Genomic DNA, 112,378 nt, shown 5'->3' with positions numbered 1-112,378 from the left:
CGCCCAGAACATGCGCTCCGACCGGGTGAGCTATACCGTGGCCACCGCGGTGTTCGTAGTTGCCTGGGTGGTAGCGGTGTGCTGGATCGAGCGGGTGGCGCGGACCGTGCCGCGCCGGGCCAAGGCGTGGTCGCGGGGCGGGATCGCAGCCTCTTTCGTGCTGACGCTGACCGTGGTGCTGCCGTGGCTGAACCTCTCCGCCCAGAATTCCCCCAATACCTGGCCCATGGTCGCCGCCGGGGCGACCGTGGCCGCCGTTCCCGCTCTGGTGGCTGCGGTCGTGATCCGCTGGGGGGCAAGATGAGCACCAGGGCAGGACGCCACGCCCGGCACCGGCTGGACGAGCTCATTCACGCCCCGGTGCGCCTGAGCATCGTCGCGGCCCTGGCCCAGGTCGACGAGGCCGAGTTCGCCCGGGTGCGCGACACCGTGGAGGTCTCCGACTCGGTGCTCTCCAAACAGGCGGCCCAGCTCGAGGCCGCCGGCTACGTGAAGATCCGCAAGGGCTACGTCGGCAAACGCCCCCGCACCTGGCTCTCGCTCACTCCCACCGGGCGCACCGCCTACACCGGTCACCTCGAGGCTCTGCGCGCCATCGCTGAGGGCGTGTAGAGGTTCAGACGTTCCCTTTTCCGGAACAGGACAGCCAGGAGCAGCCACCTCATTTGCCCGGCTGGAGGGGCTGATCCCTTTTCCCGGACGAGTCATCGCGCACCCCTTACCGTGCGCACTTCCACACCCTGGGTCTTTTCGGCGATCGATTGACATGAATCGAAGCGGTGCTCCAGGCTGGGGAGTTCCCGGGCGGAGAGGATTCGCCCTGACCGATCGAGGAAGGAGTCAGCATGGTGGATATCGGAGGCTTTGCGGACAAGGCTAAGAATTTCGCCGGCGAGAACCCGGACAAGGTGGAGCAGGGCATCCAGCGCGGCGGCGACATGGTCGATGACCACACCGGCAACAAGTTCCAGGACCAGGTGGACCAGGCTCAGGAACACGCCGGCGGCCTGCTCGGCGGGCAGAACCCTGAGGACCAGCAAGGCTGATCCAGACGGGGTATCACGGGCCTCGGCCCCCCCTGGGGGGACCGAGGCCCGCGCCGTGCCCGCCCCCTTGAGCTCGAAGAACCGGCGCCCCGACCCGGGCACGGGAGGCGGATCCCCCGACATCGGGCCGACCCGCTGCTGCGCACTCCGAGCCGGCTACTACCGCTCTCCCCGTCAAGACCCGCCCCCTGCACCCGGTGCCACCCCCCTGTCCACCCGCAGGAGACGGGCATACAGAACCCGTGGGTGCCGACAGTAGTGGCCGCTCAGACCGATATGCCGCCACCGGCGCATCGCAAGTTCTCGAAAGCGTCTCTAAAGGTGGATGGGAGCGGCTCCGGGGGAGCTCAACACCGGTAGTCTGAGCGCATGCTTAAAGGATTCAGAGAATTCATCATGAAGGGCAACGTCCTGGACCTCGCCGTCGCCGTGATCATCGGCGCCGCCTTCGCCCAGGTCGTCAACGCCCTGGTCGAGTCCGTGCTCATGCCCGCCATCTCCGCACTGGTGGGCTCACCCAACTTCGACTCGTTCGCGATGGTCACTCTCAACGGCAACGACATCAAGTTCGGGGTGCTGCTCACGGCGCTGGTGAACTTCCTGCTCGTGGCCGCCGCCGTGTACTTCGCGATCATCATGCCCATGAACAAGCTGATCGAGGCCCGCAACCGGCGCCTGGGCATCACCCCGGCCGAGGAGGAGGTCGACCCGCAGGTGCAGCTGCTCACCGAGATCCGCGACTCCCTCAAACAGCGCTCCTGAGTTCAAACCCATCCTTGACGGGGGCCTGTCCCTACCCCGGGGCAGGCCCCCCGTTCCTGTCCTCCGGACGAGGTGACACCCGTCAAGCCAGACCCGGACAGCAGTCGTCACTACCTCGCCCTGGTGAGCACCTCGACCCCATGAGTGCCTCGACCCTATGAGCGACTCGGCCCCGAGGGAGCGAAACCTCAGGCGCAAGGGATCCGATCTGGGAGTGCTAAGCCACAACCAACCACAGCGGCGCTCCACCGCACCGGAATGGTGTGGGGCGGGAACACCGGGCAGCCGGCGCCGCGCAACATCCTGTGACGCTGGCCGTGAGGGTCGCATTGGCTCCCGATCGCACCACCCATGGGGATCCCGCGACATGACCTATGGCCGGCATCACTCCCACACGAGTCGAACAGCCGACCCACCGTGGATGAGACGTCAAGCATCCCCTCAGTTGAAAGATGCCGCAGGTCACAAGGATCAGCGTGCTTCCCTCGGTGTCCGTGTGGTGTCTACCGTGGACCATCACCATCGGGTTTCGTCTTCGTCCGCAGTGGGGTTCATCCCTGGCCGCTTTCGCGACGTGATTCTTCACCAGCAACCAGGAAGCCGGCATGGACGCCTCCGCCTCCGGGACTCTCGCCGTTGAGCTGTACCCGCACTCCCCCACCCACTGGGTCGCCACCTACTACCCCATGGTGGCCACTCCCGCGGGCCGCTGGGCCGATGTCACCTGGGTGCTGCACCAGTGTCTGATGCCCCTCGCCCGTTACCCCTTGACCTCGACACGGTGGTTGGAGCTCGGCAGCTCCGATCCGGCGCACCCGGGATACGACCGCCACCCGCTCTGGAGTGCGGCCCTGGCCGCCGGCTATGCCACCGCGCGAGTCGTGCACACCACCGAAACCGCGAACACCACCGGTGCGACTCTTTCGCCCGAGGAAACCCGGCAGCTGCGTGCGGCCACGACCGTGGTGCCGGCCGCACAGCTGACGGAATGGCTGCTCGACGATCTCCAGCACCTGGACTGCTGAAACCACCCCGATCACCTATCGACCGGCCACCAACCCCGAGGTGGAACGAGATCCACCTGAAGCTGTGGCTGACCCCGTGGCCGGAGCGCAACCTCCACACCGGACCCTGCCCACCCCCAGCCACCGCCGTAACCTGATCAGCCCGCGGCACCCCGCTCGGCCTCGGCAGCAGTGACCGACTCGACCGTGACCGACTCGACCGGCCGGGGCGGCAGGTGCCGGTAGAGCGTGGTGCGGGTGATCCCGGTCTTCGCCACGATCTGCGCCATGGTGTGCCCGGTCTCGCGCAGGTGCACCGCGTAGGCCAGCTTGTCCGCATCCACCACGGAGGGCCGCCCGATCCGCCGCCCCTTGGCCGTGGCCACCGCCCTCGCGTGGGCGGCCCGCTCCAGGGTGTAGGTGCGTTCCATCTGACCGAACAAAGCCAGCAGCACCACCGCCAACTGCGCCATCGGATCATTGGGGTTGGTGGAGTCCACCTTGATCGGATCCGCCAGGTTGCGCACCCCCACCCCCCGCTCGGCCAGATCATGGATCAGGTTCAGAGTGTCGCGCACGGTGCGCCCCAGCCGGTCCAAGGTATGCACCACGATCACATCACCCTCCCGGGCATAAGCCAGCGCCGCGGTCAGCCCGGGGCGGTCAGTCGTGGCCCCGGACTTCTTGTCCACATAGATCCGCTCCGCCGCGATCCCCACCTGTCGGAGGGCATCGATCTGCCGATCGAGGTCTTGTTTGGCCGTCGAGACCCGCGCATAACCCAAATCCACGACGACAGCGTACCGAAGGTCGGATCCGTACAGCTGAAACGGAACTGTACTTTTGACCCAACTTATGGAACAGGAATCGCCGATGCCAACCTCGATCTGACGCTCTTGCGACCAACCGTCCCACTACCAAGGAAGTGGGACGGTCGCCCGCGGCCGGTCAACCCGTTGATTACCTCGAGCTCGGCCGGTCCGACGACTCCGATCGAGAGGCAAGACCTCGATGCCGCCGTATAGCTCTGTCACAACACCACCACTTGTCGCCGCGGCTCACACCCGAATGGACGGTTTGGGCCGGTCGGCGAGTTTGTAGCAAAATCCTTCGTCTCAGTAGCACAGGTCGACCGCACTATCCACGTGATAACTGGCCCGAGAGTGCGGTCGGCTCCTGAAAGCGACACTTGGCGGCGTCGAGCGGCACCACTGACCGAGAATCGCTCATAAGAGACTGATGAATCGGCAGGTGTCGACGCGTCATCCGCGTCCTGCCCCGGACCCGGCTCGGTCGCCCCTTCCGGGGCGACCGAGCGGGGCGTAGCGTGGCACGTAGTCACCAGCGCCCTCCCACCATTGGGTCGGGCGCGCCCGTCAATCCAGTCCTCGGGGAGACCACTATGGCACTGCTCCTGATCCGGCACCGCGTGGCCGACTACGACGCCTGGCGAAAGGTCTACGACTCCGTCTCGGACGTACCGGCATTCAGCAACATCACCGGCGAGTCAGTGCACCGCATGGTCGATGATCCGGACAACGTGCTCGTGCTCCACTACTTCGATTCAGTCGACGAGGCCCGCGCCTTCACGGCACTGCCGGAACTGCAGGAGGCGATGCAACGCGCAGGCGTCCAGGGTGAGCCGCACTTCGAGTACTACGAATAGGACTCCCGAGGCGAGCTCAACCGCAGTACAGGTTCAACAGTCGCCAGCCCTGGGAAGCCGGCCACGCTGCTCGGTGAAGCCGGGCGTCTCCGGTGGCCGGTGGCCGTGCACGGCGAGGGACCGCACAGCCTTCAGGGAGGGTGCTTTCAGTTGAAGGGGCACGCTGAGACCGCTGCGTGGCGGTGCGGTGAGTTCTTCGGCCACCCCAACCGGAATGACGAACCCGCGGGGCACCGTCCGGAGCAGCTCAGTGACGATGAGACGGCCCGAGTGCTGCCCAACTTTGTCAGTGAGCGATGGTCCGAGAATTTATGCGCAGAATGCCTCCCCACCGGACAGGGTGCGCCGCCATTCATATTCGGCAGAAGGACGCCGCTTCATCCGGACGCTTGGCGGAACAGGCACCGACCTCGCTCCGGCGATCAGCCGCCCTGACCGGCAAGTTCCTCGACATCGACATCCAGGGAACCTCTCAATCCTCGGATGCCCACCGCCCGGGCGTGGGCGCCGCGGCTCGTGGTCGAATGGTCGGGCGGCCCCGATCGGGGCCGTGGAGCCATCCTCGTCCCACGGAGTCACGATGACCACTGCACCCTCGGATCACGCCGCTGACGTCCTCGTGATCGGCGGCGGCAATGCCGGGATCTCCCTGGCCGCACGACTGCGCCGCAAGGGCATCACGGACATCGTGATCGCGGAGCCGAAGTCCACGCACCACTACCGGCCGATGCTCTCCTACGTGGGCGCCGGACTGAAGAGCGTGCCGCAGATGTCCCGGGCCCAGCACCGCGTGATGCCCCGCGGCGTGCGCTGGGTCCAGGACCATGTCCAGGCACTGGATCCGGCGGCACGGATGGCCACACTGTCCTCCGGCGAGCACATCGGCTACCGGCACGTCGTGATCTGCGCGGGGTCCACCCCGGACTGGGACCGTGTCCCCGGCAGTGCCGAGGCGATGGCCGGCCCGCACGCCTCGACCAACTACACCGTGGAGCTGGCCCCCAAGACCTGGGAGCTGATCCGCGGGCTGCGCCGCGGCCGGGCACTGTTCACGATCCCGGACGGCCCGGCGCCCACGCCGCAGATCGGACAGAAGATCCTCTACCTGGCCTGCGACTACTGGCAGCGCCAGGGTGTCCTGCAGGACATCGAGGTGACCCTGCTGACGCCCACCGCCACCGTGTTCGGCCAGCCGGACGTGGACCGGGTGCTGCAGCCCTGGGTCCGGCGCTACGGCATCACGGTCCTGACGAGCGCCCACGTGCAGTCGATCGACGCCGCCTCCCGCCGGCTGCGGGCCACGATCGAGGGGACGCCGCGGGACCTGCCCTACGACCTGCTGCACCACAGCCCAGTCCACCGGGCCCCGGCCTGGATCGCCGACGCGGGACTGGGCGTCGCGCCGGGCGCGGGCACCGCTTGGGCGGGCTACGCGGACGTGGATGCACAGACCCTGCGCCACCGCCGTGTGCCCACCGTGTGGGCCTGCGGGGACGCTGCCGCACTGGAGACCGCCTCGTCCGGCGGGGCACTGCGCCACCAGACGAAGATCCTCACCGAGAACCTCCTGGCCACCCGTGACGGCCGGGAGCCCACGGCCTCCTACGACGGGTACACCGTGACCCCCGTGACGGTGCAGCGGGGCCGGGCCGTGCTGGCCGAGTTCGACCGGGACAACGAACTGGCGCCCAGCATCCCCGGCGTGCCGCTGCTGGCCCCGAACCGCGCCTCCTGGTTCTTCGACCTCGAGGTCCTCCCCCGGGACTACTGGAACGTGATCCTCCGGGGCTTCTAGCTAGCGGACCATGTGTGCACACATCCGTGGCGCCTCGTTCCCCGCTCCGATGGCACGTGATGGCCCGCGCCCCCAGTCGTCGCGGCACGAGCCGGGAGAAATGAGGGTCGGCAGTCGGGAGACCCCGAGGAGCACAATTCATGCATCCGCACAGGATGGTGCACCGCGATATTACCGTCTGGTACTTTTCGGGTGGCACCGGCCCCCACGCCGGTGCAGCGACCCCCATGATCCGTTCCCCGGCGGTCGGGGGCCGCCTTCTGCGCCTCGGCGCGGCGGAGCGCTCCTGCCCTCTCCCGGGCAGGAGCGCTCCGTGCCGAGGAACCGGGACGGCGGACAGCCGTCCCGGGCCGGTCGAGCGGCGAACCCCAAGAGCCCTGCGGTCACCGGCGGTAGGAGGCCCCGCGGTGGTCGTCGGCCAGCCTCGGCCCGGCGCCCGCCAGCGCCTCGCGCAGCGTCCTGCCGGCGGGCAGAGCCCCGGGCTCCGGCAGCAGGCCGCGGCGCCGCAGCTCCGGCGACACCATCGTGCTGAACCGCTCCAGGTCCGCCGGCCGCACGGCCGCCGAGATGTTGAAGCCGTCCACGCCGCCCTCCTCGCGCCAGCGCTCGAGCTCGTCCGCCACGGTGCCGGGGGCCCCGGCGATGACGGGCCCGCGGCCGCCGATGGCCACGAACTCGGCCAGGTCCCGCACCGTCCAGGTCCGGTCCGGGGACAGCGAGGTGAACGCCGCGAGCGCGGACTGGTTGGCTTCGGTGGCCACGTACTCGAGCGGAGCGTCGGGGTCCGCCCCGGCCAGGTCGACGCCGGTCCAGCCGCCGAACAGGGACAGCGCTCCCTCGATGTCCACGTGCCGGCGGTATCCGTCGAGCCTGGCGTGGGCCTCGTCGTCGGTCTCGGCGACCACCACGGTGGCCATGGCGAAGGTCTTCACGGCGTCCTCGGCCCGTCCCTGCGCGGCCAGTTCGGCCCGGACGCCGTCGGTCCACCGGCGCACGAGCTGCGGGGTGTTGCCGATGAAGAAGATGGCCTCGGCGTGGTCCACGGCGAACTGCTGTCCGCGCTTCGAGGCGCCGGCCTGGAACAGGAACGGGGTGCCCTGGGGTCCGGGGTGGGTCAGCGCCTGGCCGGGCACGGAGAACCAGGTGCCCTCGTGGCCGATGGGATGCACGAGCTCCGGGTCCACGAAGACCCCGGCGCCGGCGTCGGCCTTCACCGCCCCGGGCTCGAAGGAGCCCTCGAGGAGCTTGTACATGACCTCCATGTACTCGTCGGCGCGGTCGTAGCGCTCGTCGTGCGGGATCTGCCGGTCCATGCCCAGGTTGCGGGCGGCGGAGTCCTGGTAGGAGGTCACCACGTTCCACGCCACCCGGCCGCGGGTGAAGTGGTCGAGGGTCGCGAAGGTGCGGGCCAGCAGGTAGGGGGCTTCGTAGGTGACCGAGGCGGTCACCCCGAAGCCGAGCTGCTCGGTGGCCGCGGCCATCGCCGGCACCGCGACGAGCGGGTCGAGCACCGGGTACTGCACTCCCCCGCGGGCCGTGGCCTCTGCCCCGCCGCCGTACACGTCGTAGACGCCGGGGACGTCCGCCAGGAACAGCGCGGTGAAGCCGCCCTCCTCGAGGGTGCGGGCCAGCGACGTCCAGTACTCGAGCGTGTCGAAGCCGGCGACCCCGGCCTCCGGGTGGCGCCACAGTCCCGGTGACTGGTGCACGGGCACCATCATGTCGAAGGCGTTCAGCAGCAGGGGGCGGCTCATACGGTGGTCCTCTCGGGGGTGGGCTGGGTGGCGCTCGCGGCGGCGGGAGTCGCGAGGACCGGGGCGGCCGCGGTCCGGCCGGCGTGCAGATCGGTGAGTTCGGTGCCGCGCCGGTCCCGGGCGGGATCCTTCGCGGCCAGGGCGGCGACGACGGAGAGCACGGCCAGCACGGAGAGGTAGCCGGCGATCAGCCACGGGGTGTCCCCGCCGGCGGCGAAGAGCAGGGCGGCGATCATCGGCATCAGCCCGCCGCCCAGGACGGTGCCGACCTGGTAGCCGAAGCTCACGCCCGAGTACCGCACGTGCACGGGGAACTGCTCGGCGAACCAGGCCGCCTGCGGTCCGTAGACCGCGTCGTGGACGAGGTTGATGCCGAGGATGACCACGAGCGGCAGCAGGGCGAGCGGGCCGGCCTCGAGGAAGGCGAACAGCACCCAGCCGAAGACGCCGATCGCCGCGTAGGCGGTCACCGAGACGACCTTCCGGCCCACCCGGTCGGACAGCCAGGCCCAGAACGGGGTGGAGAACAGGCCGATGGCCGAGGCGATCATCACCGCGGTCACGCCCGCGGCGCTGTCCCCGCGCACGTCCCGCAGGTAGGTCAGCATGTAGACCGTCACCAGGTAGTAGACGGCGTTCTGGGCCAGGCGCAGGCCGATCGTCACCAGCACCGGGCGGCGGTGGTGGACCAGCAGCTCCCGCAGGGGAGCCTTGGCCACGTTCCCCGAGGCCCGGTGCTCCAGGAACTCCGGGGCGTCGGCCACCCCGAGGCGGATCCACAGGCCCACCGCCACGAGCAGGGCCGAGAGCAGGAAGGGGATGCGCCAGCCGTAGGCGGCGAACTGCTCCTCGCTCATGACGTTCTGCACGATGAAGAACGCGCCGGTGGCCAGCAGCATGCCGGCGGAGGAGCCGATCTGGGTGAAGGACCCGAAGAACCCGCGGTGGCGGGCCGGTGAGTGCTCCACGCTCAGCAGCGCGGAGCCGCCCCACTCGGCACCGGCGGACAGGCCCTGGAGGATGCGCAGGACCACGAGGCCGACGACGGCCCACCAGCCGATCACCTCATAGGTGGGCAGCAGGCCGATCAGGGTGGAGGCCACGCCCATGAGCAGCAGCGAGGCCACCAGCAGGGCCTTGCGGCCGATCCGGTCCCCCAGGTGCCCGGCGATGATCCCGCCCAAGGGTCGGGCGATCACCCCGACCGCGAGCGTGGCGAAGGACGCCACGATGCCGCCGAGCTCGGTGGCCATGGGGAAGAACTGGACGTTGAAGACGAGTGCGGCGGCGGTGCCGTAGAGGTAGAAGTCGTACCACTCGATGGTGGTCCCGGCGAAGGCCGAGGCCAGGACGCGCTTCTTGCCGTGGACGATGCTGCTGCGGCCCGGGGCGGCCGTGGTCGTGGTGCTCATGCGTCAGGCTCCTGGGGTTCGGTCGGCGTCGGCCGTGACATCGGTCGTGGCGCCGGTCTTCGCGTCGCCGATGGCGTTCAGGCCCTCCGGCAGGGTGCCGTTGATGAGGTAGTCGCCGAGGGCTCGGGCGCGGAAGGCGATCGGGTTGTGGGTGGCCACGGTCTGGGCGTTGCGCCAGTGCCGGTCCAGGCCCTTGGCCGTGGACGTGGCGGAGGCGCCCACGGTGAGGAACAGGTCCTGGGCCGCGCCGAGCGCCAGCTCCGGCACGGTGACCTGGGCGTGCTCCACGGCGATCTCGGACTCGTGCAGCGCCGCCGGGAGGGCCCCGGTGAAGTCCGGCCGGTCGGCGCCGGCCGCTGCGGCGGCGGCGATCCCGGCGTCCAGGGTGCGGGCGGCGTGCAGGACGGTGGCCTCGGCGGCGAAGGCCTTGGCGGAGATCCGCCCGGTGGCCTCCTGGATCAGCGGGTCGTCGCGGAACGGCAGGCCGAGCCCGGTGTTGAAGGTCCGCCGGCGTCCGGCGATGGTCTCCACCGCGTCCCTCCGGGCCGCCCGCGCGATGCCGGCCAGCACGGCCAGCAGCACGAGCTGGAAGAAGGCGGCCTCGTGGACGGCCTCCGCGCTGCCGGCGGTGCGGTCCAGCACGGCGTCCTCCGGGACACGCACCCGGTCGAAGACCGCGGTGCCGGTGCCGGTGAGCTTCTGCCCGAAGCCGTCCCAGTCGTCCTCGAGCGTCACACCCTCGGCGTCCGTGGCGACGACGGCGAAGCGCCGCCCGTCGCGGCCGTCCAGGGCGGCCGAGACGCGGGTGTAGTCGCAGAAGACGGAGCCGGTGGCGTAGAACTTCCGGCCGGTGAGCTCCCAGCCCTCGGCGGTCCGGCTCAGCACGGTGTTCAGGGTGCCCAGCGCGTTGCCGCCCTTCTCCGTGGAGGCGTTGCCGACGGTGGCTCCGGCCAGCACCCGCGGGTACCAGACCTCCTGGAACTCGCGGGGCAGGAAGCGCAGGGACTCCACGAAGCCGTGGTGGGAGCGGTAGAGGTGGGCGATGTTGGAGTCGGCCTCGGCCAGGTCGACCAGCAGCCGGGTGAAGTCCTCGAGGCTGACCCCGGGGCCGCCGTGGGCCGCCGGGACGCGCAGGGCACCGAACCCGGCCCGGTCCAGCCGGCCGACCTCCGCGTAGGGCAGCGCGCGCCGGAGGTCCCGGTCCAGGGCGCCGGCGGCGATCTCCGCGAACAGCGGCCGGAAGTGCTCCCGCAGCCCGGCGTAGTCCCCGGGCAGGCCGGCGGGGAGGTCCGTGCCGGCGCGGGGATGGGCGGTGGTCTCCTCGACCGTGCTCGGGGTCATGCGGTGGTCCTCTCGGTCGCACCGAGGATTGCCGGTCGGCCAGTCGCGCCGGGGGCGGGCCCGGTGGCGTCAGCGCCGGAGGCTGACGTCACGGGCCGACTGCAGATCCGGGATCTCCATCGGTTCTGGCATTAGCACCCTGACCCCGGAGGAGGGCGGGTTGCTGCGGCGTCGTCGAGCCAGATCTCTCAGCCGCTCTGAATGGGGCGCTTGCCATGGCATCAGACCGCCCGGTCCGGGACCAACCGGATGACGGGCGCACGTCATGGAATGTCACGACGGCGTCACAGAAGGTCACGTCCTCCGCGGTGGTGTAGCGGTGTGCCGCAGGAGACCGGATCAGTAGACCGGCTGGCCCGGGTCCACCTGCGCCACCCAGGCGAGCACCCCGCCCTCGAGGTGTCGGACCCGCTCCTCCCGCCCGGCGTAGAAGGACCGCAGCGCGGCGAGCGCGGTCGCGGAGCGGGCCCCGGCCTTGCAGTGCAGCACGAGGTCAGCGCCGCGGGCCTCCGGCGGCAGGGCGTCCGCGCCGCGGTCCAGGATCTCCTGCAGCGGGACGGGCACGGCGCCGTCGATGGCCACGAGCTCCCGCTCCCAGTCCTCGCGCACGTCCACCAGGGCGAAGGACGCCTCCCCGCGCTCCCGGCGCTCGAGCAGCCGGGCCAGCTCGGCCGCCCCGACGGTCTCGGAGGGGTCCGCGCCGGGCAGCGCGCAGACCGCGGCGGGCCGGGCCACCGCGGTGACCGGGGCGGCGTCGGGATCCGGGGTGAGCCGCATCTCGCGCCAGGTCATCGCCAGCGCGTCGTGCAGCAGCACCCGCCCGAGCAGGGGCTCCCCGGTGCCGGTGACGAGCTTGACGGCCTCGGTGACCATGACCGCGCCGACGGTGGCGGGGAGCATGCCGAAGACCCCGCCCTCGGCGCAGCTGGGCACCTCGCCGTCCGGCGGGGCCTCGGGGTAGAGGTCCCGGTAGGTGGGCCCGTGCCCGGCCCAGAAGACGCTGACCTGCCCCTCGAAGCGCAGGATGGAGCCCCACACGCAAGGCGTGCCGGTCAGGGCGGCGGCGTCGCTGACCACGTAGCGGGTCGCGAAGTTGTCGGCGCCGTCCAGGACCAGGTCGTACCCGCCGAGGATGTCCACGGCGTTGTCCGCGTCCAGCCGGACGGGGTGGGTGCGGACCTCCACCAGCGGGTTGAGCGCGGTGACGGCCTCGGCGGCGGAGACGGACTTGGGGCGGCCGACGTCGGCGGTCGTGTGCACCACCTGGCGCTGCAGGTTGGAGACCGCCACCACGTCGTCGTCGACGATCCCGAGGGTCCCGACCCCCGCCGCGGCGAGGTACTGCAGGGCCGGGGACCCGAGCCCCCCGGCGCCGACGACGAGCACGCGGGCGTTCCGCAGCCGCCGCTGGCCGCGGGTCCCGATCCCGGGCAGGGTCAGGTGCCGGGCGTAGCGCTCGAGCTCCTCGCGGGTCAGTTCGGGGCCGGGCTCCACGAGCGGGGGCAGCGGGCTCACGGCCGCTCCCCCACGGGCGCCCAGTCCCCGCGCGGCACGTCCGCCGGGCCGACTGAGGAGCCGGCGGACGACCCGTCGGCCCGCCCGGCACCGGCGGCGTCCGTGTCGATCCGCCCGGCCATCGACGAGGACGCCTGGGCGTGGCGGCGGGCCGGGATGCGCCCGGCACCGGCGGCGAGCCGGCCGGCGAGCACGGCGTGGCGCATCGCGGTGGCCATCGCCACCGGGTCCTGGGCGCGGGTGACGGCGCTGGCCAGCAGCACGGCGTCGCAGCCCAGCTCCATGGCCAGGGCGGCCTCGGAGGCGGTGCCGATCCCGGCGTCGAGCACCACGGGGACGGACGCCCGGGAGGCGATGAGCTCGATGTTGTGCGGATTGAGGATGCCCAGCCCGGTGCCGATGGGGGCGCCCAGGGGCATCACCGCGGCCGCGCCCAGGTCCTCGAGCCGGCGGGCGAGGGCCGGGTCGTCGGAGGTGTAGGCGAAGACCTTGAAGCCGCGGGCCACGAGCTGCTCGGTGGCGTCGAGGAGCTCCACCACGTCGGGCAGCAGCGTGTCCTCGTCCGCGATGACCTCGAGCTTGACCCAGTCGGTCTCGAGGGCCTCCCGGCCGAGCTCGGCGGTCAGCAGCGCGTCCCGGGCGGTGTAGCACCCGGCGGTGTTGGGCAGGATCCGGATGTCGTTGCGCTCGAGCAGCGCGAAGAGGGAGTCGCCCTGGCCGGGGGCGTAGCGGCGCAGGGCCACGGTGGTCAGCTCGGTGCCGGAGGCCAGCAGCGCCTGCTCCAGGGTGTGCAGCGAGCTCAGGCCGCCGGTGCCCATGATCAGCCGGGAGCTCAGCTCGATGCCGTCGAGCACGAGGGGGTCGGGGTGCGGGGCGGTCACGTCAGCCTCCCTGGACGGCGGTGATGATCTCGATGGACTGGCCCTCCGCCACGGGGGTCCGCCGCCAGCGGCTGCGGGGTACGACCGCGGCGTCCACGGCCACGGCCACGCCGAGGCGCCCGCCGTCCAGCGGGGCGCCGTCGGGGCCCAGGGGGCGGCCGACGGTCTCGGCGACGAGGTCGACGACGGTCGCCTCCGCCGCCACGCGGTGCGGGCGGCCGTTGAGGGTGATGGCGGTCATCGGGTGCTCCTGCTCCGGGGCCCGGGCCCGGCGGCGGCCGGCGCGGGATCCCCTCGACGGGCCTCGACGGGGCGGTCGAAGCGGTGCGGGTCGGTGGCGGCGAGGTGCTCGGCGTCGGCGGCCGGATCGGCTCCGGTCCCGCCGGCCACCAGCTGCGCGGCGAGCCGGGCGGCCAGCGGGGCGAGCAGGACGCCGTGGCGGAAGTAGCCGGTGGAGACCACGAGCCCCGGCACCGGCGAGCCGTCCGGGTCGCGGACCCGGCCGAAGTACGGGATGTCGTCCGGGGTGCCGGGCCGGGCGCGGGCCAGCACCTCGACCAACTCGAGGTCGGCGACGCCGGGCACGAGCGCCTGGGCGTCGCGCAGCAGCCGGAACACGCCGCCGGCGCTGGGACCGGTCAGGTCGTCCTCGCGGGAGGTCGCCCCGATCACCACGGTCCCGTCGGCGCGGGGCACCAGGTAGACGGGCACCCCGTGCACCAGGCCGCGGACCGTGCGCTCGAGCAGCTCCGGCGCCCCGGCGGGGACCCGGGCGCGCAGGATGTCCCCGTGCACCGGCCGCAGCGGCGGGTGCCAGTCCTCCGGCAGCCCTTCGAGCTCGCCGAGCCCGGCGCCGGGGGCGAGGACCGTCCAGGTCGCGGAGACCATCCCGCCGCCGGCCAGGCGGACGCCGGTCGCCGCGCCCTCGGCGTTGCGGCGCAGCCCCGTGGCGAGGTCGTGGACGAGCCGGGCCGGTCCGCCGTCGCGCGCGGCCGGGAGCCCGGCGGGCTCCGGGAGGTCCGGGAGCTCCGGGGCGACGAGGGCCGCGAGCAGCCCGGCCACGAGGCGGCGCGGGTCCACCTGGTGGTCGTCGGGGATCCGGAACGCGGCGGACAGCCGCGGGCTCAGGGCCGGCTCGAGGGTGCGGGCGGCGCGCAGGGTCAGCGCCTCCACCGTCATGCCGTGGCGGCCCTGCAGCGCGCGGAGGTCCGTCAGGGCCTGCCGGTCGGCGGCGTCCACGCCGCACACGAGGGTCTCGGTGGCCCGGTGGCCCACCGTCCCGCCGGCGGCCTGCTCGAGGGCGGCCACGAACGCCGGGTACTCGGCGGCCGAGGCGGTCATGAGGGGGTACAGGGGCTCCTGCTGGTACTGGACCTCGCTCACCGGGGCGAGCATCCCGGCCGCGGCGCGGCTGGCGCCGGAGCCCGGCTCGGGGTCCACCACGACCACCGAGCGGCCGCGGCGGCGCAGCTCCCAGGCGGTGGCCAGGCCGATCACCCCGGCGCCGACGACGGCGACGTCGGCGCGGACGTGCTCGGGCCGGTCGACCAGCGGGTGGGGCGCGGTCGTGGGGGCGGGGTGCGCGGCAGTCACAGGGAACGTCCTTTCCTCCGGCGGCATGACCCGCATCAGGTGTGGCGGTCGGCGCTGGACGCCCTCTCAGCCCCCGGTGGGGCTCCCGCAGAACCGCTGACCTATCATCAGCGTGTGACCCAGCCTACCCGTGATGCCTCCGCCCCCGCCGAGTCCTCCCTGCGAGAGACCCGGACGGCCAGACTCCTCGCCGCCCGGCTGTACGTGTGCACGGACGCCCGCCGGGACCGGGGCGACCTCGAGGACTTCCTGCACGCCGTCTGTGCCGGCGGCGCTGACGTCGTCCAGTTGCGGGACAAGAGCATCGACGCGGACGAGGAGATCGCCGCGCTGGAGCTGCTGGGCCGGGTGGCCGCCGAGTACGACACCCTGTTCGCGGTCAACGACCGCGCCGACATCGCCGCGCTCGTGGGCGCCGACGTCTTCCACGTGGGCCAGCACGACCTCAGCCCCGCCCAGGCCCGGCGGCTCCTGGGCCCCGACGTGCTGATCGGGCGCTCCACCCACGACCTCGGACAGGCCACGGCGGCGCTCGCGGACCCGGACGTCGACTACTTCTGCACCGGCCCCGTCTGGGCCACGCCCACCAAGCCGGGGCGCCCGGCCACCGGGCTGGAGTTCGTCCGCGCGGTCGCCGAGCTGACGGAGGCCCGGCTGGACGCGGACCCGGAGGTCCTGCCCGTGCCGTGGTTCGCCATCGGCGGCATCGACGAGCCGCGGCTCCCGCAGGTGCTGGAGGCCGGGGCGCGCGGCGTCGTCGTCGTCCGCGCCGTCACCGAGGCCCCCGATCCCCGCACCGCCGCCGGGCAGCTGCGCGGCCTGCTCCCCGCCTGAGCCCGGGGCGGTCCCCCGCCCGCCTCACCGTCGGCTCCCCGCCGCCGTCCAGCACGTTCTGAGAGCATGGACGCAGGACGACGACGGAGAGGTGGCCCATGGACCCCGAGCTCGACCCCCAGGTGCGGCACGCGGTGGAGCGCCCCGCGGAGACCGCCCGCGGCCCGGAGGACGCGCAGCTGCGCGTCCGGCTGGCCGGTGAGCCCGCCCGCCGCGCCCTCGGCACGCACTGGGAGCAGGGCCTCCCGGAGGACGCCGCCCCGAGCGACGACCGGCTCGCCGCCGCCGTGCTGCTCGCCACCCTCTTCGGCGACACCTTCTGGCTGGAGCGCGCCGCCCGGCTGCCCAGCGACGTGCCGGGGTGCCCGTCCGCGCCGCCGAGCGGGCTGCTGGAGCTGACCCGGGTGCCGGGCGCCCGGGCCGCCCTGGCCGCCGTGCTCGAGCGCCCGCTGCTGACCGGGCTCCTGGAGTGGGGCACCAACCCCCTGCCGGAGCAGCCCCCGCTGGCCGTGGCCCGGGCCGCCCGGGACCTGGGCGTCCCCGACGACGGGCGCGTCTACAAGGTGGTGCGCCGCCGCGCCGAGCGCTTCCTGGCGCGGGAGCACGACGGGTCCGAGCCGCTCGAGCAGTTCGTGACCCTGCTCAACGAGGCGGAGCGGGGCCACCGCGAGGACGGGCCCGTGCTCTCGGGCGAGACCCTGCCGCCGGCGGCTCCCCCGGCGCCGGGTCCGACCGCGGGATCCTCCTCCACGGCCGGCCCGGCCGCGGACGGTGACGTCCGCCCGGGAACACCCCCGCCCGGCGCCCCTCCGGCGGGCTCGCCCGAGAACCCCCAGTGGGGGGTGAGCCCCGCGAGCCCGGCCCCGCCGCCGCCCGGGCAGTTCCCGGGCCAGCACCCCGGACCCGGGGCACCCGGCCCGGGCGGTCCGGGATACGGCACCCCCGGGTACGGTCCCGGGGACCAGCAGCCCGGAGCACCGGGCGCCGGTGCCCAGGGCGCCTCCGGGCCGGTGTTCGGGCCCGGCCCCGGCGGGTGGCCGCCGCGCCCGGCAGAGCCCGAGGAGGACGACTCCGACAACCTCAAGGCGTGGGGATTCGTCTTCCTGGGCATCCTGGCGGTGATCGCCGCCCTGATCTTCATCCTCTGAGCCCACCGCACCATCATTTACTTGCACCGGAAAGCTTCTGAGGCTATTCTTGGGGACATATCAACCAATGCGCCGCCCCTGCCGACGGAGAACCCCGCGATGCCGATCTTTCCCCAGAACCCCGCTCCCCAGAGCCTGACGAAGCGCCCCGCCGAGGACCTGCTGTCCGCGGACACCCGGATGGGCGCGGTGGAGCTGCTGGTCTCCGACCTGGACACGATGGTCGCCTACTACTCGGACGCCGTCACCCTCGACGTGCTCGCCCACGCCGGGGACACCGCGGTCCTGGGCCGGGACGGCCGGACGGTCGTGCGGCTGCGCCAGGTCAAGGAGCTCCCGCCGGCCCGCCGCGGGCAGGCCGGCCTGTTCCACACCGCGGTGGTCTTCGACGACGAGCCGGCCCTGGCCGCGGCGCTCGCGTCCGTGGCGACCGTGGCGCCCCGCTCCTTCACCGGCAGCGCCGACCACCTCTACAGTCAGGCCTTCTACTTCGACGACCCCGAGGGCAACGGGGTGGAGCTCTACACGGACCGCCCCCGCGACACGTGGCGGCGAGAGCCCACCGGCCTGCTGACCCTGGCCTCCAACCCGCTGGACCCGAACGGGTTCCTCCAGGAGCACCTGGCCGAGCAGGGCGGGCGGCCCCCGGCGCCGCCGGCCACCCTGGGCCACGTGCACCTGCAGGTGGGTGACATCCCGCTGGGCCGGCAGTTCTACGTGGACGTGCTGGGCTTCGAAGTGATGAGCGACATCGGCTCCGCCCTGTTCATCGCCGCCGGCGGCTACCACCACCACATCGCGCTCAACACCTGGCAGAGCGCCGGGGCCGGCCCGCGGGCGGCCTCGCTGGGGCTGGGCCAGGTCAACATCGACCTGCCGGACGCCGACGACGTCGCGGCCCTGGCGTCCCGGCTCGCGGACCACCGGATCCCCACCCGGCACGACGGCGCCGTGCTGCGCTTCGAGGACCCCTGGAACACCCTGATCCAGGTGGGCGTCGCGGCGTAGCCCCGGCCGGGCGCCGCGTCCGCACCCACTCGCCGGCGGCGCCGTGCTCGACGCCCGCGGGTGCTCGCCGGCACCCCGGCCCGCCGGTAGGTTGGGCCTCGTGCCCGGGGTGCCCGGGCACGGAGGGCGTGCGGCGACACGGCGGCCGCCCGGTCCGAGAGCGAGGAGCAGGGCATGGGTGAGAAGGACGACAGCACCGGCAAGGACTTCGACGAGGCCGTCAACATGACCGCAAAGCAGCTGTCGACGTGGCTGGACACCGACGAGTCCACCTCGGTGGGCCAGGACGACGGCGGGGAGTCGGTGGGCCACCGCTCCGGGCGCCGGATCGTGGAGATCCTGCAGAAGCCGAAGGGCGAGCGCACCGAGGCCGACCACGAGCACATGCGCAAGGTGGTCGGCTACGTCCACCGCCACCTGGCCCAGCGCCCCGACGGGGACGTGCGCGAGACCCGGTGGCGCTACTCCCTGATGAACTGGGGCCACGACCCCCTGAAGGACTGAGCCGGAGGGCCCGCCCGGCGCCGCCGGGCGGGCCGGGCAGATATTGCAGTTGTGCAAAACTTGCAGAAGTGCAAAAATTTGGGCATGAATGCCGACCTCCCTCCCACCCTGCGCGCCCGCAAGAAGGCCGAGACCTGGTCCGCGATCCACGAGGCGGCCGCCGCCCTCGCGGTGCGGCACGGGGTCGAGGGCACCACGGTGGAGGCCGTGGCCGCGGCGGCCGGCGTCTCCCCGCGGACCTTCTTCAACTACTTCCCCGCCAAGGAGGACGCCGTCCTGGGCATGCGGGCCCCCTCGCTGGACCCCGAGCTGCTGGACGGCTTCTCCCTCGAGCACGACCTGCTGGGCCAGGTCTCGCGCCTGCTGCTGGCCGTCTCCCGCAGCGCCTACGCGGGACGGGACGCCGAGCGGCGCCGGAGGCTGCTGCAGGACCACCCGAGCCTGGGCCGCCGCCGGCACGAGCTGATGCTCGAGGCCGAGGCCCTGGTGCGCCACACCCTCGCGGAGCTGCTGGCCCGGGACCCCGCGTGGTCGGCCGGGATCGGGGAGCACCGCGTGGACGAGGTCGCCCGGATGCTGGTCCTGCTCGGCGGCGTCCCGCTGCGCTTCGCCATCACCGCCGATAGCTACTCCCCGGCGCACGGCCTGCCGACCGAGGACCATGAGTCGGCGCTCTCCCTCCTCCACCGTCTCCAGGAGAAGCTCTCATGACCCGCACTCCCGCCCACCGCGCCGAACCGGGCTCCGGCTCCCGGCACCTCGCGCTGCTCTTCGTCGGCCTGATGCTCTCCATGCTGCTGGCCGCGCTGAACCAGACCGTCCTCAGCACGGCGCTGCCCACGATCGTGGGCGAGCTCAACGGGGTCGACGAGATGCTGTGGGTGATCACGGCCTACATCCTGGCCTCGACGATCATGATGCCCGTGTACGGCAAGCTCGGGGACCTGATGGGCCGCAAGCCCCTGCTCCTGGGCGCGATCCTGGTGTTCATGGCCGGCTCCGTGGTCGGCGCGCTCGCCGGCACCATCGAGGTCCTCATCGCGGCCCGCGCGATCCAGGGTCTCGGCGGCGGCGGGCTGATCATCCTCTCCCAGGCCGCCATCGCCGACGTGGTCCCGGCCCGGGAGCGCGGCAAGTACATGGGCGTCATGGGCGGGGTGTTCGCGGTGTCCTCGGTGGCCGGCCCGCTGCTCGGCGGGTTCTTCACCGAGGGCCCCGGCTGGCGCTGGGTCTTCTGGATCAACATCCCGCTCGGCCTGCTCGCGCTTGCCGGGGCCGTCCTGTTCCTCAAGCTGCCCCGGCACAGCGGCCGGCCGCGCCTGGACATCGGCGGCATGGTGCTGCTGGCCGTGGCCACGACCTGCCTGGTCCTGTTCGCCACCTGGGGCGGCGGCAAGTACGCCTGGACCGACCCCGTGATCCTCGGGCTGATCGCCGGGACGCTCGTGGCCGCCGCGGCGTTCGTGGCCGTGGAGCGGCGCACCGCCGAGCCCATCATCCCGATGCACCTGTTCCGCAAGCGCAACTTCGTCCTCACCACCCTCGCCGGTCTGCTCACCGGCGTGGCGATGTTCGGGGCCCTCGGCTACCTGCCCACCTACCTGCAGATGGTCTTCGGCGTCGACGCCACCCGGTCCGGGCTGCTGATGGTGCCGATGATGGGCACGATGCTCGTCACCTCGGTGCTCGCCGGTCAGGCCGTGAGCCGGACCGGGCGCTACAAGTGGCTGCCGGTGGCCGGCAGCGTGATCGTGGCCGCGGCCATGGGGCTGCTCGCCACCCTGACCTCCGAGCAGGGGGTGTGGCACGTGTGCCTCTACATCGCGGTCCTCGGCCTGGGTCTGGGCCTGTCCATGCAGGTGCTCGTGCTGATCGTGCAGAACACCTTCCCCCTGCGCCAGGTCGGCACGGCCACCGCGGCGAACAACTTCTTCCGCCAGATCGGCGCCACCCTCGGCTCGGGAGTGGTCGGCAGCGTCTTCGCGAGCCGGCTGGCCGAGCTGATGGCCGAGCGCGTCCCGGCGGCCGCGCTCGAGGGCGGCGCCGGCGGGGCCATTTTCGCTCACCTTTTCCCGACGCGGTCNGCCGACGACACCAAAATGGATTCGAAAACACCCCCGCCGTGGTCGCGTCCCTGCCGCAGGCGCTGCAGGACCCGATCGTGACCTCCTACAACGACGCCCTGACGCCCATCTACCTGTGGATCATGCCCCTGGGCCTGCTGGCGGCCGCCGTGCTGTGCTTCGTCGCCGAGGAGCCGCTGGCCACCACGATCGAGCAGGACGTCGAGCCGGAGGCCCTCGCCGAGGGCCGCTTCGTGGTCACCGCCGACGAGCCCGCCGCGCCGCGCGTCGACGACGAGGACCGGGACGCCGACGACGACGCGCGGGACGCCCGCGATCCGCGCGAGGACCCGGCCGCTCTCGAGCCGGCCGCCGCGGCGCGCTAGCCGGGACGCGGAGCGCTCCGTAGGCTGAGGACGGCGCACGGCCGGCGGCCCCGGGGCGCACGCGCACCGGACCGGACGAGCTCCGGAACCGACGAGCAGAGGAGCAGCGGATGAGCCTGAACAAGGGCACCAGGGTCACGTGGAACACCCCGCAGGGCAGGACCGAGGGGAAGGTCGTCGAGAAGAAGACCGAGGACTTCGAGCTCGACGGACGCACGTACCGCGCGAGCACGGACGATCCGCACTACATCGTGGAGTCCGACAGCTCCGGGGCCCGCGCGACCCACAAGGCGGACGCCCTCACCGAGGCCTAGCCGGAGACCTGCCCCGCCGCGGGCCCGAGGACGGGCGCGGCGGCAGTCGGGCGGGACGCGGCGTTCAGCCGCGGACGCCGGGAGTGCCCCAGACGAACGGGCCGAAGGACGGGCCGGCCGGTTCGAGGTACTCGACGTCGGACGCCGGGACCAGGGCGCCCGGGCTGTACCCGTCAGCCTCGCAGCGCACCAGGACGACCATGCCCAGCTCGACCGGGTCGTAGGGCGCGCACAGCACCATCTCGCCCGCCCGCAGGTTCAGCCCCGCGCGGTCGGTGCGCATCCGGTAGCGCGCCACGTGGGAGACGGTGATGGACGAGATCGGGTCGACCACCGGACCCACGCCGATGCCGGGGAGGACGTCGAGGGGTCCCGTGTCGTCGGGAACAGGGGTCAGTTCGGAAAGGCTCATGGCGGGGATCTCCAGTCGTGCGAGCGCATCGGGAGCTGCAGAAGGTCCCGGTGCCGGGCGGGTGTGCTCGACCACGCTGTCCCTTCCCATGATAGAGAGCCACGTCACACAGGGGAAGAGTCCTTCGCATCGGTCCACGGCCCGCCGGCCGCGGTGCACGAACTTGCAGACTCCGGCGCCCCGGGCGTCGCGGGGCGTCACAGAGTCACAGTCACCGAGCCCCCGACCCTCTTCTGACCTGGGCGGACAGACGGCACAGCCGAGTGTGACGCACGGAACGCCCCGCGGTCTGCGGTGCGGCCCCGCCGCGCGCCTACATTCACTGACATGAGCTACGAGGGGTCGATGCCGTGATCACGATCAACATGAACAACGCCGCGCTCTGCCGGCTGGAGCAGCAGGACCGGGGGCGGCCCGGTGCGTTGCCGGAACGGCGGTCCACCGCCGCGGGCACCGGCCCGCGGGACGCCCGGGAGACCGCCCGGCGGCCCGATGAGGCTCCCCCGATGCCGGAGCACACCAGGGGCTGATGCCCCGATCCGGCTCAGCGGCTGCCGACGAGGCCGGACGCCCGCAGGGCGCCGAGGTGGGCCTGGCGGCCGGCGCCGACGATGCCGGCGGCGTTGCGCAGCTGCGCGGGGGCCACGCGGGCGCGCAGCCGCAGGTGCGGCAGGAACTCCTGGTGCCGTTCGCTGATGCCTCCGCCGAGGACGATGAGATCCGGGGAGATCAGGCGCTCGAGGTGGGACAGGTAGCGCTGGAGCCGGTCCGTGTAGGTCGGCCAGTCCAGGGCCTCCTCCATCCGGGCGGAGGCGCCGGCCCAGCCGTCCACGTCCCGGCCGTCCAGCCACACGTGGCCGAACTCGCTGTTGGGGATCAGCTCCCCGTCCAGGAACAGCGCCGAGCCGATCCCGGTGCCCAGCGTGATCACCAGCACCGTCCCGCTCGCGCCCCGGGCGGCGCCGAAGCGCACCTCGGCCAGCCCGGCGGCGTCGGCGTCGTTGAGCACCGCGACCTCGCGCCCCAGTCCGGCGGCGAGCAGCTCCCGGGCGTCCGTGCCGATCCAGGAGTCGTCGAGGTGGGCGGCGGAGCGGGCGATGCCGTGGTCGATGATCGCCGGGACGCCCACGCCGACCCCGGCCAGGGGCCCGCCCGGCCCGGGCGCGCGCTCCAGCTTCTCCAGGACCCCGCGCAGGACGGCCACCACCGCGGCCGGGGTGGCCGGCGCGGGCGTGGGCACCCGGCGCACCGGGCCCACGGTGGTGCCGCGGACCGGGTCCACCACCGCGTACTTGATGGTCGTTCCGCCGATGTCCACCCCGAGGCAGCGGGCGTCGTCGTCGCCCCCGGCGGAGACGGGCGGGACGGTCGGGGGCGTCCGGACGGACGGCAGGGCACAGGTCATCTCACGGTCCTGGATCGAGGCGGGGACGGCGCGCCCTCGAGCGGGCGGCGCCTGTTCGACTGTACAACCGGGCGGGGACGGCAATTATTCGCACCGGCCCCGCCACCCGTCCGGCGCCACCGTCCCGCCCCGGGCGTTCCCTAGAATCGAGGGGTCCCGGTCACCCCGGCGAGCGCCCGCGCCCCGCCCGGCGCCCCGGCGTCCCGCCGCCTTTCGAAGGACTTCCCCGCATGACCAGTCCCACCACCGCCGCGTGGCCCGTCCCGCCGAGGACCACCAACCGGGTGCTGCTCGCCTGCTGGCTCGCGATCCTGGCCGAGGGGTACGACGTCGGCGTGCTCGGCGCCGTGCTGCCCGCCCTCGCGGAGCACCGGGAGTGGGACCTCACCCCGCTGGAGCTCGGCGGCCTCGGCTCCTACGCCCTCGTCGGCATGCTCATCGGGGCCATGGTCATCGGCACGCTCTCGGACCGGATCGGCCGGCGGAGGATGCTGCTGGTCTCGATGGCCATCTTCACCACCATGCAGCTGGGCGCCGCGCTGGCCCCGACCCCGGAGGTCTTCGGGCTCTTCCGGCTGCTCGGCGGCCTGGGCATGGGCGGGATCATCCCGGTGGCCGCGGCCCTGACCATCGAGTACTCGGCACCGCGGCGCCGGTCCTTCAACTACGGCGTGATGTACTCCGGCTACTCCCTCGGCATCCTGGCCGCCGCGCTCGTGGCGATCGTCCTGCTGCCCACGCTGGGCTGGCGCTGGGTGGTCGGCGTCGGGTTCCTGCCCGTGGTCCTGCTGCCGCTGGTGGCCAGGCTGCTGCCCGAGTCCCTCGAGTACCTCATGGGCAAGGGCCGCCGCGAGGAGGCCGCCCGCCTGGCCGCGCGGCTGCACGTGACACCGTTCGTCGAGGGCGACTGGACGCCGGTGCGCTCCGAGGAGGCGAAGGCGCGATCCGTCGGCTGGAAGCAGTCCCTGGCGGCGATGTTCTCCGGCGGCTACCTGACCGCCACGGTGTTCTTCTGGGTCTCCCTGTTCTGCGGCATGGTCCTGGTCTACGGCCTCAACACGTGGCTGCCCTCGATCATGCGCTCGGCCGGCTACGAGCTCGGCCCGGCCCTGACGTTCCTGGTGGTCTTCAGCCTCGCCTCGGCCGCCGGCGGCATCGCCCTGGGCCGCGCCGCGGACGCCTACGGCAAGAAGCTGATCCTGGTGGTCTTCTACCTGCTGGGCGGGGCGGGGATCCTGCTGCTGATGTTCCCCAACAGCATCGTGGTCAACTACGTGTTCGTGGCCCTGGCCGGCATCGGCTCGATCTCCACCTCGCTCGTGCTCACCGGCTGGGTGGCCGAGTACTACCCCGCCCACTCCCGGGCCACCGCCACCGGCTGGGCCCTGTCCTTCGCCCGGATCGGCGCGATCTCGGGCCCGCTCATCGGCGGCTGGATCGGTTCGATGGCCCTGCCGTTCCAGTGGAACTTCATCGTCTTCGCCGCCGTGGCCCTGGTCGCCGCCGGGTCGGTGGCGCTGATCCCGCAGTTCCCGGGCCCGGCCGGTCCGGCCGCGCGGCGCGGGCGGTCGGGGCGCGCCGAGACGGCGCCGGCGGCACCGGGCGCCTGAGCCGAGCGGCCCGCCGGCCGGGCGCCCCGGCCCGGCCCCGGCCGCACCTCACCCGGCCGGGTCGGGTCCGTCCTGGCCGGGTGCCGGGCGGTCGGCCGGCGCCGGCGCCCTCCGGTCCTCGGCAGGCTCGTCCGCGTGCAGATGGGCGCGCTCGCCGTCGTGGTCGAGCACGGTGAGGATCTCCACCGGCCCGCCCTGCGCCACGATGGCGTGCGGGACCATCGTGGAGAACTGCGCCGCCTGACCGGCCTCGACCACCACGACCCGCTCGCCCAGATACAGACGGGCGGTCCCGGAGAGCACGGTGAACCAGTCCCGGCCCGGGTGCACCGCCAGCCGGTCCGGTGCGGGCGGCGGGCCCGGCAGGATGCGCATCTTGGCCACGGTCATCCCGTGCAGGGCCCGCTCGGAGGACAGCAACCACATGGTCAGCCCCGGCGTGCTGCTGGGCTGCGGGCGGATCACCACGTCCTCGTCCTCGGGGGACTCGACGAGCTGGTCGAGCGAGGTGTCGAGCGCCCGGGCGATGGGCACCAGCTGGTCGAGAGCGATCCTGCGGTGCCCGGTCTCGAGCCGGCTCAGCGTGGACGGGCTGAGGTGGCACCGGGCCGCGAGCGCGTCCAGGGACCAGCCGCGCGCCAGCCGGAGACCGCGGATACGGCGGCGAATCACGGCGTCCAGGTCGAGTTCTTGCGTCATGGGCAAGAGTGTATGCCTCAAAGGCATTTTGCGCCTACCGTGGAGGCATGACACCGCACGACTCCCCGCACCCGACGGCGGGGCACCACACCCACCCCGAGCAGCACGACGACGGACTGGCCGAGCTGCTCGAGCTGGACGCCGAGATCCTGGGCCCGCTGCTGGAGGAGGTGCTCGACTGGGTCGCCCAGCAGGTCCGCGGCGCGCCGGACACGGTCGCGGACATCGGCGCGGGGACCGGGCCCGGCAGCCGGCTCCTGGCCCGCCGCTTCCCGTCGGCGCAGATCGTCGCGATCGACCGGTCGGCACCGAGGCTCGAGCGGCTCCGCGCCGCGGCCGGCGCACCGGGCCCGTCCGAGCGGATCCGCACGGTGCAGGCCGATCTGGACACCGCCTGGCCCGAGGTCGGGGCGGTCGACCTCGCCTGGGCGGCCTCCTCGCTGCACGAGCTCGCCGCGCCGGACCGGCTGCTGCGGGAGCTCCATGCCGGGATGCGCCCCGGCGGGCTCCTGGCGGTCGTGGAGATGGACGCGCTGCCGCGGTTCCTGCCCGAGGACATCGGGATCGGCCGCCCGGGCCTGGAGCGCCGCTGCCACGAGGTCCTCGCCCGCGCGGACTGGAACGCTGTGCCCGACTGGGGACCTCGCCTGGAGGAGGCCGGCTTCCGGCCGGCGGGGCGGCGCCGGTTCGGCGTCGAGGCGCGGCCGGCCCCGCCCGGCACGGGGCGCTGGGCGGACCACTGGCTGCGCCGCGCCCTCCCGGTCCTCGCCGGCCGGCTGGCCGCCGGCGATCTGCTCGCCCTCGAGCACCTGCTCACCGAGGACTCCCCCGGCGCGGTCCTGCACCGGGAGGACCTGGTGCTGCGCGCCGGACGCATCGTCTGGGCGGCGCACCGGCCATGAACCACCAGCACGAGAGGACACGGACCATGAACAGCATTTCCGCGTACGACGTCGTCGTCGTCGGAGGCGGTGCGGCCGGCCTGAGCGCCGCCGTCGCCCTGGCGCGCTCCCTGCGCTCGGTGGTCGTGGTGGACGCGGGCGAACCCCGCAACGCCCCGGCCGGCGGCGCGCACAACCTGCTCGGCCGGGAGGGGGTCCCGCCGCTCGAGCTGCTGACCGCCGGCCGGCGGGAGGCGGAGCAGTACGGGGCGGAGATCCTCCGGGACCGCGCCGTCACCGCCCGGGCGGAGGAGGAGGGGTTCACGGTCGGTCTCGCCGGCGGCGGCGTGCTGCGCGCGCGGCGGCTGCTGCTCGCCACCGGACTGGTCGACGAGCTGCCCGACGTGCCCGGCGTGGCCGAGCTGTGGGGGCGGAGCGTGCTGCACTGCCCCTACTGCCACGGGTGGGAGGTCCGCGGCCGGCGCATCGGCGTGCTCGGCGCGGGACCCATGAGCATCCACCAGACGCTGCTGTTCCGGCAGCTCAGCGAGGACGTCACCTTCTTCCCGCACCGGATGCCCGATCCCGGCCCCGAGGCCTGGGAGCAGCTCTCCGCCCTCGGGATCCGGGTGGTCGAGGGGCCCGTGCAGCGGCTGCGCACCGACGGGGACGTGCTGCGCGCCGTGGTCCTCGACGACGGGCAGGAGGTCCCGGTGGACGCCCTGGTCGTGGCGCCCCGCTTCGCGGCCCGGGCCGAGCTGTACGAGCAGCTCGGCGGCACCCTGACCGACCACCCCGCGGGGGCGCTCATCGCCACGGGCCCGATGGGCAGCACCGGGATCCCCGGGGTGTGGGCGGCCGGCAACGCCGGCGACCTCTCGGCCATGGTCTCCTCCGCGGCGGGAGCGGGGGTCGGGGCGGCCGCCGCGATCAACGCGGACCTCGTGGCCGAGGAGGCGGCCGCCGCCGTGCGGGCCCGCGCGCAGGGCGCCGCGGCCGGGACGCCCCGCCGCGGCTGAGAGTCTCGGGGGCGGTCAGATCTGCACGGACCCCTGGACGTGCTCGAACACCAGGCTGGTCTGCGTGGCCGCCACCGCCTGGTTGGAGGACAGGTGCTCGAGGACGAACTGGCGGATGTGGTCGGTGTCCCGCGCCGTGACGTGGATCAGGAAGTCGTCCGAGCCCGCCAGGAAGAAGAACTGGGACACCTCCGGCACCGACTTCAGCCCCTCGCCGAACGCGGACATCAGGTGCCGGGCCCCCGGCCGCAGGCGCACGCTGATGAGGGCCTCGATGGTGCTCCCGAGCGCCCGGGGGTCCACCTCGACCGTGAAGCGGCGGATCACGCCCGAGCGCTGCAGACCCTTCATCCGGGCCAGACAGGTGGACGGGGCCACGCCGAGGGCCTCGCTGAGCGCCTGGTTGGTCATCCGGGAGTTCTCCCGCAGCAGCGCGAGCAGGCGCCGGTCGAGGTCGTCCAGCTCGGGGGCCGGGCGCAGATCCTGCGACGGGCGCCGCGTGTCGTGGCTCACATTGTCCATCATTCCGCCACTTCTCGGTCGATTGCCGAAGGATCGGCGAAAAAGCCCACGGACACGGCCGCAAACCGTAGCTTGATTCCACCCAGTCTACGTTTCCTGCGGAAGAAGGACCCCGATGATCGTCTCCGTCCCCCGTGAAGTGAAGAACAACGAGCACCGCGTGGCCATCACCGCCTCCGGGGTCCACGAACTGGTCGCCCACGGCCACCGCGTTCTCGTGGAGGCCGGCGCCGGCACCGGCTCGGGCATCCCCGACGAGGACTACACCGCCGCCGGGGCCGAGCTCGTGGCCGACGCCGACGAGCTGTGGGCCCGCGCCGACCTGGTGCTGAAGGTCAAGGAGCCCGTGGCCTCCGAGTACCACCGGTTCCGGCGGGGCCTGGTGCTGTTCACCTACCTGCACCTGGCCGCCGAGCCCGAGCTCACCGCGGCGCTGCTGGAGTCCGGGGTGACCGCCATCGCCTACGAGACCGTCCAGACCGCCGACCGGCGGCTGCCCCTGCTGGCCCCCATGAGCGAGGTCGCCGGCCGGCTGTCCGTCCAGGCCGGGGCCGCCGCCCTGACCGCCCCCGCCGGGGGCAAGGGCGTGCTGTTGGGCGGGGTGCCGGGGGTGCGCCCGGCCAAGGTCACCGTGATCGGCGCCGGGGTGGCCGGCACCAACGCCGCGGCGATGGCTGTCGGCCTGGGCGCGGAGGTCACCGTCCTGGACGTGAACGTGGACCGCCTGCGCGAGCTCGACGACCGGTACGCCGGCCGGTTGCGCACGGTCGCCTCGAACAGGTTCGAGATCGAGCGCTCGGTGACCGAGGCGGACCTCGTCGTGGGCTCCGTGCTGATCCCCGGCGCCAAGGCCCCGAAGCTGGTCACCAACGAGATGGTCGGGCGGATGAAGCCGGGCAGCGTCCTGGTGGACATCGCCGTGGACCAGGGCGGGTGCTTCGAGGACAGCCGCCCCACCACCCACCAGGACCCGGTCTTCACGGTGCACGACACCGTCTTCTACTGCGTGGCGAACATGCCCGGCGCGGTGCCGAACACCTCGACCTACGCGCTGACCAACGTCACGCTGCGCTACGCCGTGGCCCTGGCCGACCAGGGTGTCACCGCGGCGCTGGCGGCCGACCCCGCCCTGGCCGCCGGGCTCAACACGATGGCCGGGCACGTGACGCACCGCTCGGTCGGCGAGGCCCACGGCCTGGAGGTCGTCGACCGGTCGGAGCTGCTGCCCGCCGCCTGAGCCGCACGCCCGCGCCGGGAGCGTGGGCCCGCAGGTCCTAGCATGGGCAGAGCGCAGCAGATCAGCATCCCGGCACGAGGAGCCCCATGCACCGCATCCCCGACGAGGTCGACACCCCGGACGTCCTGATCGACCGGGACGTGCTCGAGCGCAACATCGCGCGGATGGCCGCGGCCGTGCGCGAGCGGGGCCTGCTGCTGCGCCCGCACGCCAAGACGCACAAGGTCCCGGAGATCGCGGCGCTGCAGCTCGCCGCCGGCGCGGCCGGGCTGACCGTGGCCACGCTCGGGGAGGCCGAGGTCTTCGCCGCGCACGGGGCCGAGGACCTCTTCGTCGCGTACCCGCTGTGGGTCGGCCCGCGCCAGGCGGAGCGCCTGCGCCGGCTGAGCGCCGCGGCCCGGATCAGCGTGGGGGTGGACTCCGCCGAGGCCGCCGCCGTCATGGGCGAGCAGCTGGGGGACGCGGCGGGGGACGTGGCCGTGGTCGTGGAGATCGACAGCGGCCACCACCGCAGCGGGGTCCGCCCGGAGGCCGCCGCGGACGTCGCCCGGGCCGCGGCCCGGGCCGGGCTGCGCGTCGAGGGCGTCTTCACCTTCCCGGGCCACAGCTACGCCCCGGGCATGCCGGTCGAGGCGGCCGCGCAGGAGCAGCAGGCCCTGGACCGGGCGGCCGGGCAGCTGGCGGCCGCAGGCTTCGAGGTGCTGCGCCGCAGCGGCGGCTCCACGCCCAGTGCGCTGCTGACCGACAGCGCCACAGCCACGGAGGTGCGGCCGGGGGTCTACGTCTTCGGCGACGCCCAGCAGCTGGAGCTCGGCCGGTGCGCCCTCGAGGACATCGCCCTCACCGTGGCCGCGACCGTGGTCAGCCGGCACGAGGGCGGGAACGGGGTGCCGCGGCGGACCGTCCTGGACGCCGGCAGCAAGGTCCTCGGCAGCGACCGGCCCGCCTGGGCCACCGGCTGCGGGCGGTTGATGGACCACCCGGACGCCCGGATCACGGCCCTGTCCGAGCACCACGCCACCGTCGTCTGGCCCGAGGACGCCCCGCTGCCCGCCCTCGGCGAGCGCCTGCGCGTCATCCCCAACCACGTGTGCCTGACCATGAACCTCGTCGACGACGTGGCCGTGGTGCGCGAGGGCGCCCTGCTGGAGCGCTGGACCGTGGCCGCGCGGGGCCGCAACTCCTGACCCCGCGGCCCGCCGGGCGACCGCCGAACGATCCCGGGCACGGCGGATCGGCGCGAGGCTGCGGCGGAGCCGGCCCGGCGGCTCAGCGCGGGGGCGGCGGCGGAGCGGGCGCGCCCTTCGGCGGCGCGATCTTGGGGAACGAGCGGGCGGCCCCCGGGGCCGCCGCGTCCTCGGTCTCCGGGGCGCCCGCGGTCCCGGGCCAGGCGCGGCCGGCGGCCGGGTCCCAGTGGGCGTCGACCACCTTGCGCTGCACCACGATCGCCAGCACCAGCACCCCGAGCCCGATCAGGGAGATGACCACGATGCCGCCGACGGATCCGATCTTGGCGGCGGAGCCCACGGCGATCCCGAACCAGCCGAAGTCGGCGTCGCCGAAGGTGGTGTTCTCCTCCCCGAAGGCGCCCAGGACGGAGAGCAGGAACGCGGGCAGGAACGTGATGATCAGGCCGTTGACGAAGCCGCCGGCGAGGGCCCCGCGACGCCCTCCGGTCGCGTTGCCGTAGACGCCGGCCGCGCCGCCGGTGAAGAAGTGGGGCACCAGCCCCGGCAGGATCAGGGCGAGGCCGATGGCGGGGTTGAGCCAGACGGAGAGGACGAGCAGCCCGATCAGGCCTCCCACGAAGCTGGAGATGAAGCCCAGCAGCACGGCGTTCTGCGCGTAGGGGAAGACGATCGGGGCGTCGAGGGCCGGGATGGCGCCGGGGACGACCTTGGCGGCGATGCCCTGGAAGGCCGGGACGAGCTCGCCCAGGATGGTGCGCACGCCGAAGAGGATGACCGCCACGGCCACGCCGAACTGCAGGCCCTGGGTGATCGACATCATGATGTAGTTGCCGACCCCGGTGGCGCCGCCCTCGAACGCGGTGAAGGCCTCCTCGGTCCCGGCCCGGGCGAGGAAGAGCACGGCGAGGACCACGTACATCAGGGCCATGGACAGGGCGGTGGCCACCATGGAGTCGCGGAGGAAGCGCAGTCCCTCCGGCAGCTTCGTGTCCTCGGTGGACCGGCTCTTCTTCCCCACGACCTGGCCCACGGCGCCGGCGGCGATGTAGCCGGCGGTGCCGAAGTGCCCGATGGCGACGCTGTCGTCGCCGGTGATCCTGCGGGTCCACGGGTGGGCGAGCGCCGGGAGGGAGACCATGAGGATGCCGAGGAGCACGGCGCCCAGCACCACGGTCACCCAGCTGNCCGGCGGCGATGTAGCCGGCGGTGCCGAAGTGCCCGATGGCGACGCTGTCGTCGCCGGTGATCCTGCGGGTCCACGGGTGGGCGAGCGCCGGGAGGGAGACCATGAGGATGCCGAGGAGCACGGCGCCCAGCACCACGGTCACCCAGCTGCCGTACCCGGCGGTGGCGAGGATGATGGTCAGCATCGTGGCCATGAACAGCACGTGGTGGCCGGTGAGGAAGACGTAGCGCAGCGGGGTGAAGCGGGCGAGCAGCAGGCTCACGGCGAAGCCGAGGATCATCAGCCACGCGACCTGGGCCCCGTACTCGGCCTGGGCGATCCCGGCGATGGCCTCGTTGGTGGGGATCACGCCCTGAGCGCCGGTGGCGCCCAGGATCATGGCGCCCAGGGGTTCCAGGGAGGCGACGACGAGGGTGGCCCCGGCGCCGATCAGCAGGAAGCCGAGGGTCGCCTTGATGGCGCCGCCGATGATCTGGCCGGTGCTCTTGCGCAGGGCGGCCAGGCCCACGGCGGTGATGATGCCGATGAGGAACGCCGGGACGGCGAGGATCTCGCTGACCAGGAACTCGGGGATGCTGACGAGCCAGTTCACGGGAACACCTGCTTCTAGACGTCGTAGAGCTCACGCAGGGCGGCGTCGAGCTCGGTGGTGCTGGTGAAGTTCTCGATCACCTTCACGGGGACGCCGACGTCCCCGAGGGTGCGGGCGATCTCCCCGGAGGTGAGGATCAGGTCGGCCTCCTTGGCCTTGCCGCGGGCCGAGATGGTGTCGGTCGCCTCGACCGTGAGGTACTTGCCCCACCCCCAGTGGTCGAGCACCTGCTCCAGGGTGTTCTTGAGGAACAGGCTGGTGCCGAGACCGTTGCCGCAGACGGTGAGGATCTTGTTGCGACTGTCCGGGCCCGCCTCCGCCGCTGTCGTCGCCGCCGGCTCCGCGGCCGGCGCCTCGTCCGTCGTCGACGGTCTCCCGGACGGCGCCGGGGCCTCCTCCGTCAGCACGGCGAGCACCTCCTCCGGGGTCCTCGCCTCGTCCAGGGCGGTCCGGGTCCTCGGCGAGCCCAGCAGCGTGGCCAGCGTCCGCATGGCCTGGAGGTGCTCCTTCTGGTCCTTCGCGGAGAGGGCGACGACGAGGGTCACGGGGTCGTTCGCCGCGTGCCCGAACTCCACCGGCCGGGCCAGCCGGACCCAGGACATCGCGGTGCGGTGGACCGCCTCCGAGGGCCGGGCGTGGGCGAAGGCGAAGCCCGGCGCCACCACGATGTACGGGCCGTTCTCCTCGACGCTGGTGATCATGGCCTGCGTGTACTCGGCACTGATGGCGCCCTGGCGCTCGAGGAGCCCACCGGCCAGCGCGATGGCGGCCCGCCAGTCCTCCGCCGGTTCGTCCAGGCAGATCGATCCGAGGTCCAGCAGCCGGCTGAGGTGAGACATACCTGACATGGTATCCCATTCCCGTCCATTTATGTGATCCACATCACATTCATTTTGGCCGATGCATGCGGGAACAGGGGAACCCGTCCCGAGGCCGGGGCCGGATCTGGCAGGCTGACAGGAGCACCTGCCCCGCCGGCAGGAGATCACTGCACCAGATCACCGCACTGTCGGGGAGGACCGAGATGAGCCAGCGCTCCGTGCCCGCGCACGCCCTGCCGTGGGTCGTCGTCGGCATCGTGCTCGTCGCCCTGAGCCTGCGCGGGCCGATCATCGCCCCGACCCCCGTGATCACCCAGCTCCAGTCCGACCTCGGGCTCTCGGCGGCGACCGCGGGCCTGCTCACGGGGCTGCCGGTGCTGCTGTTCGCCCTGGCCACCCCGCTGGCCTCGAAGCTCATCGGACGCTTCGGCCCGGAGGCCGCGGTCCTGGTGTGCCTGAGCGGCGTGCTGGCCGGGACCGTGGTCCGTTCGGCCGGTCCCGCCCCGGTGGTCCTGGCCGGCACCGTGGTCATCGGCGCCGCGATCGCCGTCGGCAACATCGTGGTCCCGGTGATCATCCGCCGCGACGTCCCCTGGCGCCGGATCCCCACGGTCACCGCCGCCTACACCGCCGCCCTCAACCTCGGGTCGATGATCACCGCCCTGGGCACCGCCCCGCTCGCCGCGGTGGTCGGCTGGCGCTGGGCGCTCGTCTCCTGGGGCGTGCTGACGCTGGCGGCCCTGGTGTTCTGGCTGGTCGTGGCGCGCCGCCGGGCCGGCACGCCGCGCGCCACCCCCGCCCCGGCCGAACCCGACACGGCCACCGGGGCGCTGCGCCAGGCCCGGGGCACCACGCAGATCCGGCGCATCGGCTGGTGGCTGACGCTGGCCTTCTGCGGGCAGGCCATCTCCTACTACTCCGTCACCGCGTGGCTGCCCACCCTGCTGGCCGACACCCGCGGGCTGAGCCTGGCGGCCTCCGGGGCCGGGGCCTCCCTGTTCCAGGTCGCCGCCATCGCCGGGGCCCTCGGGGTGCCGCTGCTGGCCGCCCGCGCCCCGTCGTGGGTGCCGGTGACCGTCATCGGGGCGCTGTGGATCACCCTCCCGGTCGGGCTGCTGATCGCCCCCGAGGGCTACCTCGTGTGGTCCGCCGTCGGCGGCGTCGCCCAGGGCGGGGGCTTCACCACGATCTTCTCGATCGTCGCGCGCATCGTGCGCACCGACGCCGAGGCCGCGGCGACCTCCGCCCGCATCCAGGGCAGCGGCTACCTGGCCGCGACGGTCGGCCCGCCGCTGATCGGGGCGCTGAACTCCGGCACCGGGGGGTGGACCGTCCCGCTGCTGGTGGTCCTGGCCGCGACCGTCGTGTTCCTGGTCGGAGGGCTCCTGGCGGTCGCGGAGACCCGCCGCCGATAGGGGCACTCCCCTACGAGCAGCTCGCCGCCGGGCACCGGGCACCGGGGACCGCGGGACGCCGCGGCGGCACAGCCGCGCCACCGAGCACGCGGCCCGGGTGGCCGAATTAGAGCAGAGAAGTGTCAGCTAATCCGTGGACGGACTGCTACAGTCGAGCCACGAACCACTGAGGGTACCCTTACCCCGTCCGCTCGACCGAAGGCCCCACCCATGCTCCGTGGCACGACGCCCCCCGCCGGCACGCCCGTCCCCCTGCCCCGGGACGAGGCAGGGAGCGGCGCACGGGGCCTCGAGGGCGACTTCGCGTTCGCGGGCCGCCACGGGCTCCTCCTCGCCTGCCGGGACCGGGAGCTGCCCGCCGGACGGATCACGGACGGCCGCGTGGATTCGGTCCTGGCCCGGCTGGACGAGGTCACCCGCGCGATGGCCGGCACCCGGCCCGGCGGGGAGGCCCGGCCGGTGCTGTGCGGCACCATCCCCTTCGACCCGGACGAGCCGGCCGACCTGTTCCTCGCCGAGCGGCCCGTGTGGGCGCCCCGCCCGGCGCCCACGGCCCCGGTGCCCCTGGCGCGGGAGCTCGTGCCCGCCGCCCCGGCGCCGGCCCCCGACCACCACGAGGCGCTCGCCGAGGCCCTGGACCGCATCGGCCGCGGCGCCGCCCCACACCTGGTGCTGGCCCGCGCCCTGGACCTGGAACTCCCCGCACCCGCGGATCTGGACCGGCTGTGGGACGAGCTGGTGGCCCGCGCCGCCGACGGCCACGCCTTCCTGATGCACCCCCGGGACGGCGGCACGGTCCTCGGTGCGGGCCCGGAGCTGACGGCCGAGGTGCGCCCGACTGGCTTCGCCTCCCACCCCCACACCGGCAGCGCCGCACGCCACCCCACGGTCTCCGGCGACGCCGCCGCCCAGCAGTCCCTGCTGCGTTCCCCCGCCGCCCGGCGGCGGCACCAGCACGTCGTCGAGCACCTGACCCGCCGCCTGGCACCGCTCGCCGCGTCCCTGCACGTGCCCGGGCAGCCCAGCGTGCCGGGCACCGACGCCGCCTGGCACCTGGCGACCCGTCTCACCGGCAGGCTGCACCGGGGCACCAGCGCGCTGCACGCCGCGGTGGCGCTGCACCGTGCGGCCGCCGGCGCCCCGGACCGGGAGACCCTGTCCCTGATCCGTGAGCTGGAGCCGCGGCCCCGCGGGGTCTTCGCGGGCCTGGTGGGCTGGACCGACGCCGCCGGGCACGGCCAGTGGGTGCCGGTCCTGCGCAGCGTCCACCTGTACGGCACGCGCGCCCGGCTGCACGCCGCCGCGGAGCTGGACGCCACCTCCACCGTGGACGGTGCGCTGGCGGAGACGGCGGCGAACTTCGGCACGGTCCGGGCGGTGCTCGAGGCCGCCGGCGCGCCGGCGCGGACCGGCGCGGTCCCGCACGCCGCCTGACCCGTCACGCCCGGGGAGCGGCACCGGCCCCCGTCACCGAGGGGCCGGCGGTCAGTCGAGCTCCACCACGGTGACCGGCAGGGGCAGGGACTCGGCGGTGAAGGTGGTCTGCTCGGAGAAGGGCACCCCCGCCTCGTCCCGGCCGAAGCACAGGGCGAGCACCTCCCCCGGCTCGGTGCCGGCCATGAGGGTCCAGTGCTGGCCGACCGCGTCCACGGCGTGGGCCTGGTGGTCGAGGTCCGCCTCGCCCTCGACGTCGGCGAAGCGGGCCCGGTAGGCCTCCAGCTCCTCGGGGGTCTGGAGCACCCCGGCGGAGACGACCGCCTCCTCGTCGCCGGTGACGGCCGGGGCCACCGGATAGGCGATGCGGAACGGCGGCTCGAGGACCTCCAGCAGCTCCCGGGCGGGCGTGGCGTCGTCGCCGCGCAGCCACAGCCGGCCCGTGCCGTCGACGAAGCCCGTGTACTCCTCGTCGTTGGGGTAGAAGCAGAGGAACCCCGAGCCCGGGATGCGCGCGGCCAGCCCGGTGAGGTCCGCGGCGTGCTCCACGGTCAGGAAGCGGGTGAGGGGCTCCAGCAGCAGGGGTTCCACGGGTGATGTCTCCTAGCGGGGCGGCGGGGCGGTGGGACGACGACGGGGCGGTCGCGCCCGGACGCTCTACGCTACGCCGCCGCCGCCCGGTCGTGGGACGGTCCCGTCCTCCTCACCGGCCCGTGGGCCTGTCGGCGGCGAGTTCCCGGGGCAGGACCCGCCGCAGGACGTCGGAGAGGGTGATCACTCCCACGAAGCGGCCCTCGTGCACGACAGCCGCGAACTGCTCCCCGGCCGCGCGGATCCGGGCCAGGGCCTCGTAGACCGGGGTGTCGGCGTCGAGCACGAACGCGGGGCGGGCCAGGTCCCGGACGGGCCGGTCCGGGGGCTCGAGCAGCGTGTCGCGCACGTGGACCACTCCGGGCGTGCCGGCGCCGGGGTCCTCCACGAGGATCCGCAGGTGCCCCGAGCGGGCGGCGGCCGCCTGCACGTCGGCCGCGGTGGCCCGGACCGGCACGGTGGTCGGCGTCGCGCCCGGTGCGACCAGCGCTTCGACGGTGAGCTGCTCGAGCTCGAGCACGCCGGAGAGCTGGGTGCGGAAGGACGGGTCGAGCGCGCCCACGGAGGCCGAGTGCTCGACGAGGTGCCGGATCGTGTCGACGTCCTGGCCGCCGACGGCCGCCCGGTCCACCGGGGTGACGCCGCTGGCCGCGACCAGCCGGTTGGCGATCGCGTTGACCCACACCAGCAGCGGCCGCACGACCCAGATGAAGCCGCGCGAGGGCACGCCGATGAGCTTGGCCGAGGTCTCCGGGTACGCGATCGCCCACGACTTGGGCGCCATCTCCCCCACCACGAGGTGGAGGAACGTCACGAACAGCAGGGAGAGACCGAAGGCGGCGCCGTCGGCCAGCCCCTCGGGCGCGCCCCAGGAAACGAACACGGGGCTGAGCCACGCGTCGACCGCCGGCTTGGTGACGGCGCCGAGGGCGAACGTGCACGCGGTGATGCCCAGCTGGGCGCCGGCGAGCATGATGGTCAGCTCGTTGATGCCGCGCAGGGCGGCGCGGGCGGCGCGGTTGGTCGCCGCCTCGGCCTCGAGCCGGTGGCGGCGCGCGCCCAGCAGGGCGAACTCGACGATGACGAAGAACGCGCTGAGCACGATGAGCAGCACGGTCACGGCGGTGACGACCAGGGGATCGCTCATCGGTCCTCCTCCTTCTCGGCGCCGGTCCGGGCGGTGGTGTTCTCCGCGGGGTCGGCGCCCTCGGCGGTGGTCTCGACGAGCCGCACGAGCAGCTCGCTGGGCACGTGCCGGGAGAGCTCGAGCACCTCGACGTCGAGCACCCGGTGGACGGGCCGGTCGAGGACGAGATCGCGGGGGTCGTCGGGCAGCTCGACCCGCACCACCTCCCCGGAGACCGGGAGCTCACCGCGCTGGGCGATGAGCAGGCCCGAGATGGTCTCGTAGTCGCCCTCGGGCAGCTCGTGGCCGACCGCGCGCTCGACCTCGTCGACGTGGATGTCGCCGGTCATCCGCCAGGTGTCCCCGTGCTCGGGCGTGATGGTGGCGGGCGGCTCGTCGTCGTGCTCGTCGGTGATCTCCCCGACCAGCTCCTCGGCCAGGTCCTCGACGGTCAGGATGCCGGCGAAGCCGCCGTACTCGTCGATCACGCAGGCGAGCTCGTTGCGCGACTCCGTCAGCTGCGCCAGTGCGTCCGGCAGCGACATGAGCGTGGGCAGCACCAGCGGGGGCGCCATCATGGTCGAGACCGCGGCGTCATCGGGCACGCCGCCGCGCAGCAGATCGGCGAGCTGGACGACGCCGAGGGGCTCCTCGGTCGCGGAGATCACCGGGTAGCGGGTGTGCTCCTGCGCCATGAGGACGCGCAGCTCGCCCACGGTGGTGTCCGGGGAGACCGTGCCGACCTGCGACCGCGGGATCATGGCGTGCTCCACGTCCTGGTCGGGGAAGTCGATGATGCGGTCGATGAGCACCGACAGCTCCTCGGGCAGGTCCCCGCTCTCGCGGGAGTCGGCGACGATGCGCTCGAGGTCCTCCACGGTCGCGGTCGTGTCGACGTCGTGCACCGGCTCGATCCGGAACAGCCGGAGCAGCGCGTTGGCGGCGTGGTCGAACACGGTGATCAGCCACCCGAAGAGGCCGAGGTAGATCGTGGTGGAGCGGGCCAGTCCGCGGGCGAGCGGTTCGGCGTTGGCGATCGCCAGGTTCTTCGGGTACAGCTCCCCGAAGATCATCTGCACGACGGCGGCCACGACCAGCGCGCCCACCGTCCCCACCGAGATGCTCAGCGCGGCCGGCACCCCGGCGGCGCCGAGCAGCACGCCCACGGACTCCCCCACCATGGGCTCGGCCACGTAGCCGATGAGCAGACCGGTGACGGTGATGCCCAGCTGGGCGCCCGAGAGCATGAAGGAGGTGCGGCGCGTGACCTTCAGGGCGCGCTGGGCGGCCTTGTCGCCGGCCTCGGCGCGCGCGCCGAGCTTGACGCGGTCGACCGACATGTAGGCGAACTCCTGGGCCACGAAGTACCCGTTGGCGGCGATGATCGCCAGGATCACGACGATGCCGAGGAGCAGGGTGAGAATCGCTCCGATCATCGGGGGCTCACTCCTGGATCGGGAGAGCCGGGCCGGAGCCTGCGGCGGGGGTCAGCTGTTGCGGGAAAAGGACAACTGTCGCCCGGGTCGTCGGACGACCCGGGTCTCGCAGGCGATGGGCCCATCGGGCTGGTTCACGCTCTCCATGATCGGGGGTCTGGAACGCCTCACAGTCTATTTGCCGTCGGACGCCCCCACGTGACGACGCCCCACATTCCGGGCTGACGCACAGGTTCGGCGGTGCACCGGGGCATCGGGCCGGGGCCTACTGGAACACCGGCATCAGCAGTCCCAGGAGCACCAGGCCCGCCCCGCAGACCGCCAGCGCCCAGACCGGGCGGTGCGGGGTGCTCAGTCTCCACTGCTCGGGGTGCCGGGAGTGGAACCAGACGACGACCTCGGCCCCGGAGTCGGGAGCGGGCACCGGCGGGTGGTGCCAGGGCTCCTCGTGGATCTCATAGCGCGTGGTGTGCCAGCGCAGGCAGTGCGCCCCGTCCCGGAGGACGTGGATCGCCTCGGTCCGGTGCCACCGGACGTGCAGGCAGCGGATGATCACGGCCGCCGCCACCAGGGCCAGACCGGCGTTGGTCGCGGCGGCGCTGAGCACCTCGAGCAGGGCCGCTCCACTGAGTCCGGTCACGGCCCGAGCCTACTGGCGGGCTGCGCCGGTTCTCATCCGCCTTTCATCTTTCCCAGCCTTCTCCCGGCTGGGATTGCTAGATTTCCTGGTTCCTGCGGCCCTGTTGCTGGACCGCCCTGTGCACGAGTGAGATACGGAGATCATGAGCGCCCACTGCGACGCGCCCTGTGACAGACCCCGGCCTTCGGGCCGTGCAGATGTGACGAGGTGGTGGGGCTGATGGAAGTCCTGTCGATCCTCCTCGGGGTGGCCCTGATCGCCGCCTGCGGGGCCTTCGTGGCCGCCGAGTTCTCGCTGATCACCGTCAACCGCAACGACGTCGAGGCCGCAGCGGCCACGGGTGACCGCCGTTCGGGCGGGGTGCTGCGGGCGATGAAGACCCTGTCCACGCAGCTCTCCGGAGCGCAGCTGGGCATCACCGTGACGAACCTGGGCATCGGCTTCCTGGCCGAGCCGGCCATCGCCGCCCTGATCGTGGGCCCGCTCACCGACGCCGGGCTGTCCCCGGTGGCGGCCCGCTCCACCTCCGTCGTGCTGGCGCTGGTGCTGGCGACCGGCCTGACCATGATCTTCGGGGAGCTGGTGCCCAAGAACCTGGCCATCTCCAAGCCGCTGGCCACCGCGCGTGCGGTGAGCGGGTTCCAGCGCGGTTTCACCAGAGCCCTGGCCTGGCCGATCCGGCTGTTCAACGGCAACGCCAACCGCATCGTGCGCGCCCTCGGGGTGGAGCCGCAGGAGGAGCTGGCCTCGACCCGCTCCCCCGAGGAGCTCGCCGGGCTGGTGCGCCACTCCGCCGAGCGGGGGGCGCTGGCCGCGGCCACCGCCGAGCTGGTCGAGCGCTCCTTCGCCTTCGGCGACCGCCGCGCCCACGACGTGATGACCCCCCGGGGTCAGATGACCACCCTGGCCCCGGACGCGTCCGTGCACGAGCTGCTGGCCGCGGCCAAGGCCTCGGGGCACTCCCGCTTCCCCGTCCTCGACGCGGACGAGGGCGCGGTCCTGGGCCAGGTGCACGTGCGCCACGGCCTGGCCGTGCCCTACCGCGAGCGGAACGCCGTTACCGTGGGAGCGGTCATGGACGAGGTGACCTTCGTCCCGGACACGGTGGAGCTGGACGAGCTGATGGACACCCTGCGCGCCGGGGGCCTGCAGATGGCGGTGCTGATCGACGAGTTCGGCGACACCGCCGGGCTGGTCACCCTGGAGGACCTGGTCGAGGAGCTCGTCGGAGAGGTGCGCGACGAGCACGACCCCGAGCCGGAGCCGGTCACGGTGGAGGCGGACGGGTCCTGGGACCTCTCCGCGGCGCTGCGCCCGGACGAGGCGGCCGAGCACCTCGGCGCGGCGGTCCCCGAGCACGAGGACTACGAGACGCTCGCCGGGCTCGTGACCCTGCACCTGGGCCGGCTGGCCGAGGTCGGGGACCGGGTCACGGTGGCGGCCGCCCCCGCGCCGGGTGAACCGGAGGCCACGATCACCTTCGAGGTCACCGCGCTGGAGGCGCACCGCATCACCGCGGTGCACGCCCGCGTCCACCGCCCCGGTGACGGGACGGCACCCGAGGACGGCGCGGAGGACCGCGCCGTGGAAGTGCCCGCCCACCAGAAGGAGTCCGTCCGATGAGCGAGGTCACCGGCCTGATCCTGACCGTGGTGCTCCTGGGCGCCAACGCGTTCTTCGTCGGCGCGGAGTTCGCCCTGATCTCCGCCCGCCGCACCATCATCGAGCCCAGGGCGCTGTCCGGGTCCTGGGCCGCGAAGGTGACCCTGGGGGCCATGGAGAACGTCTCGCTGATGATGGCCGGCGCGCAGCTGGGCATCACCATCTGCTCCCTGGCCCTGGGCTACATCAGCGAACCGGCCATCGCCCACCTGCTGGAGGTGCCCTTCGCCGCGATCGGCGTCCCGGAGGCCTTCGTGCACCCCATCGCCTTCGCGATCGCACTGTCCCTGGTGACCTACCTGCACGTGGTGTTCGGGGAGATGGTGCCCAAGAACATCGCCCTGGCCGGCCCGGAGCGCATGGCCGTGGTCCTGGCCCCCGTCCTGGTCGGCATCGTCACCGCCCTGCGCCCGCTGCTGTGGCTGCTCAACGGCGTCGCCAACGTGATCCTGCGGCTGCTGAAGGTGGAGCCCAAGGACGAGGTCACCTCGGTGTTCACCCGTGACGAGGTCGCGGCCCTGGTCGAGGAGTCCCACCACGGCGGCCTGCTGGAGGCCAACGACGAGCGGCTGCTGCTGGGGGCCCTGACCTTCGAGCAGCGCAGCGTGACCGGGATCGTGATCCCGCTGGACGGGGTCACCACCCTGCCCGCCGGGGTCACGCCCGCCCAGGCCGAGACGGTGGCCGCCGGAGGGTTCTCCCGGTTCCCCATCTTCGACGTCTTCGGGGAGCTCGCCGGGTACGTGCACATCAAGGACCTGATCGAGATCGACGAGGCCGCCCGGGACACCCCGATCGACCCGTCCCTGATTCGCGCGCTGCCCACGATCGAGCGGGACATGCCCCTGCGCCGGGCCCTGGCCCTGATGCAGAACTCCGGGGCCCACCTCGGCCTCGTGCTCGACGAGCGCGGCAGGACCGAGGGCATCGTCACCCTGGAGGACATGCTCGAGGAGCTCGTCGGGCAGATCCGCGACGACAGCCGCACGCTCAGGACCGTCTGAGCCTGCGGGCGGAGGCACCAGCCCCACGCGCGGTCCCCGAGAGGCCGGCGGCGGACCCGGAGGTCGCCGGCGTCCGGCGGGCTCAGCCGGCGGGGCGACGGCGGGGCAGGTGGATCCGGAAGCTGGCGCCGCGGCCGGGACCGTCGCTGGTGGCCTCCAGCGTTCCGCCCTGGGCCTCGACCAGGGCCCTGCTGATCGCCAGGCCCAGCCCCGAGCCGCCGCGGTGGGCCTCCCGGCCGGTGTTCGCGCGGTAGAAGCGCTCGAAGACGTGCGGGAGGCTCTCCGCGCCGATGCCCTCCCCGGTGTCGGTGACGGTGTAGGTGACCGCCTCCGGGGTGTGGTCGGTGCTCAGGACGACGGTGCCCCCGGCCGGGGTGTGGCGCAGGGCGTTCTCCAGCAGGTTGCTCAGCACCTGGCCCATCCGCTCCGGGTCCAGCGGCACCGGGGCGGCCTCCGGGCCGGTGCTCAGCGCGGTGATGGACACGCCCTTGCCGGCGGCGTCGGGCTCGATGGCCGCGACCGCCAGGTCCGCCAGGTGCTGAGGGTCCTGGAGCGTGAGCTGCGGCCGGGTCATGCCCTCTTCGGCGGCCGTGAGCTGGCGGATGTCGCGGGCCAGGCGCTCCAGGCGGGTGATCTGGGCGTTGAGGATCCCGGTGGTGTGCTCGTCGAGGGCGACCACCCCGTCCTCGACTCCTTCCAGATGGCCCTTGAGGCTGGCCAGCGGGGTGCGCATCTCGTGGGCCAGGTCGGCGAGCATCTGGCGCCGCGTGGTGTCCACCGCACTGAGCTTGGCGGCCATCCCGTTGAAGGAGCCGGCCAGGGCGTCGAACTCCGGCCCCAGCGCGGCGGAGGTCACGCGCACGCCGTAATTGCCCGCGGCCACCTCTTCGGCCGCGGTGCTGAAGGACGCCAGGGACCGCCCGATGGTGCGGTAGAGGTAGAAGCTGAGCAGCCCGGCGATGCAGAGGGCCGTGAGCCCGCCGATGGCCAGGGCCATCAGACTCACCGAGCGGAAGGCGTCCTCCAGGTGATCCAGTCCGTCGGCCTCGTCGTAGTGACCGGCGTCGATGAGCTCTTCGTGGAACATGTCCGGCCCGACCAGGACCGCGGTGATCATCACGATCACCAGCCCGCTGAGCAGCACCGAGGTCTGTGCCAGCATCAACCGCACGGTCAGCGATCTCCATGACCGGGTCCGGGACGGGGCACTGGTGCTCACCGTCCGGCCCCCATCCGGTAGCCGACGCCGCGGATGGTCTGGATGAACTTCGGGCCGGCGGCCTCGTCGCCGAGCTTCTTGCGGATCCGCCCGATGTGCACGTCCACCAGGTGTGCGTCACCGGTCCAAGCGGCGTCCCAGACCATCTCCACCAGCTGCCGGCGCGAGAGCACCACCTGCGGGTGGGCCGCCAGGGCGGCCAGCAGGTCGAACTCGATCCGGGTCAGCGCCACCGGCTCCCCGCCCACGCGGACCTCCCGGGCGGCCTCGTCCACCACCAGGTCCCCGACCACGAGCTCCCGGTCCGGCCCCGCCGGGGCGGGTGCGGGGCCGGTGCGGGCCCGGCGCAGCATGGCCTGGACCCGGGCCACGAGCTCGCGCGGGCTGAACGGCTTGGTCACGTAGTCGTCGGCTCCCACCGACAGGCCCACGATCTTGTCGATCTCGTCGTCGCGGGCGGTGAGCATCAGCACGTGGCAGTCGGAGAAGGTCCGCACCTGACGGCACACCTCGACCCCGTCGATCCCGGGCAGCCCCAGATCCAGCACGAGGACCTGTGGCGCGAAGTCCCGCACGGCGGCCACCGCGTCGGTGCCGTCGTGCCGCACCGCGACGTCGAGTCCGGCCTTGCGCAGGTATCCCGCGACGAGCTGCGCCAGGTCGACCTCGTCGTCGACCACCAGCACACGACCCGCGGGAGGTGAGGACATCGTGGCTCCTTCGTCGGCGGCGCCCGCTCAGGTCCGGGCGGGGCCCGGGTCCACCGCGTCATGGTGCGGAGAGGCTGCGCCCACGGTGGTCCCCGTCGTCCTGTTCACGGTTCCCATTCTCCCCCACCGCGCCCGTGCGCGGTGGGGGACCGCCGGATCCGTCTCGGGACGGTCCATCACCTCGCGGGCGTCCCGGCGGAGGCGGCTGCGCAGCCCTAGGCGCAGTCCAGGGCGGTGCGCAGCGCCTCGAGGTTGTTGCGCATGACCTGCTGGTAGTCGGCGTTCTCGTCGGACTGGTTCTCCACCGGGTCCAGGACCGCCGTCTCGATCCCGTGCTCGGCCGCCAGGGTCTCGGCGACCTTCGGGTTGACCAGGGACTCCGAGAACACCGTGGTGACACCCTCGGCCTCGACCACCTTGCCGATCTCGGCCAGCCGGGCCGGGGAGGGCTCGGTGTCGGGGTCGAGCCCGGCGATGGCCACCTGCTCGAGGTCGTACTTGTCCGCCAGGTATCCGTAGGCGTCGTGGGAGACCACGATGGTGTCCCGCTCACAGGTGGCCAGCCCCGCGACGAACTCCTCGTCCAGGGCGGCCAGCTCCGTGGCCAGCTCCTCGGCGTTGGACTCGTAGGTCTCGGCGTTGTCCGGGTCGACCTCGGCCAGCTCGTGGGCGACCTCCGTGGCCACCGCGGCGAGCCGGTCGGGGTCCAGCCAGAAGTGCGGGTCCTCCCCGCCGTGGTCGTGCCCGTGGTCGTCCTCGGCGTGCGGCTCCTCGGCGGAGGCCTCGTCGCCGTGGGCCTCCTCGCTGTGCGCCTCCTCCGCGGCCCCGTGCTCCTCGGCGGAGTGGGCCTCCTCGCCCTCCACCCCGGCGTGCACCGCGTCGAGGGCGTGCTCGGGGGCGGCCTGGGCCACGGCGTCGTCGACCGCCGGCTGGAAACCGGAGAGGTACACCACGGCGTCCGCGGTGCGCAGTCCGTCGACGGCGGCCGGGGACAGCTCCAGGTCGTGCGGCTCGGCCCCGGCGGGGGTCAACGAGTCCACCTGCACGAGGTCCCCGCCGACGCGCTCGGTGACGTACTGCAGCGGGTAGAAGGAGGCCTGCACGCTCAGGGTCCCGCTCGATCCCCCGCCGGCGGCCGACGGGTCGCCCGAGCCGGAGGCGCAGGAGGACAGGGCGAGAGCGGCGGTCAGGGACAGCGGGACGGCGAGGGCACGCGACAGGGTCATGAGAACAATTCTCAGTTAATCTGAGAATCATTGTCAAAACGGCCGCGATGGGCCGACCCTCAGACGTCGTGCCGGCACGCCTCGCAGGTCCCGTGGAGCTCGATGGCGTGGGAGACCTCGGTGAACCCGTGCCGGCGGGCGGTCTGGGCGGCCCACCGCTCGACGGCGGTCTCGGCCACCTCCACGGTGCGGCCGCAGCGGCGGCACACCAGGTGGTGGTGGTGCTCGGTGCGCCGGCACCGGCGGTACCGGGTCTCCCCGCCGGGGGCGGCGAGGGCGTCGACCTCCCCGGCCTCGGCCAGGGCGCCGAGGTTGCGGTAGACGGTGGCGAGGGAGACGGACTCCCCCTGCTCCCCCAGCAGGGCGTGGAGCTGCTGGGCGGAGCGGAACTCCGGGGTCCGTTCGAGCAGCTCGGCCAGGGCGGAGCGCTGCCGGGTGGTCCGGGACACGGTCACGCCCCTCGCAGCTGGAGGTCGTCCTCGACGTCGTGGAGGCGATCCGGCGCGCCGTGGCGCCGGGCGCGCCCCAGGAGGGGGCGGAGGAGCAGCGCCAGCACGTAGCAGGCGATGGCCAGCACCACGATCGTGGCCCCGGGGGACAGCGGGTGGAAGTAGGTGATGGACAGGCCGGTGACGCAGACCCCGACCCCGACGGCCATGGCCGTCCCCATGGTCCCGGCGAAGGAGCGGGTGACCAGCTGGGCCACGGCCACCGGGACGATCATCACGGCGGAGACCAGGAGGACGCCGACCACGCGCATCGACACGGAGACGGTCAGGGCGGCCATGACGGCCACCATGATGTTCAGCGCCCGCACCGGCAGACCGGTGGCGAGGGCGAACTCCTCGTCGTGGCACAGGGAGAACAGCGCCGGGCGCAGTCCGAGCCCGAGGCCGAGGACCACCGCGGCCAGCCCGGCGGTGAGCCAGACGTCCAGGGGGGTGACGGTGGCGATGGACCCGAAGAGGTAGCCGGTGAGGTTCGCCGACGTGCCGCCGGCCAGCCCGATCAGCAGCACGCCGCCGGCGATGCCGCCGTAGAACAGCAGGGCCAGCGCCACGTCGCCACTGGTGCGCCCCTTGGTGCGCATCACCTCGATGAGCACCGCGCCGATGACCGCGGCGACCACCGCCCCGGGCACGGCGAGGGCGTCGTGCGGGGTGAGTCCGGCCGCCGAGCCGGCCAGCCAGCCCATGGCCACCCCGGTCAGCGCGACGTGGCCGATGCCGTCGCCGAGCAGCGCCAGGCGCCGCTGGACCAGGTAGGTGCCGATGACCGGCGCGGAGACGCCCACGAGGGCGGCGATCAGCAGGCCGCGCTGCATCAGCGGACTGGCCAGCATGGCGGCGAGGGTCTCGATCATGGTCACTGGGGCTTTCCGTGGAGATCGGGGGCGGTCGGGACGGCGGAGTGCTCGTCCCCGTGGGGGTGCAGGTGCTCGTGATCGGGGGCGTCGTGCCCGGGGGCCGGCAGCGGAGGGCTGCCGTCGTGGACGATGCGCCCGTGGCGCAGCACCACGGCGCGGTCCAGCAGCGGGGCCAGCTCGCCCAGCTCGTGGAGCACCACCAGGAGCGTGGTGCCGTCGGCCTGCAGCTGCGCCAGGATGCGGGCCATGGCCTCCTTGGAGACCTGGTCCACCCCGGACAGGGGCTCGTCCAGCAGCAGCAGCCGGGGCCGCCGCACCAGCGCCCGGGCGATCAGCACCCGCTGCTGCTGGCCGCCGGAGAAGATCGCCACGCTCTCGCCCGCCCGGTCGGCCAGTCCCACCTGCTCCAGGGCGTCGAGGCACGCGCGCCGGGCCCCGGGGCCGGGGCGGAGGCGCCGGCGTCCCGTCAGCCCCGAGGCCACGACCTCGAGCGCGGTGGCCGGCACCCCGGCGCCGACGCCGACGCGCTGAGGGACGTAGCCGATGCGCGACCACGGCACGGCCCGGCGCGCGCCGGTGACGTCGGCGCCGAACAGCCGGGCCTCGCCGGAGTCGACGGGCACGATCCCGAGCAGGGACTTGATGAGGGTCGACTTCCCGGAGCCGTTGCCGCCCATCAGGGCCACGGCCTCGCCCTCGGCCACAGCGAGGTCGACCCCGCGCAGCACCGGAGTGGCGCCGAGGACCACGGTGAGGTCCTCCGTGCGGATCGCCGAGCGGTCCGCGGGGGCCGGTGCCTCCGGCGTGGATCGAAGTTTCATGAGAGCCATTCTCAAGAAAATGAGAACGATGGTCAATTCGGCACCGGTTCCGCGGCGGACCGGTGCCGCCGGGATCAGCGCCGCGCCGGCTGCACGGCGGACCGCACGGCGTCCTCCCCCCGGCGCGGAACGGACAGCGCGGCAGGAGACGCCGTGGCGGCAGGTCCCGTCTCGGCAGGTCCCGCCTCGGCAGGCCCCCGCCCAGGACGGACCGTCCGCCTCGCGACGTCGGCGCTGGAGAGTGAGACTGCCAGGACGGAGGCGAGCACCAGGGCACCCGCGGGCCCGAGCACGGTCCAGGGGGCGCGCTCGACGTAGCCGATGCCCTCGGCCAGCAGCAGCCCCCACTCCGGGGCCGGCGGCTGCTGCCCCAGGCCCAGGAAGCCGAGGCCGGCAATGGCCAGGGCGGTGCCGGGCAGGCGCAGGACCGCGTGCCGGGTCACCTCCGGCAGCAGGGTGGGCAGGACGGTCCCGGCCAGGATGCGGGTCCGGCCCACCCCGAGCAGGGGCAGCACCCGGACGTAGGGCCGGGCCGAGATCTCGGCCACGAGGGCGGCGGTGTGGGCGGCCAGCGGTGCCCAGCTCACCAGGGTGACGGCCAGGGCGGCTCCGGCCGCGGAGGGGCCGGCCACCGCCACGACGAGGATGCCGGCGATGATCGGCGGTGCCGCGTTGGTGACCTCGACCGGCCCGGTGGACCACGTCCCGGTCATCCCGACGGCCAGACCGATGACCAGGCAGGCGGCGACCACGACCAGGGCCAGGCCCAGGGTGTCCAGGGCGCCGTGGCCCACGCGCGCCAGCACGTCGCGGCCGGACGCGTCGGCCCCCAGCGGGAGCGCCCAGGAGGGCGCTTCGAGCCGCCCGTGGGCGGAGGCGTAGGGGTCCCGGAGCAGTCCGGCGACGACGAGCCACAGCAGCAGGGCCCCCGAGACGACCGGCACCGTCCACCACGCCCGGCGCCGCCCCGGGGGCGGCCCGGGGACGGGCAGGTCCCCGGAGCGGGCGGCCGGCCCCAGCAGCGCCCGGCGGGCCAGGGCGGCCAGGGCACCGCACAGCGCGGCGAGCACGAGCAGGAGCAGGATCCCCGCCTGCAGGGCGGGGATGTCCTGGGCCGCCGCGGCCCCGAGCAGGGTCCGGCCCAGGCCGGGGATCGCGAAGACCTCCTCGACCGGCACCGCCCCGCCGGTGAGCCCGACGACGACGAGAGCGATCTGCCCGATCACCCCGGGCAGGGCCCGGTGCAGCGCCGCGAGCGCGATCCGCGGCCGGGAGTGCCCGGCCACGGCCCAGGTGTGCACCCAGCGCTCGGTGAAGGCGCCGGCCAGGGCGGTCGAGAGCAGCCGGCCGATCAGCCCGCCCCCGGGCAGGCCGAGCGCCAGGGCCGGGAGCACCACGTGCTCGGGCCCCTGCCATCCGTAGGGCGGGAGCCAGCCCGCCCAGACGGCCACGACGATCAGCAGCACCGCCGCCAGCAGGAACTCCGGCAGCGCGGTCAGCGCGGCGGCCGCCGCCCCGGCCCCGCGGACGGGGCGCCCGGCGAGCCCGCTGCGGACGGTGGGCACACAGGTCACGGCGGCCACGAGCAGGGCGACGAGCAGGGCCGCGCCCATCAGCGTCAGGGACACCCCCATGGACTCCAGGACGCCGGGCAGGACCGGGCGCCCGCTGATCCAGGAGGTGCCGAGGTCCCCGGTGAGGACGCCGGACGCCCAGTCGGCGAAGACGGCCACCGGGCCGCCGTCCAGGCCCAGCTCGGTCCGGATCTGGGCCAGCACCTCCGGGGTGGCCGGCCGGTCCGCGTAGCGGGCGCGCAGCACCGTGTACTCCGGGCTGCTGCCCGAGAGCCACGGCAGGGCCCCGATCAGCACGACGACGGCGGCGAAGGCCGCGGCGCGGGAGATCAGGGCCTCAGCCCCTCCCCGTCCCCTCACTCGGCCCGTCACTCGGAGACGGCGGTCTCGGCCGTGATCAGCTCGCGCTCGCGCGGATCGCGGACCGCGCCCTCCACGCCGTCCTGCTCACCCTGGATGACGCGCTCGTGGAGCATCGGGATCGCCGCGTCCTCGGCCAGGATCGCCGCTTCGGCGGCCATGATCGCCTCCTGGCGCTCCTCGCCGGGAGCGGCCTGCTCCGCGGCGGTCAGGGCGTCGTCGACGGCCCCGGAGCAGAACCGGGAGAGGTTGAACGAGCCCTCGCAGCCGAAGTCGCTCACCATGTAGGCCACTGGGTCGCCCGAGTCGAGCACCGTGGCGCGGGAGAGGACGAAGGCGTCGAAGTCGCCGTCCAGGGCGTCGGCCTCGATGTACTGGTACTCGCGCACCTCGAGCTCCACCTCGAAGCCGGCGGCCTCGAGCTGCTGCTGGAGCTGGACGGCGACCTCGGGCAGCTCGGCCCGGTCGGTGAAGGTGCCGATGGTGATCTTCCGCCCGGCCGGGTCCCCGGCCTCGGCGCGGTCGGCCAGCGCCTCGCGGTAGGCGTCGGTGTCCCGGCCCTCCGCGGCGTAGGGGATCGCCGGGCCCAGCAGTCCCGCGGCCGCGTCGGCCCGGCCCTCGTAGACCCCGTCCACGATGCGCTGCGGGTCCAGGGCCTCCCGGGCGGCGGCGCGCAGGGCGGGGTCGGCGAACGGCCCGTCCTCGGTGTTGAGGTAGAGCGTGTTGGTGCGCGGCATCGGCACCTCCTCGAGGAGGTCCTCCTCGACCTGGGCGGCCTGGCCCACGGGCACGGCCTCGACGACGTCGGCCTCGCCGGTGCGCAGCGCGGCGGCCCGGGCGGTGCCGTCGGGCACAAAGGACACGTCGATGCCGGCCGCCGCCGCGGCGCCGGCCCAGTGGTCGTCGTAGCGCTCCAGGGTGGCCCCGGAGGTGCCGTCCACGGCGGTGAGCTCGAACGGACCCGTGCCGTGGCCCACCGGGGTCACGGCGGTGCCCTCGTAGGCGGCCGGGGCCAGGACCGACAGCTGCGGGCTGGACAGCCGCTGCGGGACCAGCGGGTCTGTCCCGGCGGTGGTGACCCGCACGGTGTCGCCCTCGGCCGCCACGCTCATCTCCACCCCGTCGAGGATGCGCGGGGCCGGCTCCGCCTCCACCGCCCGGGCCAGGGAGGCGGCGGCGTTCTCCGCGGTGAGCTCGGTGCCGTCGTGGAAGGTGACGCCGTCCCGGATCGTGAAGGACCAGGTGGTGTCGTCGAGCTGCTCCCACGCGGTGGCCAGCATCGGCTGGGCGTCCCCGGCCTCGTCCAGCCGGACCAGCGTCTCGGCGGTGGACCAGCGGGAGAGCTTGAAGGCGTCGTCACTCAGCGGGGACAGCCCCGAGCGCGGCGGCTGCAGCATGGCGAGCTCGATCCGGCCGTCGGTCGAGCCGCCGGCTCCCCCGGCGGAGGAGGTGCCGGAGCCCTCGGCGAAGCAGCCGGTGAGCAGCAGCAGGCTGACCGCGGCGAGGCCGGTGCGGCGAGCGGCGGGACCGGGAGCGGAGGGGCGGGGTGGCATCAGGAGGCCCTTTCGGTGTGGTGATCGGTGGTGGGTGACAGGGATGGTGCGGCCGCCGGCTCAGGGGGCCAGGTGCGGAACCGCATCCACCAGCTCCTGCGTGGTCGGGTGGCGCGGCGTCTCGAGGAGCCGGTCGACGGGGCCCTCCTCCACCACCTGCCCGTGGTCGAGCACCAGCGCGCGGCGGCACAGGAAGCGGACCGCGGTGAGGTCGTGGGAGACGAACAGCAGCCCCAGTCCCTCTTGGACGTGCTGCTCCTTGAGCAGGTCCAGCACCTGGTGGCGCAGCGGCAGGTCGAGGCCGCTGACCGCCTCGTCGGCCAGGAGGATCCGCGGCCGGGTCACCAGGGCCCGGGCGATCGCCACGCGCTGGGCCTGACCGCCGGAGAGCTCGTGGGCGCGCCGGTCCAGGTGCTCGGCGCCCAGGCCGACCCGCTCCAGGGCGTCCCGGACCATTGGGGCGTGGTCGCCCGCGATGCCGAAGCGGCGCAGCGGTTCCCGCAGCTGGCGTTCGACGCTGCGCCGCGGGTCCAGGCTGGACGCGGGGTCCTGCGGGACGTACTGCACGGCCTGCCTGGCCCGCCGGAGCTGCTGCCGGCCGGTCAGGGGAACGCCGTCGAAGAGGATCTCGCCCCGGTCTGGGCGCTCGACGCCCAGCAGCAGGGACAGCAGCGTGGACTTGCCCGATCCGGAGGGGCCGACCAGGCCCAGCGACTCCCCATCGCGCACCGCGAGGTCGACGCCGCGCACCGCGGCCACGGCGCCGGAGCGCGTGCCGTAGCTCCTGGTGAGCCCGACACCGTGCAGTACGGCGGGTTCCGCCGCCCGGCTCACGAGGCCACGCCCAGCGGGGCGGCAACCGGCGGAGCCGCAGCGGAACGGAGACCGGTGCGGGCGGCCTCGACCAGGGCCGCCGTGAAGGGCGCCTGCGGCGATCCGACCACCTGCTGGATCGGACCGGACTCGACGACCCGTCCCCGGTCCAGGACGACGACGTCGTCGCACAGGTCGGCGGCGACCGCCAGGTCGTGGGTGACGAACAGCAGCCCGCCGCGGCCTGCGCCGGTGCACCGGCGCAGGGCCTCGACCACGTGGCGCTGGCTGATCATGTCCAGCGCCGTGGTCGGCTCGTCGGCCACCAGCAGGTCCGGTGCGGCGGCCATGGCGAGCGCCAGGCACACCCGCTGCCGCTGCCCGCCCGACAGCTGGGAGGGGTGGGCCCGCAGGATCCGCGCCGGGTCCTCGAAGCCGACCTCGCGGAGCAGATCCGCCACGACCCGGCCGGCGGCCGCCGCACCGAGCCGGCGCCGGCGGGCCACGGCGGGCAGCAGCTGCCGGTCCAGGCGCACCACGGGGTTCAGCGCGGCCTGGGAGTCCTGGAAGACCGCGGCCATTCCCGGACGCCGCCCGGGAGCCTGCCGCCACGGCAGCTCACGGCCGGCGGCGCGCAGGGAGCCCTGCACGCCGAAGTGGTGTCCGAGCAGACCCAGCAGGGCCAGGACCGTCAGGGACTTCCCCGAGCCCGAGGCGCCGAGCAGGGCCACCCGCCGACCCGGGGGCACCTGGAAGCCCACACCCTGCAGCAGCGGCCGTCCGGCCAGGGCCACGTCGAGCCCCCGCACGTCCACTCCGGTCGCACCGCGCATGCTTCCCCCTTGCCAAAACCGGTCTCAACGAGTTCTTATGGTAATGAGTTTCATTCTCAACAACAAAACCGGCGGCAGCGCGTTTAGGAGCCGCCGGTCCGCCACCTCGTTCGCCGACCCAGGAGGGCACCCGATGACCCGCAAGAGCGCCCCGCGCAGGACCAGCACCGACGCCAGCGGTCCCCTGGTCGCGGTCTGCCAGGGTCACCGGTGCGCCGGCCTGCGCCGGATGACCGGGACCGCCGAGCAGGCGGAGGACCTCCAGGAGGTGGTCAGGGGCACGGCCGGGGCCGTCCTGATCTCGTCCCCGTGCCTGGGCCGGTGCGAGATGGCCGCGCTGGTCGCCGTCGCACGGCGGGACGGGCCCAGCGGGCACGTGGGTCCCACCGTGTGGCTGAGCGGGCTGGAGGACGTCCAGCGGGCGGAGGCGCTGAACCGCTGGGTCGCCTCCGGCGGTCCGCAGCGGATCCACCAGCCCGAGCACGGCGCACCGCCGTCCTTGCGGGACGCCGTGAGCGGCTTCGGCCCCCCGCCCGCCGTGTCCCGCCGCACCCGCTGAGCCGTCAGCGCGGCGGAGGCGGGACGCTCGGCTCGGCGAGGCCGGAGCACGCGCCGGAGACGGAGAGACGGCCCCGGCGTGACCGGCAGCGGCGGCCGGCGCCGACCGGTTCGTCCGCCCCCTCCGTGGCCGGGGGTTTCTTCACGGAATCTTCAACGCCCAGGACTTCACGACGCCGGATCGGCAGTTTACTGTCGGTTGCACGGCGGTCCGGTTCCGACCGGTCCGCACCACGGCAGGACGGACGAAGGAGCGAGACCATGACCCACGTGACCTCGATGCTCGAGACCTACCCGAAGGACCTGGGGAACATCGACCGGCAGAAGCTGGCCGAGTGCATCGCGGCGTGCTTCGAGTGCGCCCAGACCTGCACCGCCTGCGCCGACGCCTGCCTGGCCGAGGACATGGTCGCGGAGCTGACCGAGTGCATCCGCAAGAACCTCGACTGCGCCGACGTCTGCGCCGCCACCGGCAAGGCACTCTCCCGTCAGACCGGCAACAACGCCGAGGTCGGCCGGGCCCTGCTCGAGGCGTGCCGCACCGCGTGCAAGGCCTGCGGGGACGAATGCGCCGAGCACGCCGAGATGCACGAGCACTGCAAGGTCTGCGCCGAGGCCTGCCGCCGCTGCGAGCAGGCCTGCGCCGACCTCCTCACCTCGATGGGCTGAGCCCGGCGGGGCGCCGGTCCGGGCGCGGCGCGGATCCGCGCACCGGGCTTCCCCACTCTCGCCGGGCCTCAGCGGGCCTCAGCGGGCCTCGAGAGTGCCCATCATGCCGAGGTCCTCGTGGTCGAGGATGTGGCAGTGGTAGACGCTGCGGCCGGCGAAGTCGTCGAAGGCCACCCGGACCGTCACCTCCCCGAAGGCCGGGACGTTGACCACGTCCTGCCACTGCGGCCCGGAGACCTCCTGGCCCGCCTCGGCCACGACCTGCATCGGCCACACGTGCAGGTGCACCGGATGGTCCATGGGGCTGGAGTTGGTCAGGGTCCACTCCTCCACGGTGCCCACCCGGACCCGCTGGTCGGTGCGCCCGGCGTCGAACTCCCGGCCGTCGATCGTGAAGGACATCATCTGCCCGGGGCCGCGCATGCCGCCCATCATCCCGCCCATGCCCATGCCCATGCCCATGGCGAAGTCCAGGGTGCGCCGGGCCTCGACCGGCTCCTCGCGCAGGTCCCGCAGCGCCGGCCCGGCGGGCACGGGCCCGGTCGGCTCGACCGGGTCCCCGGTGACCTCCAGGGTGAGCAGCTCGATCGGCTCGTCGTTGCCGGGGCCGTCCCCCGGCATGGCCCCGCCCATCATTCCGTCCATGCTGCCGCGGTCCACCGGGGTGGCCACCAGGACGGAGGTGCCAGCCCGGGCGTCCACCAGCAGCTCCACCCGGTTGCCCGGCGCCAGGGTCACGTCGGTGACCTCGAGCGCCTCGGGCAGCCGGCCGACGTCACGGCCGGAGAGCCGCAGGCCCTGCCCGTCCAGGCTCAGGCGCAGGAACCGGGACGGGCAGGCGTTGACGACCCGCCACAGCTCCCGCTCCCCCGGTGCCGCGCTGGCCCCGGGACGGACCTGACCGTTGACCAGCACGATCTGCCCCTCCCGGCCCATCATCCGCTCGGGCGGGGACACCTCGGCCGGCTCCCCGGAGGCGTCCAGGGTGAGGTCGGAGATCACCAGCACCCGCTCCCGGGCCACCGGGACGGGGTCGGGGTCCTCGACCACGATGGCCCCGTAGAGCCCGGCGGCGAGCTGGTCGGCCACGTGCCCGTGGTGGTGCGGGTGGTACCAGTAGGTGCCCGGCGGGTGGTCGTCCGGGAGGGCGAACTCGTAGTCGAAGGAGTCCCCGGGGGCGATGCTCACGAAGGGGTTGTCCCCGTTGCCCTCTGGGGAGACGTGCAGACCGTGCACGTGCAGGTTCGTCGGGTCGTCCATGCCGTTGGTCATCGCCACCCGGAGCGTGTCGCCGGGGCGGACCCGCAGGGTGGGCCCGGGCAGGGAGCCGTTGAACGCCTGCACGTGCGCGGTCCGCGCCCCGATCCGCACCCGGGCGGGGGCCGCCGCCAGGGCCAGGTCCAGGGCCCCGTCCCGGCTGGACAGCACCTCGGGCTGCAGCAGCTCCCGGCCGCCGCCGATGGCCTCACCCCCGCCGCCGGTCCACCACAGCCCGGCCCCGCCCACGGCCGCGGCGCCGGCGCCGGCCGCGCCCAGGGCCAGCAGCTGCCGGCGGGTCAGCGGGCTCACCGGTCGCCCTCCTCCAGGGTCCGCAGCCGCTCCCGGAACTCCTCGGTGCTGATCTCCCCGCGCGCGTAGCGCTCCTCGAGGATCTCCCGGGACCGGCGCGGGCCGGCACCCGTCGGCGGCGCGGAACCGCCCTGCCGGGTCCCGCCGCCCGAGTTCCCGGTGAGCAGCTTCACGAGCACGACGACCAGTACGACCGTGCCCACGACGAGCAGGAGCCAGAAGATCCACATCCAGCCCATGCCCCCTCCCATGCCGTCGCCCCACATCATCGCGGTCCTCCTTCGATCGGTCGGTCGGCTTCCGCCGGCGGCCGCCCGTGGGCGACGACGCCGGTCACCGGGGCGGTCAGGAACCGTCCGGCAGCTCCTGGAGCATCTGCTCCATCTCGGCGATCTCCGCCTCCTGGTCTGCGACCACCTGGCGGGCGAGCTCGACGGCCTGCGGGTTCTGCCCCTGCTCGACCTGGTCCTGGGCCATCTCGACCGCGCCCTCGTGGTGGACGGTCATCTGCTCCAGGTACAGCTGGGCGGCCCCGGCGCCCTGGGCGTCCTCGAGGGCGGACATGTCCTCCTCGCTCATCATCCCGCTCATGCCCGCCCCGGAGCCGTGGTCCATGCCGTCCATGTCCTCGGCGTCGGCCAGGGGCTCGGCCTCCCAGGCGGTGAGCATGTCGTTCATGCGCTCGATCTCCGGGCCCTGGGCGTCGATGACTCTCTGGGCGAACTCGGCGACCTCGGCCGGGACGTCGTCCTTGGCCAGCAGCATCTCGCTCATCTCCACGGCCTGCTCGTGGTGCGGGAGCATCATCTGGGCGAACATCACGTCCGCGTCGTTGTGCTCGGCGGCGATCGGCTCGCCGGAGGCCGCACCGGTGCTGGTGGCCGCAGGGGCGGAGGCCGCGGGGGCAGCGGTCTCCGCGTCCGTGCCGGCGCCCTCCTGGGCGCCGCTGGTGCCGCAGCCGGCCAGGGCGAGGGCCGAGGCCAGGGCGAGGGTGGTGAGGGTGGTGGAACGCTTCACGGTGGGTGTCCTTCTCTTCGGTTCGGGGGTTCGGGGGTTCGGTCTCGGGGGGTCGGGGTGGTTCAGCGGGCGGGGACGGTGCCGGCCTGCTCGGGGGCCCGGCGGTCCTCGGTGCCGACGGAGGCCAGATGGGCCGGGGCGAGGTCGAGGCGGCGCAGCATCTGGGCGTTGAGCGCCACCACGATGGTGGACGCCGACATCAGCACCGCGCCCACGGCCGGGGACAGCACGATCCCGATCGGGGCGAGCACCCCGGCGGCCAGTGGCACGGCGACGACGTTGTAGCCGGCGGCCCAGACCAGGTTCTGGATCATCTTCCGGTAGCTGGCCCGCGACAGCTCGATCATCGACAGCACGGACCGGGGGTCGTTGCCGGCCAGGACCACCCCGGCCGACTCCATGGCCACGTCGGTGCCGGTGCCGATGGCGATGCCGACCTCGGCCCGGGCCAGGGCTGGGGCGTCGTTGACGCCGTCGCCGACCATCGCCACGGTCATCCCCCGGGACTGGAGCTCGACGACCTTGGTGTCCTTGTCCTGCGGGAGGACCTCGGCGAAGACCTCGTCGATGCCGAGCTCGGCGCCCACGGCCTCGGCGACCTGGCGGGCGTCGCCGGTGATCATCGCCACGCGCACCCCCCTGTCCTGCAGAGCGGCCACGGCGGCGCGGGACTCGGGGCGGACCTTGTCCTCCAGGGCCAGGGCGCCGATGACCGCTCCGTCCCGGAGGACGTGGAGCACCCCGGCGCCGCGCGCCACCCACTCACGGGTGGTCCCGGTGATCGTCGCGGGCGTGGACAGGCCGAGCTCGCGCAGCATGTTGGGTCCGCCGACCGTGATCTCGGCGCCGTCGACCGTGGCGCGGACGCCGCGGCCGGTGGCCGACCGGAGGTCGGTGCCGCGCAGGCCCAGCCGCTGCGCCTCGGGGTCCTGGGCGGCCGCCGTGACGATGGCGCGGGCCACGGGGTGCTCGCTGTCGGCCTCGGCCGCCGCCGCGAGCGCCAGGAGCTCTCCCTTCGAGGTGCCGGGGACCGGGACCGCGCCGGTGACCGCGTGCGCGCCCTCGGTGAGGGTGCCGGTCTTGTCGAAGAGCACCACGTCGATGGTGCGCATCCGCTCCAGGGCCAGCCGGTCCTTGATCAGCACCCCGGCCTTCGCCGCGCGCTCGGTGGAGATCGCGATGACCAGCGGGATCGCCAGGCCCAGGGCGTGGGGGCAGGCGATGACCAGCACGGTCACGGTCCGGATCACCGCGTCGTCCGGGCTGCCCAGCAGCGTCCAGGCGACGGCGGTGAGGATGCCGGCGGCCAGGGCGAACCAGAACAGCAGCGCGGCGGCGCGGTCGGCCAGGGCCTGGGCCCGGGAGGAGGACTCCTGGGCGGCCGCGACCATCCGCTGGATCCCGGCCAGGGCGGTGTCGGCGCCGACGGCCTCCACCCGCACGCGCACGGTGGTGTCGGTGGCCACGGTCCCGGCGACCACCGTGTCGCCGGGTGCCCGGCTGACGGCCTTGGACTCGCCGGTGATCATGGACTCGTCGAACTCGGCCGTCCCCGCGACGATCTCCCCGTCGGCCGGGACCCGGGCGCCGGGACGGATGAGCACGACGTCGCCCACGGCCAGCTCGTCGACGGGCACGGTGACGGTGTCGCCGTCGACGACCTTCTCGGCCTCGTCGGGCAGCAGCGCGGCCAGGGCGTCCAGGGCGGAGGACGCCGCGCCGAGGGCGCGCATCTCCATCCAGTGGCCCAGCAGCATGATGACCACCAGCAGGGCCAGCTCCCACCAGAAGTCGAGGTCGAACCCGCCGATCCCCAGGGTGGTGACCCAGGAGGCGACGAAGGCGACGGTGATGGCCATGGCGATCAGCAGCATCATCCCCGGCTGCCGGCTCTTCAGCTCGGTGAGTCCGCCCCTGAGGAACGGGGCCCCGCCGTAGACGAAGATGACAGTGCCCAGCACGGGAGGGATCCAGGTGGAGCCCGGGAACCCGGGGACGGAGTAGCCCAGCAGGTGCCCGACCATCGGGCTGAAGACCACCACGGGGACCGCCAGCACGAGACTGAGCCAGAACTTGTTCCGGAACATCGCCGTGGAGTGCCCGGCGTGCTCGCCGTGGGTGTGGACCTGGTGGTCCTCGTCCACCGCCGAGTGGGCGTGCTCGTGCGGCATGGCCTGTCCGTGGGTGCCGGCATCGGCGTGCTGCTCGTGGCCGTGGGCGTCCGCGGGCTGCTCCGGGGCGGCGGGGCGGCCGTGGTCCTGGTGCGGGGAGCGCATGATCTTCCTCCTGCGAGAACTGGTGTCCGCTCGGTGGGGACCGAGGTGGGCCTGCTCCTCCTAGGTATATACCCCTAGGGGGTATAAGGCAAGGTGTGTCATCGGGTGATCCCGGCCGGCTCCGGCCCCGCCCGCTGACGGGAGGGCAGCTCCACGGTGAAGGCCGTCCCGGCCCCGGGCCCGGGGGACGTGACGGTCAGCGTCCCGCCGTGGGCCTCGACCAGGGCCCGGGAGATGGTCAGGCCGATCCCGGAGCCGCCGTGGTCGCGGTCCCGGGCGCTGTCCCCGCGCCAGAAGCGCTCGAACACCCGGGACAGGTGCTCGGCGGCGATGCCGTCGCCGGTGTCGGCAACGGTGACGGCCACCTGCCCCGGACCCCGCCGGACGACGCCGAGGGAGACCTGCCCGCCGGGCGGTGTGTGGCGCAGGGCGTTGGTGAGCAGGTTGCCCAGCACCTGCCCCATCCGCTGCCGGTCCACGTCCACCACCCCGGCGTCGTCGTCGACGTCCAGGACGAGCCGCACGCCCTTGGCGGCGTACGCCTCCCGGTGGGCCTCCGCGGCGGAGCGGGCCAGGTCGCCGGCCGGCTGCGAGGCGCGGTCCAGGTCGATCCGGCCCTCCTCGGCCCGGGAGACGTCGTGGATGTCCTCGACCAGCCGGGTGAGGCGTCCGAGCTGGTCGGTCACGAGCTCGCCGGTGGCCTCGTCCCACTGCGCCACCCCGTCCTGCAGCGCCTCGCAGTAGACGGTGAGCACCGAGATCGGGGTGCGCATCTCGTGGGCGAGGTCCGAGAGCATCCGCCGCCGGAGCTCCTCGGTGCGCTCCAGCCGCTCGGCCATGGTGTTGAACGAGGCCGCCACGGCGTCCACCTCGACGCCGGCGCCGAGGGCCGGGACCCGGGTGTCGTAGCGGCCGCGGGACACGCCCCGCGCCGCCTCGGTGAGCGCGGCGAGGGGCCGCCGGAGGCGGCGGGTGAACAGCCAGGTCACCGCCGCGGCGCAGATCACGGCGGTGCCCAGGGCCACGCCCAGGACGATGAGACCGGCGTCCCGGTAGGCCCGCTCCACGTGGAGCAGCTCGGGGGAGTTCTCGGCGTGCCCGGCCATGATCAGGTGCTCGTGGAAGATCGCGGGTCCGGCCAGGGAGGCGACCGCCACGGCGGCGAGGATGCTGGCGGCCACCACGATGGCCTGGGCCAGGAAGAACCGGGAGGCCAGGCCGCGGGGGTGCCGTCGTCGGGTCATCGCGCCACCATCCGGTAGCCGACCCCGCGCACGGTGTCGACGAAGGCGGCCTGGTCCTCCCCGAGCTTCCGGCGCAGGTGCCCGATGTGCACGTCCACGATCCGCTCGTCACCCACCCATGAGGGCCCCCACACGGTGTCGATGAGCCGGCGGCGGGTCAGCGCCTCGTGCGGCCGGGCCGTCAGGGCGGCCAGCAGCTCGAACTCGGTGCGGGTCAGCGCCACCGCCTCCCCGCCCACCCGCGCCTCGTGGGCCGCGAGGTCGACGGTCAGCTCGCCGAACTCCCGGGCGGGCTCGACCGGGGCCAGCGTGGTGCGGGGCCGGCGCAGCACCGCGGCCACCCGGGCGACGAGCTCGCGGACGCTGAAGGGCTTCGTGATGTAGTCGTCGGCCCCGGCCGCCAGCCCGGCCAGCTTGTCCTCCTCGTCCCCGCGGGCGGTGAGCATCAGCACGTAGCACTCAGAGAAGCCCCGGATCCTGCGGCACACCTCGATGCCGTCCAGCCCCGGCAGCCCCAGATCCAGCACCACCACGTCCGGGCTCCGGTCGCGGGCGGCGTCCACGGCGTCGGGGCCGGTGTGGACGGTGGCGACCTCGTAGCCGCCGCGGGCCAGGTAGGTGGCGACCATCTGCGCCAGCGGCTTCTCGTCATCCACCACCAGCACCCGCCCGGCCGCCGCGTCAGTGCCAGGATTCATGACTTCAGTGTCCTCCCCCGCCGCGGCGCGGCGGCACCCGGGGGCGGTCAGCGCGGGAATCTTCGCCAAACCTTCACGGACCACGCCGCGGGCCGGGGCGCCTTGGCCGACTGCCGTCCGTCCGGAGAACCGGTGACCGATTCCGTCACCTGCCCGGCGGCCCTGTCTCCCCCGGCGCCGGATTCCTAGAGTCGTGCCATGGGGACACGACGGAGCGCGGCGGCTGGCGCCCGGGGGGCCAGCGCGACCTGGGTGTGGTGGGACGCCCGCCGGGCCCACCGCAAGGGTCCGGAGGCGCTCCGCCGGCGGCAGCGGGAGCGGCTGGCCGAGCTCGTGGCCTTCGCGCGGGAGCACTCCGCCTACTACCGGCGGCTCTACCAGGGCCTGCCGGGGCGGGTCGAGGACGTCACCTCCCTGCCGGTGACGGACAAACGGCAGCTGATGGCCCACTTCGACGAGGTCGCCACGGACCCGGCTGTGACCCTGACGGCGGTCCAGGAGTTCGTGGCGGACCCGGCCAGGATCGGTGAGCGGTTCGCCGGGAGGTACCTGGTGGCCACCACCGCCGGCACCACCGGCACCCGGGGTCTCTTCGTGCTCGACGACCGGTACCGGGCGGTGACCTCGGGGATGATGGCCCGGCTGTCCGCGGGCTGGCTGTCCGGGCGGGACCTGGTGCGGCTCACGGTGCGCGGGGGCCGGTTCGCCGCGGTCGTGGCCACCGGCGGGCACCTCCTGGCCGTGGCCACCAGCACCCGTGAGATGCGGGAGCGACCGCGGCGCCACCGCCGGCTCAGGATCCTCTCGATCCACCGGCCGCTGCCCGAGCTGGTGGCCGAGCTCAACACCTTCGGCCCGCTCATGCTCGGCGCCTACGCCAGTGTGCTGCGCCTGCTGGCCTCCGAGCAGGAGGCCGGGCGGCTGCGCCTGCGCCCGGTGCTGGTGCTCAGCACCGCCGAGGGCCTGCCGCCGGACGAGCGCACCCGGATCGAGCGGGCCTTCGGGGCGCCCGTGCGGGAGGTCTACGGGTGCACCGAGATCGGCTACGCGGCCTCGAGCTGCGCCCGGGGCTGGCTGCACCTGGTCGAGGACTGGGTCGTCCTCGAACCGGTCGACGCCGAGCACCGTCCCGTCCCGCCCGGGACCGTCTCGCACACGGTGCTGATGACGAACCTGGCCAACCGGGTCCAACCGATCATCCGCTACGACGTCGGTGACCGGGTCCTGATGAAGCCGGACCCGTGCGGCTGCGGGAACCCGGCCCCGGCCCTGCGGGTGCAGGGCCGGGCCTCGGACGTCCTCGCCTTCCCCGACGACGACGGGCGGGGCCTGGTCGCGGTGCCCCCGCTCGCGCTGGGGACCGTCATCGACCGCGTCCCGGGCGTGGGGCTGTTCCAGGTCGCCCAGACCGCCCCTGCCGGCCTGCGGGTCCGGCTGCTCCCGGCGGCCGGCGAGGACCCCGAGCAGGTGTGGGCCGCCGTGCTGAGCGGCGTCACCGGCCTGCTCGGTGACCTGGGCCTGGGGCACGTCGCCGTCGAACGCGCCCCGGAGGCACCGCAGCAGAGCACCGGCGGCAAGTACCGCACCGTCATCCCGCTCCCCGCACCGTGACGGATCCGCCGGACGGCCGGCTCGTGGGCTGCAACGGGCAAACCAGGATCGAGCTGCCCGGTGCTCGTCCTCGTGGGCCGCGTGCGCCGGATCAGGCCCGCGGGCTGCCGGCCCCCGCGGGGTGCGGTGCCGGGGTGGTGCGGGAGGACCGTACCCCGGACCGGCCGCTCAGGGCCGGCAGCACCGCGAGGATCCCGAGCGCACCGGCCACGACGAAGGCCAGGACCGGGGCGGCGGGGTCGAACAGGATGCCCAGGAGGACCGAGCCGGCCGCCTGACCGACGGCGAGGGCGATGAACAGCACGGCGGTGCCCTCGGACACGCGATCGGGAACCACCCGCGCGGCCCAGACGATGAGGACGCCGGACAGGGCGGTGTAGCCGGCCCCGAAGACGGCCGCGGAGACGAACGCGGCGAGCGGCGCCCCCGGCGCCGCGCCCAGGACGACGGTCGCGCCGGCCATGGCCACCGCGGTCGAGACCCACGCCGTCCGCAGGCTCCAGACCTGGACGATCTTCCCGGCGGCGGCGCCCAGCACGCCGAACGCCCCCAGGACCATCCAGGCCGCGATGGAATAGGACTCCTCGCCCGTGCCGGACTCGGCCATGGCCGTGCGCCCGAAGGTCCAGATCGCGGCGCTCGAGGCACCGGCGAGCGCCGCCGCGGCGATGGGCCGGGTCAGCGGCACCAGATCACGGACCCGCACCCGTGCGGGCCGCTCCGCGGCCGGAGACCGGTGCGCGGACCGGTCCGCCCGGAGGGTGGCCACGGTGGCCGCTGCCACCAGGACGGCGATGGCCGCCCACCCCAGGCGCCACTGGTCGATCGTGAGGAGCATGAGGATGCCCGCGACGACGATGCCCGCCCCGGTGCCGGCGTTGACGACCGTCTGGGCACTCTCCTGGCGCGCCGATGCGAGGTTGCGCTCGATGAGCGTGACCAGGCCCGGGGTGGCGAACCCGGCGCCGGCACCGGCGAGCACCACACTCACCGCGAGGACGACCGCGGTGGGCGAGGCCGCCACGCCTGCCGTGCCCAGCGTGGCCGTCGCCCCCGCGCACACCACGACCAGGCGCGGGCGGGCGGCCAGGCGCGAGGCGAGCACCGCGGCGAGGCAGAAGGAGAGGAAGCTCCCGGCCTGGATGAGCCCGGAGACGGCCGAGCCCATCTGGAAGGTCTCGGTGAACCGGGGCAGGAAGAGGCCGTAGCCGAAGCGCGCCAGCCCGTAGGTCGCCGCGATCAGTGCCATCCCGCTGATCACCAGAGCTCGCATGGAACTCCCTCTCGCACGTCGCTTACCAGAACGATCGTAACGCTACACCAAAACGCTCGTTCTGGAACGAGGGATCGATACAGTGGTGGGGTGACCACCGTCCCGCGACTCCCCGCGCGCACCCGGCTGCTGCAGGCGGCTGACCGCGTGCTGTTCGACCGCGGCATCCGGGCCACGCCCGTCGACGAGCTGCTGCGCGAGGCGGAGGTCTCGGCAGCCACCCTGTACACGCACTTCGGCAGCAAGGACGCCCTGGTGGCCGAGGCGCTGCGGGTCCGGCTGGCGGACTGGCGGTCGGTCTGGGACCAGCACGTGGTCGCGGCCGCCGACGACACGGCGCGGCTGCTCGCGGTGTTCGATGCCCTGGCCTCCTACCGGCGGGACCAGCCCCACCCGGCGCGCTGGTGCGCCTTCCTGGCCGCGGCCACCGAGCTTCCCGAGGCCGCGGACGAGATCGGCGCCGTCCTGGCCGCGGACACCGCCCTCCTCACCGAGCGACTCCTGCACCTCTCCCGGCCCCTCGCCGGGGGACGCGCCCAGGACCTGGCCGACGAGGTCCTCCTGGCCTACGGCGGGACCCTGGCCGCCTTCCTCCGCGGCACCCCGCGCTCACCGATCGAGGTCGGCCGCCGCCTGGCCTCCGCCGCGGTCCGAGCCCACCGCCGCGCCTGACCCTTCACCAGCGACGGGCGGCTCCGGACCCCGACGCCGGGGCCACCTCGGTGCGGGCGTGCAGAGCGGGGCCTGGCGTCAGCGGTGGAGACGGACGCTCAGCCGGGGCAGCAGGATCTGGACCAGCGGGCCGATGGCCAGGGCGTAGAGCACCGTGCCCAGTCCCACGGTGCCGCCGAGCACCCACCCGGCGAGCACCACGACCACCTCGATCGAGGTGCGGACCACGCGCACCGATCCCCCGGTGCGCCGGACCAGGCCGGTCATCAGCCCGTCCCGCGGGCCGGCGCCCAGGTGCACCCCGATGTAGGCGGCGGTCGCTACGGCGTTGAGGAGCACGCCGGCGAGCACGAGCAGCACCCGCAGCGGCAAGGACTCGACCGGAGGCAGCACCGCCAGGGTCGCGTCGAGCACCAGCCCGACCACCACGGCGTTGCTGAGGGTGCCCAGCCCGGGCCGCTCGCGCAGCGGGATCCAGAGAAGCAGCAGCAGCACGCTGACCACGATGACCACCGTGCCCATGCTCAGCCCGAACTGCCGGGACAGCCCCTGGTGCAGCACGTCCCACGGGATGACACCGAGCTCCGCCCGCACGAGCATCCCCATGGTGATGCCGTAGAGCACCAGCCCGGCGAAGAGCTGCACGAGCCGCCGGGGCAGCCGGCGCGACCCCGGCCCGTCGATCGAGCGGGCGAGGGCGCGCGGACTCCAGTTCATGCGGATCATCTTCGCACCGGCGGGGCCCTCCCTGCGCACGGGCCGGAATCGCCGGCGAGGCCGCCGCCCGCCCGGCACGTCGTCGGCCCTCCGCGCGGCCGAGGACCGGCCGGCTTCAGATCCGCCGGGTGCTGGTGATGCCGCCGTCCACGTGGATCTCGGCGCCGTGGAGGTAGGCGGCGTCGTCGGAGACGATCCAGGCGACGGCGGCGGCGATCTCCTCCGGGGTCCCGGGACGCCCGGCGGGAGTGGCGGCCGTGATCCGGGCGATCACGTCGTCGGCCGGGGCGTTGACCGGGGACCGCGTCGCTCCGGGAGAGACGGTGTTGACCCGCACACCGTGCGACCCGAACTCCGCCGCCCAACTGCGCGCGAGCTGGATCTGCGCCGCCTTCGTCGCCGAGTACAGCCCCACGACAGGGCTGCCGACGTGGGCCATCCACGAGCCGATGACGACGATTGCCCCGCTGCCGTTCTCGACCATCCCCGGCGCCAGGGCGGCCGTGAGCACGTGCGGGGCACGCACGTTGACGGCGAGCGCGGCCTCGAGATCCGCGTCGGTGAGGGAGAGGGTGTCCACGGCGGGGCACACGGCGGCGTTGTGGACCAGCGTGTCGACGTGACCGCCCAGGGTCTGCGCGGCCGCGCGGGCGAAGGCCCGGAGGTCGTCCGCGGGGGCGGTGAGCTCGGAGGCGATGAAGTCCGCCCGCCCTCCGCGGTCGCGGATCCCGGCCACCACGCCGTCCCCGCGGGCGCGGTCACGGCCCGTGACGCCGACGTACCACCCTCGAGCCGCCAGTGTCCGTGCGGTGGCGGCACCGATGCCGCTGGTGGAGCCGGTGACCAGAGCGGTGCGGGTTCGTCCCAGTGGTGTCATGACCCCATGCTCGCCGGGGCGAGCCCGGATGGCCACAGCCGGCTCGAGCAGGACGGGCAGCACGCCGTTCCCGACGACGTCGTCGTGGCGCTGCGGCGCCCGCTGCACCCGGGCAGGATCGAAGCAACCCCTCTGCACGACCCGGCCGCTCCTCCGCGCCGCGCCCGCCCGGGATCCGTCCGCCCGGCTCAGGCCTTCCTGACGGTGAGGGTGACGTTGGGGCAGGAGGCGGCGATCCGGGTCAGGGCGGCCTTCTCCGTGCTGTCGACCTTGAGACCCCAGCGGATCTTCACCGCCACCCACTCCCCGACGTAGCCGCAGCGGTTCCGCGGCGGCATCCAGGCCTCGGGGCCCCGGGCCTGCTTGGCCGAGTTCAGCGCGGAGGTCTGGGCGCTGAGCGTGCGGTGGTCGCCGAGGTCGTTGTAGAACGCCACGCGCTTGGCCTTCGTCCAGTACCGCGCCCCGGAGCCCCAGGCCTCGTGGACGGGCACCGTGTGGTCGATCTGCACCGTGGTGGCCGAGGTGTGCACCCTCCCGTCCCAGGTGGTGATCCAGCGCCCGCCCTTGACGGTGCAACGCTTGCTGGTGGTGAAGCTGATGCTCGCCCTGGACTCGTTCTGCAGCACCTCGGCGCGGGTGTTCTGGCAGTCGCGGTTGGCGTCGTTCCAGTCGCCGAACTGCCTGGCCCGGTCATAGCCGACGTTGTTCTCCCCGGCCACGGGCAGGGACTTCACTGCGGTGCGCAACGAGGCGCTGTAGGTCGTCGCCGCCTCGACGGGCATAGCACCACCGACGAGGACCAGACCGGCCACGACCACCGATGCCGCGGCAGTCCGGAGCGGGCCGCCGACAGTGGGCGAGCCGTCGCCGGAAGGGCGGGCACGGAAGAGCATGCTGAGGAACATCGGGGGCCTCCAGGAAGGGGGATGAGGCGCCGGCGCGGGCGTCACTCCATCCTGGCATCGCTATTGCAAATACATGCAACGTGTTGTGGTCACACTTTTGGGGACGACTCCCGGGACAGGGGGGACCTCTGAGAGCTGCGTCAGGCCTCGACAGGGGAGAGCATCGGCCGGTGCTCGTAGAAGGTTTGCAGCACCACGGTGGTGCGGGTGTTCACGGAGGCCACGTGGCGCACCTCGTTGACGAGGGCCTCGAGCGCCTTCGGCGAGGCCACCCGGACGAAGAGCATGTAGGCGGAGTCCCCGGCCACCGAGTGGCAGGCCTCGATCGCCGTGATCGACTGCAGGAGCTCGGGGGCGTTGTCGGGCTGGCGGGGATCGAGGGGCGTGATCTCGATGAAGGCCGCGAGCGGCTTGCCGATGGCCTCGGGGTCGAGGATCGCTTGGTACCCGGCGATCACCCCGCTGCTCTCGAGCTTGCGCAGGCGCGCCTGCACGGCCGAGACCGAGAGGCCGACCCGCTCGGACAACTGGGCGAGGGTGGCGCGCGGGTCGTGGGACACCTCGGTTGCCAGTCGCACATCCATGGGGTCGTCCATGGGCCGAACGCTACCAGCTGATCCCGCCGAGAGGGTTGACAGCCTCACGACCACATGTGAATGTTCCTGTATGTGATCATCATCACCGGAAAATTTCCGCTGATCTACGACAGGAGGGTTTCAATGTCCACGTCTCTGCAGGCGGTGCAGGCCATCATCGGCGAACCTGAGGTCGTGGAGGATGCCCGCACCGTGGAGTCGAGCCCGGCCTGGCTCCGGCTCCGGTCGGCGGCCACCGCCCTGCAGGCCCTGCAGGTCAAGGACGGGTCGATCCCCGAGCTCGCCGACCACCCGACGGCGCGCGAGCACGTCGAGGTGATCGTGGCGTCGATCGCCGAGCTCGCCCCGCTCTTCCCGCACGACGCGGCGTACCTGGCGGCCCTGCCCCGCGACTTCGCACGCTGGGCGGACGGCGGCTTCGGGGAGCCGGACTTCCTCGACTCCCTCGTCGAGTTCCAGCCGCAGCAGCACCGCGTGGACGGCATCCGGCATCTCGTCGTGTTCCCCATGCACACCCAGAACGGCTCGGCGAACCGGCACGTCGAGGCCCTGATCGTCGAGGCGATCTGGCCGGAGTTCATCGCCGAGCTCGAGGCCGGGCACTACGGCAACAAGCTGTTCGTGTCCCTGCGGCTGATCGACTTCACCCCGGGCTACGACTCGAACTCCGCGGTCCTGTTCCCCGAGACGGTCGCCGTGCGGGAGATCCCGACGTTCACCTGGGGCGCCATCTTCCAGGACCGTGAGGCGGCACGCTACCGCCGCGTGGTCACCGCAGCCGCCGGCATCACGAAGCTGGACCTGCCCGAGGACGCCGCGGCGCTGCTCGCCGATCAGGATCTCGCCGAGAAGACCTTCGTGATGTGGGACATCATCCACGACCGCACGCACATGCGCGGCGACCTGCCGTTCGACCCGTTCATGATCAAGCAGCGGATGCCGTTCTTCCTGTACTCCCTGGAGGAGCTGCGCTGCGACCTGACGGCGTTCCGGGAGTCGGTGACGATCGAGCGTGCGCTCACGGCGCGGCGAGCGGCCGGCGAGGAGCTCACCGAGATCGAGGAGCAGACCCGCCGGCACGGGAAGCTCGTGCAGTACGCGGTGATCTTCGACCGGATCTTCCGTTTCGCGATCACCGGTTCGCGGGTGCGCAACTACGACGGGCTGGGCGGGCAGCTGCTGTTCGCCTGGCTCCACCGGAAGCACGTCCTGCAGTGGCGTGACGTCGAGCTCAGCTTCGACTGGGACCGGGTCGCGGACGCGGTCGTCGAGCTCGGCGAGGCCATCGACCAGCTGTACTGGGAGTCGATCGACCGGCCGAAGACGGTGCACTGGATGAAGGCGTACGAGCTCATCGCCTCCGTGGTCCCTCCGAACCCCGCATCGGTGTGGGCGGAGGGGCTCCCCCGCGAGGTGCTGGCCGGGCCGCCGCGAGGCTACACGGACCTGGTGCTGGACGACGAGTTCCCGCTGTCGATGTTCTTCGAGGCGCTCGACAAGAAGATGAAGGGCGTCATCGCGTCGACGGCCGGCATCCGCGCCACGGACGCCTGAGCGATGACCGACCTGACCGGGCGCACCGTCCTGATCGCCGGCGCCACCAGTGCGTCCGGTCTGGCGGCGGCGCGGACCCTGACCTCGGCCGGGGCCCGCGTCGTCGCCACGGGGCGCCACGCGGAGAAGCTCGTCCCCCTCGCAGCACTGGGGGCGCACACGGAGACGGTGGACCTCGCCGACGAGCGCGCCGTGCTCGACCTCTCCCGCCGGCTGCACGACCGCGGCTGGTCGATCGACGGGATCCTCCACCTCGTCGGAGGATGGCGCGGCGGCGGTGGGCTCGCTGGGCAGACGGAGGAGGACTACCGGGTGCTGGAGACCTCCTTCACCGCCCTGCGCCACCTGAGCCGTACCTTCGACGACGACCTCCGGGCCTCGCCGGCGGGCCGGCTGGCGATCGTGTCCTCGACCGCGGTGAACCGTCCGCTGGCGGGCGGGGCCAACTACGCCGCGGTGAAGGCCGCGAGCGAGGCGTGGACCCGGGCTGTGGCGCAGGGATATGCGAAGGGCGCCCGCGAGGCCGGCGAGCCGCTGCGCGTCGCCGCCGTGATCTTCCGGGTGAAGGCCCTGGCCGGTCTGGAGGACCGGCTCGCGAACGCCTACGCCGGGCTCTGGGACGCCGAGGCCCCGGAACTGAACGACTCGACCATCGAACTCCAGGAGAAAGGATGAGGCACCACATGAAGAGGTCCCACGACGCCGAGCTGAGGGGTTTCGCCTCGGACAACTACTCCGGGGTCCACCCGGAGGTGCTGGACGCCCTGGTCGAGGCCAACGGCGGTCACCAGATCGCCTACGGCGAGGACGAGTACACGGCACGGCTGCAGGACGTGATCGTGCAGCACTTCGGCGAGGGCGCCTCGGTGTGGCCGATGTTCAACGGCACCGGCGCCAACGTCGTCGGGCTCCAGTCGATGCTCCCGCGCTGGGGCGCGGTGATCTGCGCGGACACGGCGCACATCCACGTCGACGAGGGCGGCGCGCCCGAGAAGTCCGCCGGCATCAAGCTCCTTCCCGTCCCCACGGGAGACGGGAAGCTCACGCCCGAGCTGATGGCGGCGGAGGCCTGGGGCTGGGGGGACGAGCACCGCGCCCAGCCGCTCGTCGTCTACCTCACCCAGTCCACCGAGCTCGGCACCCTGTACACACCGGACGAGATCCGGGCGATCACGGACTACGCGCACGCCCACGGCATGTCCGTCTACCTGGACGGGGCCCGGCTCTCGAACGCGGCGGCCGCCCTGAGACTGCCCCTGCGGGCCTTCACCACCGACGTCGGCGTCGACGTGCTCGCCCTCGGCGGCACCAAGAACGGGGCCCTCGGCGCCGAGGCCCTGGTGGTCCTGAACGAGGCCGCGTCCCAGGGCCTGGTCTACCTGCGGAAGAACCAGATGCAGCTGGCCTCGAAGATGCGGTTCGTCTCGGCCCAGCTGCTCGCGCTCCTGGACGGCGACCTGTACCTGCGCACCGCGGGCCGTGCGAACGCGATGGCCCGGCGCCTGCGCGACGGCATCGAGGCGGGCATCGCCGACGGGTCGATGCCCGGCGTCGCCTTCACCCAGGAGACCCAGGTGAATTCCGTCTTCGCCACCCTGCCCGCCGGCATCGCGGACCGCCTGCGCCGGCGGTTCCGGTTCTACGACTGGGACGCGGCGACGGGCGAGGTCCGCTGGGTGTGCAGCTTCGACACCACGCCGGAGGACGTCGACGCCTTCCTGGCCGCCCTCCGCTCGGAGCTCGTCCCGGTCGGCTGACCCCGGCGGGTGCCCGCCCGCTCCTCGACACCGCGCCCTCGGGGGCACGTTCCTGCCCCCGCCGGCCGAGCGCACCCTCGTCCACCCGGCGCGCCCGCGCGCCCGCGCCCGCAGCCCGCGCTCTGCCCTGCCCTGCTCCGCCGCAGGAGCCTCCCACACGTGCCCGCGCCCACCCCTGCCCGCACCCACCCCTGCCCGAAGGAGACCAACCGTGACCGCCACCTCCACCCTGCGCGCCCGCGCCGGCACCGACCGGCCCGCCTACCGCAGCATCGACCCCGCCACCGGTCAGCTCGTGACCGAGGTCCCCACCGCCACCGACACCGAGGCCGAGGAGGCGCTCACCGCCGCGGGGACCGCCTTCCGCGACTGGCGCTCCCGTCCGATCGACGAGCGGGCCGCCGTGGCCGCCCGGGTCGGCGAGCTGTTCGCCGAGCGCGCCGACGAGCTGGCCGCCATCGCCACCCAGGAGATGGGCAAGCCGGTCTCCGAGGCCCGGGAGGAGGCGCAGTTCTGCGCCGAGATCTTCGGCTACTTCGCCGCCCAGGGCCCGGCCCTGGCCGCCGACCAGGCCCTGCCCACCCCGCACGGGACCGGGCGGGCCGTGCTCCAGCGGCGCCCGGTCGGGGTGCTGCTGGGGATCATGCCGTGGAACTACCCCTACTACCAGGTGGCCCGCTTCGCCGCCCCCAACCTGGTGCTGGGCAACACGATCCTGCTCAAGCACGCCGAGTCCTGCCCCCGGGCGGCCCTGGCCCTCCAGCAGCTCATGGACGACGCCGGGGTGCCCGCCGGGGTGTACACGAACCTCTTCGCCTCCCACGCCCAGATCGAGGACATCATCGCCGACCCCCGCATCCAGGGCGTGTCCCTGACCGGGTCCGAGCGCGCCGGGGCGAAGGTCGCCGAGATCGCCGGGCGGAACCTGAAGAAGGTCGTCCTCGAGCTCGGCGGCTCCGACCCCTACGTGGTGCTGGACACCGACGACGTGCGCGAGTCCGCCCGGACGGCCTTCGCCACCCGGATGGGCAACACGGGCCAGGCGTGCAACTCCAACAAGCGGATGATCGTCACCGCCGGGATCTTCGACGCGTTCGTGGCCGAGCTGACCCGCCTCGCCGCCGCGCTGGTGCCCGGCGACCCGTCCGCCGAGGCCGACGGCACCTACGCCCCGATGGCCTCCCGCGCCGCCGCCGAGACCCTGGCCGCCCAGATCCGCGAGGCCGTGGAGGCCGGAGCGACCCTGCACACCGGCGGGACCCTCGCCGAGGGTCCCGGGGCGTATCTGGCCCCGGCCGTGCTCACCGGCGTCACCCCGGGAATGGCCGCCCACCATCAGGAGCTCTTCGGCCCCGTCGCGGTGGTCTACCGGGCGGCCGACGACGACGAGGCCCTCGCCCTGGCCAACGACACCCCCTACGGGCTCGGCGGGGCGGTCTTCAGCACCGACCCCGAGCGGGCCCGGCGGCTCGCCGAGCAGCTCGAGTGCGGGATGGCCAACGTCAACGCCGCCGAGGCCGAGGGCGCCGGCATGCCCTTCGGCGGGGTCAAGCGCTCCGGCTACGGCCGGGAGCTGGGCCCGCTGGGCATGGACGAGTTCGTCAACAAGCGCCTGCTCTANGCGGGGGGAGGTCCTGCCGCGCGCTGCCGGCCGCGGGCAACGCCGCCGAGGCCGAGGGCGCCGGCATGCCCTTCGGCGGGGTCAAGCGCTCCGGCTACGGCCGGGAGCTGGGCCCGCTGGGCATGGACGAGTTCGTCAACAAGCGCCTGCTCTACATCAACGACTGACCCGGGCCGGGGCGGTCGGACACCGCCCCGGCCTCCCCCGGCGTGCAGACCCGCCGCCTCCGAGGAAAGGTTCCCGTGGACACCATCGCACCGCCCCAGACGACCGCCCCGACCGGACGGGGAGCACCGGCTCCCGCCGAGGCGCACGCACGGCTGCGCCGCAGCCTCAAACCCCGCCACCTGACCATGATCGCGATGGGCGGGGCCATCGGCACCGGCCTGTTCGTGGCCTCGGGCAACACCATCGCCACCGCCGGTCCCGGTGGGGCCCTGCTGGCCTACGTGGCCATCGGGTTCATGGTCTTCCTGCTCATGCAGTCCCTGGGCGAGATGGCCACCTACCTGCCGGTCTCCGGTGCCTTCGAGGAGTACTCGACCCGCTTCGTCAGTCCCTCCTTCGGCTTCGCCATCGGCTGGAACTACTGGTACAACTGGGCGATCACCGTGGCCGCCGAGCTCGTGGCCGCCGCGCTGATCATGCGCTACTGGNTCCTTCGGCTTCGCCATCGGCTGGAACTACTGGTACAACTGGGCGATCACCGTGGCCGCCGAGCTCGTGGCCGCCGCGCTGATCATGCGCTACTGGCTCCCCGACGTGCCCTCGTGGATCTGGTCGGCCCTGTTCCTCGCGATCCTCTTCGGCCTCAACGCCCTGTCCACCCGCGCCTACGGCGAGAGCGAGTTCTGGTTCTCCCTCATCAAGGTGGTCACCATCGTGGTCTTCCTCGTCCTGGGCGTGCTCATGATCGTGGGGATCATCGGCGGCAGCTCCCCCGGCTTCGACAACTGGACCACCGGGGACGCCCCCTTCGTCGGCGGCGGGGCCGGGATCCTGGCGATCTTCATGGTGGCCGGCTTCTCCTTCCAGGGCACCGAGCTCGTGGGCGTGGCCGCCGGTGAGGCGGAGAACCCGGAGAAGAACGTGCCCAGGGCCATCCGCACCGTGTTCGTGCGGATCCTGCTGTTCTACGTCGGGGCCATCGCCATCGTGGGCTTCCTCATCCCCTACACCAGCCCCTTCCTGCTGGGCAGCGGGGTCGAGGACATCTCGATCTCCCCGTTCACCCTCGTGTTCGAGAACGCCGGGGTGCTCGCGGCGGCCTCCGTGATGAACGCGGTGATCCTCACCGCCATCCTCTCGGCCGGCAACTCCGGGCTCTACGCCTCCACCCGCATGCTCTGGGCCCTGGCCGACAGCGGCAAGGCCCCAAAGTTCCTCGTGAAGGTCAACCGCCGCGGCGTGCCCATGAACGCCCTGCTCGCCACGACCGCCGTGGGAGCCGCCTGCTTCCTCACCACCCTGATCGGCGACGGCGCCGCGTACGTGTGGCTGGTCAGCGCCTCGGGGCTGGCCGGGTTCATCGTGTGGATGGGCATCGCGTGGAGCCACTACCGCTTCCGGAAGGCGTACACCGCCCAGGGCAAGGACCTCGCCGACCTGCCCTACCGGGCGCGGTTCTTCCCGCTGGGCCCCATGATCGCCCTGGCCCTGTGCGCGGTGGTGATCCTCGGGCAGAACTACCAGGCCTTCGTGGGGGACATCGACCTGCTCGCCGCCCTGTCGGCCTACATCGGCCTGCCGCTGTTCCTCGCCCTGTGGCTGGGCCACCGGCTGGTGACGGGTTCCAGGATGGTCCGCTACGAGGACGCCGACCTCACCCGCGCCACCGACTGACCGCACCGCCCCCGGGTCCCCGTCACCCGCCGCCCGGGGCGGGTGACGGGGACTGCTGCCGGGTCAGGCGGCTCCGCCGGCGGCCTGCGGCGCCCCCGAGTCGTGACCGTGCCCGCCGTCGCCGACGTGCTCCCGGGCCACGAAGTTCTCCAAGTCGAAGAGGTTCTCGGCCCGGCGCGCGACGTTCACCAGGGTGGTCATCGAGGCGACCTCCTCGACCTGCTCCTTCAGGAACCAGAGCATGAACTGCTCCCCCAGCGCGTCCCCCTCGGCCCGGGCGGCGGCGAACAGCGCCTTGATCTGCTCGGTGACCTCCTGCTCCTGGGACAGCGCCAGGGCCAGGGGCTCACGGACGTCGGTGAAGTCGTTGCGCACCTCCCCCACCCCGGGAATGGTCAGGGGGAGGTCCCGGTCCAGGATGTACTGGACGATCATCATGGCGTGGTTGCGCTCCTCCAGCGACTGCCGGTAGAAGTGCCGGGCCAGCTGCGGGAGGTCCTGGCTGTCGAACCAGACCGCCACGGCGATGTACTGGTGGGAGGCGGCGAACTCGTGGCCCACCTGGCGGGTGAGCAGCTCGTCGAAGGTCTCGGGGGCCATCAGGATCTCCTGACATCGGTGGGTCCCCAGGGCGGACGACGCCCCGGCCGCTCCACCGGTGCGAGCCCGGGGCGGGGCCGGCAGGAATCGTCGCTCGGGTCTGGAGTTCGAGCGTAGCGCGGTGGCACGGCGGGGTGTAGGCCGGGCACCGGAAACTTCCCCCGACACGGCGCTCCGCGTCGTCCTCGGCGGAGGCCGGAGCGCCCTGCCCCCGGCCGCCCTGTCCCTCAGACGACGCGCACCGCGGTGAGCTCGTAGACCCTGGCCGTGCTCGTGGCGGGTCCGTGGCAGGTCAGCTGGTGCGGCGGGGCGGTGTGGGACCGCAGTTCGACGTCGACGAGGCCCGGCCGGGGTGGGCGGCCGGTGAGACGGATCCGCCAGCGGTCGCCGTCGCGAGCCGACTCGGTGACCGTCCAGTCGTGGCGTCCGGCCGGGCCGAAGCGTTCGAGCGCGGCCGCGACAGCGGCCTGCTGCGGTGGGAAGAGATCGGTGTACCCGCGCAGGTGCTCCGCGTGCACCCGGCCGGCGAGATGCTCCTCGACCGTGGTGACGGCGGACTCCGCGTCGAGCCCTCCGTAGTAGACGCCATCGGGGACGACGACGACGTTGGCGGCGAACCGGTCACCGCCGACGTGCGAGCACTCCCAGACCAGCTCCGGCCAGCGCTCGCTCAGGGCACGACCCACGGGCCGTCCGCGCACCGCGCAGCAGGGATCGTGCTGACCGTGGGCGCAGACCAGGAGGACCGGGGGGTGGCCGGTCTCACCGGGGACGCCGAGAGCCGTGGCGATTCCCGCGAGGTCCTCGTCGCGGCTCCACGTGCCCCAGTGCTGGCGACCGTCGCCGGAGTCGTCGTGGCGCAGCACGGCCCACCGGCGGGGGCCCTCCTCGTGCCGGCGGCGGCCGTGGCGCCTGATCAGGAGGATGCGAGCCCGCGCCGCCTGCGCGGCGGAGAACACGAGGGCCTTGGTCTCCGGCTCGAGCTCGAGACCGTCGAACCCGTTGACCGGCCATCCGCCGCGGTGCTCGATGAGGACCCAGACGAGCCCGCGCGGGGCCGTCCCTGCCATCGGGTCGCCGCGCCCCCGGGCTCCGTCGGCGCACCAGAAGCGGCACGAGGCATTCACGGTGGCGGGGTCAGTGGTCACAGGGAACAAGAACCCCCGCCCGCAGCAGTCGTTCGGCGAGCTCGACGCCCAGCTCGCCCGCGGTGTGGACCTCGCCGTCGAGCAGGCACGAGACGGAGGGCAGATCGGTCTCCGGGAAGTCGAGCCACCCCACGCGCGTGCTCAGCCGCGGGCCCTCCAGCCGTGCCTCCAGGGCACCGCGCAACCGCACGGGGGTCCCTGAGCCCAGACCCTGGACGGCCGCGAGCTGGGCCAGCGGCCCCAGCGGGGCCGGGCGCCCCTGCCCTCGCCGGGTGCGGTGGAACCGCGGCGTGGGATCGGCCGCGGCGAGCGCGGCGACCAGGCGCTCGCGGACGGTGTCGAGCTCCCCGCCCGGTCCGTCGACGCCCACGGGCAGGGACCCGCGCATCTCCGGGTCCTCGGCCAGCAGCGCCAGCGCCTCCTGGGCGAGCTGCTCGGCCAGGCCGTGGCGGGTCCAGGTGTGGATCCCGAGCGTGAGATGGACGGAGACCGCCCCCTGCGCCTGAGCCGCGTGCAGCCAGCCGCGCGGCAGGTAGAGGGCGTCGCCGGGCTCGAGCACCACGTCGAGATGGGCCTCGCCCTTCGCGGCCTCGGCCACAGCGGAGCGGCGGTCGGTCCAGGGCTGGTCCCGCAGCGGGTCCGGGTGCACCGGCTCGTGCAGCACCCAGCGCTTGGTCCCCTCGATCTGCAGGACGAAGACGTCGTGGACGTCGTAGTGGTCGTCGAACCCGCGGTTCTGCGGCGGGGTGATGTAGGCGTTGGCCTGCACCGGATGCCCGAGCTCGCCGCTCAGCGCGGCGCTGAAGTCGGCGACCGGCTCCCAGGTGCGGTGCAGCGCCTGCAGCACCAGCGTGGCGCCGTCGGCGAACTTCCGCCACAGCGCGGTGTCGTCGAGCTGATCCGCAATGGTGGCGCCGACGCCGGCGGGCGAGGTGAAGGTGGAGTCGGGGAACGTCGACCCGTCCTTGGCGACGCGCAGGAAGGGCGTGCGCAGCCCGCGGCGCGAGATCAGCTCGTCGACGGCGTCGGCGGAGAACAGGTCGGCGAAGCCGCCCGTCCGGCGCGTGAGCAGCGGTGCCCGGCCCCAGACGTCACGGGCGAACCGCTCCCAGCCGATGTCGATCAGGCGGGTCTCCAGGACCCCGGCGCCGCTCCGGGCGCCGGGGTCCTGCCCGTCAGCACGGACAACGTCCACGCTCAGAGGCCTCGCGCTCCGGCTCCTCCGTCGGCGCCGCCATCGGCACCGCCGTCCGCGCCGCCGTCGTGGACACCCGGGGTGCCGGCCGCTCCACCGTCAGCGGGGCCCTCGGCACCGCCGTCGGCACCGCCGTCCTGCACGCCCGGGGTGCCGGCCGCTCCACCGTCGGCCGGGCCCTCGGCGCCGTTGTCAGCGCCGCCGTCTGCGCCGCCGTCGTGCACGCCCGGGGTGCCGGCGGCTCCGCCGTCGGCCGGGCCCTCGGCGCCGTTGTCAGCACCGCCGTCGGCGCCGCCGTCGGCACCGCCGTCCTGAACACCCGGAGCGCCGAAGGCTCCGCCGTCGGCGGGACCTTCCGTCTGGTTCGGATCCTGCTGTGCATCAGTCATGTTGACCTCCCAGATTCGAGTGACCGCGCCGTCACCGGCCGATCACCAGGACAGGCGGTCCTTGAGCAGCACCGCCCAGCTCGAGGCTATCGGTGCGGGGCAGGTGAGGGAACAGCCGGCCCCCAGGTGATCCGGACGAGCCGAGGGAGCCGCGGGATGCGGGCCGCCCTCGCCGGGGGCACGATCTCCGGGCGGCCTCCGGAGGTGGAACAATTCACCCATCCCCTGCCCGCGACCGGGAGGTGCTGGATGACCGGCCTGGAGCTCGCCGTCGTCGCGCTCGTGGTGAGCATCGCGTCCTGTCTGCAGGGCGCGATCGGCTTCGGCGTGGCCCTGCTCTCCGCTCCCGTGATCGCCCTGTTCGACCCCGCCCTGCTGCCCGGTTCCCTGCTCCTGGTGGTCACCGGGCTCACCGCGCTCGGCGTGCTGCGGGACCGCGCCGCCGTGGACGTCAAGGACGCGGGCTGGGCCGTGGCGGGGCAGGTCCCCGGCACCGTGGCGGGAGCACTGCTGGTGGCCGCCCTGTCCGCCCGGACGCTGGCCCTCGTCCTGGCGAGCACCGTGCTGCTGGCCGTGCTGCTCAGCGTGTGCGGCTGGCGGCCGCGGCCCCGGCCTGCGGCCGTCGTCGTCGCGGGGGCGGCCTCCGGGCTCCTGGGGACGGCCACGTCCATCGGCGGTCCGCCCATGGCGCTCGTGTGGCACGGGTCCTCGCGGGCCCGGATGCGCGGCACCATGAGCGCCTTCTTCCTGGTCGGCGCCGTGCTGGCTCTCGTGGCGCTGACCGTGGTGGGGTCGATCGACCGCCGGACCGTGCTCTTCGCGGCCGCGCTCCTGCCGGCCATGGTCCTGGGCTTCGCGGTGTCCGGAGCGGTCAACGCGCGGATCAACCGGCGCATCGTCCGGCGGGTGGGCCTCGGCGCCTCGGCGCTGGGCGCCGTGCTGGTCCTGCTGCAGGCGCTCTGAAGCACGCCCTGCCGGGCCCCTCCGGCCGGCCTCAGAGCTGGTCGATCCGCCGGTACCGGGACGGCGTGGTGCCGGTGGTGGCCCGGAAGTGCCGGTTGAAGTTGGAGAGGTTGGTGAAGCCCACCCGATAGCAGATGTCCGAGACGGGCAGATCGGTGCCCCGCAGCAACCGGCAGGCCTCGGTGAGCCGCATCCGGTTGACCGTGCGGTTGAAGCCCACCCCGGTCGCCTTGGCGAACAGCCTTGAGAACGCGTCCCGGCTCAGGCCCACGGCCTCGGCCACCTCGGGCACGAGCATCCGGCCGTCCAGGTGCTCGGTGATGTAGCCCAGCGCCCGGTTGAAGACCTCGGCCTCGGACGCGTCCAGGCGGTAGGTGCCGCCGCGGCTGTCCAGGTAGCGGCGCTCGCTCTCCGGGGACTCGGCGAGGACGGCCAGCAGCTCGGCCACGGCGGCCAGCCGCCGGAGGCCGAACGTGCCGTTCACCGCCTCCATCGCCTCCGCGCCCTGGACGGCGGTGCGGCCGGTGAACTCGATGCCCCGGGCCGCGGCCTCCAGGAGCGGACGCAGGGCCTCGAGCTCGGGCAGCGTCCCTGCGGCGGCGAAGAACCGCTCCTGGTCGAACTGGAGCACGGCGTCCCGGTTGCGGACCACGGCGCTGTCGTCGCGGTGGGAGATCCAGTTGTGCGGCAGGAAGGAGCCCATGAGGCTCAGGTGGCCGGGGCCGAAGGGCCCGGCCCAGTCGCCGGCCATCACCGTGCCGGAGGACTCCCGGATCAGGTGCACCTCCACCTCGGGGTGGTAGTGCCAGCGGGCCAGGGGGTGGGGCCAGTCGTGCTCGTGCCACCGCACGGAGCTCGACGGGTCCGGGATCACCAGCTCCCGGACCGGGGAGGTGGGGTCCTCCGGCGTCGTGCTCCGTGCGGCGGCACCCACGGTCAGGCTCCGGCCACGCGGATCTGGATCTTGGTGTCGGTGGGCCGGCCCTCGGCGCCGCGCTCGAACGCGGCCACGGCGTCCTCGAACGGATAGGTGGCGCTGATCAGCGCGCCCAGGTCCACGGCCGGGGACGCGGCGAGCTCGATGGCCCGCTGGTACGAGTTCGCGTAGCGGAACACGGTCTCGATCCGCAGCTCCCGGGCCTGCGCGGCGGCGACGTCCAGCGGCACCGGGTCCACGGGGATGCCGACCAGGACCACGGTCCCGCCGGGCGCGGGGATCTCCCACAGGTTCCCGAACACGTGCGGGCTGCCGCTGGCCTCGAAGACCACGTCCGCACCCCAGCCGTCGGTGGCCTCCCGCACCGCCTCGCCGAGGTCTTGGCGGGAGACGTCCACGGGGTGGATGGTCGGATAGGCCTCGATCTTGGCGAACTTCTCGGGCGCCACGTCCGAGATGTACACGCGGGACGCCCCGCTCGCGGCGGCCGCGATCGCGGTGAGCACGCCGATGGTGCCGGCGCCCACCACGACGACGACGTCGCCCGGCGCCAGACCGGCCTTGGTCACCGCGTGCACCGCCACGGCGAAGGGCTCGATCAGGGCGCCCTCCTCCAGCGAGAGCTGCTCCGGGAGCTTGTAGGTGAAGTCGGCGGGGTGGATGATCTCGGGCTGCAGGCAGCCGTCCACCGGGGGCGTGGCCCAGAACTGCACGTCCGGGTCCACGTTGTACATGCCCAGCCGCGCGGCCCGGGAGCGCGGGTTGGGGATGCCCGGCTCCATGCAGACCCGGTCCCCCACGGCCAGGTGGTCCACGCCCTCCCCCACTTCCAGCACCGTGCCGGAGGCCTCGTGGCCGAGGACCATGGGGTTCTCGACGACGTAGGGGCCGATCCGCCCGTGCGTGAAGTAGTGGACGTCGCTGCCGCAGATGCCCACGGTGTGCACGCCGATGCGCACCTCGCCGGGGCCCACCGGGCGCAGCCCGGGGACGGGCCGGACCTGGATCTCGTGCTGGCGTTCGAGGACGACGGCGTCCATGGTGCTCTCCTGGGTGCTCGGGTTCTTCGCGGCGGTGATCGTCGGGTTCTGGGTGGTGAGCGTGGTGGGGTTCATGATCTCAGGTCCTTTCAGGCGGCCATGGCGAGGCGGTCGCGGCGTGGGAGCATCCGGCCGTCCTCGGTGGTGAGGCCGGGCTGGGGCGGGTGGATGAATAAGGTGGTGAGGGTGCCGAGGAGCATCAGGCCGGCGAAGACCCAGCACACCCCGATCGGGCCGAGGACGGGCAGCAGCAGGGTGGCGATGCCGGGGCCGAGGAATGTGGTCAGCCCCGAGGCGAGGTTGTGGGCGGAGATCGCCGCGCCGCGGTGCTCGGGGGCCAGGGCCGGGAAGATGGCGCCCATCGGGACGAACGCGGTGACGGAGAGGGCGAAGAGCACGGCGGCCCCGACCATCGCCGGGAAGCTGGGGCCGAACCACACCGGGACGTAGGCGAAGGCGAGGACCGCGAGGGCCATGCCGCCGAAGCCGAACCAGCGCATCTGGCGCATCCAGCCGTAGCGGTCGCCGAGCCGGCCCCAAACGATGTTGGCGCCGATGGTGATGGTGTTCATGATCGCCCACAGCATCATCCACTCGGGCAGGGTGAACCAGGACTGCCCGCCGATCTCGCCGGTGGTCAGGTACAGCGGCATCATCATCGGGAACGCGTAGAGCGTGAGGTTGCACAGCACCCGGATGACCACGGAGAGCGCGATCTGCCGGTTCTCCACCAGAATGGTCACCCCGCGCAGCAGCTCGCGGGTGCGCTCGGCGCCGTGCAGCTTCTGCGAGAGGTCGGTCTCGGGCGGGGCGCCGGGGACCAGGAAGGCGCACATCAGGGTGCCGGCCGCCACGAAGGGCAGGGACGCCCACAGGGTGGCGTACTCGCCGATGACGGGGACCAGGAGGCTGGGCACGTAGGCGCCCATCACCCCGATGCCCAGCGAGAAGGACGCCCAGAACCAGCCCATGGCCGAGGCCAGGCGGCTGGGGTGCACCGACTGCGCGATGAGCACCACGAACGAGTACATGAACAGCGGGTAGGCGACCCCGCGCAGGGCGTAGATGAGAATCGTGCCGACCACGCTCTCCAGCCCCACGGTGAGGAACAGGACGTGCAGCACCATCCAGAGGACGCCGCCGAGGACCATGAGGCGCTTGGCGCCGACGACCTCGGCGAGCACGCCGGTGGTCCACGCCGAGATGGCGACCACCAGGCCGTAGACGGTGAAGACGAGGCCGGCCTGGGTGGGCGTGAAGCCGTTCTCGACGAGGAAGCGGGACAGGAACGTGAGCTCAAAACCATCACCGGTCATGAAAATGGCGAGGGCGAGGTAGCCGAAGAGCAGGCGGCGGGGCATGCCGAACATGCGGGTACTCCTTCATGGACACCAAGGGGAAGGCACCTGGCGAGCAGAGAAGCGATCAGCCGGTGCGCGATGTCCTCAACGCTACGGAGGTGTGACGCGGGCCACTAGCCGATTAAACCGGCGTACGCTGATACTTCTGTGCACATGTGGGCGCCGTTCCGTAGGACTCAAACGCCCTGCCCTGCCCTGCCAAAGCTCCATGCCACGCAACCTGGCAGGTCGACGCAACTTTCGGCGCGACGCGTCACGTCTACAGATGCGACGCTCATCGTTCCGTGATGTCGGCGACCTTAGGCTGCCACTATGGGTCAATCGCAAAATGCCAACGTCGACCGTCTTTCCCCCGGCTTATATGAGCTCCTGGAAGACTCCGTGTTGGCGATGGAACTTACGGAGTTGCCGGAAGGCAGTGCCGCTCTCGATACTGTGGACCCAGCTGACACCTCTCACGTTCTCGCGCGGTATCTCAACGACCACATCCTGTTCCACTTAGAGGCCGTACCCGCTGCTAACCGTGTGGACGAAGCCAATCGCATCTTGGCAGCCGTTAACGATGGAATGCGGAATTCGGCGTGCATCAGCGAAGGTCCGCGACAGCTCGTGGCGATTGCGCCGAGGGTTGGCGCCGCAGCACGAAAGCCAGCAACGCCACTATCTGACGCTGCTCTGCTCACCAATACACCGCATGAGCCGCAGGTCGGACGCGAGATCGCCAAGGAGCTCGAAAGCGCCGATCGTGTGGATCTTCTCATTGCTTTCATCAAGTGGTCCGGTCTGCATGTCATGGACAAAGAGCTCCAGTCGTTGAAGGACCGCGGCATTCCGTTCCGCGTCCTGACCACCGTCTACATGGGTGCCAGCGATGCCAAGGCAATCAACGCGCTGGCGCGTAAGTACGGCGCGGAAGTTCGAGTCAGCTACGAAACCCGCAATACGCGCCTGCACGCCAAGGCGTGGATGTTCCACCGCAAGACCGGCTTTAGCACGGCCTATGTCGGCAGTTCGAATCTGTCGCACGCCGCCATGCTGGACGGGCTCGAGTGGAACGTGCGCCTGTCCTCCGTCGCGACGCCGGCACTCCTCCATAAGTTCGAGGCGACCTTCGAGAGCTACTGGGCGTCGGAGAGCTTTGAGTCCTACAACCCGGATGATGACGGCGAGCGCCTGGCGAGGGCGCTCGCCGAAGGAGGCGGACGGGTGTCTTCGGAGGTCTCCATTGCGCACCTAGATGTCCAGCCCTATCCCTACCAAGCTCAAATGCTCCAGGAGCTGGAGGCCGAGCGTGTTATTCACGACCGCCACCGGAATCTCGTGGTCGCCGCGACGGGCACTGGAAAAACCATCCTCGCGGCTTTGGACTATCGCAGGCTGCAGGCCGGTACCCCTGGTGAGCTATCACTGCTTTTTGTGGCCCACCGCCGAGAAATTCTCGAGCAAGCACGCCAGACCTATGCCACAGTTCTGCGTGACGGCGCCTTCGGTGAGCTCATGGTCGACGGCTATCAGCCAGTCAGAGGCAAACACGTTTTTGCGTCGATTCAATCTCTTAACGCCAAGAGCCTGGACCGCTTCGCCCCTGAGTCGTTTGACGTGGTAGTCATCGACGAGTTCCACCATGCCGATGCTCCGACCTACCGCAAGATCATTGAGCACTTCCAGCCTCAGGAACTCCTCGGACTCACCGCCACTCCGGAGCGCGGCGACGGCGTCAACGTCGCAGAGAAGTTCTTTGGAGGCCGCATTGCGAGCGAACTGCGCCTGTGGGATGCCCTCGATCAGCAGTTGCTGACGCCGTTCCATTATTTCGGCGTCTCAGATGGCGTCGACCTGTCTTCACTTCAGTTCCGGCGGGGTCGGTACGAGGACAAAGAACTGGATGCCGTCTACACGGGCAATGACGCACGCACGGCCAAGGTGTTGCAGGCTCTCAACGACAAGGTGCTCGATCCGCATCGCATGAAAGCCATTGGCTTCTGCGTCTCCGTCAAACATGCGGAATATATGGCACGGAAGTTCACGGCGGCCGGGCTGCCGTCCGCGGCACTGTCCGGGGAGAGTTCCAGCGACGAGCGGCGGACTGCCCTCAAGTCGCTGCAGCTCGGAGAACTGCGTGCCGTCTTTGCCGTCGATCTGTTCAACGAAGGCCTTGATATTCCGCAGGTTGACACCATTCTCATGCTCCGGCCGACGCAGTCCTCCACGCTGTTTCTGCAACAACTGGGACGCGGCCTGCGGCTAGCTCCCGATAAACCCGTACTAACCGTTCTGGATTTCATCGGATTCCAGCACCGAGAGTTCCGGTTCGACCTGAAATACCGTGCCGTGACGGGATCGAGCCGGACGCGCCTGGCCAAGGACCTGGAGGAGGGTTTTTCCTTCCTCCCCTCCGGAACGCAGGTCGTCTTCGATACTGTCGCCCAATCCGTGGTGCTCGACAACGTGAAGCGTCAACTGCGCCTGACGACCCGGCAAGTGGTCGACGAGATTAGGGATTTGGCGGCGCAGCAGCCGTCGCCCGAGTCGTACACCCTGCGTCAGTACCTGACAGATTCCCTCTCAGAGGCATCGGACATCTACCGACGGAACAAGTTTGACGGTCGGCCGACGACCTGGAACACCTTGCGTCGTGCCGGTGGACTGGTCCCCGATGTTCTGTGGCCCGCCGAGGATCAGGAGACGGAGGTCCTCGTTTTGCTACAGCGCGCCAAGGCGTTTTTGAACGTGGATGACCCCGCCCGGCTACGGTGCTACGAGGATTTGCTTCGCCCGGATGCCCCGCCGGTGTTGTCTCTGCCGCTCAGAGAGCAGCGAATAGCGCGCATGCTCTACTACTCCTTCTGGCCACAGGGTCGGAAGAGCGGCGGTCCGGGCGAATTAGAGAGCGGCCTCCAGCTGCTCCGGTCGCACGCCATCCTGCGGAACGAGCTGACGCAGCTCATCGACGTCACCGCCGACGGCGCACGCAACCTGCCGCGTTCACTGGGACAGGACTACGCCGACATTCCCCTGCAGACACATGCGCACTACACCCGGGAGGAACTTCTGGCCGGTCTGGGCATGGGAGAAGAAGGGCAGCGCACTCCCGGCACAGTGCGCGAAGGCGTGTCCTGGATTCCGTCATCACGCTGCGAGGCGCTTCTCGTCACGCTCCATAAGTCGGAGAAGGACTTTTCGCCCAACACCATGTACAAGGACTACGCCGTCTCCGAGACGCTCTTCCACTGGGAGTCGCAGAACCAGACGACTCCGGAATCCGCAGCGGGACAGCGTTATCAACACCACACCGTACAGAACAGCCACATCATGCTGTTTGTCCGTGAGTCCCCGACTCAGGAGGCCGGCACCTCGCCGTACGTCTTTTTGGGACCTGTCGATTATGTGTCGCACGAAGGGTCCAAACCCATGTCGATTATTTGGAAATTGCGCCGTCCGATGCCGTCCCCCGTGTTCTCGGCCGCGAGCACGGTAGCGCCTCTCAGTTAGAGCCGCGGACGGCGGGGCTTAGAACTCGATCACCTGTCGCACCGCCCGGCCCGCATCCAGCTCGTCCATCGACTCGTTGATCTGGTCCAGCGTGATGTGCGAGGTGATGAGCTTCTCCAGCGGCAGCACGCCGTCCCGCCACATCTGCTCGTACTTGGGGATGTCCACCGCCGGCACGGCGGAGCCGAGGTAGCTGCCGATGATCTGGCGGGCCTCGGCGGTGATCTTCAGCGGCTCGATCTGGGACATCGCCCCCGGCGCGGGCAGGCCCACGGTGACGGTCACCCCGCCCACGGCGGTGGCGTTGAAGGCGGTCTCGAACGCCCGGGGGTGCCCGGCGGCCTCGATCACCACGCGCGGCTTGTCCTCGAGCGCCACGAGCTCGTCCGGGGTGAGCGCCTCGTCCGCGCCGAACTCCTTGGCGAGCTCCAGCTTCTCGGCCAGCGCGTCCACGGCGATCACCCGGCGGCAGCCCACGGCCTTGGCGACCAGCACCGCGGCGAGTCCCACGCCGCCGAGGCCGACCACGGCCACGGCGTCGTCGGGGGTGGCCTGCGCCGCGTTGATCACGGCTCCTCCCCCGGTGAGCACCGCGCAGCCCATGACGGCCGCGATGGGGCCCGGGACGTCCTCGCCCACGGGCACCACGGAGCGCCGGTCCACCACGGCATGGGTGGCGAAACCGGAGACCCCCAGGTGGTGGTAGACGTTCCCGCGGGTCTCGGAGCGCAGGTGCATCGAGCCCTCGATGAGGGTGCCGGAGGCGTTGGCCTTCGAGCCGACCGTGCACGGCAGCAGCCCCTCGGTCTTGCACGCGGCGCACTCGCCGCAGCGCGGCAGGAACGCCATCACCACGTGCTGGCCCACGGCCAGGTCGGTGACCTCGGCGCCCACGTGCTCGACGACGCCGGCCGCCTCGTGTCCCAGCAGCATCGGCAGGGGCCGCGGCCGGTTGCCGTTGACCACGGAGAGGTCGGAGTGGCACACCCCGGCGGCGGTGATCCGCACCCGCAGCTCGGTGGGCCCGGGCTCGCCGAGTTCGAGCTCCTCGACGCGCAGCGGCTGCGACTCGGCGTACGGGGCGGAGGCCTCCATGGTCTCCAGGACGGCTCCACGAATCTTCACGACGACCTCCGGAATCGGTGCACGGGTGTGACGCCGTTCACGGTACCTCCTGCTCCGCCGGATCTCCCCTCCGCGAAGGTGGTGCGATGCCCCGGTCCTGCGCCGGGGGGCCGTCGGAATTCACCAGGTGCTCGGCACCATGTCGAGGGCCGTGCGGTGCATGCGGAGGTGAACTGTTCCGCATTCCCGGGTGAATCGCTGTTGAACAGGTTACGAATCGGTACTAGGGTTCTATGCACCCGAGAACGGTTTGATGTCAAGGGCGTTCGGCGACCACGCGCGCACCTGGAACGCGAGGTGGTGCCATGTCCGATCGAAATCTTCACGTGATCCGCCGGGTCGGCGCTGTCCTCGGGCACTTCCTGGTCTACGTCCTCATCTGGGCGGGGCTCGCGCTGCTCATCGCCGCCGCCGGCATCCGGTACTACTGGGGCGAGATCTCCGTGGGCCAGATGCTCCTGAACCTCGTCTCCGTGGAGATGGACGGCGGGGGCGGAGCCATCGTCTGGATGGGCATCCTGGGGATCGGCGTGGTGCCCCTGCTCCTCACCGCCGGGATCGCCCTGTGGCAGCACGTCCGGCGCCGCCGGCGCCGCCAGCACGGCCACGACCCGCGCCCTCGCCGCACCCGGTGGATCATGCGCACCCTCACCACCGCCCTGGTGGGCACGCTGGTGATCGGCGGCACCACGGCCTTCGCCACCACGGTGGGCGTGCGGGACTACATCAGGGCGGGGAACTCCGAGTACGACCTCAGCGACTACTACACGGCGCCGGTCGTCACCGGCGACCAGGACCGGCGCAACCTGGTGCTGATCTACCTCGAGTCCGGCGAGCAGACCCTCGCCAACGACGAGCACTTCGAGAAGGACGCCTTCGCCCCGCTCAAGGAGGTCACCGCGGCCTCGGACGGCTGGCAGAGCGTGGCGGACCTCCAGCAGCATCGGGGCGGGGGCTGGACCATGGCCGGTCTCACCGCCACGCAGTGCGGCATCCCGCTGAAGGGCATGGGCTCCGCCGCGGACAGCGGCGCCCTCAACGAGCTCGGCGGTGACGTCGAGACCTACCTGGGCGGCACCACCTGCCTGGGCGACGTCCTGGACGAGCACGGCTACCGCAGCGTCTTCCTGGGCGGCGCCAACGCCTCCTTCGCCGCGAAGGACACCTTCCTGAGCAGCCACGGCTATGACGAGGTCAAGGACCTCTCCGACTGGCGCGCCGCCGGCGAACCGGAGGAGAGCTTCCGCGGCGACTGGGGCCTGAGCGACGGACGCCTCATGGCCCACGCCGCGGACGAGATCGACGAGCTACACGCCGAGGCGGAGCAGACCGGCCGGCCGTTCAACCTCTCCGTGCTGACGCTGGACACCCACGAGCCGGTGCACATCTACGACTACTGCACCGTGGACACGCAGAACGAGGTCACCTCCGCGTTCTTCTGCTCCATGACCCAGGTGGCCGGTTTCGTCCAGCACATGGAGGAGCAGGGCTACCTCGAGGACACCGCCGTGGTGATCATGGGCGACCACCTCAAGCACATGAGCGCCGGCGACGCCTTCCACGAGCAGCTGGACCACCACGAGAACCGCACCATCTTCAACCGGATCTGGGTCCCGGGTGCGGACGCGAGCAGCACGCCGCGCCCCGGCGTGGATCAGCTGAGCATGTACCCCACGCTCCTGGAGGCCGCCGGCCTGACCCTGCAGGACCGGGCGGCCGGGTTGGGCGTGTCCGCGTTCGCCCCGACGGTCCCGGAGGACTCGGCGCAGGCCTTGGAGCCGGAGCTCTACGCCGAGCTGCTGGACTCGCGCTCCGCGCCGTTCTACGCGGAGGCCTGGGCCGGCGAGACCGGCGCCGAGTAGCGCTGCCCGGCCCCCTGCCCGGCGGCGGAGATCCGTTCCGTCATCTGCCCGCCGCCCTGGGTGGCCCGCCCGCCCCGGCCTAGACTGGTGGCCCGGGGGGTCGCATTCCAAGGAGCGTGCATGATGGCCTTCATCCAGCTGATCGAATACACCACCTCGAAGCCGGAGGAGGTGGCCGGGGTCGTCGCGGAGTGGGAGCGGGCCTCGCAGGGCAACCGCACGGCCCGCCGCGTCCTGCTGACGCGAGACCGCAAGGACCCGAGCCGCTACTACGAGATCGTCTCCTTCGACTCCTACGAGTCCGCCATGGAGAACTCCGGGCTCCCGCAGACCCAGGAGTACGCCGGGAAGATGCGCGAGCTCATGGACGGGGAGCCGACGTTCCGCGACCTCGACGTCGTGGAGGACCGCGAACTCTAGTGCCCCGGACCGCGACCCGTGGGCACTGCCCACGGGTCGCACCCGCCCCTCGCCGGCGGAGCGGCCCGTCCCCTCGCCCAGCCCCTGCGATTGCAGGGCCCCGCGGCCTCTACTCGAAGCGGGTGGTGGTGATGGCGGTGTTCGTGCGGAGCATCCCGCAGGCGGCGGCGATCGCCGCCAGCGCGAGCAGGAGGCTCGCGCCGAGGGCGGCGAGATAGGCCGGACCGGGCCAGCTGACGGTGCGGCTGTCGTCGAGACCGGTGACGAGCAGCCACGCCACGCAGAACCCCAGCCCGGCCGAGAGCAGCAGCACCGCGGCCAGGGGCACGGCGGCCTCGCGCACCACCACACCGCGCAGGGCGGACAGCGGCATGCCGATGAGGCGCATCAGCCCCAGCACCCGCCGGCGGTCGATGACGGCCGCGGCGGTGGCCACGGCCAGGGAGATCCCGGCGATGACCACCACCACGAACGCCGCGGCGTAGGCCAGCACGGACAGGCTCCGGACCAGCTCCGCGCCGCCGGTGGCGGCGGCGTCGGCCCGGGAGACCGCCGCGGTGGTGCTGAGCCCCGACGCGGTGAGCACAGTGCGGGCACGGTCGAGGGCCCCGGGGCTCCCGTCGGTGTCCACCACCAGCAGTGCCGGCACCAGCCCCTGCAGGTCCGTCACGGGGGCGGCGGTCAGCGGACGGGGCTCCTCGGTGTGGGCCTCGAAGAAGGCGGCGTCCACGGCGACCACCGGGGCGGCCGAAACGTCCTCGAACCCCAGGACGGTGGCGTCGGCAGCGGTGAGCAGGATTTGGGCGCTGCCGCCGGGGTCCGCCGCGGGACGGGTCCAGCCCACCACGGTGTCCCGGACCCCGTCGAGGCCTTCGGCCCTCCCGGCGAGCCCGGTCACGTCCGCGAGCGCCCGGTCCGGCTCCAGCCAGGTGTGCACGCTCGCGGGCGGGAGCATCCCGGGGCCGGCCGAGGGCGTCTCGTCCGGGCCCACGCTGCTGGAGGCGCCGGCGAAGACGGAGACCATGAACACCCCGATCACCAGTCCCGAGACGGAGCGGAAGGTGGCCCGGGGCGTGAGCCGGATGCGTCCGGCGGCGATCACGGCGGCCGCGCCGGAGGCGCGGGCCAGCCCGATCCGGGCGGCCAGCAGCGTCAGCCAGGGTCCGACGACGACGATGCCCACCGCGGTGAGACCGAACCCTCCGATCAGCAGCACCTCGAGCGCGCCGGGGTCGAGGCGCCCGGTGTCCGCGAGCAGGACGCCGGTGCCCATCGCCGCGAGCCCGGCCGCCAGGGGCACCGTCCGCCGTGCGGTGGGCGCCGGTTCGGCCTGGGCGCGGGCGGCACCCAGGGGGCCGATCCCGGCGCGGAGGGTGCGCAGGCCCGCCACGGCGGCGGAGGCGAGGACGACCACGGCGACCACCGCCGCGGTCGTGACCGGCCCGACGGCCAGGTCGGCCGGGTGGAGTCTCGTGCCGTTGACGGGCAGCTGGGCGGCCAGGGGGCGTGCCGCGGCGGCGGCCACGACCCCCAGCACGGACCCGAGGAGACTGCTGGCGGCGATCTCGACCGCCGCGATGCCGGCCACCGTGCGCGGGCTCGCCCCGATGAGGCGCAGGGTCGCGAAGCGCTCCGCGCGCTGGGCCGCGCCCAGGCGCGTGCTGATGCTGATCAGCAGCAGCACGGGGAAGATCACGGCGATGCCGCCCACCACCATCAGGGTGCGGTAGTTGCCGGTGTTGTCCGCGAAGGAGTTGACCGAGAAGTCGGGGACGATCGCGGCGGCCGGCCGCTGCCGCAGCTCGGCCTCCTCGGCCCCCGTGACCGCCACCAGGGAGTCCGGTCCGGCCAGGTCCGTGTCCTCGATCGTGCCGGCGAGGGTCCCGAAGCGGTCCCCGAGCTGATCGGCCGGGACGGACTCGATCAGGTCCTGCAGGGCCGGGGAGGCGTAGTACGTCCCCGGCTCCGGGGGCGCGCCGATCCCGGGGATCCGCACGGCGGAGTCCTCGGTGACGGCGACGTCGCGGCGCTGGACGAGCTGGTCCCGGAACACCTCGTCGGCGCGGTCCACCAGGGCCGTGTCCGCGGTGAGCGGCACCGGCCGGGCCTCCTCGGTCGCGGCGGAGCCCTCGGCACCGGCGGCGGCGACCACCGCGGGCACGCGGTCCGCGTCCAGCCACAGGGCGCGCGCATCGCGCTGGATCATGCCCTGGCCCGCTCCCCACACCAGCAGCAGCAGGCACACCCCCACCGCCACCCCGCCCACGATCCCGGCCAGCCGGCCCAGCGAGGACCGGCTGCCCACCAGCGCGAGCCGCAGCACCGCCGGGTTCACGCCGCGACCCACTGGTCGGCGCCGATCATGCCGTCGCGCACGATGACCTCCCGGTCGGCGTAGGCCGCCGTGCGGGGGTCGTGGGTGATCATCACCACGGTGGTGCCGGCCTCCCGGACCAGCTCGAGCATCAGCTCCAGGACGGTCTCGGAGGCCAGGGAGTCCAGGGACCCGGTCGGCTCGTCGGCGAACAGCAGCGCCGGTTCGCCGACCATCGCCCGGGCGATGGCCACCCGCTGGGCCTGGCCGCCGGAGAGCTCCCCGGGCAGCCTGTCCTCCTGCCCGGACAGTCCCAGCCGTCCCAGCAGCTCGGCGGCCGAGCGCAGCGCCGCCCGGCGCCCGGTGCCGGCCAGCAGCAGCGGGACGGTGACGTTGTCCACCGCGCTCAGCTCGGGCAGCAGCTGCCCGTACTGGAAGACGAAGCCGAACTCGCGCAGCCGCAGGGCCGAGCGCGCCGCCTCGCCCAGCTCGCTGAGCACCACCGCCGGCTCGTGCCGGGCGGCGGGCCGGTCGGCGGATCGGTCGGCGGATCGGGCGGCGGATCGGTCGAGGGGCCGGGCGTAGCTGACCGTGCCGCGGTCCGGGACCATGACCCCGGCCATGCAGTGCAGCAGGGTGGACTTGCCGGAGCCGGAGGGGCCCATCACGGCCAGCACCTCGCCGGGGAGCACCTCGAGGTCGACGCCGCGCAGCGCGGGGGTGGCGCCGAAGTCCTTGTGCACTCCGCGCACCGACAGCAGGGGAACAGGGGTGGGGGTCATGCGTTCGTCAGCTCCTTCTTGAGGTGGGTGAGGCGGGCGCCGGTCAGCTCGATCCAGCGCAGGTCGGCCTCGATGTGGAAGAGCCCGTGGTCGCACATCAGGACCTGCAGCAGGTCGCCCTCGCGCTTGAGCCGGGTCAGCTCCCGCATCCGGGCCATGTGCTCGGCGCGCTGGACGTCCAGCAGCCGCTGGGCGTCGTCCTCGATCAGCAGGGCGATCACGGTCTTGGCGAACAGCTCGCTCTGCAGGGTCGGGGACGGCACATCAGGGGTGTGCAGCCACTGCTCCACGCGCTGCTGCCCGGCCGGGGTGATCTCGTACTTCTTCCGGTCCGGGCCCGCCCCGGGCTCCTCGCCCAGGGCCCGGATCAGCTCGTCCCGGATCATCCGGGCCAGGGTCGAGTACACCTGCCCGAAGGCCAGCGGCTTCTGCGAGCCGAAGTAGCGGTCGTAGGCGTGCTTGAGGTCGTACCCGTAGCTGGGCTCCCGCCGCAGCAGCCCCAGGAGGGTCAGCGCATTGTTCATGCCCCCATCTATACACCCAGTGCATAGTGGAACACGACAGGTTCCTGTGGCCGGTGCACGTCGTGTCGGCCGCGGGGTCCCATCAAGGTGCGGCCGCGGCGCGGCCTCAGGCGGTCGCCGGCGGCACGGCCCGGCGCTGCAGCGCCCGCCTCCGGCCGAGCAGGATCAGCACGGCCGCAACGGCGGCGATGACGAGCATCGGCGCCAGCATGAACGGGCCGCCCACGCCGGCGGAGCGGTCGACCGCCTCACCCATCTGCCCCGTGAGCGTGGACACCAGGAACAGCACCACGTTGTTCGCCGCGTGCACGAGCGAGGCCGCCTCGAGCCCGCCCGTGAAGTGGGTCAGCAGCGACATCGCGACCCCGAAGACGAAGTAGTACGCGATGAGCCACCCGTCCGAGGCGAAGTGCGCGATCGAGAAGGCCGCCGCGCTCACGAGGGTGCCGAGCACGAGGGACGGGACCGCACCGGAGACCCACGAGCCCGCCGCGCGCTGGATCACCCCGCGGAACATGTACTCCTCGGCCGCCGCCTGGAGGGGCGTGGTCAGCAGGACGATCGCGAGGAAGGCCCACGCGGTCGCGTCCAGGGCCAGCGGCCCCGGGGCCTCGAGGAGCGCCACCACCGCCGCGTAGCCCACGAACAGGGGGACGACGACGACGGCCGCCCGCCCCAGCCAGCCCCACCGGAAACGACCCTCCACCGCGTGCAGCGTGCCGACCGGCTGCCGGTGCAGGTACCGGTGCAGGACCACCGCGACGGCGGCCGAGGCGATCAGCGCCAGGTTGGTGGCCAGCAGCAGCACCGGCGTCATAGCGATCTGTCCGCTCGCGAGCTCCTCCGTGCTCATGGTGCCCCGCAGGAGCTCGATCGCCACGGCGCCGAAGGACACCACGACCGAGATCAGCAGGATCGCCGCGCTCACGGCCAGGATGCTGACCAGGCCCTTCCACCAGCGGTTGCGGGGCGTGCGGTAGAACTCCGAGTGGGTGAGCGGCGCCGCGGTCGTCGGACCGCCGGACCGCGGCACCGGAGACCCGCCGCCCGGGCGGGCGGACGGGGCACCGGTCTGCCAGGGCGCCGGCCGGGGCGGAGGGTACGAGGTCATGTCCACAGGGTAGTTCTCGGGCCGTCCCGGGGAATCCACCCCGAGGTGGAAGCCGGTGGGATCAGGCCTGCTCCTCCCCGAAGACGTGGCCCCGCTGCTCGGCGTAGAACTCCGCCTCCGCGGGCTCGGGCCGGTCCTGGCCGTTGAGCAGCCGGTGCCAGAGCGGGTAGTAGGCGGGCAGCTGGGACGCCGTGGTGATGCGGTCCCGGGCCTCCTGCGGCAGCGTCAGCTCGGCGGCGTCGAGGTCCTCCGTGAGGTGCTCGAACCTGCGCGCGGCGATCACGGTGCCGTCGATGCCCGGGCGGCCCAGGATCCAGGAGATCACCACCTGGGGGATCGTCCAGCCGAGCTCCCCGGCGATCTCGTCGAAGAGCTCGATCAGGTCGTAGGCGCGGTCCCGGTCCACCACGTGGGGCTCCGGCCAGCCGGTGCCCTGACGGGTGTCGGCCGGGGTCTCGGCGCCGCGGCGGACCCTGCCGTTGAGCAGCCCCTCGCCCAGCGGGCTCCACCCGAAGGTCGCGATCCCGAGGTCCCGGGCGGCCGGGACGATCTCGTACTCGATCTCCCGGGCCTCCGGCGTGTAGTACGCCTGGTGCGCGATCGGGCCCTGCAGCCCCGCCGCCCGGGCCTCGTAGACCGTCTTGGCCAGCTGCCACCCGTTGTAGTTGGACACGCCCCAGTACCGGATCTTCCCGGCCCGGATCAGCTCGTCGGCGGTGGCGATGGTCTCGGTGATCGGGGTCTGCCCGTCCCACTGGTGGATGTAGAGCAGGTCGAGGTGGTCGGTCCGCAGCCGCTCGAGGCTGTCCTCGACCGCGCGGGTGAGGTGAAGGCGGCTGGCGCCGCCGTCGTTCGGGCCGTCCCCGGTGGGGGTCCGCGCCTTGGAGGTGAGGACCACGTTGTCCCGCCGGCTCCCCAGGATCTCGCCCAGGACGCGCTCCGAGTCCCCGGCGGAGTACAGGTTGGCGGTGTCGATGAAGTTCACGCCGCGGTCCAGGGCCTCGTCGACCTGGCGGCGGGCCTCGTCCGGGCCGAGCCCCGCGATCTTCTCGAACCCTCCGCCGGAGCCGAAGGGGATGGTGCCCAGGGCCAGCCGGGAGACGTAGAGGCCGGAACTGCCGAGTCGGGTGTACTCCATGGGGAACTCCTCTGGTCGTGATCGGTGCTGGTGGTGCGTGCTGGTGGTGCCTGCCGGCGCTCCGGAGGCGGCCGGCGGACCGGGCCCCGGGGCACGGTAGGCGACAACGACGGACGGGTGCTCAGGAATTCCTGGAGCGGGCCTCGGCGGTGGTGAGCGCGTGGGCCAGCGCGGTGAACTCGCGCACCGCCCCGGTCCAGTCGCCCAGCAGCGCCCAGAGGTCCAGGCCCTCGTGCCGGCGCTCCTCGAGCCGGTCCGCCAGGGCGGCGAGGACCGCCGAGCGCAGCTCGGTGTTGATGTTGATCTTGCCGATGCCCGCCAGGGGCGCGCGGACCAGCATGGTCTCGGGGATACCGGAGGCGCCGTGCAGCACGAGGGGGGTGCGGTCGGCGGCCTCGCAGATCTGCTCGAGGCGGCTCCAGTGCAGGCGCGGGGTGCCCTGGTAGTGCCCGTGCACGTTGCCCACGTTCACCGCCAGCAGGTCCGCCCCGGACGCGGCCAGGAAGGCGGGGACCGCATCGGGATCGGTCATGCCGCCGGCCGCGGAGGTCCGGGCCCTGTCCTCGTCGCCGGGGAGGCCGCCGAGCTCCGCCTCGACCACCACGCCGGGGCCCGCCAGCTCGCGGGCGCGGGCGACGAACGCGGCGTTCTCGGCGTGGGGCAGGGCGGAGCCGTCGGCCAGGACGGCGTCGGCACCGGCCGCCACGGCCTGCTCGACGAGCCCCAGGTCGACGGCGTGGTCCAGCTGCACGCACACGGGGGTGGCGGCGTCGTCGGCCAGGTGGCGCAGGGCGGTGACGAGGCGCCGGCCCCCGCTCCCGGCGGCCGCCTTCGGCGGGACCAGGAGGATCACGGGGCGGTCCGCGCGCTCGCTGGCGGCCACCACGGCCTGGGCCGTGGTGAAGTCGTAGGTGCTCAGCGCCGGCACGGCGGTGCGGGCGTCGAGGGCGGAGGTGACGACGTCGAGCAGGTTGGCGCGCACGGGCACAGTCCTTCGTCAGGTGTCGTTCAGCGGTCGGCCGGGGAGAGGTCCCCGAGCACGTAGGTCTTCAGGTCGGCGAGCGTCTGCTGCATGTGCTCGTCCATGGCCTGCCGGGCCCGCACGGGGTCGGCGGAGCCCAGGGCGGCGACGATCCTGCGGTGCTCGGCGATGGCGTGGGCCTGGATCTCGGGCACCCGGGAGGTCTGGGCCCGCCGCTCCTCCAGCACCCGGTGCAGCGGTGCGAACAGGACGGCGATGAACACGTTGCCGGAGGCCTGCAGGATGCGCTCGTGGAAGCGCAGGTCGGCGCGCACGAAGGCCGCCACGTCCTGGGCGCGGTGGGCGTCCTCCATGGCGTCGGCGTCCCGGGCCAGCCCGGCCAGCTCGGCGGCGGACAGCCGTCCGGCCGCCAGCTCGCAGGCGCCGGTCTCCAGGAACCGGCGCAGCTCGATCAGCTGCACGGCGGCCGCCGCGTCGTCCTGCCCCTCGGAGACCGCCCGGATGACCGCGTCCAGGGACGCCCACTGGGACACGGGGTTCACGAAGGTCCCGCGTCCGCGCTCCACGCGGAGGATGCGCTGGGCGCCCAGGGTCCTGACCGCCTCCCGCACCGTCATGCGGCTGACCTGGTGCTCCGCGCTGAGGTCGATCTCGCCGGGCACCACCGAGCCCGGGGGGAGGTCCCCGGCGACGATCCGGTCGAGGAGGGCGTCGGCGACCTGGTCGACCAGGGACGGGCGGGCCATGGTGCTCCTCTGCGGTGAGGTGGACGGCGGAGGACAGCTCCTGCGTGCTCCGCCCGTGACAGGGGATCCTATCAACCACGAAATGCCGGATGTCCGAGCTGTCGACGGACGGTTCCGCCGGCCGCCCGCGGCATCCCTGCCGTTGACCACGTGTCCCACGACACATAGCATGTCTGACATCTTACAGGTGGTGTGTCGGTGCGGAACCGGCCAGGACCTGAGGACCGTCCTGGCCGCTCCCCGAGAGGAAGTCCCCGCATGACCGCTCCCCGGACCCTGCTCGTGCTCGACGACGACCCCACCGGCTCCCAGTGCGTCCACGACGTCGACGTCGTCCTCGAGCTCGACCCCGCCCCCGTGCTGGACGTCGTCCGGCACCCCGGGCGCACCTGCTTCGTGCTCACCAACAGCCGGGCCCGGCCCGAGGCCGAGGCCGTGGCGATCAACACCGAGCTCGTCTCCGCGGTGCTGGAGGCCCTCACCGCCGAGCACCTGCCCCTGCCCCACCTCGTCTCCCGCAGCGACTCCACGCTGCGCGGGCACGTCATCGCCGAACCCACGGCCCTCGCCGACGTCCTCGCGCGGCACGGGGTGGCGGTCGACGGGTTCCTCCTCGCCCCGGCCATGCTCGAGGCCGGCCGCTACACCGAGGACGACGTCCACTACGCGGTCCTGCAGGGCCGCCCCATGCCCGTGGGGGAGACCGACTTCGCCGCGGACGCCACCTTCGGCTACTCCTCCTCCGACCTCAAGGACTTCCTCGTCGAGCGCTCCGGTGGGACGCTGGACCGGGACGCGATCCTCTCCATCGGCCTGACGGACATCCGCTCCGGGGGCGTGGACGCGGTCGCCGGCATCCTGCGCCGGGCCCGGGACCGGGCCTGGGTGGTCGTCAACGCCACGGAGTACGCGGACCTCGACACCGTGGCGCAGGCCCTGGCCGTCCTCGAGGCCGAGGGCCGCACGTTCGTCACCCGGTGCGGCCCGTCCTTCGTGCGGCCCCTGGCCGGGCTGACCGGCTCGCGCGAGCTCGGCCCGGAGGACATCGTGGTGGGCCCCGGGCGGCTGCCGCACGGACTCGTGGCGGTCGGCTCCCACGTGGGGCTCACCAACCGCCAGCTCGCCGAGCTGCGGACCCGCCGCGACCTCTTCGAGGTCGAGCTCCACGTGCCCACCCTGCTCGACGACGACGCCCGCCCCGGCTACGTGGCCGACGCCGTCGCGCGGATCACCGAGGCGCTGGGGACCAGCGACGCGGTCGTGTGGACGAGCCGCGAGCTCGTGCGCACGGACGACCCCGACGAGTCGCTGGCCATCGCCCGGTCGGTCTCCGACGCGCTCGTGGAGGTCGTGCACGGGGTGGCGCAGGCCCGCCCGGCGTGGGTCGTGGCCAAGGGCGGGATCACCTCCCACGAGGTGGCCCACCGCGGTCTCGGCATCCGCCGGGCCACCGTGGCCGGCCAGTTCTTCCCCGGCCAGATCTCCATGTTCCAGCCCACCGACGCCCCGGACACCACCCGGGGCGGGCCCTACGTGGTCTTCCCCGGCAACGTGGGCACCGAGAGCGCCCTCGCCGACGTCGTGGAGGTCCTCGACCGGGCCGCCGCACACACCCGCACCTCTGATCCCCAGGAGAACCCGTCATGAGCACACCCCTGTCCGTCGGCTTCCTGGGTCTGGGCGCCATGGGCGCCCCCATGGCCCTCACGCTGGCCCGCGCCGGCTTCCCCGTCCGCGGCTTCGACGTCTCCCCCCGCGCCGGGGAGGTCGTGGGCGACGCCCTGGAGCTGCTGGCCGATCCCCGGCAGGCGGCGTCCGGTGCCGATGTCGTCGTCGTCATGGTCGCGACCGGGGCGCAGCTGCACGACGTCCTGTTCGGCGAGCGCGGCATCGCCGACGCCCTGGACCCGGACACGGTCCTGCTCGTGATGGCGACCGTCGGCCCCCAGGCCGTGGAGTCCGCCGCGCAGGGCCTCGAGGGCCGCGGTGTCCGGCGGGTCGTCGACGCCCCGGTGTCCGGCGGCACGGCGCGCGCCGCCACCGGGGACCTGCTCGTGATGGTCGGCGGCGCCGACCAGGACGTCGCGGCGGTCCGGCCGCTGCTGGACGCGATGGCCGCCAACGCCCCGCTCGTCGGCCCCCGGGTGGGCGACGGGCAGCGGTTCAAGGTGGTCAACCAGCTGCTATGCGGGGTGCACATCGCCGTGGCGGGCGAGGCGCTGGCCCTGGCGGACTCCATGGGCCTGGACCCGGCGCAGTGCCTGGAGGTCCTCTCGACCGGGGCCGCCACGTCCTTCATGTTCGAGGACCGCGGGCCGCGGATGCTGCAGGGCGAGCAGGCCGAGGTCCGCTCCGCCCTGGACATCTTCGTCAAGGACATGGGCCTGGTCACGGACGCCGCCCGGGCGGTCGCCCAGCCGGTGCCGCTGGCCTCGGCGGCCGAGCAGCTCTACGTGCGCGGCCGCCGCGAGGGCCACGGCCGGCACGACGACTCCTCGGTCTTCGACATCCTCCGCTCCCGGTAGGGGCAGCTCGCACGCGCCCGGCTGTCCCGTCGGCGCCGGCTGACCCGCCGGCACCCGGTTGACCACGGGATCGCGTGGTCAACCGGGTGCCGGCGGGTCAGCCGGGCCGCACGCGGTCAGTCGAGGGAGCTCGCCGGGGCGGCGATGAGCTCCTCCGTCATATCGGCCACGGCCGCGCGGATCGCGGTCATGACCGCCCGCACGGCGGGCCGGCGCAGCAGGTCGGCGCGGGAGACCACCCAGTACTCCACGGGGAACCACAGCTCCTGGGGGAAGAGCCGGACCAGGTCCCCGGCCCGCTCGGCGAGATAGCAGGGCAGCAGCCCGACCCCGGCGCCCGCCCGGGTGAGTTCCACGTGCACCACGGAGGACGTCGCGCCCACGCCCTGGCGCATCCGCGGGAACCGCCGGCGCGGGATGTCCAGCTCCGCGACGTCCTGCATGGAGTCCACGAAGTAGATGAGCGGGTGCTCCTGCACCTGGTCGGGCGTGCGGATGGCCGGGTGGGCGGCCAGGTAGTTCCGGGAGGCGTAGACGCCCAGGGAGTAGTCCGCCAGGTGGAAGGCCTCCTTGCGGGAGACCTCCGGGCGCCCGACGACCACCTCCAGGTCGATGCCCACGGGATTCGTCTGCGCCCGCCGTGCCGCGTTGATCATCTCCAGCCGCACCCCGGGGTGCTCCTCGATGAGCCGCCGCATGGCCGCGCCCATCACCACGCCGCCGAAGCCGTCCGGGGCCAGCGCCCACACCACGCCGTTGACGGTGCTGCCGCGCCCGCCTGCGCCGAGCGGGAGGGAGCCCAGCGCCGCCTCGATCTCCTCGCCGGCGGCCACGAACTTCCGGCCCAGCTCGCTGGGCTCCCACATCTCCCCGGTGCGCACGAGCAGCCGGGCGCCCACGGTCTTCTCGAGCGCCGCCATCCGCCGCGACACGGTCGTGTGACTGAGCCCGAGGTCCGCGGCGGCGCCGGCGTAGGAGCCGTGGCGGACCACCGCGAGCAGCAGCAGGAGGTCGTCGGCACCGTGCGACAAGGGGCTTCTCCTCCCGGGGGCTGGACCGGCCCGGGGGAACGCACACGTCCGGGCGGCATGTGCATTTTTGCACAGGCGCCGCGAGCGCATGGTCATTGTGAAGCGCACCACATATCCGCACACTGTAGGCAAACATTGTGACCACCGTCACCGTTTCCCCAGCAGGAGGAGAACCACATGAGCACCGAGGACAGGGTCGCCGCGTCGGCGGACCCGAACGACTCCCCCGAGAACCGGGGCGGGCTGAAGAAGGTCGTGGCGGCCTCGATGGCCGGCACGGTCGTGGAGTGGTACGAGTTCTTCCTCTTCGCCACCGCGTCCACCCTGGTCTTCGGCCAGCTCTTCTTCGTGGACACCGGCAACCCGCTGGACGGCATCCTCAAGGCGTTCCTGATCTACGCGGTCGGCTTCATCGCCCGCCCGCTTGGCGGCATCGTCTTCGGCCACTTCGGCGACAAGTACGGGCGCAAGCACCTGCTGCAGATCTCGATCGTCATGGTCGGCGCCGCCACCTTCCTCATGGGCTGCCTGCCCGGCTTCGAGCAGGTCGGCTACTGGGCCCCCGCCATGCTGGTGGTGCTGCGCTTCGTGCAGGGCTTCGCGGTGGGCGGCGAGTGGGGCGGCGCGGTCCTGCTCGTGGCCGAGCACTCCCCCAACAAGGAGCGCGGCTTCTGGTCCAGCTGGCCGCAGGCCGCCGTGCCGCTGGGCAACCTGCTGGCCACCGTCGTGCTGCTCACCCTGTCCTTCACCCTCTCCGAGGAGGCCTTCCTCTCCTGGGGCTGGCGCGTGGGCTTCTGGCTCTCGATCGTCATCGTGGCCATCGGCTACTACATCCGCACCCACGTGACGGACGCCGCGATCTTCAAGGAGGCCCAGCAGGAGGTCCGCGAGGAGAAGTCCGCCGCCTACGGCGTGGGCGAGGTCTTCCGCCGCTACCCCCGCGGCGTCTTCGGCGCCATGGGCCTGCGCTTCGCCGAGAACATCCTCTACTACGTGGTGGTCACCTTCTCGATCACCTACCTGTCCACCCAGCGTGACGTGGACACCAGCCGGATCCTGCTCCTGCTGCTGATCGCCCACGTGATCCACGCGATCTGCGTGCCGCTCGTCGGCCGGGCCACCGACAGGGTGGGCCGCCGCCCGATGTACGCCGCGGGCGCCTTCCTCGGCATCTTCTGGGCGTTCATCGCCTTCCCGATGTTCAACACGGACAACAGCTTCATCATCCTGGCGGCCATCACCATCGGCCTGATGATCCACGCGCTCATGTACGCCGGGCAGCCGGCCATCATGGCCGAGATGTTCCCCACCCGGATGCGCTACTCGGGCGTCTCCCTGGGCTACCAGGTGACCTCGATCGTGGCCGGCTCGCTGGCCCCGATCATCGCCACCGCCCTGCTGCGCGAGTTCAACTCCTGGGTGCCGATCGCGATCTACATCGCCATCGCCTGCCTCATCACCCTCTTCGCGGTGTGGACGCTGCGCGAGACCAAGGGCATCTCCCTGCAGGACATCGACGCCGAGGACCGGCGCCGGCTCTCCGAGGAGAAGTCCGCCGAGGACCGGACCTCCTGATCCCCGACCTCCGCACCCACCCGCGCCCAGCGGCGGACCGGCTCCCCGGTCCGCCGCTGGGCGCGCTGTGCACGACCCCCAGCTCCCGACACCCTCGACACCTTGCAGAAGGGACTCCCCGATGACCACCATCACCTGGATCGGCCTCGGCCACATGGGCAACCCGATGTCCGCCAACCTCGCCGGGGCGGGCTACGACGTCCGCGGCCACGACGTCAGCGCCGACGCCATGGCGGCCGCCCGCGACCGCGGCGTGCAGACCTTCGACACGCTGGAGGAGGCCCTCCAGGGCGCCGACGTCGTGTTCACGATGCTGCCCAAGGGCGAGCACGCCCGGGCCGTCTACCTCGGCGACAGCGGCGTCATCGCGCTCGCCCCGAAGGACGCGCTGCTCATCGACAGCTCCACCATCGACGTGGAGACCGCGGAGGAGCTCCACCGGGCCGCCGAGGACGCCGGCTTCCGCTTCGTGGACGCGCCGGTCTCCGGCGGGATCAGCGGCGCGGCCGCGGCCACCCTGACCTTCATGGTCGGCGGGAAGCCCGACGTCGTGGAGCAGGCCCGGACGTTCATCGAGCCCATGGCCCGCAAGATCGTGGCCACGGGCCACGCCGGCACGGGCCAGGCCGCCAAGATCGTCAACAACATGATGCTGTTCATCTGCCTCGAGGCCTGCGCCGAGGGCTCCGTGCTCGCCGACCGGCTGGGCCTGGACCCGCAGGTGTTCTGGGACATCGCCTCGGTGTCCTCGGGCAACTCCTGGGCGCTGCAGACCTGGTACCCCGTGCCCGGCATCGTGGACTCCGCCGCGGCGAACAAGAACTTCGAGGCCACCTTCAGCGCCGCCCTCGCCGCCAAGGACGCCGGTCTGGCACTCATGGCGGGCGAGCAGACCGGCGTGGAGCTGCCCGCCGCCAAGCTCGTGGCCGAGAGGCTGCAGCAGCTCATCGACGAGGGGCTCGGGGACAAGGACTGCTCCCTCATCACCAAGTACGCCGCGCCGGACGGGAAGATCCCGGGCTGGGACCCGGACAAGGCCTGAACGGCGCCGAGACCACCACGACCGAGGAGGACACCATGCAGAACACCAAGCAGGACGCCGAGGCCCGCACGCAGCAGGACGCCGAGCGGGGCGCCCGGGACCCCCGGACCACCGGCGCGGTCATCGAGCACTTCATCGACGGGAAGCGCCACGGCGGGTCCGGACGCACCGCGGACGTCTACAACCCCGCGACCGGGCAGGTGGCCAAGCAGGTGCTGCTGGCCTCCGCCGAGGACGTCGCCACCGCGGTGGAGGCCGCCGAGCTCGCCCTGCCCGGCTGGCGGGCCACCGGGCTGTCGAAGCGCTCGGCGATCATGTTCAAGGTCGAGAACATCATCCGCGAGCGCACCCCGGAGCTGGCCGCTATCATCACCGCCGAGCACGGCAAGGTCCTGTCGGACGCGGCCGGCGAGGTCGCCCGCGGGCTGGAGAACGTGCAGTTCTGCGCGGGACTGATGCACCACATGAAGGGCGAGTTCCTCGAGCAGGCCGCCACCGGGGTGGACGTGCACCAGACCCGCCAGCCGGTGGGCGTGGTCGCCTGCATCACCCCGTTCAACTTCCCCGCCATGGTCCCGCTGTGGATGATCACCACCGCGATCGCCGCCGGGAACACCGTGATCCTCAAGCCCTCCGAGCGGGACCCCTCGGCGGCGGTGTGGATCGCCGAGGCCTTCGCCGAGGCCGGGCTGCCCCCGGGTGTGCTCAACGTGGTGCACGGGGACAAGGAGGCCGTGGACGAGCTGCTGACGAACCCGCTGGTCAAGGCCGTGTCCTTCGTGGGCTCCACCCCGATCGCCAAGTACATCTACGAGACCTCGGCGCAGCACGGCAAGCGGGTGCAGGCGCTGGGCGGGGCGAAGAACCACATGGTGGTCATGCCGGACGCGGACCTGGACGGGGCCGCCGACGCCGCGATCTCGGCCGCCTACGGCTCCGCCGGGGAGCGCTGCATGGCGGTCTCGGTGCTCGTCACCGTGGGGGACGTGGCCGACCCGCTCATCGAGCGGCTGAAGGAGCGGATCGCGAAGCTGACCATCGGGGACGGCACCGACCCGGCCTCCGAGATGGGCCCGCTCATCACGAGGGCGGCCCTGGACCGGGTCAACGGCTACGTGACCGGGGCGGAGGCCGAGGGTGCGACCGTCGTCGTCGACGGCACGCAGCAGGAGTTCGACGGCGAGGGGTTCTTCACCGGCGTCTCGCTGCTGGACCACGTGAAGCCCGGCATGAAGGCCTACGACGAGGAGATCTTCGGCCCGGTACTGTCCGTGGTGCGGGTGGACACCTACGAGGAGGCCGTGCGGCTGATCAACACCAACCAGTTCGCCAACGGGGTGGCGGTGTTCACCCGCGACGGCAAGACGGCCCGGCAGTTCGAGTTCGAGATCGAGGTCGGCATGGTCGGGGTCAACGTCCCCATCCCGGTGCCGATCGGCGCGTTCTCGTTCGGCGGCTGGAAGAACTCCCTCTTCGGCGACACCCACATGTACGGGCCGGAGGCGTTCAACTTCTACACCCGCCGCAAGCTCGTGACCACGCGCTGGCCCGAGCCCTCGGAGTCCCAGATCAACCTGGGCTTCCCGACCCACTGACGGGTCCGCCGGGGTCCCGGCCATGACGAGGCCGGTCCCCGCCCTCGGTTCGGAGGGCGGGGACCGGCGTGCGCGCCCCGGTCAGCTCTTGAGGCCGTCGCCGATGTTGCGGGCGGCGTCCTTCAGGTGCTCGCCGGCCTGCCGGGTGGTCCCGGCCGTCTTCTGCGCCTGGCCCTCGGCCTGCAGATCGCGGTTGTCGGTGGCGTCACCGACCGCCGCCTTGGCCGAGCCGACCGCCTTGTCGGTCGCGTTGCGGATCTTGTCGTCGAGTCCCATCGGGATCTCCTTTCGTGCCCCGGCGTCCTCGGCCGGGGGTCTTCGGCCGGGGTGCTGCGCCGTGGGGCCGGCGCGGGGGCCCGGCGGGGCGGGGCGCCGGCTCAGGCGGCCCCGGGTCCGGGGTGCCGGCAGTCCTCGACGTGCTCGTGGAGCTGCCGCTCGTCGACGGCCTCGACCGCCTCGGCCATCGCGTGCAGGAAGGCGGTCACGGTGGCGGCCTCCTCGGCGGACAGATCCCGGGCGGCACGGAGCATCCGCTCGTGCATGGCGCCCAGGGTGGAGCGGACCTCGCAGTCGGCCTCCTGGGTGGCCACGATCACCAGCGCCCGCCGGTCCGTGGGGTGGGGGCGGCGGGCCACGTGGCCGCTGCGGGAGAGCCGGTCCAGCAGCGTGGTGGTGGAGGCCGAGGAGATGCCCAGCTTGCTCGCCAGGTCCCGGGGGCTCATGGGGGTCCCGGCGCGGTCGGCCTCCAGCAGGTAGCGCAGGGCCAGCACGTCCTTCTCCCCCATGCCCATGGAGTCGCGGGTGCGCAGCCGCATGGCGGACTCGGCCGCCCGGTAGGCCCGCAGGGCCTCGAGCACCTGCACGGCCGGAGGACGGTCGCCCTCGGCGGCGTACCAGTAGCCGGACGAGGTGCGGGGATGTGCGGTCATGCGTCCAGTGTAGGTGATCTACAAATCAGATGAACTGATAACTAGACAATCTAGTAATACTGCTGTTCGATGGGATCGTGTGGTCCTGTGAGGGAGCGCACGCCGTCGCAGAGGAACACCGCAGGGTACGTGAGGAAGAGGTCGGAAGATGAGCCAGCAGCTGCACCCCGGATCCACCGTCGAGACGACAGAGCACTCCCCCCTCCGGGCGGTCCGGAACGACCCCGGGGCGGTTCCCGCCGCCCCCGTGCACTGCGGCGAGCCCATGCCGGTGCGCACCCTGGACTTCGCCGAGGTGCAGGACCACGTCAACCACGCCGTGGCGCAGGCGGCGATCGACGGCCGCCGGGTGCACGCCTGCGCCTGCGGCTTCCTGCAGGAGACGCCGGTCCCCGGAGGCACGGTGCCCTCGATCGTCCCCGACGGCGAGGCGATGCTGTTCCGCCCGTTCTTCACCCGGCGCGTCCTCGCCGCGGCCGGACGGGTCGAGAACGCCGAGTGGTCCTTCGACCAGGCCCTGGCGGACGCCGGGCCTCTTGCCGCCCCGGACGCCCAGGAGCAGGCCCGGCGCCTGTGCGCCTACGAGGCCGGCCTCGAGGCCGAGCGCTGGCGGCTGGACCAGGCCCTCGAGTCGCTGCGCGACGAGCTCCGCCTGGCCGTGCGCCACGGCGTGCCGATCACCCTCCTGGCCCGCGAGGCGGCCCTCGACGAGGCGGACGTGGTGGACCTGCTGCACCTGGGCGACATCCCCGCGACGTCCCCCGCGCACTCCTCCGCGAACTCTCCGGCGACCTCTCCCGCGGACGGGACCGGCCGCGCGCTCGCCGAGGCCTGCTGAGCCCCCCCCGGGCCGCGCGTGCCGGGCCGCTACGCTGGAAGGGCCCCGCAACGCCGCCGCGCCCCGGAAGGACGCCCGTGAAGTCGATCGTCGCGACCCTGCTCGTCCTGGCCCTGGTGCTGACCTCGGCCGGGGCGCTGCTGACCACCGTGGACGCCCAGGAGTGGCTGCCCGTCGTGGTGCTCGCGGCCCTCGCCTACCTCGGGACGTTCACCCTGTACCGGCGCGTGCGGGACCGCTGGGCCGAGCGCTACGCCGACCGCCGGGACTGATCCCGGCGCGAGCGGCGCCACGACCGCCACGCCCCGGTGGACCACAGGGCCCACAGCACGAGCAGCGGCTGGAACAGCAGCCGCACGGCCCGGGCGCGGTCGGTGTCCAGACCGAAGGCGTCCGTGCGCGTGAGGTACTGCGAGACGTTGCCCGGGAACACGGCCACGAAGAACGCCGCGGCGAGCCACCCGAGCAGCACCCGCCGCCGGGGCAGGACCACCAGCGCCGCGCCGAGGACGATCTCCACCACCCCGGAGCCCAGCACCACGGCGTCGTCGGGCACGGGCAGCCACTCGGGAACCTGGGCCGTGAACTCCTGGCGGGCCACCGTGAGGTGGCTGATCCCGGCGCCGAGCAGGACGAGCCCGAGGAGCACCCGGGCGATCGTGCGCGGCAGGGAGGCGGCCGGTGCTGCCGGCCGGGCGGACGAGGTCATGCCCGCAGACTAGAGGTCATGCCCGCGAATCGACAGCGCGGGCTCAGGAGCGGTCGAAGTCCGCCTTGCGGATCAGCCCGTGCACCCCCACGGTGCGGTCCACCACCTGGGAGATGGCGAAGTCCGCGGCGGCCGAGAGGTAGGCGTAGGCCACGGCGCGCTCCATGCCCTTGTCCTGCTCGAGGAAGTCGAGGGCGTTGAGCACGGCCCGGCGCATCGCCACGTCCAGATCGGAGTTCTGCTCCCCGCCGGCCGCGCCGTCCGGGTCGGAGAGCCCGATCGGGATCCAGTGCTCGTCCGTCTCCGCGAAGGGGTAGGAGTGGGCCACGGAGGGCGCGTCCCCCTCCCCGGCCTTGCAGACCGTGAGCCGGAACGTGCCGCGCAGCGAGCCCTCCATCGCGGTGAGCGCCACCTCGCCGTCGCCCATGGCCATGTGCGGGTCCCCCACGTAGAACAGGGCGCCGTCCGTCTGCACGGGCAGGTAGAAGGTGGAGCCCACGCCGAGGTGGCGGATGTCGATGTTGCCGCCGCCCAGCGTCGGCGGGATCGAGTTGAGCAGGTCGTCGGTGGGCCCGGAGCCCTGCTGGTATGCGACGCCCATCATGCCCATGAACGGGCGCAGCGGGAACCGCACGGCCCCGCCGGCCATGACGCCCTGACCGTGCTCCACCGGGGTGAACGTGGAGACGTTGCCGTACTCCTGCGGGTTGCCCGTGGACCGGCCGTCCGTGCCCACCGCCGGCAGCACGTCCTCGACGAGGATGTCGGCCACCGGCCCGCCGCGGGCGGGGCCCGGTAGCGCGCCCTTGCCGTGGCGGCTCGAGACCACCCCGTACGGCACGCGCAGGTCGGCGTGCAGGGTCTCGATCTTCAGGACGTCCCCGGGCCGCGCCTCCTCGACGAACACCGGGCCGGTCACCACGTGCGGGCCGTCCCGGTCGAAGTCCCGCTCGGTGCGGTCGTAGTCGCGGGCGATCTCCACCGCGTCGTCCAGGACCCGGGCGCGGGAGACCCCCTGCGCGCCGAAGAACTCCACCGGGTCCCGGCCCTGGTCCTCGAGGATCCCCTCGTGGGAGACGGCGTCGATGGTGACCGTGCGCCCCGAGCGCATGCGCAGCGAGGGCTCGGCGTCCACGGACGGGACGTAGCCCCACAGCACGCTGTCCACGTCCGAGGGCAGGTAGTGGTCCCCGGGGATCCTGCCCTTCCCGGGCTGCAGGACGGAGCCCCGGAAGCCGGGGCGGCCGCCCTTCGGGTGCTGGGCGCCCATCGGGACGGCCGCGGAGGCCGCGCCGACCCCGGTGCCGGTGACCGCACCGGCGGCGGCCACGGCGGTGGCCGCCCGGAAGAAGGTGCGCCGCCCCAGACCCCGCTGGAGTTCGTCGGCGGCGCGGCGGGCGAAGTGCTCACTCATGGGTGTCTCCTGCGGTCAGGGGCGGCTTTCTCGAACGCCTACGACCATAGGGAGAGCGTGTTTCCGGTTCGGGGTCCCCGTGTTTCCGGGCCGTGACGGCGAGCGCCGAGGGCGGGAGCGGGGGTTGGACAGGTCACCGGGCGCCCCGGCCGTGGTGCTACCGGCGGCGACAGCCCGACCTCGTTGTCGGGACCGCGCACGGACGCCCGCGTGACCTGCGTCACCCACAGTAGGGGTCACCGGGGGGTCCGGCATGTCCCATGCGAAATATGACGGTTACGAATGCACATCGATCGGGGCGGGTCGGCGGAACCCGTGGCGAGGTGCTGATTCAGCGGAAGTCGGCCTTGCGGATCCGGCCGTGGGCGCCCGCGGAGCTGTCCTCAAGCCGGGTGACGGCGAACTCCGCGGCGCTGGAGAGATAGGCGTGGGCGATGGGCCGGTCCATGCCGCGGTCCCGGGCCAGGAAGTCCACCCCGGCCCGCACGGCCTGCTGCATGGCCGCGGTCAGGCAGAACGTCTGCTCGTCGGCGTCCTCCGTCCCCGAGCGCCCGACGACGATCCAGTGCTCGTCGGTCTCGGCGAACGGCTGCCGGTGCGCCACGGCGGGCACGTCCTGGGCGCCGGTCCGGCACACGGTCACCCGGAAGGTGCCGCGCAGGGGCTGCCCGGCCGCGCCGAGGGCCCGGTGGAGCTCCCGGGGGCAGAAGGCGGCCCCGTCCGCACGGACCGGCAGGTAGGCGGTGCACCCGGTCCCGAGCGGAGCGCCGGACGCGCCGGGGTCCGCGACCTGGAGCACCTCGACCTTGAGCGCGTCTCCGGAGCGGGCCGCCGGCAGGAGCACCGGGCCCGTGACCACGTGCGGGCCGAGCCCGTCGAGGGCGGGGACGTCGTGGGCGGAGACGTCGTGCCCCTCCTCCGCCCGGGGTGCCTCGGGGGTCTCGGCCGCCGGGCGTCCGTCCTGCGCGGGACCCCCCGGCTGCGGGCGCTGGAAGCCTGGGACGCCCAGTCCGGACGAGGGGTGGGCGGCCCGCGCGGCCGCGGCGCGGGCCCGGGCGGCGTCCTCGGGGTCCGGCTCGGCGCGGAGGGGCTCGGGGCGGGCGGGGGCGGCAGCGGTGCCGCCGACCACCCGGAGGACCGGCCGCCGGGCGTGCGGCACCACGGGCGCGGGTCCTGGTCCGGCGTGCTCGGTCATGGGCTGCTCCTTGGGGGCGGGGCGAGCGGTTCAGCTCCGACGGTAGGAAGTGCGTGTTACTGCATCGGGCACGTCGTGTTTCCGGAGCATGACGATCCTCATAACGAGACGAAGCATGCCACGGACGGGCGGGCAAGCCCCACAAATGACAATTGCGACGCCGGCACTCCCGTGCTGCCCCTCGCGCACGACCTAGTCTGGCCGGATGGAAGTCCACAAGGCCCAGGCGTTCCTCGCCGTCGCGGAGGAGCTGCACTTCGGCCGCGCGGCAAAGCGCCTGCACATGGCGCAGCCGCCCCTCAGCCGCCTGATCCGGCAGCTGGAGTCCGAGCTGGGCGCCACCCTGTTCGAGCGCAACACCCGCCACGTGACCCTGACGCCGCAGGGCGAAGCCCTGCTCGAGCCGGCCCGGGAGCTGGTCATGCTCGCGCAGCGCATGAAGGACGTGGTCCGGAAGTCCCAGGCGGGCGAGACCGGGCGGGTGCGGCTCGGCTTCGCCGGGGCCTCGGTGAACCAGGCGGTGGGCGAGCTGGCGCGCCAGGTCCGGCGCCGTCGCCCCGGGATCAGCCTGGAGCTCTACAGCTCGCAGTTCTCCTACCTGGGCCTGGAGAAGGTCCTGGACGACTCCCTCGACATCGTGATCGGCCGGTGGGACTTCCTGCCCGCGGAGATCAGCTCCCGGCTGGTCGCGCTCGAGGAGCTGCTCATCGCCCTCCCGGAGAGCCACCCGCTGGCCGACCGCGAGACGGTCGACGTCGAGGACCTCGCCGGGGAGGCGTGGATCGTGCTGCCCGGCGGGGCGGGGGCCACGCTGCCCAACCGGCTCAACACCCTGGCGATGAACGCGGGGTTCGTCCCGCGCATCGTCCAGGTGGCCCCGGACTCCTGGACGCTCGTGGTCCTCGTGGGCGCCGGGATGGGCATCTCCCTCATCCTCTCCAGCGTCCGGGACAACGTGCCGTCCCGCGGCGTGGTCTACAAGCCGCTGACGCAGGAGCAGAAGCCGGTCGAGGTCCGCCTCCTCTGGCGCCGCGGGGACGCCAACCCGGCGCTGCAGTCCGTCATCGAGATCTCCGAGACGGTGTTCCCCGCGCCCGGGGGCCCGCTGCCCGCCCCGGCGACCGGCACTCCGTGACCCCCGCCCCCTCGCCGAAGGGGGGTGCTCAGCTGAAGGCCGAGATGCCGGTGATGTCCCGGCCCACGAGCAGCGCCTGGATGGAGTCGGTGCCCTCGTAGGTGGAGACGACCTCCATGTCCGTCATGTGCCGGACGACGTGGTTCTCGAGCAGCAGCCCGTTGCCGGCCAGGAGGTCCCGGGCCTCGTTGCAGATCCACTTGCCCTTCTGCGCCGTGGCCATCTTCACCATCGAGGCCTGCGCGTTGGACAGCTGACCGCGGTCGGCGAGCTCGGCCATGCGGTCGCAGAGCAGCTGCATGGTGGTGAGCTCGCTGAGCATGTTGGCCAGCCGCGACTGGACCAGCTGGTAGCCGCCGATGGCCCGGCCGAACTGCTGCCGTGTCGCGGCGTAGTCGGCGGCGATCTCGAAGGCCGCCATGCCGTGGCCGACCGCCTCCCACGCGGCGCCGCCGCGGGTGGCCTGCAGCACCCGGGAGACGTCCTTGAAGGACCGGCAGTTCTCGAGGCGATTGCCCGCCGGGACCCGCAGGCCCTCGAGCACGATGTCGGCCTGCTGGATCGCGCGCTTGCCGACCTTGCCGGTGATCACCTCGGGCCGGTACCCGGCCGGGTGGTTGCCCTCGGCGTCCTTCTCCACGACGAACGCGTTGACCTTCCCGTCCTCGGTGTTGCGCGCGAACAGGACGACGACGTCGGCCGCGTCCCCGTTGCCGATCCACCGCTTGTGCCCGTCGATCACCCACTCCTCGCCCTCGCGGCGGGCGGAGGTCTCCAGGGCCACCGAGTCCGAGCCGTGCTCCGGCTCCGTCAGCGCGAACGCGCCGGTCTTCTCCAGCCGCGCCATCGCCGGCAGCCAGCACTGCTTCTGCTCCTCGGACCCCAGCATGTTCAGCGCCCCCATGCACAGGTTGCCGTGCACGCCCAGGAACGTGTTGATGCTGCCGTCGGCCCTCGCCATCTCCCGGGCCACCATGCCCGCGGCCTTGCGGGACATCCCCGGGCAGCCGTAGCCCTGGATGGTGGTGCCGATGATGCCCAGCTCCGCCAGCCCGGGCACCAGCTCCCAGGGGAACTCGGCGCGCTCCCAGTAGTCGTTGATCACGGGCAGCACGCGCTGCTGGGCGAACTCGCGGACCCGGTCCCGGATCGCGATCTCCTCGGGCGTCAGGTCGTCGTCGAGCCGGAAGTAGTCGGAGGTCGCGGCGCCCGCGCGGACGGCGGCCGGGGCCTCGGTCGAGGGGGCGCTGGAGATGGTGGTCATGGTCGGTCCTTTCGTCGGCGGGTCCCAGGACCCGCGGTGGTCGGAGTGGTCGGTGCCGCCGGGCGTTCCCGGCGGGTGGCCCGCAGGATCGCGAGCAGTCCCAGCGCGGTCAGGGCGACCGCGGGGAAGACGAGGAGCGAGGCGCCGGTGGCCCACGCCAGGGAGACCCCGGAGTAGCCCACGGCCATCGCGAGGAAGCGGACCATGTTGTGGATGCCGATCGCGGTCCCGGAGCCCCCGGCGGGCGAGAGCAGGAGCTCCGTGGCCGCCGCGCTCTGGGCGAAGGCGATGCCGGTCCCGGCGAGCACGAGCCCCAGGACCACCAGGGACACGATCACCCAGCGGGCCACGCCCAGACCGGACGAGACCATGGCCAGCGTGACCACCGGGGCGGCGACCACGAGGATCAGGACCCCACGGCCGAGCTGGACGCCGCTGCCGTGCCGGCGGCCCACCCGCGCCGCGACGGGTCCCGCCGCCGTCATGGCGAGCGCCAGGGTGAAGACCACGGCGCCGATCCGGGCCGGGCCCAGGCCCAGGTCCGAGGCGAGGAACAGGGGCACGGCCACGATGGCCACCGCCATGGACCCCATCGCCAGCCCCGCTCCGGCCGCGGCCGTGAGGTAGGCGGGGTCCCGCAGCAGGGCCGGGTCCAGCAGGGGCCGCGGGGACGTCGCCCCGGACGCGGCCCGCCGGGCCCGGCGCCGGCAGAGGTGGGCGAACAGCCACCAGCCGAGCACCGCGCAGACCGCGCTCGCCGCCGCCCAGGACCAGGGGCCGGACTGCCCGGCCAGCACCACGGCCGCGGCCGTCGAGCCGCCGCCGAGGACGAGCCAGACCATCGCGGCCACGTGCATCGGCGGGCGCCGCCGCCCGATCCGGGGCATGAACGCCACCAGGAGGACCATCAGCACGAGCACCAGCCCGGCGTGCACCACGAAGACCCAGCGCCAGCTCAGCGCCTCGGTGAGGACACCGCCGAAGGGCGGGCCCACAGCCTGGCCCACGCCGATGGCGGAGGCCCACGCGCCCATGGTCTGCGCGGTCCGCTCCGGCCAGGTGGTGACCAGGGCCGCCTGCACGCAGGGCGGGATCGCGCTGCACGCCGCGCCCTGCACCATCCGGGCGAGCACGAGCGACTCCATGCCGGTCGCCGCG

Annotated in this window: 107 protein-coding genes, 1 tRNA gene, 4 pseudogenes and 2 riboswitches (2 of these 114 running past the window's edge); of the genes and pseudogenes, 48 read left to right on the top strand and 64 right to left on the bottom strand. The window is 73.1% G+C overall.

The features are described 5' to 3' along the window. From H488_RS20400 to H488_RS20380, 5 genes are all read left to right on the top strand, one after another. Positions 1–304: the 3' portion of a hypothetical protein gene (locus H488_RS20400; protein WP_017831926.1), read on the top strand. It extends 164 nt beyond the left edge of the window; the window shows 304 of its 468 coding nt (coding positions 165–468); its start codon lies beyond the left edge, outside the window; its stop codon occupies positions 302–304. After that, a complete protein-coding gene (locus H488_RS20395; protein ID WP_017831925.1) occupies positions 301–612 on the top strand; it encodes a winged helix-turn-helix domain-containing protein in 312 nt (103 codons plus the stop codon). The genes H488_RS20400 and H488_RS20395 overlap by 4 nt, the downstream gene beginning before the upstream one ends. 233 nt (positions 613–845) lie before the next feature. Continuing rightward, the gene (locus H488_RS20390) at positions 846–1,046 is read left to right on the top strand and encodes an antitoxin (RefSeq protein WP_017831924.1); all 201 of its coding nucleotides are present in this window, start codon (positions 846–848) and stop codon (positions 1,044–1,046) included. Positions 1,047–1,415: 369 nt separating this feature from the next. After that, positions 1,416–1,808, top strand: coding sequence for a large conductance mechanosensitive channel protein MscL (gene mscL / locus H488_RS20385; protein WP_031282206.1), 393 nt, complete (start codon positions 1,416–1,418; stop codon positions 1,806–1,808). A gap of 605 nt (positions 1,809–2,413) precedes the next feature. Next, positions 2,414–2,833, top strand: a complete 420-nt coding sequence (locus H488_RS20380; RefSeq protein ID WP_017831922.1) for a hypothetical protein — start codon at positions 2,414–2,416, stop codon at positions 2,831–2,833. A gap of 137 nt (positions 2,834–2,970) precedes the next feature. Here the strand turns inward: H488_RS20380 and H488_RS20375 are convergent, their stop codons facing one another. Then, on the bottom strand, positions 2,971–3,603 hold the full coding sequence (locus tag H488_RS20375) for a recombinase family protein (protein ID WP_017831921.1): 633 nt from the start codon (positions 3,601–3,603) through the stop codon (positions 2,971–2,973). A gap of 611 nt (positions 3,604–4,214) precedes the next feature. Between H488_RS20375 and H488_RS20370 the strand changes: the two genes are divergently transcribed. Further along, on the top strand, positions 4,215–4,478 hold the full coding sequence (locus tag H488_RS20370) for a hypothetical protein (RefSeq protein ID WP_017831920.1): 264 nt from the start codon (positions 4,215–4,217) through the stop codon (positions 4,476–4,478). 580 nt (positions 4,479–5,058) lie between these two features. Next, complete coding sequence (locus tag H488_RS20365; RefSeq protein WP_017831919.1) at positions 5,059–6,273, top strand: NAD(P)/FAD-dependent oxidoreductase; 1,215 nt, start codon at positions 5,059–5,061, stop codon at positions 6,271–6,273. A 383-nt stretch (positions 6,274–6,656) separates the two neighbouring features. On the opposite strand, the gene H488_RS20360 is transcribed toward H488_RS20365, so the two are convergent. The 7 genes from H488_RS20360 to H488_RS20330 form a co-directional block, all read right to left on the bottom strand. Then, the gene (locus H488_RS20360; protein WP_017831918.1) at positions 6,657–8,027 is read right to left on the bottom strand and encodes an LLM class flavin-dependent oxidoreductase; all 1,371 of its coding nucleotides are present in this window, start codon (positions 8,025–8,027) and stop codon (positions 6,657–6,659) included. Continuing rightward, positions 8,024–9,439, bottom strand: a complete 1,416-nt coding sequence (locus H488_RS20355) for an MFS transporter (protein WP_017831917.1) — start codon at positions 9,437–9,439, stop codon at positions 8,024–8,026. Before H488_RS20355 ends, H488_RS20360 begins: the two co-directional genes overlap by 4 nt. A 3-nt stretch (positions 9,440–9,442) precedes the next feature. Beyond that, on the bottom strand, positions 9,443–10,780 hold the full coding sequence (locus H488_RS20350) for an acyl-CoA dehydrogenase family protein (protein ID WP_017831916.1): 1,338 nt from the start codon (positions 10,778–10,780) through the stop codon (positions 9,443–9,445). Positions 10,781–10,893: 113 nt separating this feature from the next. Further along, a riboswitch (SAM riboswitch) is annotated at positions 10,894–10,988 on the bottom strand. A 131-nt stretch (positions 10,989–11,119) separates the two neighbouring features. Further along, entirely contained in the window at positions 11,120–12,295 is a 1,176-nt protein-coding gene (gene moeB, locus H488_RS20345) for a molybdopterin-synthase adenylyltransferase MoeB (protein WP_017831915.1), read from the bottom strand. Next, positions 12,292–13,176 carry a thiazole synthase gene (locus H488_RS20340; RefSeq protein WP_017831914.1) on the bottom strand — a complete coding sequence of 295 codons (885 nt, stop codon included), beginning with the start codon at positions 13,174–13,176 and terminating at the stop codon, positions 12,292–12,294. Before H488_RS20340 ends, moeB begins: the two co-directional genes overlap by 4 nt. Position 13,177: 1 nt before the next feature. After that, entirely contained in the window at positions 13,178–13,417 is a 240-nt protein-coding gene (thiS, locus tag H488_RS20335; RefSeq protein ID WP_017831913.1) for a sulfur carrier protein ThiS, read from the bottom strand. Further along, positions 13,414–14,769, bottom strand: coding sequence for an FAD-dependent oxidoreductase (locus tag H488_RS20330; RefSeq protein WP_017831912.1), 1,356 nt, complete (start codon positions 14,767–14,769; stop codon positions 13,414–13,416). The genes thiS and H488_RS20330 overlap by 4 nt, the downstream gene beginning before the upstream one ends. Beyond that, positions 14,765–14,868, bottom strand: a riboswitch (TPP riboswitch). Its footprint overlaps the gene before it by 5 nt. A gap of 15 nt (positions 14,869–14,883) precedes the next feature. Here H488_RS20330 and thiE point away from each other — a divergent pair. From thiE to H488_RS20295, 8 genes are all read left to right on the top strand, one after another. Further along, positions 14,884–15,603 carry a thiamine phosphate synthase gene (gene thiE, locus H488_RS20325; protein WP_150110240.1) on the top strand — a complete coding sequence of 240 codons (720 nt, stop codon included), beginning with the start codon at positions 14,884–14,886 and terminating at the stop codon, positions 15,601–15,603. A gap of 98 nt (positions 15,604–15,701) precedes the next feature. Continuing rightward, the gene (locus H488_RS20320; RefSeq protein WP_031282201.1) at positions 15,702–16,751 is read left to right on the top strand and encodes a hypothetical protein; all 1,050 of its coding nucleotides are present in this window, start codon (positions 15,702–15,704) and stop codon (positions 16,749–16,751) included. 99 nt (positions 16,752–16,850) lie between these two features. Continuing rightward, the gene (locus H488_RS20315) at positions 16,851–17,759 is read left to right on the top strand and encodes a VOC family protein (RefSeq protein WP_017831910.1); all 909 of its coding nucleotides are present in this window, start codon (positions 16,851–16,853) and stop codon (positions 17,757–17,759) included. Between the two features lie 174 nt (positions 17,760–17,933). Then, positions 17,934–18,263, top strand: a complete 330-nt coding sequence (locus H488_RS20310) for a DUF3140 domain-containing protein (RefSeq protein WP_017831909.1) — start codon at positions 17,934–17,936, stop codon at positions 18,261–18,263. 84 nt (positions 18,264–18,347) lie between these two features. Beyond that, positions 18,348–18,974, top strand: coding sequence for a TetR family transcriptional regulator (locus tag H488_RS37320; RefSeq protein ID WP_017831908.1), 627 nt, complete (start codon positions 18,348–18,350; stop codon positions 18,972–18,974). Next, entirely contained in the window at positions 18,971–20,428 is a 1,458-nt protein-coding gene (locus H488_RS20300; protein WP_306413683.1) for an MDR family MFS transporter, read from the top strand. Before H488_RS37320 ends, H488_RS20300 begins: the two co-directional genes overlap by 4 nt. Next, a complete protein-coding gene (locus H488_RS38385) occupies positions 20,425–20,712 on the top strand; it encodes a hypothetical protein (RefSeq protein WP_306413682.1) in 288 nt (95 codons plus the stop codon). The genes H488_RS20300 and H488_RS38385 overlap by 4 nt, the downstream gene beginning before the upstream one ends. 110 nt (positions 20,713–20,822) lie before the next feature. Continuing rightward, positions 20,823–21,026: a DUF2945 domain-containing protein gene (locus tag H488_RS20295; protein ID WP_017831907.1), complete on the top strand. Its 204-nt coding sequence runs from the start codon at positions 20,823–20,825 to the stop codon at positions 21,024–21,026. 64 nt (positions 21,027–21,090) lie between these two features. On the opposite strand, the gene H488_RS20290 is transcribed toward H488_RS20295, so the two are convergent. Next, on the bottom strand, positions 21,091–21,438 hold the full coding sequence (locus H488_RS20290; protein ID WP_017831906.1) for a hypothetical protein: 348 nt from the start codon (positions 21,436–21,438) through the stop codon (positions 21,091–21,093). A gap of 350 nt (positions 21,439–21,788) precedes the next feature. Here H488_RS20290 and H488_RS20285 point away from each other — a divergent pair, with 350 nt between their 5' ends. Further along, on the top strand, positions 21,789–21,968 hold the full coding sequence (locus tag H488_RS20285) for a hypothetical protein (protein WP_017831905.1): 180 nt from the start codon (positions 21,789–21,791) through the stop codon (positions 21,966–21,968). Positions 21,969–21,982: 14 nt separating this feature from the next. Here H488_RS20285 and ppgK read toward each other — a convergent pair whose 3' ends face one another. Beyond that, positions 21,983–22,843, bottom strand: coding sequence for a polyphosphate--glucose phosphotransferase (gene ppgK, locus H488_RS20280; protein ID WP_017831904.1), 861 nt, complete (start codon positions 22,841–22,843; stop codon positions 21,983–21,985). Positions 22,844–23,073: 230 nt separating this feature from the next. Between ppgK and H488_RS20275 the strand changes: the two genes are divergently transcribed. Further along, positions 23,074–24,453 (top strand): MFS transporter, encoded by a 1,380-nt coding sequence (locus H488_RS20275; RefSeq protein WP_017831903.1) that lies wholly within the window; start codon positions 23,074–23,076, stop codon positions 24,451–24,453. Between the two features lie 48 nt (positions 24,454–24,501). Here the strand turns inward: H488_RS20275 and H488_RS20270 are convergent, their stop codons facing one another. Continuing rightward, positions 24,502–25,152 (bottom strand): XRE family transcriptional regulator, encoded by a 651-nt coding sequence (locus tag H488_RS20270; RefSeq protein ID WP_043738261.1) that lies wholly within the window; start codon positions 25,150–25,152, stop codon positions 24,502–24,504. 47 nt (positions 25,153–25,199) lie between these two features. Between H488_RS20270 and H488_RS20265 the strand changes: the two genes are divergently transcribed. Together H488_RS20265 and H488_RS20260 are read left to right on the top strand one after the other, a co-directional pair. Continuing rightward, positions 25,200–26,054, top strand: coding sequence for a class I SAM-dependent methyltransferase (locus H488_RS20265; protein WP_017831901.1), 855 nt, complete (start codon positions 25,200–25,202; stop codon positions 26,052–26,054). 26 nt (positions 26,055–26,080) lie between these two features. Then, positions 26,081–27,052 carry an NAD(P)/FAD-dependent oxidoreductase gene (locus tag H488_RS20260; RefSeq protein WP_017831900.1) on the top strand — a complete coding sequence of 324 codons (972 nt, stop codon included), beginning with the start codon at positions 26,081–26,083 and terminating at the stop codon, positions 27,050–27,052. Positions 27,053–27,067: 15 nt separating this feature from the next. Here the strand turns inward: H488_RS20260 and H488_RS20255 are convergent, their stop codons facing one another. After that, positions 27,068–27,574: an Lrp/AsnC family transcriptional regulator gene (locus tag H488_RS20255; protein WP_051063696.1), complete on the bottom strand. Its 507-nt coding sequence runs from the start codon at positions 27,572–27,574 to the stop codon at positions 27,068–27,070. A 115-nt stretch (positions 27,575–27,689) separates the two neighbouring features. Between H488_RS20255 and ald the strand changes: the two genes are divergently transcribed. Both ald and H488_RS20245 read left to right on the top strand, forming a co-directional pair. Continuing rightward, positions 27,690–28,811 (top strand): alanine dehydrogenase, encoded by a 1,122-nt coding sequence (gene ald / locus H488_RS20250; protein ID WP_017831898.1) that lies wholly within the window; start codon positions 27,690–27,692, stop codon positions 28,809–28,811. Between the two features lie 86 nt (positions 28,812–28,897). Beyond that, the gene (locus H488_RS20245) at positions 28,898–29,998 is read left to right on the top strand and encodes an alanine racemase (RefSeq protein WP_017831897.1); all 1,101 of its coding nucleotides are present in this window, start codon (positions 28,898–28,900) and stop codon (positions 29,996–29,998) included. Between the two features lie 82 nt (positions 29,999–30,080). Here H488_RS20245 and H488_RS0117720 read toward each other — a convergent pair whose 3' ends face one another. The 3 genes and pseudogenes from H488_RS0117720 to H488_RS20240 all read right to left on the bottom strand — a co-directional run bounded on the left by H488_RS0117720 (position 30,081) and on the right by H488_RS20240 (position 32,618). Continuing rightward, positions 30,081–31,178 carry a PTS ascorbate transporter subunit IIC gene (locus H488_RS0117720; protein ID WP_373419170.1) on the bottom strand — a complete coding sequence of 366 codons (1,098 nt, stop codon included), beginning with the start codon at positions 31,176–31,178 and terminating at the stop codon, positions 30,081–30,083. A gap of 220 nt (positions 31,179–31,398) precedes the next feature. Next, positions 31,399–31,695, bottom strand: a pseudogene (locus tag H488_RS38455) (PTS transporter subunit IIC); the annotation flags it as partial. 98 nt (positions 31,696–31,793) lie between these two features. Continuing rightward, a complete protein-coding gene (locus H488_RS20240; protein WP_017831893.1) occupies positions 31,794–32,618 on the bottom strand; it encodes a PTS sugar transporter subunit IIA in 825 nt (274 codons plus the stop codon). A gap of 185 nt (positions 32,619–32,803) precedes the next feature. Here H488_RS20240 and H488_RS20235 point away from each other — a divergent pair, with 185 nt between their 5' ends. Together H488_RS20235 and H488_RS20230 are read left to right on the top strand one after the other, a co-directional pair. Then, positions 32,804–34,015 (top strand): MFS transporter, encoded by a 1,212-nt coding sequence (locus H488_RS20235; protein WP_017831892.1) that lies wholly within the window; start codon positions 32,804–32,806, stop codon positions 34,013–34,015. 210 nt (positions 34,016–34,225) lie between these two features. Next, a complete protein-coding gene (locus tag H488_RS20230; RefSeq protein ID WP_017831891.1) occupies positions 34,226–35,449 on the top strand; it encodes a chorismate-binding protein in 1,224 nt (407 codons plus the stop codon). A gap of 51 nt (positions 35,450–35,500) precedes the next feature. Here H488_RS20230 and H488_RS20225 read toward each other — a convergent pair whose 3' ends face one another. The 4 genes from H488_RS20225 to H488_RS20210 form a co-directional block, all read right to left on the bottom strand. Continuing rightward, positions 35,501–36,040: a hypothetical protein gene (locus H488_RS20225; protein WP_017831890.1), complete on the bottom strand. Its 540-nt coding sequence runs from the start codon at positions 36,038–36,040 to the stop codon at positions 35,501–35,503. Between the two features lie 112 nt (positions 36,041–36,152). Next, positions 36,153–37,187, bottom strand: a complete 1,035-nt coding sequence (locus tag H488_RS20220) for a CNNM domain-containing protein (RefSeq protein ID WP_017831889.1) — start codon at positions 37,185–37,187, stop codon at positions 36,153–36,155. Then, entirely contained in the window at positions 37,184–38,602 is a 1,419-nt protein-coding gene (locus H488_RS20215; RefSeq protein ID WP_017831888.1) for a hemolysin family protein, read from the bottom strand. The genes H488_RS20220 and H488_RS20215 overlap by 4 nt, the downstream gene beginning before the upstream one ends. A 265-nt stretch (positions 38,603–38,867) precedes the next feature. Next, positions 38,868–39,242: a hypothetical protein gene (locus H488_RS20210; RefSeq protein ID WP_017831887.1), complete on the bottom strand. Its 375-nt coding sequence runs from the start codon at positions 39,240–39,242 to the stop codon at positions 38,868–38,870. A 219-nt stretch (positions 39,243–39,461) separates the two neighbouring features. Between H488_RS20210 and H488_RS20205 the strand changes: the two genes are divergently transcribed. Together H488_RS20205 and H488_RS20200 are read left to right on the top strand one after the other, a co-directional pair. Further along, complete coding sequence (locus H488_RS20205) at positions 39,462–40,865, top strand: hemolysin family protein (protein WP_031282194.1); 1,404 nt, start codon at positions 39,462–39,464, stop codon at positions 40,863–40,865. Continuing rightward, entirely contained in the window at positions 40,862–41,908 is a 1,047-nt protein-coding gene (locus H488_RS20200; RefSeq protein WP_017831885.1) for a hemolysin family protein, read from the top strand. The genes H488_RS20205 and H488_RS20200 overlap by 4 nt, the downstream gene beginning before the upstream one ends. Positions 41,909–41,990: 82 nt before the next feature. On the opposite strand, the gene H488_RS20195 is transcribed toward H488_RS20200, so the two are convergent. The 10 genes from H488_RS20195 to H488_RS20150 all read right to left on the bottom strand — a co-directional run bounded on the left by H488_RS20195 (position 41,991) and on the right by H488_RS20150 (position 52,383). Beyond that, a complete protein-coding gene (locus H488_RS20195; RefSeq protein WP_017831884.1) occupies positions 41,991–43,070 on the bottom strand; it encodes a sensor histidine kinase in 1,080 nt (359 codons plus the stop codon). Positions 43,071–43,123: 53 nt separating this feature from the next. Further along, positions 43,124–43,837, bottom strand: coding sequence for a response regulator transcription factor (locus H488_RS20190; protein ID WP_031282190.1), 714 nt, complete (start codon positions 43,835–43,837; stop codon positions 43,124–43,126). Positions 43,838–44,052: 215 nt separating this feature from the next. Beyond that, positions 44,053–45,063: a metal ABC transporter substrate-binding protein gene (locus H488_RS20185; RefSeq protein WP_017831882.1), complete on the bottom strand. Its 1,011-nt coding sequence runs from the start codon at positions 45,061–45,063 to the stop codon at positions 44,053–44,055. A 59-nt stretch (positions 45,064–45,122) separates the two neighbouring features. Beyond that, positions 45,123–45,518: a Fur family transcriptional regulator gene (locus tag H488_RS20180; RefSeq protein ID WP_017831881.1), complete on the bottom strand. Its 396-nt coding sequence runs from the start codon at positions 45,516–45,518 to the stop codon at positions 45,123–45,125. Beyond that, positions 45,515–46,426 carry a metal ABC transporter permease gene (locus tag H488_RS20175; RefSeq protein WP_035924571.1) on the bottom strand — a complete coding sequence of 304 codons (912 nt, stop codon included), beginning with the start codon at positions 46,424–46,426 and terminating at the stop codon, positions 45,515–45,517. Before H488_RS20175 ends, H488_RS20180 begins: the two co-directional genes overlap by 4 nt. A 2-nt stretch (positions 46,427–46,428) precedes the next feature. Further along, the gene (locus tag H488_RS20170; protein ID WP_017831879.1) at positions 46,429–47,250 is read right to left on the bottom strand and encodes a metal ABC transporter ATP-binding protein; all 822 of its coding nucleotides are present in this window, start codon (positions 47,248–47,250) and stop codon (positions 46,429–46,431) included. Between the two features lie 74 nt (positions 47,251–47,324). Further along, a complete protein-coding gene (locus tag H488_RS20165) occupies positions 47,325–49,184 on the bottom strand; it encodes an ABC transporter permease subunit (RefSeq protein ID WP_017831878.1) in 1,860 nt (619 codons plus the stop codon). An 8-nt stretch (positions 49,185–49,192) separates the two neighbouring features. Next, a complete protein-coding gene (locus tag H488_RS20160) occupies positions 49,193–50,737 on the bottom strand; it encodes an ABC transporter substrate-binding protein (RefSeq protein ID WP_017831877.1) in 1,545 nt (514 codons plus the stop codon). A gap of 60 nt (positions 50,738–50,797) precedes the next feature. Continuing rightward, a complete protein-coding gene (locus H488_RS20155; RefSeq protein ID WP_150110239.1) occupies positions 50,798–51,571 on the bottom strand; it encodes an ABC transporter ATP-binding protein in 774 nt (257 codons plus the stop codon). Beyond that, positions 51,568–52,383, bottom strand: coding sequence for an ATP-binding cassette domain-containing protein (locus tag H488_RS20150; RefSeq protein ID WP_031282187.1), 816 nt, complete (start codon positions 52,381–52,383; stop codon positions 51,568–51,570). Before H488_RS20150 ends, H488_RS20155 begins: the two co-directional genes overlap by 4 nt. Before the next feature lie 133 nt (positions 52,384–52,516). Here H488_RS20150 and H488_RS35875 point away from each other — a divergent pair, with 133 nt between their 5' ends. Both H488_RS35875 and H488_RS20145 read left to right on the top strand, forming a co-directional pair. Next, complete coding sequence (locus H488_RS35875) at positions 52,517–52,942, top strand: hypothetical protein (RefSeq protein ID WP_017831874.1); 426 nt, start codon at positions 52,517–52,519, stop codon at positions 52,940–52,942. 260 nt (positions 52,943–53,202) lie between these two features. After that, positions 53,203–53,610 carry a four-helix bundle copper-binding protein gene (locus H488_RS20145; RefSeq protein ID WP_017831873.1) on the top strand — a complete coding sequence of 136 codons (408 nt, stop codon included), beginning with the start codon at positions 53,203–53,205 and terminating at the stop codon, positions 53,608–53,610. 78 nt (positions 53,611–53,688) lie between these two features. Here the strand turns inward: H488_RS20145 and H488_RS20140 are convergent, their stop codons facing one another. The 6 genes from H488_RS20140 to H488_RS20115 all read right to left on the bottom strand — a co-directional run bounded on the left by H488_RS20140 (position 53,689) and on the right by H488_RS20115 (position 60,414). Beyond that, positions 53,689–55,179, bottom strand: a complete 1,491-nt coding sequence (locus H488_RS20140; RefSeq protein WP_017831872.1) for a multicopper oxidase family protein — start codon at positions 55,177–55,179, stop codon at positions 53,689–53,691. Then, positions 55,176–55,448: an SHOCT domain-containing protein gene (locus H488_RS20135; RefSeq protein ID WP_017831871.1), complete on the bottom strand. Its 273-nt coding sequence runs from the start codon at positions 55,446–55,448 to the stop codon at positions 55,176–55,178. The genes H488_RS20140 and H488_RS20135 overlap by 4 nt, the downstream gene beginning before the upstream one ends. A 76-nt stretch (positions 55,449–55,524) precedes the next feature. Beyond that, positions 55,525–56,196 (bottom strand): DUF305 domain-containing protein, encoded by a 672-nt coding sequence (locus H488_RS20130; RefSeq protein ID WP_017831870.1) that lies wholly within the window; start codon positions 56,194–56,196, stop codon positions 55,525–55,527. Between the two features lie 62 nt (positions 56,197–56,258). After that, positions 56,259–58,472, bottom strand: a complete 2,214-nt coding sequence (locus H488_RS20125) for a copper-translocating P-type ATPase (protein ID WP_017831869.1) — start codon at positions 58,470–58,472, stop codon at positions 56,259–56,261. Positions 58,473–58,570: 98 nt separating this feature from the next. Continuing rightward, positions 58,571–59,716 (bottom strand): sensor histidine kinase, encoded by a 1,146-nt coding sequence (locus H488_RS20120; protein ID WP_017831868.1) that lies wholly within the window; start codon positions 59,714–59,716, stop codon positions 58,571–58,573. Further along, on the bottom strand, positions 59,713–60,414 hold the full coding sequence (locus H488_RS20115; RefSeq protein ID WP_017831867.1) for a response regulator transcription factor: 702 nt from the start codon (positions 60,412–60,414) through the stop codon (positions 59,713–59,715). The genes H488_RS20120 and H488_RS20115 overlap by 4 nt, the downstream gene beginning before the upstream one ends. A gap of 198 nt (positions 60,415–60,612) precedes the next feature. Between H488_RS20115 and H488_RS20110 the strand changes: the two genes are divergently transcribed. Then, a complete protein-coding gene (locus tag H488_RS20110; protein WP_150110238.1) occupies positions 60,613–62,025 on the top strand; it encodes a phenylacetate--CoA ligase family protein in 1,413 nt (470 codons plus the stop codon). A gap of 91 nt (positions 62,026–62,116) precedes the next feature. Here the strand turns inward: H488_RS20110 and H488_RS20105 are convergent, their stop codons facing one another. Next, the gene (locus H488_RS20105; protein ID WP_043738257.1) at positions 62,117–63,298 is read right to left on the bottom strand and encodes an MFS transporter; all 1,182 of its coding nucleotides are present in this window, start codon (positions 63,296–63,298) and stop codon (positions 62,117–62,119) included. A gap of 90 nt (positions 63,299–63,388) precedes the next feature. On the opposite strand from H488_RS20105, the gene H488_RS20100 reads away from it, so the two are divergent. Continuing rightward, positions 63,389–63,970, top strand: a complete 582-nt coding sequence (locus H488_RS20100; RefSeq protein WP_017831864.1) for a TetR/AcrR family transcriptional regulator — start codon at positions 63,389–63,391, stop codon at positions 63,968–63,970. Between the two features lie 78 nt (positions 63,971–64,048). Here H488_RS20100 and yczE read toward each other — a convergent pair whose 3' ends face one another. From yczE to H488_RS20080, 4 genes are all read right to left on the bottom strand, one after another. Beyond that, positions 64,049–64,687, bottom strand: a complete 639-nt coding sequence (gene yczE, locus H488_RS20095; protein ID WP_229587146.1) for a membrane protein YczE — start codon at positions 64,685–64,687, stop codon at positions 64,049–64,051. A gap of 115 nt (positions 64,688–64,802) precedes the next feature. Continuing rightward, complete coding sequence (locus H488_RS20090) at positions 64,803–65,702, bottom strand: SDR family NAD(P)-dependent oxidoreductase (protein WP_017831862.1); 900 nt, start codon at positions 65,700–65,702, stop codon at positions 64,803–64,805. A gap of 50 nt (positions 65,703–65,752) precedes the next feature. Beyond that, positions 65,753–66,469 (bottom strand): HNH endonuclease family protein, encoded by a 717-nt coding sequence (locus H488_RS20085; protein WP_017831861.1) that lies wholly within the window; start codon positions 66,467–66,469, stop codon positions 65,753–65,755. 140 nt (positions 66,470–66,609) lie between these two features. After that, positions 66,610–67,065: an Lrp/AsnC family transcriptional regulator gene (locus H488_RS20080; RefSeq protein ID WP_031282182.1), complete on the bottom strand. Its 456-nt coding sequence runs from the start codon at positions 67,063–67,065 to the stop codon at positions 66,610–66,612. Between the two features lie 123 nt (positions 67,066–67,188). Here H488_RS20080 and H488_RS20075 point away from each other — a divergent pair, with 123 nt between their 5' ends. The 6 genes and pseudogenes from H488_RS20075 to H488_RS20060 all read left to right on the top strand — a co-directional run bounded on the left by H488_RS20075 (position 67,189) and on the right by H488_RS20060 (position 73,839). Further along, a complete protein-coding gene (locus H488_RS20075) occupies positions 67,189–68,619 on the top strand; it encodes a DUF6421 family protein (RefSeq protein WP_017831859.1) in 1,431 nt (476 codons plus the stop codon). Between the two features lie 3 nt (positions 68,620–68,622). After that, positions 68,623–69,294 carry an SDR family NAD(P)-dependent oxidoreductase gene (locus tag H488_RS20070; RefSeq protein WP_017831858.1) on the top strand — a complete coding sequence of 224 codons (672 nt, stop codon included), beginning with the start codon at positions 68,623–68,625 and terminating at the stop codon, positions 69,292–69,294. An 8-nt stretch (positions 69,295–69,302) separates the two neighbouring features. Next, on the top strand, positions 69,303–70,376 hold the full coding sequence (locus H488_RS20065; protein WP_017831857.1) for a threonine aldolase family protein: 1,074 nt from the start codon (positions 69,303–69,305) through the stop codon (positions 70,374–70,376). 211 nt (positions 70,377–70,587) lie between these two features. Further along, positions 70,588–71,991 (top strand): annotated as a pseudogene (locus H488_RS0117700) (NAD-dependent succinate-semialdehyde dehydrogenase); the annotation flags it as partial. Positions 71,992–72,035: 44 nt separating this feature from the next. Continuing rightward, positions 72,036–72,164: pseudogene (locus H488_RS38450) on the top strand (aldehyde dehydrogenase family protein); the annotation flags it as partial. A 75-nt stretch (positions 72,165–72,239) separates the two neighbouring features. Continuing rightward, positions 72,240–73,839: pseudogene (locus tag H488_RS20060) on the top strand (amino acid permease). Between the two features lie 63 nt (positions 73,840–73,902). Here the strand turns inward: H488_RS20060 and H488_RS20055 are convergent. From H488_RS20055 to H488_RS20040, 4 genes are all read right to left on the bottom strand, one after another. Further along, positions 73,903–74,439: a ferritin gene (locus H488_RS20055; RefSeq protein ID WP_017831854.1), complete on the bottom strand. Its 537-nt coding sequence runs from the start codon at positions 74,437–74,439 to the stop codon at positions 73,903–73,905. A gap of 227 nt (positions 74,440–74,666) precedes the next feature. Continuing rightward, entirely contained in the window at positions 74,667–75,509 is an 843-nt protein-coding gene (locus H488_RS20050; protein WP_017831853.1) for a sucrase ferredoxin, read from the bottom strand. A gap of 67 nt (positions 75,510–75,576) precedes the next feature. After that, complete coding sequence (locus H488_RS20045; RefSeq protein WP_017831852.1) at positions 75,577–76,782, bottom strand: cupin domain-containing protein; 1,206 nt, start codon at positions 76,780–76,782, stop codon at positions 75,577–75,579. 2 nt (positions 76,783–76,784) lie between these two features. Next, positions 76,785–77,171, bottom strand: coding sequence for a hypothetical protein (locus tag H488_RS20040; RefSeq protein WP_017831851.1), 387 nt, complete (start codon positions 77,169–77,171; stop codon positions 76,785–76,787). Between the two features lie 249 nt (positions 77,172–77,420). Between H488_RS20040 and H488_RS20035 the strand changes: the two genes are divergently transcribed. Continuing rightward, positions 77,421–78,134: a sulfite exporter TauE/SafE family protein gene (locus H488_RS20035; protein ID WP_017831850.1), complete on the top strand. Its 714-nt coding sequence runs from the start codon at positions 77,421–77,423 to the stop codon at positions 78,132–78,134. 31 nt (positions 78,135–78,165) lie between these two features. Here H488_RS20035 and H488_RS20030 read toward each other — a convergent pair whose 3' ends face one another. The 4 genes from H488_RS20030 to H488_RS36895 form a co-directional block, all read right to left on the bottom strand. Further along, positions 78,166–79,068: an AraC family transcriptional regulator gene (locus H488_RS20030; protein ID WP_017831849.1), complete on the bottom strand. Its 903-nt coding sequence runs from the start codon at positions 79,066–79,068 to the stop codon at positions 78,166–78,168. A 2-nt stretch (positions 79,069–79,070) separates the two neighbouring features. Beyond that, positions 79,071–80,186: an NAD(P)-dependent alcohol dehydrogenase gene (locus H488_RS20025; protein WP_017831848.1), complete on the bottom strand. Its 1,116-nt coding sequence runs from the start codon at positions 80,184–80,186 to the stop codon at positions 79,071–79,073. A 14-nt stretch (positions 80,187–80,200) separates the two neighbouring features. Then, positions 80,201–81,481 (bottom strand): MFS transporter, encoded by a 1,281-nt coding sequence (locus H488_RS20020; RefSeq protein ID WP_017831847.1) that lies wholly within the window; start codon positions 81,479–81,481, stop codon positions 80,201–80,203. Between the two features lie 651 nt (positions 81,482–82,132). Beyond that, the gene (locus H488_RS36895) at positions 82,133–82,447 is read right to left on the bottom strand and encodes a hypothetical protein (protein WP_150110237.1); all 315 of its coding nucleotides are present in this window, start codon (positions 82,445–82,447) and stop codon (positions 82,133–82,135) included. On the opposite strand from H488_RS36895, the gene H488_RS36890 reads away from it, so the two are divergent. After that, positions 82,432–82,505, top strand: a tRNA-Ala gene (locus tag H488_RS36890). The genes H488_RS36895 and H488_RS36890 overlap by 16 nt on opposite strands. Next, positions 82,505–84,964, top strand: coding sequence for a DUF3427 domain-containing protein (locus H488_RS20015; protein ID WP_150110236.1), 2,460 nt, complete (start codon positions 82,505–82,507; stop codon positions 84,962–84,964). Before H488_RS36890 ends, H488_RS20015 begins: the two co-directional genes overlap by 1 nt. A gap of 18 nt (positions 84,965–84,982) precedes the next feature. On the opposite strand, the gene H488_RS20010 is transcribed toward H488_RS20015, so the two are convergent. After that, positions 84,983–86,089 (bottom strand): zinc-binding dehydrogenase, encoded by a 1,107-nt coding sequence (locus H488_RS20010; RefSeq protein ID WP_031282172.1) that lies wholly within the window; start codon positions 86,087–86,089, stop codon positions 84,983–84,985. A 305-nt stretch (positions 86,090–86,394) separates the two neighbouring features. On the opposite strand from H488_RS20010, the gene H488_RS20005 reads away from it, so the two are divergent. Both H488_RS20005 and H488_RS20000 read left to right on the top strand, forming a co-directional pair. Continuing rightward, positions 86,395–87,951, top strand: a complete 1,557-nt coding sequence (locus H488_RS20005) for an LTA synthase family protein (RefSeq protein WP_031282170.1) — start codon at positions 86,395–86,397, stop codon at positions 87,949–87,951. Positions 87,952–88,071: 120 nt separating this feature from the next. After that, on the top strand, positions 88,072–88,371 hold the full coding sequence (locus tag H488_RS20000; protein WP_017831842.1) for a hypothetical protein: 300 nt from the start codon (positions 88,072–88,074) through the stop codon (positions 88,369–88,371). A 109-nt stretch (positions 88,372–88,480) separates the two neighbouring features. On the opposite strand, the gene H488_RS19995 is transcribed toward H488_RS20000, so the two are convergent. The 7 genes from H488_RS19995 to H488_RS19965 form a co-directional block, all read right to left on the bottom strand. After that, the gene (locus H488_RS19995) at positions 88,481–90,706 is read right to left on the bottom strand and encodes an ABC transporter permease (protein WP_150110235.1); all 2,226 of its coding nucleotides are present in this window, start codon (positions 90,704–90,706) and stop codon (positions 88,481–88,483) included. Further along, a complete protein-coding gene (locus H488_RS19990) occupies positions 90,703–91,467 on the bottom strand; it encodes an ABC transporter ATP-binding protein (RefSeq protein WP_017831840.1) in 765 nt (254 codons plus the stop codon). The genes H488_RS19995 and H488_RS19990 overlap by 4 nt, the downstream gene beginning before the upstream one ends. Next, positions 91,464–91,991 (bottom strand): PadR family transcriptional regulator, encoded by a 528-nt coding sequence (locus H488_RS19985; protein WP_017831839.1) that lies wholly within the window; start codon positions 91,989–91,991, stop codon positions 91,464–91,466. Before H488_RS19985 ends, H488_RS19990 begins: the two co-directional genes overlap by 4 nt. Positions 91,992–92,097: 106 nt before the next feature. After that, positions 92,098–93,102 carry a CPBP family intramembrane glutamic endopeptidase gene (locus H488_RS19980; RefSeq protein WP_017831838.1) on the bottom strand — a complete coding sequence of 335 codons (1,005 nt, stop codon included), beginning with the start codon at positions 93,100–93,102 and terminating at the stop codon, positions 92,098–92,100. A gap of 61 nt (positions 93,103–93,163) precedes the next feature. Continuing rightward, the gene (locus H488_RS19975; RefSeq protein ID WP_017831837.1) at positions 93,164–94,240 is read right to left on the bottom strand and encodes an aldo/keto reductase; all 1,077 of its coding nucleotides are present in this window, start codon (positions 94,238–94,240) and stop codon (positions 93,164–93,166) included. A 121-nt stretch (positions 94,241–94,361) separates the two neighbouring features. Then, the gene (locus H488_RS19970) at positions 94,362–95,222 is read right to left on the bottom strand and encodes a class II fructose-bisphosphate aldolase (protein ID WP_017831836.1); all 861 of its coding nucleotides are present in this window, start codon (positions 95,220–95,222) and stop codon (positions 94,362–94,364) included. Positions 95,223–95,248: 26 nt separating this feature from the next. After that, positions 95,249–95,968 (bottom strand): FadR/GntR family transcriptional regulator, encoded by a 720-nt coding sequence (locus H488_RS19965; RefSeq protein WP_017831835.1) that lies wholly within the window; start codon positions 95,966–95,968, stop codon positions 95,249–95,251. A gap of 258 nt (positions 95,969–96,226) precedes the next feature. Between H488_RS19965 and H488_RS19960 the strand changes: the two genes are divergently transcribed. Continuing rightward, a complete protein-coding gene (locus H488_RS19960; protein WP_017831834.1) occupies positions 96,227–97,615 on the top strand; it encodes a four-carbon acid sugar kinase family protein in 1,389 nt (462 codons plus the stop codon). Continuing rightward, positions 97,612–98,493, top strand: coding sequence for an NAD(P)-dependent oxidoreductase (locus H488_RS19955; protein WP_017831833.1), 882 nt, complete (start codon positions 97,612–97,614; stop codon positions 98,491–98,493). The genes H488_RS19960 and H488_RS19955 overlap by 4 nt, the downstream gene beginning before the upstream one ends. A gap of 116 nt (positions 98,494–98,609) precedes the next feature. Here H488_RS19955 and H488_RS19950 read toward each other — a convergent pair whose 3' ends face one another. After that, entirely contained in the window at positions 98,610–99,524 is a 915-nt protein-coding gene (locus tag H488_RS19950) for a LysR family transcriptional regulator (protein ID WP_017831832.1), read from the bottom strand. Positions 99,525–99,701: 177 nt separating this feature from the next. Here H488_RS19950 and H488_RS19945 point away from each other — a divergent pair, with 177 nt between their 5' ends. From H488_RS19945 to H488_RS19935, 3 genes are all read left to right on the top strand, one after another. Further along, positions 99,702–101,099, top strand: a complete 1,398-nt coding sequence (locus H488_RS19945) for an MFS transporter (RefSeq protein WP_017831831.1) — start codon at positions 99,702–99,704, stop codon at positions 101,097–101,099. A gap of 121 nt (positions 101,100–101,220) precedes the next feature. Next, positions 101,221–102,141, top strand: coding sequence for a 3-hydroxyisobutyrate dehydrogenase (gene mmsB, locus H488_RS19940; protein ID WP_017831830.1), 921 nt, complete (start codon positions 101,221–101,223; stop codon positions 102,139–102,141). 35 nt (positions 102,142–102,176) lie between these two features. After that, positions 102,177–103,736, top strand: coding sequence for a CoA-acylating methylmalonate-semialdehyde dehydrogenase (locus H488_RS19935; RefSeq protein ID WP_017831829.1), 1,560 nt, complete (start codon positions 102,177–102,179; stop codon positions 103,734–103,736). Positions 103,737–103,817: 81 nt separating this feature from the next. On the opposite strand, the gene H488_RS19930 is transcribed toward H488_RS19935, so the two are convergent. Further along, positions 103,818–104,012 (bottom strand): CsbD family protein, encoded by a 195-nt coding sequence (locus tag H488_RS19930; RefSeq protein WP_017831828.1) that lies wholly within the window; start codon positions 104,010–104,012, stop codon positions 103,818–103,820. Positions 104,013–104,113: 101 nt separating this feature from the next. Continuing rightward, on the bottom strand, positions 104,114–104,665 hold the full coding sequence (locus tag H488_RS19925) for a MarR family winged helix-turn-helix transcriptional regulator (protein ID WP_017831827.1): 552 nt from the start codon (positions 104,663–104,665) through the stop codon (positions 104,114–104,116). Between the two features lie 148 nt (positions 104,666–104,813). Between H488_RS19925 and H488_RS19920 the strand changes: the two genes are divergently transcribed. Continuing rightward, positions 104,814–105,503, top strand: a complete 690-nt coding sequence (locus tag H488_RS19920) for a hypothetical protein (protein ID WP_017831826.1) — start codon at positions 104,814–104,816, stop codon at positions 105,501–105,503. Between the two features lie 77 nt (positions 105,504–105,580). After that, positions 105,581–105,775 carry a hypothetical protein gene (locus H488_RS19915; protein ID WP_017831825.1) on the top strand — a complete coding sequence of 65 codons (195 nt, stop codon included), beginning with the start codon at positions 105,581–105,583 and terminating at the stop codon, positions 105,773–105,775. Here H488_RS19915 and H488_RS19910 read toward each other — a convergent pair. The 3 genes from H488_RS19910 to H488_RS35870 form a co-directional block, all read right to left on the bottom strand. After that, a complete protein-coding gene (locus tag H488_RS19910) occupies positions 105,754–106,212 on the bottom strand; it encodes a DoxX family protein (protein ID WP_017831824.1) in 459 nt (152 codons plus the stop codon). The genes H488_RS19915 and H488_RS19910 overlap by 22 nt on opposite strands. A 43-nt stretch (positions 106,213–106,255) precedes the next feature. After that, positions 106,256–107,626, bottom strand: coding sequence for an acetamidase/formamidase family protein (locus tag H488_RS19905; RefSeq protein WP_017831823.1), 1,371 nt, complete (start codon positions 107,624–107,626; stop codon positions 106,256–106,258). 331 nt (positions 107,627–107,957) lie between these two features. Continuing rightward, positions 107,958–108,821 (bottom strand): hypothetical protein, encoded by an 864-nt coding sequence (locus H488_RS35870; protein ID WP_017831822.1) that lies wholly within the window; start codon positions 108,819–108,821, stop codon positions 107,958–107,960. Between the two features lie 205 nt (positions 108,822–109,026). Here H488_RS35870 and H488_RS19895 point away from each other — a divergent pair, with 205 nt between their 5' ends. Beyond that, on the top strand, positions 109,027–109,956 hold the full coding sequence (locus H488_RS19895) for a LysR family transcriptional regulator (RefSeq protein ID WP_017831821.1): 930 nt from the start codon (positions 109,027–109,029) through the stop codon (positions 109,954–109,956). Between the two features lie 28 nt (positions 109,957–109,984). Here the strand turns inward: H488_RS19895 and H488_RS19890 are convergent, their stop codons facing one another. Both H488_RS19890 and H488_RS19885 read right to left on the bottom strand, forming a co-directional pair. After that, positions 109,985–111,220, bottom strand: a complete 1,236-nt coding sequence (locus H488_RS19890; protein ID WP_017831820.1) for an acyl-CoA dehydrogenase family protein — start codon at positions 111,218–111,220, stop codon at positions 109,985–109,987. Beyond that, positions 111,217–112,378, bottom strand: the 3' portion of a protein-coding gene (locus tag H488_RS19885; protein ID WP_017831819.1) for an MFS transporter. The gene runs 296 nt beyond the window's last position; 1,162 of the gene's 1,458 nt are visible here — the last part of the coding sequence; its start codon lies off the right edge, out of view — the gene reads right to left on this strand; it ends in the stop codon at positions 111,217–111,219. Before H488_RS19885 ends, H488_RS19890 begins: the two co-directional genes overlap by 4 nt.

Source organism: Kocuria sp. UCD-OTCP, from assembly GCF_000349605.1.
Lineage (GTDB): Bacteria > Actinomycetota > Actinomycetes > Actinomycetales > Micrococcaceae > Kocuria > Kocuria rosea.
This window is presented reverse-complemented; position numbering and strand designations above follow the sequence as displayed.

Coding starts and splice junctions, on each gene's coding strand:
- H488_RS20265 (WP_017831901.1), top strand. CDS start 25,200: ATGACACCGCACGACTCCCCGCACCCGACGGCGGGGCACCACACCCAC.
- H488_RS20315 (WP_017831910.1), top strand. CDS start 16,851: ATGCCGATCTTTCCCCAGAACCCCGCTCCCCAGAGCCTGACGAAGCGC.
- H488_RS20170 (WP_017831879.1), bottom strand. CDS start 47,250: ATGAAACTTCGATCCACGCCGGAGGCACCGGCCCCCGCGGACCGCTCG.
- H488_RS20390 (WP_017831924.1), top strand. CDS start 846: ATGGTGGATATCGGAGGCTTTGCGGACAAGGCTAAGAATTTCGCCGGC.
- H488_RS20370 (WP_017831920.1), top strand. CDS start 4,215: ATGGCACTGCTCCTGATCCGGCACCGCGTGGCCGACTACGACGCCTGG.
- H488_RS20380 (WP_017831922.1), top strand. CDS start 2,414: ATGGACGCCTCCGCCTCCGGGACTCTCGCCGTTGAGCTGTACCCGCAC.
- H488_RS20065 (WP_017831857.1), top strand. CDS start 69,303: ATGAAGAGGTCCCACGACGCCGAGCTGAGGGGTTTCGCCTCGGACAAC.
- H488_RS20040 (WP_017831851.1), bottom strand. CDS start 77,171: ATGACTGATGCACAGCAGGATCCGAACCAGACGGAAGGTCCCGCCGAC.
- H488_RS20135 (WP_017831871.1), bottom strand. CDS start 55,448: ATGATGTGGGGCGACGGCATGGGAGGGGGCATGGGCTGGATGTGGATC.
- H488_RS19955 (WP_017831833.1), top strand. CDS start 97,612: ATGAGCACACCCCTGTCCGTCGGCTTCCTGGGTCTGGGCGCCATGGGC.
- H488_RS20360 (WP_017831918.1), bottom strand. CDS start 8,027: ATGAGCCGCCCCCTGCTGCTGAACGCCTTCGACATGATGGTGCCCGTG.
- H488_RS19910 (WP_017831824.1), bottom strand. CDS start 106,212: ATGACCTCGTCCGCCCGGCCGGCAGCACCGGCCGCCTCCCTGCCGCGC.
- H488_RS20000 (WP_017831842.1), top strand. CDS start 88,072: ATGATGGCCTTCATCCAGCTGATCGAATACACCACCTCGAAGCCGGAG.
- H488_RS19960 (WP_017831834.1), top strand. CDS start 96,227: ATGACCGCTCCCCGGACCCTGCTCGTGCTCGACGACGACCCCACCGGC.
- H488_RS20395 (WP_017831925.1), top strand. CDS start 301: ATGAGCACCAGGGCAGGACGCCACGCCCGGCACCGGCTGGACGAGCTC.
- H488_RS20235 (WP_017831892.1), top strand. CDS start 32,804: ATGAGCCAGCGCTCCGTGCCCGCGCACGCCCTGCCGTGGGTCGTCGTC.
- H488_RS20295 (WP_017831907.1), top strand. CDS start 20,823: ATGAGCCTGAACAAGGGCACCAGGGTCACGTGGAACACCCCGCAGGGC.
- H488_RS20110 (WP_150110238.1), top strand. CDS start 60,613: ATGGGGACACGACGGAGCGCGGCGGCTGGCGCCCGGGGGGCCAGCGCG.
- H488_RS20085 (WP_017831861.1), bottom strand. CDS start 66,469: ATGTTCCTCAGCATGCTCTTCCGTGCCCGCCCTTCCGGCGACGGCTCG.
- H488_RS19990 (WP_017831840.1), bottom strand. CDS start 91,467: ATGACCCCCACCCCTGTTCCCCTGCTGTCGGTGCGCGGAGTGCACAAG.
- H488_RS20160 (WP_017831877.1), bottom strand. CDS start 50,737: ATGCCACCCCGCCCCTCCGCTCCCGGTCCCGCCGCTCGCCGCACCGGC.
- H488_RS35870 (WP_017831822.1), bottom strand. CDS start 108,821: ATGACCGAGCACGCCGGACCAGGACCCGCGCCCGTGGTGCCGCACGCC.
- H488_RS20050 (WP_017831853.1), bottom strand. CDS start 75,509: ATGGCAGGGACGGCCCCGCGCGGGCTCGTCTGGGTCCTCATCGAGCAC.
- H488_RS20270 (WP_043738261.1), bottom strand. CDS start 25,152: ATGACGCAAGAACTCGACCTGGACGCCGTGATTCGCCGCCGTATCCGC.
- H488_RS20035 (WP_017831850.1), top strand. CDS start 77,421: ATGACCGGCCTGGAGCTCGCCGTCGTCGCGCTCGTGGTGAGCATCGCG.
- mmsB (WP_017831830.1), top strand. CDS start 101,221: ATGACCACCATCACCTGGATCGGCCTCGGCCACATGGGCAACCCGATG.
- yczE (WP_229587146.1), bottom strand. CDS start 64,687: ATGAACTGGAGTCCGCGCGCCCTCGCCCGCTCGATCGACGGGCCGGGG.
- H488_RS20365 (WP_017831919.1), top strand. CDS start 5,059: ATGACCACTGCACCCTCGGATCACGCCGCTGACGTCCTCGTGATCGGC.
- H488_RS19925 (WP_017831827.1), bottom strand. CDS start 104,665: ATGACCGCACATCCCCGCACCTCGTCCGGCTACTGGTACGCCGCCGAG.
- H488_RS19890 (WP_017831820.1), bottom strand. CDS start 111,220: ATGACCACCATCTCCAGCGCCCCCTCGACCGAGGCCCCGGCCGCCGTC.
- H488_RS19980 (WP_017831838.1), bottom strand. CDS start 93,102: ATGACCTCGTACCCTCCGCCCCGGCCGGCGCCCTGGCAGACCGGTGCC.
- H488_RS19920 (WP_017831826.1), top strand. CDS start 104,814: ATGAGCCAGCAGCTGCACCCCGGATCCACCGTCGAGACGACAGAGCAC.
- ppgK (WP_017831904.1), bottom strand. CDS start 22,843: ATGACCTGTGCCCTGCCGTCCGTCCGGACGCCCCCGACCGTCCCGCCC.
- H488_RS20200 (WP_017831885.1), top strand. CDS start 40,862: ATGAGCGAGGTCACCGGCCTGATCCTGACCGTGGTGCTCCTGGGCGCC.
- H488_RS20055 (WP_017831854.1), bottom strand. CDS start 74,439: ATGGCCCCCGAGACCTTCGACGAGCTGCTCACCCGCCAGGTGGGCCAC.
- H488_RS20215 (WP_017831888.1), bottom strand. CDS start 38,602: ATGATCGGAGCGATTCTCACCCTGCTCCTCGGCATCGTCGTGATCCTG.
- H488_RS20025 (WP_017831848.1), bottom strand. CDS start 80,186: ATGAACCCCACCACGCTCACCACCCAGAACCCGACGATCACCGCCGCG.
- H488_RS20185 (WP_017831882.1), bottom strand. CDS start 45,063: ATGACCCTGTCGCGTGCCCTCGCCGTCCCGCTGTCCCTGACCGCCGCT.
- H488_RS20080 (WP_031282182.1), bottom strand. CDS start 67,065: ATGGACGACCCCATGGATGTGCGACTGGCAACCGAGGTGTCCCACGAC.
- H488_RS20105 (WP_043738257.1), bottom strand. CDS start 63,298: ATGCGAGCTCTGGTGATCAGCGGGATGGCACTGATCGCGGCGACCTAC.
- H488_RS20320 (WP_031282201.1), top strand. CDS start 15,702: ATGGACCCCGAGCTCGACCCCCAGGTGCGGCACGCGGTGGAGCGCCCC.
- H488_RS20070 (WP_017831858.1), top strand. CDS start 68,623: ATGACCGACCTGACCGGGCGCACCGTCCTGATCGCCGGCGCCACCAGT.
- H488_RS20275 (WP_017831903.1), top strand. CDS start 23,074: ATGACCAGTCCCACCACCGCCGCGTGGCCCGTCCCGCCGAGGACCACC.
- H488_RS20145 (WP_017831873.1), top strand. CDS start 53,203: ATGACCCACGTGACCTCGATGCTCGAGACCTACCCGAAGGACCTGGGG.
- H488_RS20195 (WP_017831884.1), bottom strand. CDS start 43,070: ATGCTGGCACAGACCTCGGTGCTGCTCAGCGGGCTGGTGATCGTGATG.
- H488_RS20125 (WP_017831869.1), bottom strand. CDS start 58,472: ATGCGCTCCCCGCACCAGGACCACGGCCGCCCCGCCGCCCCGGAGCAG.
- H488_RS19905 (WP_017831823.1), bottom strand. CDS start 107,626: ATGAGTGAGCACTTCGCCCGCCGCGCCGCCGACGAACTCCAGCGGGGT.
- H488_RS20310 (WP_017831909.1), top strand. CDS start 17,934: ATGGGTGAGAAGGACGACAGCACCGGCAAGGACTTCGACGAGGCCGTC.
- H488_RS20220 (WP_017831889.1), bottom strand. CDS start 37,187: ATGAGCGATCCCCTGGTCGTCACCGCCGTGACCGTGCTGCTCATCGTG.
- H488_RS19895 (WP_017831821.1), top strand. CDS start 109,027: ATGGAAGTCCACAAGGCCCAGGCGTTCCTCGCCGTCGCGGAGGAGCTG.
- H488_RS20015 (WP_150110236.1), top strand. CDS start 82,505: ATGCTGGACGGGCTCGAGTGGAACGTGCGCCTGTCCTCCGTCGCGACG.
- H488_RS20175 (WP_035924571.1), bottom strand. CDS start 46,426: ATGATCGAGACCCTCGCCGCCATGCTGGCCAGTCCGCTGATGCAGCGC.
- H488_RS19945 (WP_017831831.1), top strand. CDS start 99,702: ATGAGCACCGAGGACAGGGTCGCCGCGTCGGCGGACCCGAACGACTCC.
- H488_RS20245 (WP_017831897.1), top strand. CDS start 28,898: ATGCACCGCATCCCCGACGAGGTCGACACCCCGGACGTCCTGATCGAC.
- H488_RS19935 (WP_017831829.1), top strand. CDS start 102,177: ATGCAGAACACCAAGCAGGACGCCGAGGCCCGCACGCAGCAGGACGCC.
- H488_RS20355 (WP_017831917.1), bottom strand. CDS start 9,439: ATGAGCACCACGACCACGGCCGCCCCGGGCCGCAGCAGCATCGTCCAC.
- H488_RS19985 (WP_017831839.1), bottom strand. CDS start 91,991: ATGAACAATGCGCTGACCCTCCTGGGGCTGCTGCGGCGGGAGCCCAGC.
- H488_RS20115 (WP_017831867.1), bottom strand. CDS start 60,414: ATGAATCCTGGCACTGACGCGGCGGCCGGGCGGGTGCTGGTGGTGGAT.
- H488_RS20240 (WP_017831893.1), bottom strand. CDS start 32,618: ATGTCTCACCTCAGCCGGCTGCTGGACCTCGGATCGATCTGCCTGGAC.
- H488_RS20260 (WP_017831900.1), top strand. CDS start 26,081: ATGAACAGCATTTCCGCGTACGACGTCGTCGTCGTCGGAGGCGGTGCG.
- H488_RS37320 (WP_017831908.1), top strand. CDS start 18,348: ATGAATGCCGACCTCCCTCCCACCCTGCGCGCCCGCAAGAAGGCCGAG.
- H488_RS19965 (WP_017831835.1), bottom strand. CDS start 95,968: ATGGCCCGCCCGTCCCTGGTCGACCAGGTCGCCGACGCCCTCCTCGAC.
- H488_RS20205 (WP_031282194.1), top strand. CDS start 39,462: ATGGAAGTCCTGTCGATCCTCCTCGGGGTGGCCCTGATCGCCGCCTGC.
- H488_RS20350 (WP_017831916.1), bottom strand. CDS start 10,780: ATGACCCCGAGCACGGTCGAGGAGACCACCGCCCATCCCCGCGCCGGC.
- H488_RS20230 (WP_017831891.1), top strand. CDS start 34,226: ATGCTCCGTGGCACGACGCCCCCCGCCGGCACGCCCGTCCCCCTGCCC.
- ald (WP_017831898.1), top strand. CDS start 27,690: ATGATCGTCTCCGTCCCCCGTGAAGTGAAGAACAACGAGCACCGCGTG.
- H488_RS20120 (WP_017831868.1), bottom strand. CDS start 59,716: ATGACCCGACGACGGCACCCCCGCGGCCTGGCCTCCCGGTTCTTCCTG.
- H488_RS35875 (WP_017831874.1), top strand. CDS start 52,517: ATGACCCGCAAGAGCGCCCCGCGCAGGACCAGCACCGACGCCAGCGGT.
- H488_RS19930 (WP_017831828.1), bottom strand. CDS start 104,012: ATGGGACTCGACGACAAGATCCGCAACGCGACCGACAAGGCGGTCGGC.
- thiS (WP_017831913.1), bottom strand. CDS start 13,417: ATGACCGCCATCACCCTCAACGGCCGCCCGCACCGCGTGGCGGCGGAG.
- mscL (WP_031282206.1), top strand. CDS start 1,416: ATGCTTAAAGGATTCAGAGAATTCATCATGAAGGGCAACGTCCTGGAC.
- H488_RS20005 (WP_031282170.1), top strand. CDS start 86,395: ATGTCCGATCGAAATCTTCACGTGATCCGCCGGGTCGGCGCTGTCCTC.
- H488_RS20150 (WP_031282187.1), bottom strand. CDS start 52,383: ATGCGCGGTGCGACCGGAGTGGACGTGCGGGGGCTCGACGTGGCCCTG.
- H488_RS20020 (WP_017831847.1), bottom strand. CDS start 81,481: ATGTTCGGCATGCCCCGCCGCCTGCTCTTCGGCTACCTCGCCCTCGCC.
- H488_RS20255 (WP_051063696.1), bottom strand. CDS start 27,574: ATGGACAATGTGAGCCACGACACGCGGCGCCCGTCGCAGGATCTGCGC.
- H488_RS19975 (WP_017831837.1), bottom strand. CDS start 94,240: ATGGAGTACACCCGACTCGGCAGTTCCGGCCTCTACGTCTCCCGGCTG.
- H488_RS20190 (WP_031282190.1), bottom strand. CDS start 43,837: ATGTCCTCACCTCCCGCGGGTCGTGTGCTGGTGGTCGACGACGAGGTC.
- H488_RS20075 (WP_017831859.1), top strand. CDS start 67,189: ATGTCCACGTCTCTGCAGGCGGTGCAGGCCATCATCGGCGAACCTGAG.
- H488_RS20290 (WP_017831906.1), bottom strand. CDS start 21,438: ATGAGCCTTTCCGAACTGACCCCTGTTCCCGACGACACGGGACCCCTC.